Here is a 115,343-nt window from a genome sequence, read left to right on the forward strand (position 1 = left end):
TGCTTCGGAGCTGATGGAGACGGGACAATACCGGCCGCATCCGAGTACGGTGAAGTGACCGCTGGCGTATTCCGACTCGGCCGTCAGGTTACATTCCGGATTTGCTAGTGGATCGCGCTCGCGGTCGGTTTCAATCCACTCACCCAACGGCGTGGCACCGATTTGCTTCAGCCCCGACGGTTCAATCAAGGAGACCCAAGTTGGATGCGAAACTTCAGCAGCTACTGGATGAAGCGGAGATTCGCCGCGTTCATATCCGCTATTGCCGCGGCATCGATCGGATGGACTGGGACCTCGTGCGGTCGTGTTATCACCCGGATGCGATCGACAGGCACGGCGTGTACAACGGAGGTGTCGAAGGTTTTATCGACTGGGCAGCCGAGTTGTTGCCGAACTTCGAATCGACGCAGCACTTCACCGGCAACCAGTATGTCGAGGTCCACGGCGACGTGGCGTTTGCGGAACACTATGCGCAGGCAAGCCACCGCACGAAACCCGACGGCGACAAGCCTGCGATGGATTGGGTGGTGAACATTCGCTACGTGGACCGCATGGAGCGGCGAAACGGTGAATGGCGAATTGCCGATCGGGTGGTCGTGCTCGACTCCCAGCGATCGGACCCGGTTCCAGGAGATCTGGCACCGCTCGAAAATTCCAATGTTGGACGCCGTGACAAGGAAGACCCATCGTACAAATACCAGATCGTATGAGGGAAGCGGCCGGTGTCTGCGGCCGGCTCCAAAGGGCCAACCTGTGAGATCAGGCGCTCAAGGTTACTGCAGTTACCTAAACGTTAGAGGAAGCAATGGAAGGGAAATATCGTGTCGGTATCGTCGGCCTGAGCCCAGGACGCGGTTGGGCGGCGACAGCCCATATTCCGGCCTTGCGGGCCTTGTCCGACGTCTTTGAGCTCGCAGGCGTGGCGAATACGAGCCTCGCGAGTGCGCAGGCCGCAGCCGCCGCGTTCGGCATTCCGCGGGCATTCGAAAGTGCCGCTGCGCTGGCCGCATCGCCGGACATCGATATCGTCGTCGTCACCGTCAAGGTTCAGCACCACAAGGAAGTCGTCACGACAGCCCTGCAGGCGGGCAAGAGCGTATACAGCGAATGGCCGCTCGGCAATGGGTTCGAAGAAACCATCGCGCTTGCCGAACTCGCGCGCGAGAAAAAGGCTTTGGCCGTCGTCGGCGCACAGGCGATCGCCTCCCCCGAAGTGCAGTTCATGCGCAAGCTCGTCGCGGGCGGCAAGATCGGCGATGTCCTGTCTTCGACGTACGTCGGATCGGGTTTCAGCTGGGGCGACGACATCCTGCAGGGCGACGCATACGCCATGGACAACCGGAACGGCGCCACACTGCTTTCCGTGATCGGTGGGCACGCGATTTCGGCGATTGATGCCGTCCTCGGCGACATCGAACAGATCGGCGCGGTGCTCTCGCAACGCAGGCAAACCGCGCGCGTCATCGAGACGGGCGAAACCGTCGAGATGAAAACGCCCGACCACCTTATGGCGAACGCGGTTCTGCGCTCCGGAGCGCCGCTGTCGTTGCAAATCCGCGGTGGCGTGCCGCGCGGGACGAAGCTGCTGTGGGAGATCAACGGAAGCGAGGGCGATCTACGCGTCACCGCGAGGAATGAATATGTCCCGGCGGTCAACATCTCGCCCTTGCGCGTCGAGTTCGGACGCAAAGGCGAGAACGGCTACGAGGAACTCGACGTCCCGGATCCGTTCCCGATCGATGCCGACGATGCCGTTGCAGCGCGCAATGTCGCTGGCGTCTATCGGTTGATCGCCGATGATCTGCGCCATGGCACTCGCACGGCGCCCAGCTTCGATCATGCGCGCGCACTTCACAAAGTGCTCCATGCAATCGAGCAGTCGAGTGAAACGGGCAATCGGGTCAGGGTGAGCAAGTAGCAAGTGTGTGCGGCTCTCGTATGCGCCGCACACGCACATGAAGCGTGAAGACACGAGTGTGCAGTGCCTCATCCTGTCCATGTTCGGCCGAGGCCGCGAGCGGAACGCTGCAAGCAGGTTGCAGGTGATGGTCCTGACTGGCCTCGCGGCGGACGCGAACGTCCTTTTGGTGTGCGAGGCCGGTCAGTTGGTCGTAGTCACGCGATCAAGGCGAGCGTGTTAAGAAGAAGATGATGGCTAGCGCAGGAAAGTCGTTACGCTCGATGGTGGAACACTGGCTTGCTCCTACCTCGATGGACATCGTGCATGTGGTCGAATTCAAGAACCAGCGTGCAACGCGGCAATGCTATGTGTGCGTCGAAGCACGCAGGGCCGCCGGAACCGCGGCATTGTTCTTCTTTCGCCACAAGGACGGACTCTGGTGTATTTTTCCGCCGAGCCGGGAGCGTCCGACGATGCGCGTGGTGTGAGCGCACCGCCGCTCTCCGCACGCCGATCAGCAATGTCCCCACGACATCGTCGTTGTGCCAACGACCGGCCGGCGGCTAATCGATCACGGAGTCGCTCTGAGACATCTGAATCAGGTTCGATTCGATCTGGTGCATGACCTTCCAGAAGACACGCATGTCCTTCTGCGAGATTCCGTCGAGCGACTCCGAAATCATGTCAGTCAGATCAGGCAGCAATTCGTCGACGAGACGCTTGCCTTCTTCCTGTAGCATGACGAAATACTTTCGCCTGTCGTTTGGATCGCGGACTCTCTTCACCAGGCCGCGCTTCTCCAGATAGTCGAGGGCGGGGACCGCGGTCGTCGACGCGATGCCTACGCGCTTACTGAGTTCGAGTTGATTGACCTCGCCGCGTTCGGCGAGCACGCGAAGGTAGTACCAATACGCAATCGGAATAGTTTCCCTGTCGAGGATCTTCTGCCCCTGGGCATCGTAGAGTCGGTGTACCGTTCGCGCGATCCATGGAACGGTTCTGCCGCGATCATCAAAAACGTCTGATGCTCTCTTCGCTGTCGCCTCGACTAATTTGGGAGCGCTCGGGGCTGCCTTGGTTGCAGATGAATTGGATTTGGGCATTCACTCATTCCTCGCCATGGGATCGAGCCATCGGTCGGTGCTACCTGTTCAAAATGGATTCAACCAAAACGAAATGATACAGCAGGATTAACACCGCCTCTATGGACAGCGAGGCGAGAAACGGCGTCGGTTGCGGCAAGCGGTACACCTGCACGTCCTGAGCGTTCCGTGGAGGGCGGGACCGTCTCGGTTGACAGGACGGCCGCATCAAGCACATAGCAGCATCAAATGGCGAGGAATCCCCCGTCGACCGCCAGTTCGGCTCCCGTCACGAAGGACGCCTTGTCCGAAAGAAGCCAGACGGCGGCAGCAGCAATCTCCTCCGGGACGCCGATTCTTCCCAGTGGGTGACTGGCTCGAATCTTCTCGATCAAGTCGGCAAATTGCGGATCGGACACCAGTGCCTGAACCATTGGCGTGTCCACCGCACCTGGGAGGATGGCGTTGACTCGGATATGCTTGTCGCCATAGTCGACCGCTGCGCCTTTTGTCAGCCCCAGCACACCGCCCTTGGAGCCACAGTAGTCTGCCGCACTGCGCATCGCTACGCGGCCCAGCGTGGACGAAGTATTGACGATGGACCCGCCACTCGTTTGCAGCATGGCGCGTATCTCATGCTTCATGCAAAAGAACACACCGTCGTAATTGACTGACTGAATTCGGCGCCATTGCGCGGCGGTCAGTTCGTGCAGCGGGACGTTCGTCTGCGAAAGACCGGCATTGTTGAATGCGCCATCGAGCCGGCCACACTTGTTCAATGCCGCAGCCACGAGTGTTTCGACTTGTTCTTCATCGGCCACGTTCGTGGCCTGGAAGATTGCGTCACCGCCCGCCGGATCGCCGAGATCGTCTCCTCTCCCGCCGCAACATCAATATCGGCGACCACTACGCGCGCCCCCGCCATGGAACACGCGAGCGCCGCCGCCCGCCCAATACCCGAGCCACCGCCGGTGACGATGATGGTCTTGCCTTCAAGATCGCGATTCATTTCTTTGTCCGCCATAGATCAATGCTCGAACAGCGGCGAAGTATCGGCGTAGATGCGGCATTCATCGATCAACTTGTCCTGCAACTTCCAGATCGTCACGGCCGGAATCGTCAGCGTCGATCCATCCTTGCGTGTGTAAGTTACGGATATCTGGGAAACGATGACATCCTCGAACGCCCATACATTGACGAGGTCGTGTTTGATGCCAGCAAGCAGCCTCAGGAAATTCTGTGAGGTCGCTGCAGCGTTTACGCGACCGATGACAGGATCGCTATTCGCATGGACGAATGTGCAGTTCTCGGTCAGACAGTTCGCGAACCCCTGCTCGTCCATCGAATCGATCGTTTCATAAACTTTTGAAACAAACTCGTTTACTGCTGCGGGTGTCTGCATAAACAACATCGTGAGTCGTCTCCTTTTTGATGATTGGGTCCATCACAGTTGCCGATGTGAAGCATCCCCTGCGCGGAACGCACTGGGCGCGCCACACTTCTGGTGAAATCGCTTTGGTATGCCAAAAGCGGCAGCAGTCGCTTGAGCGCTCGCTTGACTCGTGTTAGCGACGCCGGCAATTTCGACGTCGTCAGACGAAGCGCGCAGCGCTGGTATGTGAGCCGCAATCGGCCAACTGCGTTACGCACTCAAACCGATGATGCCAACATTGAATCGTCCATCCATGGTCAGTCGCATCTGGCGTGACGCATCAGGCAGCACGTCAAATGTTCGCTTCGGCGAGCCGTACCGCCGAAGCGCTGCGCTTTATCACAGGCCGTACTCGTACGATGGGTCATCGCGATCGCGCCGCCCATAGTTCCAGTCGCCCAACGGCGCAGAGTCAGTGCTTACCGGGATCGTGCGCTCTGAATCGTACACAACGATGCGGTCAACAATTCTCCATTCGTCATCACGCTTTTCCAGGCGATCGACATATCGCACGTTCACAATCCAGTCCGCAGCGGGTTTGCCGTCTGCGGGTTTCGTGCGGTGAAACGCCTGCGCGTAATGCTCCGCGAAAGCGACATTGCCTTGCACCTTCACGTATTGGTTACCGGTGAAATGCATCGTGGTGTCGAAGAGAGGCAACACTTCCCCGGCCCATTTGATAAAACCTTCGACGCCACCTTCGTAAGCACCATGTCGATCAATGGCGTCCGGGTGATAGCACGAACGCACGAGATCAAAGTCCATTCGGTCGATGCCTCGACAATAGCGCATATGAACTTCACGAATCTCCGCCTTGTCTTGAAGTTCCTGACTCTTAAAATCCAATTTGTGTCTCCCAGTTCAAGTAAGAAACTGAGGCACATCGCCCCAACTCAACCTCGGCGATCGCCTCGACGCCCTGCCTCACTTTCCCTACACCGCTACCGCGGCTATCGCACCGCGAAAAAAGATCTACGACTATTAGATTTATGTCGCATGATGCATCATGGTATCATTAGAGTCAAGTGCTTGCCGGTAGCGCCTGATGGGTCCGCTTCAAGTAGATCTCAGCACGCCGGCGCCGCTAGGGAAAGTCCCCAACTGTCCTTGACGATATGAACTCGCCGGTGGGCGGGCACTACACCGGTGCGGGAATAACACTCGGGCTCGCGTTGACGTTCGGATATCTGGCGGCTATGTCAATCGCTGGAAACAGGCAGGCGGAGGTAGACAGCAATGCATATATCCCTACCGCCTCCACCTCTGAGTTGCGCATTGCCTGATAGCCAATTGCTTGCTGCGTGACTGAAGACGGCAGTGTCAACTGTATCGACGAAATGAGGTGACTGGCATGAAGCGACTTGTTTGCGTGATAGGCCTGCTTGCTGCTGCAGGCTTGACAACTCTGGTACTTGGATGGAGGGAGCCGGAACCGTCAGACGAGCCGTCCGGCAAGATTGCGTGTGCTTACTATGGCGAGACTTGCGTGTCTCCAGAGGCTATTTCCAAAGCCTACTTCCGCCTGTTTCCATGAGATCTTCGCTCAGTTCCGGTGCGCGCTTGTGGTCCGGATAACAGGCTCACTGTTTCGGCATCGTTTTGGTGTGCGCCAGCTGGCGAAACGGCGGTGTCGCCGCCCGCTCGGAGCGCGTTGACAGCCGAAATTTCCTTGGGCGTCATCGTAGTCCTCGACACGAACTGTCGAGCGCCCGATACGCACGTCTGTTGAGCGCGCGCAAAAGTTGGAGAGACTCCCAAGGAAGACCGCTTGTGCTTTCGGCAGCGGTATCGGTTTCGACTGGAGTACGCTGCCGGTTGTCCGGCTCCATGCGTATCCATGTTGTCGAAAACCTAAAAACCGCCCTAGTGTTTGACACAGTAAGACTAGAACTTATGCCGGATCCCGATACGAGCGACCGCCTGATGACGATTCGAAGAAGGCGGCAAATCAGCGATGTTCGCGACCGCCGCGTGCCCGGTCGAGTCGTTTCCGCTAACCGTCTGCCACTCGCCTGAAAGATAGACATCGGTGCGCTTGGACAGCGTGTGATTCACACCGGCGGAGAACTGATTGTATTTCGCGCCCCCAATGGTTTGAGTCACGGCATTCCCTTTCAGGAAGTTATAAGCCGCTCCAACCGACCAATCCGGGGCAATCAGGTACTGCAGGCTGACTTCCGCATCGTTGAAATCCGCACTGCTTCCACTAAGCGCGGCAATGTTCGAATAGCGAATGTTCGAATAGGTCGCGCCCATGACGACGCGTCCGAACTTATAGGAACCGCCGGCCGCTACTACCTGGTACGTTCTTGCCGATGCATAGCCGCTGTAGATCGGGCTCGCGGTCAGCCCGTTCGACGTCGCGGTATCGCTTGGGTTGCTCCCGAACAAAGACGCCGCCGGATTGTTGACGTGTGAATATGCCACGGACATGCCAAGCGGGCCCCTCACGAAATGGGCTCCGAAGGAGTATGCCTGGTTGGTTGCAAGCGAGCCTGGCACACCACCGAAGCTATAGAGACCTTCGAAACTCAACCCGCCGAAGTTGGGGCTCTGGTACTTGACTGAATTGTTCTGGCGACGCGTGAAATTGAAATTGTCGAGGTCGCCGGGATGTGCCGCGTGATCCGAGCCAAGATTTGAATCACCGAATTCGTATATTCCGACGTAGTCGACGATGGGATCATATTGCCGCCCGAGCGTCACGGTGCCATACCGGTCACTCGACAATCCTACAAAGGCCTGACGGCCAAATTCAGCGCCGCCTTGCGCGAGATTTCCGGTGTTGAGTTCAAAGCCGTTCTCAAGCGTAAAGATCGCCTTGAGGCCACCGCCGAGATCTTCGGAACCTTTGAGTCCCCAGCGGGATCCGTTCAGCCCGTTGTTGGCATCGAGTCGGAACAGTCTGCCGCCGCTTTTGCTGCCGGCAACAGGCGCATTACTGATTGCTTCGAAACCCTCGTCAATGATGCCGTATAAGGTAATGCTGCTTTGCGCGTACGCGGCAGGGACAGACACAACAAAAGCACATGTCACTATGACTTTTTTCATTAGCAAACTCGCAGGATGCCGGCGTCGCCCGCAGCGCGTGGAAAGCGCAAGCAGGTCCGACGACGCCGAAGCGGAAGAAAGAAGGCAAATCAAAGCCAATGGACGAAACGAACGCCGGCTCGATTTATTCCTCTGACTTTCAGAAAAGAGTTCGCGAGAGTTCTTGCAGCTCCGAATAACGTGGGCGACTGCGGTTGACCAAGCGTGAGCCGAGATCAGTTATCGGGAGGATATCGACGAGCGATCTGGCGTGTTTCACCGCGCATCACTTCGTCGCGCGTACGCGTGTTGCCCATCACGTTCACGCGGCGCACATACACCCGCCCGCTCGCGTCGATCTGCATCGTGAGGTCAAGCGTGTAATGCGTCTGGTCGATCTATGGCTGTGCGGTATCAGTGCGATTGCGTAGCCATATGCGCCCTCCTTGTGGAATGTCGCTTTGGCGGTGGCTTGCAGCTTTTCCGCGGAGAAGCGCTCAGTGTTGACGTTGCCGTCGCGCGCAATTGCGAAATTTGACCTTTCCCCGACGCCTCTTCCTGGCAGACAGCCGACGCAAATTGCATCAAGCAAATGACTTTGCGCCTTACATTTCTCAACGTGCTTCCTAGCGTTTCACTTACTCCAAACACACACATCCAGAAACCGTTGGCATGATCCGGCATATCGGCGAAGCAGACGTACTCAGTGCCAAAGTCAGCTCGCCACATCTCGCCCCATTTCTAAAGCAGTTGCCACATTTCGGTCATGTTCAAGGCCCATTCTCCCGGATGCCTTACGCGGTTGCGAGTCAACAGTTGTCTCCTGTAGCGCGTGCCGTGAAGCCACGAGTTCCTTATCTTCTGGCTGCACTGGACGCCGTTTCCCTCAATCAACGGCAAATAAACAACGAACATGACATCAAACAGTCGACGTGATTTCCTGAGAGCCGCTGCGCAAGCGGCCGGCGCGGCCACCGCACTGGGTGCAGTGCCTCTAGGTATCCGCAGTGCGCTGGCGATACCCGCGCACAATGCGACCGGCACTATCGAAGACGTACAGCACATCGTTGTCTTCATGCAGGAAAATCGTTCCTTCGATAACTACTTCGGATCCCTACGCGGCGTGCGCGGTTTCGGCGATACGCGCCCCATTCCGCTTACAACCGGTAAGTCCGTATTCTTCCAGCCCGCCAACAACGCCGACGGCTATGTCTTGCCTTTCCGCCCCGATCTTCCGAATCTCGGTCTGCAATTCGTGCAGGATCTGGATCACAGTTGGCCCGGCACTCATGCGGCATGGAACAACGGCCGCTATGACCAGTGGGTGCCGGTCAAAGGCACGACGACGATGTTCCATCTAACGCGCGAGGACATCCCGTTTCACTATCAGCTGGCCGACTCATTTACGATTTGCGATGCCTATCATTGCGCGGCCATGACGCCGACCGACCCGAACCGTTACTACATGTGGACCGGCTGGGTGGGCAACGACGGAACCGGAGGCGGCCCGGTGATCGATAACGCCGAAGCCGGTTATTCATGGAGCACATTCCCGGAAAAGCTGGAGGCCGCCGGCATATCGTGGAAGGTCTACCAGGACATGGGCTCCGGTTTGAATCCGTCGACCGGCTGGGGCGACGACCAAAATCCCTTCATCGGCAACTTCGGAGATACGTCGCTTCTGTTCTTCAAGCAGTATCAGAACGCGCAACCCGGCAGTCCGTTGTTCGAAAAGGCACGCACGGGCACACAGGTCGAGGTAAGCGGGACCTACTTCGACATACTCAGAAAGGACGTGCAAAACAATACGCTGCCTCAGGTTTCGTACATCGTGGCCCCGGAAGCGTTTTCGGAACATGGCAACTGGCCGCCGAACTACGGCGCATGGTATGTCGACCAGGTTCTTCAGGCACTCACGTCCAACCCGGAAGTATGGAGCAAGACGGTGCTGCTTCTGACCTACGACGAGAACGACGGCCTCTTCGATCATATGCCGCCGCCGTATGCATCATCCACACCCGAGACTGGCCTTTCCACAGTCTCCACGACGAACGAGTTTTTCGCGGGTTCGGGCAAAAATCAACCCGGTCCCTATGGACTTGGGCCGCGCGTACCGATGATCGCCATCTCGCCATGGTCGAAGGGTGGTTACGTGTGCTCCGAAGTCTTCGACCACACATCGATCATCCGGTTTATCCAGAAACGTTTCGGGCACGGCAACAGCCTGGAGGAGCCGAACATTACGGCATGGCGCCGCACGGTGTGCGGAGACCTGACATCGGTTTTCAATTTCAGGAATCCAAACGACAGCTTCCCGCAACTGCCGGTCACCACCTTTCCGGCGGACAAGAACCGTCACCCGGACGTCATACCAGTCGTGCCGAGCACCCAGTCACTGCCGCAACAGGAATTCGGTGTGCGGCCGGCACGCGCACTGCCGTACGAATTCTTCGTTCGCGGCGGCGTGAACGCACAAGGCAACGCGTTCCGTTTGCACATGACGAACACGGGGCACGCGGGTGTGAACTTCCTGGTCTATTCGGGCAATGCGACGGATCTGCCGCGCAGCTATACGGTTGAAGCAGGCAAGGATCTTTCGGACGATTTGATGCTCGCTCCGGGTGGGAGCTACGACTTTTCCTTGTTCGCACCCAACGGCTATCTGCGCCGCTTTGTAGGCAAGGCAGGCTCTACGCGCAATCAAGGAACAGCGGTTCAGATTGCCGATGGCTACGATGTCGCAAACGGCAATCTGCAACTGCGTCTGACGAACCCGGGTAAAGAGCGATCTGTTTTCAAGGTCGACAGCGCCTACAACTCGCCGATAAGCGGCGAGCGCAGCGTGCGCGGCGGTGATGTCAGCGTTCTGATGATTGATCTGCGAAATTCATTCGGGTGGTACGACCTGACAGTGACAGTCGACTCTGACAAAAACGCCCTGTGGCGCATTGCCGGTCACGTAGAGACCGGGCGCGACAGCGCATCAGATCCAGCGCTTGGAGGCTGAGGTTGAGTCGCTAACGCCAGCCGACCGGTCGTCAACTTCTTGAGGGTAGTTGACGATCGGGACTCCATCCAACGGGTCATGAGACCGCCACGGTCAGTAATGAATGGGCCGGTACGGCCGCTGGTTATTTCATCCTTCACCCCGCGGGCATAGGTCCCGTCGATCATGGAAAAACCATTTCTAGCCATGCAGATGTTCACCAGGGTAATCGGGTCGATATTCCGCTGCAGGCACCCTGCATGGGCACGCGCAAATTGTCGCCTGGCAGGCGACAGCGACGAGACAAGTCTCTCGCGCGGCTTATCGGGCAATCGCATTCTCCCGGCAATGTTCCTGCTCGCCACGCTCAGCGCGTGCGGAGACAACAGCAATGCGCCGGACGCCAGTTCCACATCAGCGTCGGCAACCGCGCCTCAGATTTCAGTTTCGGCACAACCGTCTGCCGCTACCCAGGATACGTCAACCGGCCTGCCCCCACCACCATGGACAGCCTCTGCGCCGCAGTCCTCTTCAGACGCGTTGCTGTCGCCCGTGATTCATACAGTGGACTAGCGGGAGGCAGCAGATTCCAGCAGCAGAACTGCTCGGCCGTGCGGACATTCCATGTATGCTCGGCCACAACCGGACGGTTGCAGCCCGCTCGCTGAGGCCGGGCCGTCCATTCAGGTGGCCCGTCGTGGCACCGCGAATCGTGAACGCCGATCGAAACGATGGAACAGGTCACCAGACGGTCATAGCGCCATACCACCGTCGATGGTAAGGCTCGAGCCAGTCATGTAGCCTGACTCCTTGCGGGCGAGGTAGGCAACCAGACCGGCGATCTCATCCGGATCGCCAGCGCGCCTAAGCGGAATGAGCGGCTTGATCGCGTCGATATGATCGGCCGTCATGTCCGTTACGGTTGGCCCGGGTTGAATGTTGTTGACTGTAATGCCCCGGCCAGCCAGGTCAATGGCGATACCTTTTACCATGACGGCAACTGCAGCCTTCGTCATTGAGTAAACGCTCGAACCCGGATGTCCGCTTCGCACCGCTGTGTTGCTGCCGATCGTAATGATCCGGCCACCTTCAGTGAGACGCGCAGCCGCGGCCTGAATGGCGAGAAAGACACCACGCACGTTGATGTCCAGCATGCGGTCAAGATTTTCCACGCTCACCGTCGCGACGTCACCAAGCATCAAGATGCCAGCGTTGACAACCGCAATATCCAGTTTTCCAAAATGATCCACGGTCTGCGCGACGGCTGCCTTGATAGCAGCCGGATCCGCGTTGTCAGCCTTGATTGCAAGGCCAGACCGCCCGGTGGCCTCGATTGCCCGAACCGTTTCGGCGGCTCGCTCCGGCGCCGAAACGTAGGTCACCGTTACGTCGGCGCCCTCTCTTGCCAGACGTCTCGCCGCGGCCGCGCCAATGCCTCGCGAGCCGCCAAAGACAATGGCAATCTTTCCTGTAAGTCCGCAATTCTCGTTCACCAGCATCTCCATTGTTGACAGATCAGTCCATAATTGGGCGCGCGTCGACCACGTCAGGCTTTCCTTGTCTAGCGCGGTCTAAAGCGGCTGATTGCAAATCTGGCCTGTGCGCGCAGACTCCTAACGTCCCCACCTGCACGGGCCCCGAGCTGAATGCCTTGCATCGTCATCTGCAAAAAGGCGGCTGCTTCGCGGGCGTCGATGGCGAGGTCGACTTCTCCGCATGCCTGTCCCTCACGGATGCGTTCGACCAGGCGCCTGAAAAGCCTTGGGCCCACTTTGCTTCGTAGCATCACAAGATCCGGATCCGCAGTACCGAATTCACTGACAGCGCCGACACCCATGCACCCGAGTGCACGGACGCTGTCATCTTCGGCTATGAGGCCGAGCAAAAGCGCCTCGATTCCACGTAACGGCGAGGCACTGCTATTCAGACGCTCCAGGTGGCTCGCATTGCTTTCCCGTTGATATCGCTCCAGCGCTTCAAGGTAGAGCTTCCGTTTGTCACCGAACGCGTTGTAGAGGCTTTGCCGCCCGATGTTCATGGCAGCGAGCAGGTCTTCGGTTGAAGTCGACGCGTAGCCTTTCGCCCAGAACACGCGTGTAGCGCGGTCCAGTGCCTCGTTTCGATCGAACTCTCTAGGTCTAGCCATGGCTTGAGGATATTCATTATGGACTGGTATGTCAATAACGTTCGATGCTACTGCCGTTGCAGACGTCAGAGATCGCATCCCAGACCTTATTCAGTGCATGGTCTTCGCCATGATGGGAGATTTGCTAGTGGTCTAATAGCGCCGCTGCCGTCGCATCATTGCGGTGACTGTCGCGCGATTGCGAAGACGTGGCCGCAAGATTCAAGCGGGCGCAAAAAGCGAACGCTGAGGTGACAAGCAAGAGAATATTGTCGCCTCGTCAGAGCAGTCGGTAACGTTGTTCTCTAGAATGAGGCATCCGTTCCGATGCTCCACTCAAATTCGAGGATTCCATTCATGAGATTTTCGACTGTATTACGCCGCGCCTGCTTTTCCTTTCTTGTTGTATTGCTCCCCTCTCTCGCTTCAGCACAAGACTATCCCACTCCGCGTGAAGGCGACTGGATCGCGCCAAGCTTCACATTCCATACTGGCGAAACCCTGAACAATGTTCGCCTTCACTATGTGACCGTCGGCGACCCCACGAAGCCGGCGATTCTCGTGCTTCACGGTACGAACCAAACCGGCGCGAGCATGTTGACACCGCACTTTGCCGGCAAGTTGTTCGGACCGGGGCAACCGCTCGATGCGACGAAGTATTTCATCATCCTGCCCGACGGACTCGGCATCGGTAAGTCCACCAAGCCCTCCGATGTTCTGCGCGCTAGCTTTCCGCAATACGACTATGACGATATGGTGTCCGCACAATATCGGATGGTGACCGAAGGACTCGGGATTCATCATCTTCGCCTTGCCCTCGGCTATTCCATGGGCGGCATGCAGGTCTGGCTTTGGGGCGAAAAATATCCGGACATGATGGATGCGCTCGTACCGATGGCGTCCCAGCCTACCGAAATGTCCGCGCGCAACTGGATGATGCGCCGCATGTTCGTCGAGTCGATCGAACAGGATCCGGCGTGGAACCATGGCAACTATACGACTGAGCCTCCATCGTTGCGCCTCGCCGGCGCGATGTTCGCAATCGCCACCAGCGGCGGCACGCTCGCATATCAGGCGCTGGCTCCGACACACGCGAAGGCCGACAAGATCGTCGACGATATGCTGGCGGCGCCGCAGAAGAGCGATGCCAACGATGTCCTCTATCAATGGGCGTCATCGGCCGACTATAACGCCGCGCCGGGACTGAGTCACATCCAGGCGCCTTTGCTGGCGATTAACTCCGCGGATGACGAACGCAACCCGCCCGAGACCGGCACGATGCAGATGTCGCTCAAACAATTGAAGAACGCCCGCTTGCTGCTGATTCCTGCCAGCGCCGAAACCCGCGGACACGCTACATTAGCCGACGCGACGTTCTACGCCCAGCAGCTTGGTGTTTTCATGAAGGAGACTGCCACGCACTGAGACGGCCGTGCATGCTCGCCCTGATTTGGCAGGTCATGGCGCCGACCATTCAGGGCTTTCTCGCTGACGCGAGCACACACGGCATCGGGACTTGTACCTCACCATTGTCCGTGTACGATGCCGCATCGTCGGACACAGCTTTCTGGATCGAAGCCAGCGCCTCCGGTGACTGCGCCTTCAAGATCGCCGCGATGCGCACACCTCCGCGCATCAGGACGTCGAAGGGCGTTTCGGGCGCGCGGATACGCAACGTTTGACTGACTTCCTCAATGCGAGGCTCAACGAAGCCCGCATCGAGCAGCGCACGCTCCGACTCGTGCGAGTCGCTGAAGCGGAAGAAGGGAGGCCCAGAGGGTAGCGGGACGTCTATGCGACCGTGCTTCTCAATGGCCTTGAGCACCATCCCGAATCCAACGGTCTGGTCCGGCGGCGCCCAAACGGTAAACGCGATTCTGCCGCCCGGTCGCAGCACCCGTAATGCTTCGGCAAGCACCGCGTCGGGGCGAGCGAAATGCAACATTCCGAAGCTGATACCGACCGCGTCAAAACTCACATCCGGAAAAGGCAGATCTTCGGCACTGCCGGGACGGAAAGCGAGGTCGGGAAAAATGCGTTGCGCTTGCTTGACCATCGCGTCCGCGAAATCGACGCCAACCACATCAGCGCCGCGACGTGCCGCCGCTGCCGCAAGATAGCCGGGACCTGACGCGACATCGAGAAACTGGACGCCGGCACGAACCTCTAGCGCATCCAGCAGCGCATCATTGGACTGCGTCGTCAGTTCGCCAAAATACGAGTGATATGCTAATGCGACCGTTTCCCAACCCTGATGCTCAAAGGCGCTGAATTCGTCTTGTTCCATGTCACCCCTCCATGAGCGTTTGCCCTGCCGCGACACCGACATGGGTTCGACGCGATCCGCGCCGACGCATGGTGTTCAGGTTAGTGGCATTCGGTCACCGTTCGAAACCAGAGATTGTTGCAGCTACGCCAGCTTCAGAATGAAGGGCGTTTCGCTGCGCTTGTCGGAATCAAACTGGGAGCGGTCGGTGAAATTAACGTGCTTCCCATACACGTGCAGTGATAGCGTGACATGATCGGACTCGTTGCACACGCTGTGGATCGTGCCGCTAGGCATCGCGAGCACGTCGCCGGGACGGAACACTCTTTCTCCGCTCTGGCGCAGCTCCGCGTAGCCTGGGCGCGTGCGGTCGTCCGTCCGTTCCCAGAACACGTTCTTTTCCGGGCCGTCCACGCCCCCGACAATCGCCCACGTGCCATGGTCATGCGGCGGTATTCCACGTCCGGGAAGCCAACTCACGGCGAACACCGCGAGCGTATGGTCTGGCTCCTCGTGGAGCACGTGCACACCAAAACCCTGTGCGCTGTCCGCCTGGTAGTGGCGTGGCTCGAGCCAGGAGCAGGAGAGCGCAAACCGTTGCACCAGCGGCCGCATCGTCGCGATGACCCAATGCTCATCGCGCCCTTCGCAAGCGGTGTGCCGCAGGTCAGTGATGAACCGGTTAAGAGAGTACGCGTCGTCTTTCATCATCTTTCCTTCACCTCGGTGGCTTCCGAGCCCCAGTCCCACCGAGCCGGCACTGAAGCTTTGCTAAACTATTTACAGACCTCGCCGGCCGCCGCCGCATCTGGACTCCGATAGCCGTTCACCCGGCTTTACAGGCATTTTCAACGGATCTGACAGCTTCAGTCTCTGCCCGGAACTCTCAAACGACAAGTGAATTCCGCTCGAGGAAACATCAGCGACACTTAACTTTCGTGCGCACCCTTGACCTGGACCTGCTTCGCACCTTCGTCGCGGTCGCCGACGGGGAAAGCTTTGCTCTTGCTGCCGAGCGAGTGCACCGCACGCAATCTGCCGTCACGCAACAGATGGCCCGCCTCGAACTGCAACTCGGCGTGGCACTGTTCCAGAAGGTCGGCCGCTCGAAGCGGCTGACCGAGCCCGGCGTGCGGCTCCTGGACTATGCGCGCCAACTGCTCGCATTGAACGACGAAGTGCTGGAAACGCTGGCGGCACCCGACCTGCGCGGGCCGCTGCGCATTGGAAGCCCTTATGACGCCGCAGAGTTCTTGCTGCCGCCCTTGCTCGCGCGCTTTTCGGCCCTCTATCCCCACGTGCAGATCGAGGTGCATCCTGCCCGCACCGCCCACCTGTTGCAAGCGCTCAAGCAAGGGCAAATCGAGATTAGCCTCGTTGCAATGCCGGAAGGAATGGTGGATCCCGCGCACCCAAGCGTACGCTTGCGAACCTCGCCAATGGTTTGGATGGCTGCCGCCGAATACGTGCACGATCCGTCGCAGCCTGTGCCCCTGGTCTTGCCCAACGAGCCGAGCCACTACCGCGCGACGGCGCTCGCCGCTCTAAATGCGCACCAAATCCCTTGGCACATTCGGCACGTATCCACTTCGCTTGCGTTCGGCGGCTTGCGGGCCGCGTTGCGCGCCGGTCTGGGGGTGACGGTAAGGCCCATCGAAATGCTTGCCTCCGAACTGCGGGTCCTGGACGAAGCCGAGGGGCTGCCACGCCTGCCCAGTCTATGTTTCGATCTCTATCTGCGTGACTGGAGAGTGAGCCCGCCCGCACAGCGGCTGTTCGAGGCTGTGGCCGGAGGCGGCGTCCTGCAATCAATCGGATCGCGATACAAGTGAAGACTTTTTTTGGGTGCGGCCAATCTCCAGACTACCGTCTTAACATAGTTCGACTTCGGCAAAGGCCACTGCCGAGGATAGGCGATCCGACGGTGGCCGACTTCTACGCCGACAAAGATCATTCCGGGCATGTGATTCGCGAGAGCGGTCATTGGTATGGTGTTTCCAGGGAGGGAGCGAGCAGAGCGCTCATGTGTGCGGGCGGGTCACCCGCTCATTGCTCGCGGGTCGGCGCGTTCGCGTCTAAGAGCGGTGCCATTGCCAGGCCAAATACTTGCTTCCTCGTTGCTCGGGCGAGCAAGCAGGCCCGTCCTGCCTACTGCAGGTGATTTTCAGAGACGTTTGTCGATGTAAAACCTGCAACGCGCGCATCAATTCCGGACAATTCCCTCGCAGGAGCTAGTCATGATTTCCTTCCTCCGTCCGGCGTCATGTCGTCTTCTGGGTATGTGTCTTCTGTTCCTGGCCGCCTGTGGTGGGAATGGCTCTGGGGATGGAGCCTCAGGCGCTGCAGGAAGCTCTGGTAGCTCGGGAGGGAGCGTGACTGCTGGCGCGTTGTCGCTCTCGGTAACCGGCCTCCCAACTGATACGGCCGCAAACGTGTCTGTGGCCGGCCCTGGCGGGTTCAGCCGGGTAGTGAGCCGATCCGACACGCTGGCAAACCTCGCGACCGGAACCTATACCGTCACGGCTGACCGTGTACTGAACGGCACCTCGTTGTACAGCCCGACCAACCTAAGTCAGTCTGTCACGGTGACTGCGGGCGCTTCGTCGGCAGTCACCGTTGCCTACGGGCCTGCTGAAACGTTTCGCCTCACAGTGACCGGGGTAGCGAGTGGACTTACCGCTCCGATTTACCTTACCGCGCCTGCCAATGACCCCCGTCTTTTTGTTGTCGAGCGAGCGGGGCGGATACGGATCGTCCGCGACGGGACGCTGCTCTCGGCGCCATATCTTGATATCTCGGCGCTGACTTCGACCGATGGCGAGCGTGGCTTGCTGTCGATGGCGTTCGACCCGGCATACGCGTCGAACGGACGGTTTTACGTCTATTACACCGCAGCAGATGGAGCGATCACAGTATCTCGATTCCAAGTCTCTTCCGCCAACCCTGACGTAGCCAATCCGAGCGGCACGGTGCTTCTGACAGTTCCGCACCCAGGTGCATCGAATCACAACGGCGGCCAGCTCGCCTTTGGGCCAGACGGGATGCTGTACCTGGCGCCCGGCGACGGTGGCGGCTCGAATGATCCCGCCGGCAATGCGCAGAACAAAGCATCTTTGCTCGGAAAGATGCTGAGGATTGACGTGAGGGGCAACGGCTACGCGATACCTTCTGACAACCCGCCCGCTACAGGCGCAGGCGACCGGCCGGAGATCTGGGCGGGCGGTCTGCGAAATCCGTGGCGATTCTCCTTCGATATGACGGGGCAGATCTACATCGCGGATGTCGGCGAGTCCGCGCGCGAGGAGGTCAACGTCGTCCCGGCGACAAGCGGCGGGCTGAATTATGGCTGGGACAGAATGGAAGGTACGTTGTGCGTCGGCGCGGCCACCTGCGATACCACGGCTCTGACGCCCCCGGTCTTCGAATACACCCACGCAAGCGGAGGCTGTGCGATCCTCGGAGGCTATGTCTATCGAGGCGCCGCCGTACCTGAGATCCAGGGCCGTTATTTCTACACCGATCTATGCACCGGCCGACTGCAGAGTTTCGTCTTTCGTGATGGTGTCGTGACGGAATCGGTTGATTGGTCATTGCCAATACCGGGGACTGTGTACTCTTTCGGCGCAGATGCCGCGCAGGAGATTTATGTGCTGACCGCAGGGGAAGTGTTGCGAATCCAGCGGGCGCAATAGCGATATCGCCCGTCGCCAATGTTCGTAACGTTGCTGCGTCGCGAAAGTAGGACCACGTGAGTGAGAATGAGCGCTGGCGTTAGTCCATTATCGGATATCCACGAACGGCCGGTAAACGGCGAACAGCAGGCGCCCGCGTTATCGCCGCGCAGGACTGTTTCTGGCCAACTGCTGTCCGGCGCGGTCGGCAGAACCCGGCCCGAAAGGGCCTCTCGGAATTCCCGGTAGCGGCCCCACTTTTGAGGCTATGTCGGACGATTCAAAGCCGTCTGGCCGATCAAGTCGCCGATTGGACGCGCCCTTATTTTCCTGGACCAAAGAGCGGCCGATAATTGGTCTCGGGTTTCATTCGACTGGTTGCTCCCTCGTCTTGCTGTCAGTATCGTCAATCGGAAGTTCCTTCCCGCAATTGCGTCGGAGCACTATGCTTTTCATCAAGTGAGGTGCGAGGCCAAGGCTCGCGAACGGCCACCAGATAGGTGTGCAAATCCCGATTGATCCCACGCGCCCGATGTCGTTCTTGTCGACTGTTCGGCGCGAGGCTTCTGGGTACGGCATCGCGTCGTCGCGCGTGCGCGCGATGGATAAACTCTTCAAGGAGGCAGCGTCATGGACGAGGTTGCGATTCAGGGATTTCGCGGAAGGCTGATCGGTCCGTCAGACCAGGACTACGACGAGGCGCGAGCACTGTACAACGGCATGATCGATAAGCGGCCCAAAGTGATCGCTCGCTGCACCGATGCCGCCGATGTCATAGCGGCGGTCAACTACGCGCGCGATAACAAGCTGCCTCTGGCAATCCGCGGAGGCGGACACAACGGCCCCGGTTTGGGCAGTTGCGACGATGGGCTGGTCATCGACCTGTCGCAGATGCGCAGCGTGCGCGTCGACCCAGCGAGCCGCACCGTGCGTGTCGATCCAGGCTGCACCGCAGCGGATCTCGATCACGCGACCCACGCCTTTGGCCTCGCCGTACCACTCGGCATCGTCGGCAGCACGGGCGTCGCAGGTCTGACCTTGGGCGGCGGAACCGGCTATCTCACGCGCGAGCACGGCCTCACGATCGACAATTTGCTCGAAGTGGATGTAGTGCTGGCCGACGGCTCTTTCGTCACCGCTAACAAGGACAAGCACGTTGACCTGTTCTGGGCGTTACGCGGTGGCGGCGGCAACTTCGGCGTGGTCACGAGCTTTCTATTTCAGGCCCACCAAGCCAAAATGGTGTTCGCCGGTCCGATCTTCTGGGACGCCAAGGACGCCAGGCAAGTTATGGCGATGTACCGCGACTTCATCCCAAACGCTCCCGAGGAGCTTGGCCTATTCGTCGGCCTCAAAACCGTGCCTCCAGTCGATCCCTTCCCTAAGGAGCACTGGAACAAACGCGCCTGCGCTCTGATCGGCGCTTTCAACGGACCGATCGCAGAGGGTCAGAAGCTCATGGCCTCGCTGCTCGAGAAACTGCCCACCCCGCTGTTCAACTGGATGGGCGAGATGCCGTGGACTGCCATCAACAGTCTGTTCGACCCGTTCTTCCCTAAAGGCTTGCAGTGGTACTGGAAGGGCGACTTTGTCAAGGCGCTGCCTGACGAGGCGATCGACGTGCACATCGCCAACGCGCTCAAGGCACCCACCCCCTTCTGCCTGATGCACCTTTACCCCATAGACGGCGCCGTTCGGCGCGTCGCCAAGGATGCGACGCCGTGGAGCGCGCGGGACGCGTCTTTTTCGATGGTAATTGCCGCGATCAGCCCCGATCCCAAGGACGCCGAGGCGCTTAAGGCCTGGGGCCGTGCCTACTGGGGGGCCATCCACCCGTTCAATCTGGAAGGCGCCTACGTCAACTTCCTGGACGCCGACGAGGCCGAGAACCGCGTCGAACTAAGCTACGGCGACAACTACAAGCGCCTTGCCTCGATCAAGGCGAAGTACGATCCCAACAACCTGTTCCGAGTCAATCAGAACATTAAGCCGAAGGCGTGAGTCTACGCGCGCGGCCTCGCCGCGTGGCGGTGTTCAGCGCGACGCTCGCTAGAATACTGACGAACGGGTACGTGAATCAGATCGGATCTAACTGAACTCCGCCTGGATCACGTTCCCCGCGCACGAGGTCACTGGGGACCCAGTGTGTGCAAGCTACGCGAAACGGTTAGCGAAAGTCCGCTTCAGAGCCGTTCTCTGCCTGACGCGCGTGCATAAAGTCGGCACCACGGGATTTCCTTTGTTCTCAGTCCCGATGCAACGACGCGTCGTTCATCGCTTCACATAAGTGCCGATTAGCGCCGCGTGCGCTATACGTACCCCTGCATGGCCTTTTCAAGCGCCGCCTTGGTGGGCACTTTCAAATCGGGCAGTACAGCGTCGAGCGCATACAGGTTGTGGAAATGCAGGTATGCCGCGCGGGAATCTCGCCGTTCTGTTGAAAGGCTTGCGATGTTAGCGTCGACGTCATGGTGCGCTCCTTGGCGTCAACCATGGATGGCTGTCCCGGCGGGACGATCAACAAAGGTCACCGGGAGCGCAGCCAGTGAAGGCAATACCCGCGCCCAAGCCGCTATTTCAAAGCGCTTCGTTAGGGGGCGTTGGGCACGTTGAAGTCTGTCATCGTCACGACCACTGCTGCGAGCTCCCGCATATCGCGTGAAGCCCCGCTGCAATGCGGGGCCTTTCATCTTGCGATGTGGCATCAATGTTTGTGCCGGTGCATCCAACCCATATGGTGCGAGTCAAGCCACTGAGTCATCCCCTCTGCGGGGTGATCGCGCCTGTAACGTTGTGCCACCATGAACGCGGCGACCAACAAGATCGCCAAGCCGACAACGAAGTAGATCATAGACTGGGTCATGGCAGTCTCCTAATTGGGTAGCGACCATGGTGATATTGTAGGTCAGCCGCCACCGAAGTGGCGTGCGATCCACGAGCACGGCTTCACCGTTCGCATCAAAACGCGAGTTGCGCGGACGCGGCGCGTTGGCGTCCAAAGCCGATCCGCTCCAGCCGTTCATCCCTCCCTGAAGCGGACGCTTGCTGTCAACGACTGCCGGCGGGCGCAGGCCGTTGGCCGTCCAACTGAGCGGGGTTTAGGCCGCCGCTCGGCGGCAGTGCCAAGACGCTGGTCACTTTAAAAAGGAGGACCGTGTCTCGGCTTCACTCGCCGTGAAGGCGACATGATCCTCTCGAATGTCACTTACTTTTCAGTCCGTCTCGCCAGGCGATCGCTTCGAGTTCGACCCGGACTGCGTCCTCGACGGCCACTACGGGGTGCGCGCGAAATTCAAATGCAGGGAATGTCGAGCAAACTTTGTGAACCGCTAACGGATCGTCGCAGTCAACCAACATGTGCCCACCCCACTCTCCCACACGCACCACGAAAAACTCGATCTTGAAGTTGTCGGGCGCCTTCCATTGACTAAACACATCAAGGATTCGCTTCTGGGCATTCTCGTACTCCACAGGCGAACCTTGTGTGCGTTCGAACCAGCTAATCATGTACTTCATTGCCATGCTCCTTTTAATCATTGATGTCGCCAGAACGCTTGCCGTTTGGACGGGCTAGCGAATCAGCAAACTACAATTGGAGCAGCGGCGACGAATGCCCATTGCGGTTGGCCCTTCTTATGCGCCGCTTCAAAGCGGCCAATGAGGGTCGTTTTACGTGTTCAAAATCGGACGCCAACGCACGACGATGACCAACGACGGCGGCCCCAAAACCGTGCTTCAAAGACGACGGCGTTGGTCCGGTCGCCATCAAATCAGATTAGCTCATTGCCGAAGGAATTCGATGGAAATGTAACTGCGAGCTGGTTCGCGGAGCATCAGACAACTGATGTTTGCTCGTGTCGGGAAAGCCATGACCTTGATGCATGGGTTGACACAAGCGTGCGCGGCGACCGCTGCCGCAAATCTGGGCGCACACATCCGCTTGGAACGGAGCGTGGCGAGACTTGACATACAAGCGGATGATTCACGCGCTGAATCGGAACGGATTCGATCTGACGGGATGAGTAAAGGCAGCGCACTTTTGTCCGAAGTTACTCGGACGGGCTCGCTCGGACATGAGTTTCGTAGATCGCAGTATATCGCCCCGAAACCGAAGGGACGTGCCTACCCGGTTGCTCACCCCACCAAAGAGGATGAATTGTCAGCAGGTAGAGCTCAGCTCTTTCTGGACGTTTTCGCGACAAATGGCGTGGGTATGTGCTGAACCTTCTCGCTCCCGCACTTCGGACAATTCGGATGAGCGGTTTCATGTTCAACGAGATGTTCGGCATGCTCGAACGTCTCACCGCACTTCTCGCAACGATACTGGTAAGTCGGCATGGCATTCCTCTAACGCGAATCCCGCACGTCGTGCTGTCCAGATACTGCCAGCGATGCACGGCAACATACTAGCCCATTCTAATGCAGAAAACGGCCGCATACGCGGCTCGCCAAGCGCTCATCGTACACTCCGCAGCCAACGCCAGCACCCCAGTTACGGCTAGGTGAGTACACGTCCCAGCCGACAGGCGTTGACGGCATGCCGCTCGTCGCGACGAGCCGCACCCGTCCCACAAGAGACCTTCGTTCAGCGGCGCTGATGCTACGTTAATTATCAGACCAGCCGTCGAACTGATGCCGTCGTTTGCGCCAACACCGCGGCGCGAAGCCAACCGATAGCATTGATACGGTGCGCTTCCTTGTGTCCCTAATCATTCAGGCCGACCTCAGCGGTTACGTGCCGATTGGCGCGATGGCCCCGCATGCGGCAGCATCCGTTGCAACACGTGGTCTCGCAGAACAAGGCGATGGAACAACGCTGCCGCCACGTGCAGACCAATCAGCGCGAACAGCACCCAGGCAAGGATGCCGTGCACATCCCCCATCTTGTGGCCGAAAGCCGAGCCCGGAGCGCTCAGTGCCGGATACGGCACGAGACCCAGCAACCGAACCGTCCAGCCGCGTGAGGACGCGTTGATCCACCCCAACAGCGGCACTAGCACCAGTGTTGCATAGAGCAGAAGATGCGTGACGCGCGAAGCGATGCTGAAAAACGGCGGCAGGTCGTCCGGCGTGGGTCGGTGCGTCAATCGCCAGATCACCCTTAGCAGGATGACGACGATGAGTGTCGAGCCGACACCGAGATGCCAAGCGATCAATCCGATGGGTTGCGTGTCCTTTTGGACGTCGGGCATCGTCCAGCCAATCATGAACTGCATCGCGATCAACAGGACGGTTAGCCAATGGAGCGCCCGCGCGACTGCGTCATATCCCGGACGCGTGCTTTCCTGGAGGTTTGCCACTCTCACTCCTTAGCTTCGACGGAACGTAATTGCACTTGTAAAACTTCACCTGAGGGCTCTTGATTCGATTGCACACAAATGCGCGTCGCCAAGGTTGAGCAATGCTATCGACTTCAGCTTAAGGAAACCTGATGCCCAACGCGGCGGTCCGTCTGACCAACTCTACGGTCGATCGTCGTGGAATGGCCACGCGGCCAGAAAGTGACCAATGATCGCAAGCCCGGCATCAAATTGGATGCCGTTGAAATTTCGTGGAAGCGCGAGTATTCTCAGCGACGGCGTTCTTGCTGCAAATCTCTCACGTCCTTCCGAACGCCTATCGCGGGAAATAGACATGCGCCTGATAAGTTGTCTGACTGTTGCACTGATTTCATGCCTGCCACTGCCCGTGGCTTTTTGCACAGTTCGACAGTGAAGAAACGGACGTGCGAAGTGATAGCGAGGTGAAGAATTGCTCGGCACGATGTCCGCCGAACAGCGGGTGGCGACGTTCCTGCTGAATCTGTCTGACCGCCTGAGAATGCGCGGATATTCGCCGGCCGAATTTCACCTGCGCATGACACGCGAGGAAATCGGCAGCTATCTAGGGATCAAGCTCGAAACAGTGAGCCGGATGCTCTCCAAATTTCAGCGCGACGGATTGCTCGATACACACGGCAAGGACATCCGGATTCTCGATCACGAGGGCCTTGTGCGGGTTTGAAGCCGGAATCGGCTCGCATTCCGGCTCGCGGCGGTCAACGCCACCATCGTGGAGCGGCGTCAGCCATCAAGACCGACCACGCTATCGGATGACGAGCACGGCCGCACCTGTCAGCCTGCCATCGCGCAGATCGCTCAGCGCCCGATTGGCCTCCGTCAGCGGATAACTCGTCGTTTCAATCGTGAGACGCGTCTCGGCTGCAATTCGCATGAAGGCGAGCCCATCATCGCGGGTCAGATTCGCGACCGACACCACGCGTCGCTCGCCCCACAGAAACGCGTAAGGGAACGACGGAATATCGCTCATGTGAATCCCGCCGCAGACCACCACACCACCCTTCGCAACCGCTTGCAATGCTTGCGGAACGAGCGCACCGATCGGTGCGAAAAGCAATGCCGCATCGAGTTCGTCGGGCGGCGCCTCGTCGCTGCTGCCCGCCCACGCCGCGCCGAGACGCAGCGCGAGTTGCTGGGCTGCGTGATCGCCGGAGCGCGTGAACGCATACACTGTGCGTTGCTGATGACGCGCAACCTGCGCGACGATATGCGCCGCGGCGCCGAAACCGTAGATGCCGATCCGCTGCGCGTTGCCCACCATGCTCAAGGTGCGATAGCCGATGAGACCGGCGCATAGCAGCGGCGCTGCCTCGAAGTCCGTGTACTGCTCCGGCAGATGAAAGCAGTAGCGGCTGTCGGCGACGGTGCGCTCAGCGTAACCGCCGTCGATCGTATAGCCCGTGAAGCCGGGTTCGTCGCACAGATTTTCCCGCGCCGACAGGCAGTAGCGGCAATGCCCGCAGGTGTGGCCGACCCACGGCACCCCCACCCGGTCGCCAACGGCGAACCCCGTCACGCCCGCGCCGAGCCTGGCTACCGTGCCGACGATTTCGTGGCCCGGAATGACGGGCCGTTTGGGATGCTCGAGTTCATGGTCCACCAGATGAAGATCAGTGCGACACACGCCGCACGCGTGAATATCGATCAGGATCTGGCCGGGACCGGCCGCGGGGTCGGGCACCTCCTGCTCTCGCAGCGATGCTGCGCTACCGTCGAACACCATTGCACGCATACCGTTCTCCTTGAAACTCCAAGCCGGTTCGCACCGGGAAGGACACGACCCCACTCGGCCGCCTCGCTCGGAATTCACTCGCAAAACCGGAAATAACCGTTGTGTAGGAGCATAGGTTTGCCGCCGATCTCGTTGAGCAAATGTCGCGCTGCGTGTTCGATAGGATGCCGGTTCGAGTTGAACGCGCCAATCAGATCATCTTCGCGCAGGGAAGCGGCACCGAAATGATCTTCGAGCGCTTCGGCGGTGATCGCGCACTGGATGCGAACAGCATTCACTTCGGCCGGGAACGCGACGACGAGGTCGCGCGCGCAATACTCAGGACACTCTTCGGGGAAATGGATCTTCATGACCATCACCTGATTCGCTGCGCAGGAAAGGAAGCTGTAACGGGGCGCGCCACCCTTCGAAGCGGTCGGCCTGCGCGACGCCCGCCTGTCACCAGCATAGGAGCTATGCGCGGCACGTCAAATTCGGGCCGTGCATCCAGGTTGACCGAGGTCAATGGCACAGGACTCGCCGCCCCTACTGGTGAGCGTTGCGCAACGGAACGGTTTTCGCGTAGCGCCGAGCACTCACCGGGAGGAGGTACTCGCATGGTTTCGCATTCGAATGCACAAGACGCGGACGAACCTCTTGCTGAAATCAACATCACGCCGCTGGTCGATGTGATTTGTACTGGTCGTGATTCTTCTGGTCATGGCGCCAATGCTGACCGGATCGCTGCGGATCAATCTTCCAAAGCCGCTCGCAACGGCGTGGGACGCCGCGTTACGAGTCAGGATTTCGCGCTGCCTCACGACCCCAACTCCGCCGGATGAGCGCACGCGAGATTAACGCGAGCTGCATACTGCTGATCCGGGCACGAAACACCGACCACGCCGGTAGTGAAACCGAACCACCACAGTAGCGACAGTCAATCACCGCACCAGCGCGTTTCTCGCAGCCAGCGCGCCCTACATCCCCCAACGCAACGACGGCGTATGGACCGGGCTGTCCCAGTGGCGGGCCATTTCGTCGTCCAGCACACATAACGTAATCGAGGCGCCCGCCATCTCGAGCGAAGTCGTCAGCGCACCCACCTGTGCCCGGCCGACCTTCAGGTCGCGTTGCTGAAGCCACGCGCGCGTCGAGTTGAAGAGCAGGTAAAGCTCGCCAAGCGGTGTTCCACCAAGGCCGTTGATGAGCACCAGCAATTCAGCCCCGGCTTGGGGCTTGAGGTCATCGACGATCGCTTTGAGCAGCTCTCCCGCAATCGCATCGGCGCCTGAGAACTTTGCGCGGCGCCGGCCCGGCTCACCGTGAATGCCCACACCCACTTCGATCTCATCATCGCCAATCTTGAACGTCAGCGTTCCCGCGGCCGGCACGGTGCAACTGCTGAACGCCACACCCATCGAAGCGGTGCGCTTGTTGATCCGGTCGCCGAACGCCTTGCACTGTTCAAGGTCGGCGCCGCTTTCGGCCATGCTGCCTACCAGCTTCTCAACGATCACCGCGCCAGCTACACCACGCCGCCCGGTGGTGTAGCTGGAGTTTTCCACTGCCACGTCATCATTGATCAGTACCATCGCGTTTGGGATCTCGGACATCTCCGACGCCATTTCGAAGTTCATCAAGTCACCCGAATAATTCTTCACGATGAATAGCACCCCCGCACCGGTATCGACAGCGTCGGCAGCGGCCATCATCTGATCCGGCGTAGGTGATGTGAAGACTTGACCGGGACAGGCTGCGTCGAGCATTCCATAACCCACAAATCCGGAATGCAACGGCTCATGCCCCGAACCGCCGCCCGATATCAATGCCACTTTGCCCGGTTTAAGCGTCTTACGGCGCACGTACACCGGTTCGTTGTTGAGCACGACCAGGTCGCTATGCGCGGATGCAAATCCCGCCAGACTTTCGGCGAGGAAATCGTCGACGTGGTTGATGAATTTTTTCATGGTCTGGCCTCCTTTCACACCTGGTTGCGCGCCAGATGCGCGCATACGGCGGTGATCATGATCTGACTGGAACGCGCACCGGGGTCGATATGGCCGCGCGAGCGTTCGCCCAGAAACGATGCCCGCCCTTTGGTCGCGAGCATATCGCGGGTGGCGAGCATGTTCTGCTCGGCCACCTGCGGCAATTCATCCAGCACTGTTTTTCGCGACGTAAGTGATTCGATGGTCGCAAGCTCCTTGAAGCGCGCGGCAACGGGAATCAGCACGTCCATCATCGTTTTGCTGCCTACGCCCGTCTTGCCCCGCTGTCCGACCGCTTCGACGCCCGCCGCAAACATGAGGGCGGTGCCCGCAACATCCAGCGGATTGTTCGCCGATGCTTTCGCCATCCCGTTCAGCAACGAAAAGAACAGCGGCCCGGATGATCCGCCGACCGTCGACAGCACCTTGTTCGCCGCGAGTTCCAACGCGGCCCTTAAGGTTTCCGCTTCGATGTCCGCACGCATTGCAAGCAAGGCCTCCATGCCGCGCAGCAGATTGAAGATGTGATCGCCATCGCCGATCTGCTGGTCGAGTACGGCTATTTCGTCCGTGTGTTCCTTGAGCGCTGCGTATGCGGCGTCGATACACTCCATGACCGTTTTGCCGTTCATGTCGGGATCCTCCTGCCGTCTGCACGGAAATATAAGAGGCTGCGAGCGGGCAGCGAAACGCCCACCGACTGCCCCGGGCTGAAATTGCGCTCGGCCATCGTGGTCGCCACAACCGCAGTTCCTGCGTGCTCCAGAATCAACAGATGACGCAGCGGTGAGTATTCGAGCACCTTCAGGTCGAGTGCGTCGCGTGCATGATGGGTGCCGGGTGAATCACGCGCGTCGCCCTCGTGCAGGACCACGTCTTCAGGACGAATCGCCACGGTCGCGGTGCCGGTCGGCACCGCTGCTGAATCGAACAGCGTTGGCGGCAACAGGTTGATCGGCGGCGAGCCGAGCCGCTGCGCCGCGCTCAATGAAACCGGATTACCGTAGACCTCGCGCGGTGTGCCGAGTTGCACCAGACGGCCGTGTTCAAGAATGCCGATGCGGTCGGCGAGTGTGGTGGCTTCCACCTGATCATGCGTGACATAGAGAATGGTCGCGCCAATCGTACGATGTAGCCGCTTCAGCTCGATACGTAATTCCTCACGCAGTTTTGCATCGAGCGATGACAGCGGTTCGTCCATCAGAAACACTTTCGGCTCGCGCACGAGCGCACGCCCGATCGCGACTCGCTGCATTTCGCCGCCGGACAAATGCGTTGCCATGTTGTCGAGCTTCGCTTCCATATGCAGCATCTGCGCGACCGCATGCACGCGCGCGCGGACCTGTTCCTCGCTGCTGCGACGACGTGGCGAGCGCAGCGGAAACGCAAGATTGCCGAACACAGTCAGATGCGGATACAACGAGTATTGCTGAAAGATAAACGCGACATCGCGATCGGAAGGATGGACGCCGGTGGCGACCGCGCCGTCGATCAGCACGTCGCCGGCATCGGGACGTTCCAGTCCCGCGACCAAACGCAGCGTAGTCGTTTTGCCCGCGCCGCTCGGTCCGAGCAACACGACGAATTCCCCGTCTTTAACCTCGATCGACAGGTCGTCCACCGCAACGATGTTGCCGAAGCGCTTCGATACATTGCGTAGCTGGACTTCAGCCATGAACGTCTCCGTTGACAGAAAGCGTGGAAGCAGCGCCCGGCAGCAGGCGTTCAGTAGCGGCGTCATAAAGCAGCGTGCGTTCTTTCCGAAACGATAGACCGACGATCGTGCCCGCGGCAACACCAGCGTCTTTGCTTGCCCGCACGCGCACGACGCCGAGCGCGGTTTCAACCGCCAACACCTGGTGCGAGCCGAGGTATTCGTCGGCGATCACCTGACCGCGCAGCGGACCGTGCTCGTCGATCATGACGTGCTCCGGTCTGATTCCCAGCAATACGTGCGCGGCAGCGGCATCGCAACGCGGTACGGAAACCGACGCGCCATGCAGACTCACCTGCTCCTGTCCCTCCGTAACCGGCTCGTCGACGGGCAAGAAATTCATGGGCGGACTGCCGATGAAGTTGCCGACGAACACTGTCGCGGGGAAGTGATAAATCTCATGGGGCGAGCCCGCCTGCAACACTTCACCTTGATTCATCACGACGATATCGTCCGCCATGGCCATCGCCTCACTCTGATCGTGTGTGACGTACACCGTGGTGGCGGCGAGCGCGTTGTGCAGTTTGCGCAATTCCAGACACATCAGTTCACGAAAATCCGCGTCGAGCGTGCCGAGCGGTTCGTCCATCAAAAATGCCTTCGGTTGCCGCACGATCGCGCGGCCGAGCGCCACGCGTTGCCGGTCGCCACCGGACAGGCCGCCAGTCTTACGATCGAGAATGTTCTCGATGCGCAGCATATGCGCCGCTGTATCGACCCGGGCAGCAATCTCGCTGCGCGACACGTGTTCGTTCCTCAGTGGAAAAGCAATGTTATTGCGCACCGTCATATGTGGATACAGCGCAAACATCTGGAACACGAAAGCAATATCGCGTTGCCGCGCGCGCAACGCAGTGACGTCCTCACCATCGATCAGGATCTGCCCGGAAGTCGGCAGTTCCAGCCCCGCAATCATCCGCAGCGTTGTGGTCTTGCCGCAGCCTGACGGTCCGAGCAGCACGACGAAGCGTCCCGCACCGATGGTCAGGCTGGTGTCACGCACCGCGACAAAATCGTCGAAGCGCTTGTGGAGATGAGCGAGAACGATCGTAGACATGATTCAGCCGGGAAAATGGCTGGTGACGACGAACGCGAGCGCGCCCACCAAAAGGACCGGAAACGACCAGGTGAAGAGCGCCAATGAAAACGGCTGCACAAGCATCGCTACACCTAAGCCGATCAGTACCGTCGATGCACCCTCGCTGTAGCTGCGACGAAACAGCCAGCGGTGCGGCGGAATGACATCGCGTTTCATTTGCGCACGGCTCCGAAGGTGATGCCCCGCAACAGATGCTTGCGCAGCAAGACGGTGAAAAAGAGAATCGGCAGCACGAATAATGTTGTTGCAGCTGCAACGGCCGGCCAGTCCTGACCGCCTTCTCCGATGATGAATGGAATGAATGGCGGCATGGTCTGCGCATCGCCGCTTGTCAGCAGCGAAGCAAATGCGTATTCGTTCCATGCAAAGATCAGGCAGAAGATCGCTGTAGCGGCAATGCCCGTCATCGCTTGCGGCAACACCACCTTCACGAAGGCCTGCAAACGCGTGTAGCCATCCACTAGCGCAGCCTCTTCATACTCGCGCGGGATCTCATCCATGAAACCTTTAAGCAGCCACACCGCAAGTGAGACATTCACCGCCGTGTACAGCACAATCATGCCGACATAGCTGTCGCTCAAACCCAGTGCGCGATACATCAGGTAGATCGGAATGGCGACGGCAATGGGCGGCATCATCCGTGTGGAGAGAATGAAGAACAGCAGATCGTCGGACAGCGGCACCTTGAAGCGCGAAAACGCGTATGCCGCCAGCGTGCCGAGAAATACCGCAAGAAACGTCGAGCCAAATCCAATGACAAGCGAATTCATGAAGCGCGGCAAAACCTTCGACGGTCCGGCGATCACCATGTTGCGCTTGCGCACCTCACGCTCATACCAGGTCCGCGCAGGCGGCAGGCTCGCAATGAACTCAGGTGTCTGCCGCGAGCGGATCGTGAGCAGGTTTACATAGCCTTCCATGGAAGGCTGGAACAGCACGACGGGCGGATACGCTATCGCATCTTCCTGCGTCTTGAAGCTCGTCAGGAAGATCCAGACCATCGGTAACGTAGCAATCAGCGCATACGTGATAACGACCGCAGCCGCGAAGCGCTTGGCGCGCGGAGATGACGCCACCACGGAATGTTGTGTCGTAGTCGGTCTCATCGCTGTTTGATCCGGTTAAGTGCCTTCACGTAAATGTTCGCCGCACCGAATACCGTCACGAAGAGAATGATTGCGAGCGCGGACGAATAACCTGTCTGCCACTTTTCGAACGCGGCACGCTTAAGCGTGATCGATACCGTTTCAGTAACCGAGCCCGGGCCGCCCGATGTCAGCAGGTTCACCATATCGAACATCTTGAAGTTTTCGATGCCGCGAAACAAAACCGCCAGCATCAGGAACGGCATGGTCATGGGCAACGTGATCGACCAGAACTGACGCCACGGCGTCGCGCGGTCCACTTCCGCTGCTTCGTAGATATAGTCGGGAATTGAACGCAGGCCCGCCAGGCAGATGAGCATGACGTACGGTGTCCACATCCACGTATCGACCATCACAATGGTCCACGGCGCGAGCGCTACGTCGCCGATCATCTGGAATGACCCCGGCGCGATGCCGGTGAAGAAGCTGACGATATCGTTGAAAAGCCCCGTCTGCGGTTGCAGCAGGAACGTCCAGAAGTTGCCCACTACCGCAGGCGATAGCATCATCGGCAGCAGGATTAGCGTAGTCCAGAAGCTATGTCCGCGGAACTGCCGGTTGATCAGCAATGCAAGACCGAATCCCAGCAGCACCTCCAACCCGACCGACCAGAACACGAAACGCGCGGTCACCTGCATCGCGTACCAGATATCTTCGTCGGTCAGGATGTCGACATAATTGTCGATACCGACGAAACGCGCCGGCACGCTCGGCATGTTCGACTTGAAGTTGGTGAACGACAGGCGAAGCGCCCAGATCAACGGAAAGATGTTGATCGCAAGAAGCAGCAGAATGGTCGGAAGAATGAAGAGCCATGCGATGGCCCGATCCGACAGTCCACTTAGCCGCTTCGCTATGCGCGTTGACGCTCCCGCTTCGAGACTCGTGGGAGAAAATGGCTTATCTGCCAACATGCCTGGCTCCTTTAAGCGGACCAGAGACAGGCCGTTCAGCCGTCGCCGGTCCAGTCCAGCTAAAACCTAATACTTCCCTTCTTGCTTAAAGACCTTGGTCCAGTCTTTCACCAGCAGATCCAACGCATCTTTGGCCGTGCCCTTATCGGCCACGACGTAATCGTGCACACGCTTCTGCATGTCGAGCAACAGTTCGGCATAAGCTGGCTCTGCCCAGAAGTCTTTGACGATTGCCATCGACTTCAGGAACGCGGGTGCGAACGGTGCGCTCTTCGGGAAGTCCGGTGCGTCCACCACTGATTTGGCCGCCGAATAGCCGCCCAGTTGCCACCATTTCTTCTGCACGTCAGGTTGCGCAAACCACTTGATATATTCGAGCGCGTCTTCTTTATGGTCCGAGTACGAGACGACCGAGATGCCCTGCCCGCCCAACTGAGTGTATTGCTTCAATTCACGCGGATTGACGAAGAAGCCGATCTTGTCGCCACCGACATTCGGGTCTTTATAAAGCCCTGGAAAGAACGCAAACCAGTTCATCTGCATCGCCACCTGACCCGACTTGAACGCGTCGAGCCCTTCCTGCATGTAGGCGTTGGTCATGCCTGGCGCCGTGCAGCACTTATAGAGTGCCTTGTAGTATTCGAGCCCCTGCACCGCGCCCGGCGAGTTCACGAAGCCATCGAGGTGATAGGGCTTCTTGGGATCCTGATACTCAAAGCCGAAGTTGTACAAGGCATTGGTCACGCCCATCGTGATTCCCTCGGATCCACGCTCCGTGAAGATATACACGCCATAGACTGTCTTTCCGTCAATCTTTCGACCCTGGAAGAATTCCGCAGTCTGCTTGAGTTCATCGAGCGTAGTAGGCGGCGCGAGCTCACGGTTGTATTTCTGCTTGAATTCCGCGCGCAGTTCTGGGCGCGCAAACCAGTCCTTGCGGTAAGTCCATCCGACCGCGTCAGCCATCGCAGGTAAGGCCCAATAGTTCGGCGTATTCTTTGGCCACTCCGAATATCCCACCACCGTTGCCGGCACGAAGTCGTTCATAGAGATCTTGTTCTTGGTGAAGAAGTCGTTGAGCTTCACGTAATGTCCATTGACCGCCGCGCCGCCGATCCACTGACTGTCGCCAATGATCAGATCACACAACTTACCGTGCGAATTGAGTTCATTGATGAATCGGTCGGCATAACTGGTCCACGGTACGAACTCGAACTTCATCTTGATGCCGGTCTTGGTCGTGAAATCCTTCGACAGTTCGACCAGTGCATTGGCGGGATCCCATGCCGCCCAGCAGAGTGTCAACTGCTTGTCCTGTGCCTGCGCGCCCGTTGCAGTGCCGAGCCCCAGCGATATGAGGGTTGCCGCCACTACCCTCGCTGACGTTAGACGTACCATGTCTCTTCTCCTTGTCTTTCTCGGGTCTCCAACCTGATGACATTCAGCGCCCATGCGCCGGGCACCGCATTTCGGCTCTGGCAGATCAGAAGTCGATCCGCGTGTCGCGAGCGTCAGGCATGCGCATTCTCACGAAGATAAATCCGGGTCTCCGGCGTGGGGATGGCAAGCGCCCCCCGGACGTCGTTAAGAAAATTAATCGCTGCGAGCCCAGCCCAATGGACAATGCCGCGCACGTCCTGATCGAGTATCACGTCGATCGCACGTTCCGACAGTTGGGTGCGGGTCTCCGCAGTGCATTCGTGGCCAATCAGGACGAGGTGAACCTTGTCGCCGGACTCCTGCAATGCCGCTGCAATGCCGGAGATGCCGCCGCCCGTCACATACACGCCGACCAGGTCCGCATGGCGCGCACTTAAGCCCTGTACGGCAAGGCCGGCGCCATCGTCGTCTTCGGCGAAGTCCGGTTCGGCGATCCAGCGCAGGTTGCGGAAGTCCTCCTCCAACACTTGCGAAAAGCCGGTGCGACGTTCCACCTGGTCATGCAGACGCGACGATCCCGATAGCACGGCAACAGTGCCAAGCTTCGCGCAAAGGAAGCGCCCCATCAGTAGTCCTGCCGTGCGTCCGGCAATCCTGTTGTCGACACCCACGTACGCGGCGCGCCGGCTTGCGGGTAAATCGGAGAACACTGTGACGACTGGCACGTGAGCGTCGCTCATCTCCTCGATGAAACGCTCAACCCACGGATAGTCGAGAGGTGCGAGAACCAGCGCGTCGTAGTCGATCACTTCAGCGGCGAATGCCGCGGTCTCGCGTTGGCTAGAAAAATCGCAGCGGTAAAACGAAGGCGTTATGCGATGCTCGCGAAAGAAGCTGGCCGACAGCGCAATATCGCGCTCGACGTGATCGAGAAAGCGGGAGTTCACTTGCGGCAGCACGAACGCGACTCGGAACGAGCTGACCTTTGCCGGCCGGCCGCGGCTCGCCCGCTCATCACGCAGATTCGCGAGTGCGAGATGCACGCGTTCGGCAGTTTCCGGACGCACAGCCTGATCGTCGCGCAGGACACGATCGACCGTGGCCACGCTGACGCCAGCCCGACGCGCAATCATCGTACGAGTAGCCGGCATGGGTCTCCTCCGGTGCCGAGCGAAGAATTGTTTTGTTTTACTGAAGGTAGTTTTTTCTAAGAAAAATGCAAGCTTTTTCTCCAAGGAAAAAGCGTCATTGCTTTGATGAACAGAGCGACCCTTAATAGGGCCCGCGAGCGCAAGGGACGGCGCAGCGGGCGCGGAATCGCGAATCGCACTGAGAGTTGACGGCGTGCGGCGGCGCCTAGCGCCCGAAGAGAGAATCCCGGCCAACTACCTACGGTCCGCGGTTTGTAGTTGATCTCCGCAGGCACCCACGACGCTTGAACGGTGGCGCGAACGAGGAATTTGAAGTCATCGTTTACCGCGTTGAACGCAGCGACTCCAAGGGAGATTGGGGGTGACGCCGGGCGGCGAGCGAGTTCTGAAGCAATGAAGTGCTCGCGTGTGCTTTGGGTCGCACAAATGGAAACGGCCATTTACCGACCCAAGTCTATTCACAATTCATTAGCCGAAGCGATCCGCCTCGGCCGTCCCACGCTCACGACACCGCCAAACACATACCTTTGCTGCGACACGGGACGGATTGTTACGGCTGTGCGCCGTTTCGGCTCGATAGATGAGCGACGGCTTTCCAGGCAGCACTGCGGGCGGCGACCAATGTCGAGGGGCATTCCGCGCGTGTGACATTGGCGGCCACACTGTCGCCGCGCAGCGGCCCGCCTCGATGCGGGGCCGCTACCCGTGCTTCGATCCGACAACGTCCAGCACCTCCGACGAAGACGCGGGTGTCGCGGTCAGTGCAGCCGCCGACGCTGCTTCAGCCGAAACCAACCCATTCAACCTTCGTTCGGATCATATGGCGACGCCCGGTTTTCAACCTTCCATTTCTTCTCAGCTTCCGTATCAGGCCGAGGTGGTCGAATGCCGTCGATCAACCACAATTCTCGCGGCGTTTCGCCGACATGCAACTCGTAGTGATAGCCTCGATCCTGGACGAATGGCGCAATCGCAGCGTTCGCCTTGCGCAGCCAGGACGCCGTCCACTCGACGTCCTTGGAAATGTGTCTGGCGAATTGGTCTAATCTGATTCTGACAAAGTCGCTTCGCGGCTCACCCCCCATGAAGAAGGTGTCTTTCGGCTGTTCATGAAACAGAACACCTACGTAGAAGCGAGGAATGATGTAAATGTCGGCGATTCGCTTGGCCATTTCCTGCTTGTCATCTGCCGTGTAGGCGCCGACCGGATGATAGATGTTCCACAAAGGCATTTTAGTCTCCATGCATCAATAGATGCCGCGTTTCTTAAGTCAGAACATCTAAGTCTCTTGCGAGAAATGATGAACTTGACATCAGTGAGGCGGCGGTATCGGTAGCCCAGGGACAGGCTACCGGTTAAAACCATTGCTCCTCGCAGCGCAGCGTTCTTAGGGACGGCGATCCCGCTCGGCACCGTGGCACGCTCTTACCCGGTTCTATTGGCGACCGGGAAGGCCGAGTATGCTGCGAGCCTCGTCAGGCGTTGCCACGTCTGCGCCGATACTTTTGACGATAGCGACCGCACGTTTAACCAGTGCCGCGTTGCCCGGTGCCAGTTCGCCTTTGGCAAGATAAAGATTGTCCTCGAGACCGACGCGGACATGGCCGCCAAGAATCACGCTTTGCGCCACGATCGGAAATTGGGCGCGCGAGATGCCGAACGCCGACCAATGCGCATTCTCGGGCAGATACCGCTTCATCTGAAGAAGGCTCTCGGTGTCAGCGGACGCTCCCCATGGAACACCAAGACACAACTGGAACAGCGGAGCCTGCAGAATCCCCTGCGTTTCGATCAGGTGGCGCGCGAGGCGCACGTGCCCGAGATCGAATACCTCGATTTCCGGCTTCACGCCTGCTTCCTCAATCAAGGTTGCCATTTTGACGAGATGGTCGGGGACGTTGACGAATGCGCGATTGCCGAAGTTCATGGTCGCTACGTCCAGAGTGCAGATTTCCGGACGCAACTCGAGCACATGTTGGACGCGGGCCTCGGGCGTCATCATCGTACTCAATTCACTTCCCCGGTTCGGGTCTTCGTCGCTCGGAACGAAACGTGCCCCTGGGCCCGTCGTCAGATTGATCAATATCGGGCATCCACTACCGCGGATACGGGAAACGACTTCTTTATAGAGCGACAGCTCAGTGCTTGGAACGCCAGTCCTGGGGTCACGAACATGGATGTGCGCGATGCTCGCACCGGCCTCACATGCAGCAATCGCCTCATTGGCGATTTGCTCGGGCGTCACGGGCACTGCAGGGCTCAGCCGCGGGGTATCGTCGCTTCCAGTTATCGCGCAACTGATAATCGTCTTGTTCATCATAGTGTTCGGTCAAAGGGAAAGAGGAACGAGGCGCCACAATCGGGCCCTTCGTCATGGGAGCAGCGTGAGGCTCCCCGTTCAAGCGGCCCGTGCAGGGCCGAACGGTGCCGCCCCGACGGGGGCAACCCTGATCAGCTTCTTGTTGACGAACTCGTCGAAGCCCAACTGAGACAGCTCCCGGCCAAAACCTGAACGCTTGACGCCACCGAATGGCAGTTCCGCCGCCGTGCCGAACGGCTGATTGACGAACACCATGCCGCTGTCGATCTGCGCGGCGACCCGCTCGCCGCGTTCGGTATCCGCGGTGAACACCGACGCGCCAAGACCGAATGGCGTGCCATTAGCGAGTGCGATCGCGGCAGCTTCGTCCTCGACGACGTGGAAAGCGGCGACCGGGCCGAACAGCTCTTCGGCAAATACCGGGTTTTTCGGCGCGATGTCGGTTAGAACAGTCGGTTGCAAGTAGAAACCCGGGCGCTCGACGCGCTTGCCGCCACATGCGATGCGCGCGCCGTGCAATGTCGCGCGATCGATCTGCGCAAGCAGCAGATTCAGCGCGCGCTCGGATGCTACCGGGGCGACGGCGGTCGCCGGATCGGCCGGATCACCGGTCTCGAGCGCTGCCATCCGCTTCGCGAAGCCTTCGAGGAATGCGTCGCCGCGTGCCTTGCCGACCACGATGATGCGCTTGGAGCTGACGCATAGTTGACCTGAATTGAACATGCGGCCCGCGACCGCGCTCTGGATCGCCCAGTCGAGCGGCGCATCCTCGAGTACGATAAACGGATCGCTGCCGCCCAGTTCGAGCACGACTTTCTTCAGATTGCGGCCCGCACGTTCGGCGACGGCGGCGCCGGCGCGCTCGCTGCCCGTCAGCGTCACACCCTGGACGCGCGGATCGTCGATGACGCGCCCGGCCTGCTCGATCGAGATGAACAGATTCGTATATACGCCTTCGGGCGCACCCGCTTCCTCGAACAGTCGCGCGAAGGCCAATGCCGATTGCGGCACGTTTTCGGCATGCTTGAGCAGCAGGACGTTACCCACCATCAGTTGGGGCCCGGCCACTCGCGCAATCTGGTAGTACGGTAAGTTCCACGGCTCGATGCCTAGCAGCACACCGACCGGCTCGACGTGCACGGCCGCGCCGGGCGCTTCTGCAAGCGGCCGGGGCTGCAGATAGGTTTGTGCGTGCTTCGCGTAGTAGTCGAGAATGCTGGCCGCCGATTCGACTTCCCTAAGCGCTTCACCGCTGCGTTTGCCCATTTCCAGCGTCAGATAGCCGGCGTATTCGACAGCCTTTTCCCGCAACAGCGCCGCGGCGCGCGACACAATGCGCGCCCGATCGCTGACCGGACGGCGGCGCCAATCGGTTTCAAAAGCGCGATGCGCGGCAGCGAGCTTCGCTTCGAGCAATTGGTCGGATATGTCGTCGTAGGTGGCGAGCAGTTCGCCGGTAGCAGGATTGACAGTCGTGTACGGCATGGAGTTCTCCGCGAAAAGGTTGGCATTGAGTCATCGCATTGACTAATGTTAACGCCGTTATCTCACCTTCCGACCAAATTTTTTGACCAGGAATAACCCTCATTGAACTTGATGTTAACGGTGTTACTATGGTCAGGTATTTTTTAAATTGAGGAAGCGAAATGGCAAAGGGATATTGGGTGGCAGCGTATCGGGCGGTCCATGACGCAAGCAAACTCGCTGCGTACGGCGTCCTCGCGACACAGGTGGTGAAAGCAGCCGGCGGGAAATTCCTGGTGCGAGGCGGCGAGGTCGTTGCGTTCCAGGCGGGTCTCAAGGAACGGACCGTCGTGGTCGAATTTCCGAGCTTCGAACAGGCTCTTGCCACGTTTCAGAGCGAGGCTTATCAGAAAGCGTTGGCCGTACTGGCGGACGGAGCGGAAAGGGACGCGCGCGTCGTCGCAGGCGTCGACGACTGAGAGGCTCGCTGGAGGCCAACGAGGCCGGGTGCACTGTATGACAGCGCGAGCGTTGTTCGCTCTGGGGCCGCCAGCATTCCATCACACGCCTGATGTCCAGGCTATCTGATGGTTGAAGTGCTTCGCGATGCACGGACGGGACCAACCTCAGGTCTTGACGGGCACACGCATATCGAATCGATCGTGCCATTCTGTTGTCGTTCGGTATGCTACCGATATCGCATCACAGACTGCATTACGACGTTCGAATAGTCGAACTCCGTCTCGGGTCTCGCCGTAGTCTGATTGTCTTTGCTGCGACAAAGAAACGAACCTCTCCAGTCCTTCCTTTTTCGGTCAGGGAAAACGCTGGTAACAGAACAACACTCTCATGTTATGCTTGTTAACATATAAATCGAAAAACACTTGAACCTGACGAAATGGAGCAAGAATGGACGAAGCAATTGTTCTGAAAGAACTCAAAGGTCATGTGACGGTTCTTACGATGAACCGTCGCCCACATAACCTGATGGGTCCGACGCTGTATCGCGCGCTACTCGAAGAATTCGACGAAGCGGTGAAACGCGGCTCGCGCGCGATCCTGCTGCGCAGCGGTCTGCGGCACTTCTCGGCCGGTGCCGAAGTCTCGCTTTTTCCGGATCGCATTGCCAGGCAGGGCAAGGCGCTGATGGATCCGCTCGAGGTGCTTCGCGGCTTCGAGACACTACCGATCCCGATCGTCGTCGCGGTGAACGGTACATGCCTTGGCGGTGGCTTTGAAGTGGCGCTCGCCTGCGACTTCAGCGTGGTCGCCGAATCGGCCAAGATCGGGTCAGTCGAGGTCGCGCTCGGCCTGCATCCGCTGCTCGGCGGCATCCAGCGTCAGGTGATGCGGGCCGGCCCAGCGCGTGCAAAAGAGCTCGCGATGCTCGGCCGCCGTTACGACGCGGCAACGCTCGAACGCTGGGGCCTGATCAATCTCGTCGTGCCCGACGACAAACTCGATGAAGTCGCGCTGTCGGTTGCTCAGGAACTGGCGGCCGGCCCGACCGTCGCGCATGCCGCGACCAAGCAGCTCGTACGGGTCGCGGTCAACGAGGGTGTCGCTGCCGCCGACGAAGCGATGTTCGAAGTGCAGAAGCCAATCTGGGCGTCGCAAGATCTCAAGCGTGGGCTTGAGGCCTTCGATACCGCCGGCCCCGGCACCGCCACTTTCGAAGGGAATTGACATGGCCGGACCACTCGAAGGAATCAAAGTCGTCGATTTTTCGCGGGTGCTGGCAGGTCCGCTGTGCGCCCGGACGCTGGCCGATCTCGGCGCCGACGTTATCAAGATCGAGCCGCCGCGGCCCGATGTGTCGCGTGCCGCATTCCCGAATCGCGACGGCATGTCGGGCTACTACGCGCAGCAAAATAGCGGCAAACGCAACGTCAGCATCGATCTGAACGCGCCGCACGCACGCGAGCTTGTGCTACGCCTGTGCGACGAGGCGGACATCATCGTAGAGAATTTTCGGGCCGGCACGCTCAAAGGGTTTGGACTCGACTACGAGACGCTCGCGAGGCGCAATCCAAAGCTGGTCTACGTCTCCATCACCGGATACGGCCAGCGCGGCCCCTGGGCCTCGCGCATGGCCTACGCGCCGACAGTGCAGGCTGAAACGGGATTCACGCACAACACATTACGCCATTTCGACAGCGCGGGTGACGGCCCCAGGTGGACCGATCCCCTGTCGCACGCGGACGTCTATGCTGGCCTGCAAGCGACGATCGCCGTGCTCGCAGCAATGCGCAAATGTGAAGTAACGGGGCGCGGCCAATACATCGACGTCGCGATGGCTGCCGTGATGCTGTCGATCAACGAACGCGCTCACCTCGATCTCGCGGGTGTCGATACCGGTGCAGAGCCAGGCATTCTCGGCGCCGCCGACGGCCCGCATTTCGTCGGCCCCGGCGGCGAAGAGTTCGTGGCAGCGCAAAGCATCATCGGCAGCAACACGTTTCCGAATTACTTGCGCGCCATGCGCCGTATGGACCTTGCGCAGGATCCACGCTTCAGGACCGCTGAGCGCCGCCTGCAGAACTACAAGGCACTGCACGCAGTGATCCAGACGTGGATGCTCTCGTTCCGCGATCTCAGGACGCTCGATGCGCAGCTCGACGAGGCCAAGATCGCGATAGGCCAGATCCGTACGCTGAAGGAATTGGCAGAGACCGATTGGGCGAAGCAGTGGGGTGCTGTGCACGAGGTCCCGGATCGCCGCGGCGGTTCGTATCTCATCCACGGCTATCCATGGCGCTTTTCCGATGACGAGCTTGGAATGCGCAGCGCACCGGCATTTCGCGGCGAACACAACGAGCAGGTGTTCCGCGGTGCGGGCTTGTCGGAGGGCGAGGTTCGCCGGGCGATTGATGCGGGCATTCTGGTCGGCGGCCCGCCACCGTCCGCGAAGGAGATCGACGCCGCTGTTGTTGCGGAAGCACGGGCCAACTAAATGCAACCTCGTGTCGCGGCGCGCTAACGGGCTGTAGCCCGTGCGCAAGCGCTGTCGCGACAGTTGCACGTGACAGGCGGCGTCTTGCACTGACACGCCACCGTCGCGAGCGGTCGATTGCGCTGGAGTAAAACATGATCGTTACGATAGATGAGACCCACGACGCCGCGGCGCTCAGTTGGGTTGAAAGCGCCAATACGCTGGAAACCGATTTCCCCTTGCAGAACCTTCCTCTAGGCGTATTTCGTACAGAGGCAAACCTTATGCCGCGAATCGGTGTGCGTATCGGCGATGCTGTTCTCGATGTGCATCGATTGCTCTTGGCGGACGCAATTGAGGTGCATTCGCCCGAAGACGACGCACTGCGGCAGAACACCTTGAATGCATGGATGGCGTTGGGACGGGCGTCTTCGTCGGCATTGCGGCGCAAACTGTTTGCGCTCCTGCATTCGTCCACGGAAGGGGCGGTTCGCGAGACCGTGTCGAATTGTCTGGTGCCCGCGAGCGCATGCACGATGATGTTGCCATCGCAGATTGGAGATTTCACCGACTTTTATACGTCGATTTATCACGCGAGACGGGCCGGCGAACTCGTGAGGCCGGACGCACCCGTCCATCCCAACTTCAGAAGCATGCCGATTGCCTATCACGGACGAGCGTCGTCGGTGACGGTCAGCGGTGAGCCATGCCGTCGGCCACTCGGACAAACCAGTGCGACGAGTGGATATCGGCCGACGACCAAGCTCGATTTCGAGCTCGAAGTCGGCTTTTACGTGGGCGAGAAGACGCATGCGATGAAGCGGTTGTCCGTCGACTCCGCTGAAGATCACCTGTTCGGTCTCTGCCTTGTCAACGACTGGTCCGCGCGGGACATCCAGCGCTGGGAAAGCGCACCGCTGGGTCCCTTTCTGGCGAAGAGCTTTATGACCAGTGCGTCGCCATGGGTGGTCACGGCAGAGGCGATTGCGCCATTCAGGGTTGCCGCGCCAATACGTGGCGACGACGCGCCGCCGCTTGCGGCACACCTTACGTCGGCTTCCCACACAGCCTCGGCAGCCATCGACATCTCCCTGCGCGCCACGCTGCAAAGCCGAAGCATGAGGCAGGCGGGCATAGCCGGCGTCGATATGGCGACCCCCAACTTCAAAGATCAGTACTGGTCCGTATCGCAGATGCTGACCCACCACGCCAGTAACGGGTGTCCGTTGCGCAGCGGTGATCTGATTTCGAGCGGCACCGTATCGGGACCCGAGCGCGCTGACAGCGGATGTTTGCTGGAGCGGACCCGCGACGGGCGGGAACCGATCACTCTGCCGACGGGCGAAGTGCGAACGTATCTCGAAGACGGGGACACCGTCTCTTTTTCCGGCCGATGCAGGCGGGCAGGTTTCAGGACGATCGGCTTCGGAGAGTGCGTCGCAGAAGTGACCGGCGACCTTTGATAACCGCAGTGCGCCTCGTATTACCGGTATCAACACAACACGTCGGAGGACCGAATGGAAGTGGTGAAGCAAGCCTGTGTAGACGGGTCATCATCAGATGACAACGCCCTCCTGCGGAAAGCCTACGCTTCGGCCCAATGGAGGATACTGCCGATATTGTTTGGCCTATGGATGCTGGCGTGGGTCGGTCGTTCGAACGTTGCTTTTGCGAAGTTGCAGATGGTCGTGGATCTGCGATTCAGCGAAACGGTATATGGATTAGGCGCCGGGCTTTTCTTCGTCGGCTATGTGCTGTTCGGCGTGCCTACGACCATGTTGCAAAAAAAGTTCGGTGCACGCGCCGTGCTTGCCGGTGTCGCCGGCGGCTGGGGCATGACGAGTGTTGCGATGACGTTCGTCAATAGCGCACCGACGTTCTACGCGTTGAGGTTCCTGCTCGGTGTATTCGAGGCCGGGTTCTACCCAGGTGTAGTGTTGTACTTCAATGCGTGGTTCCCGGGGACAAGGCGTACCCGCAATTTCAGTATTTTCCACTCCGGGTCGCTCTTCTCGACCGTCATGATTGGCTTGACGGGGGGATTCGTGCTCGAGCACTTAAACGGACTGGCCGGCTTCCAGGGCTGGCGATGGATGTTCTTCACTCAAGCTATCCCAACGATCGTGTTGGCGTGCGTCGCGTTCGCGATACTTCCGGACCTGCCTGGCGGCGCGACGTGGCTTTCGGCGCGACAGCGTGAGCTCATCGAGGACGATCTCAGGAAGAATGCCGAAACGATGGACGACATCGGCGTAGACGAGCGTCCCCTGTTACTCAACCCCGCTGTCTGGATCCTGAGCGCCGCTTATTTCTGCCTCCTTGCCGCCACGGCGGCACTATTTTTCTTCTCCCCGACGATACTGCGTGAGGCGGGATTCGGCGGGTACAATGAGATCGGCCGTGCCGTTGCCGGTGCCTGCATTCTGGGGGCATTGGGCAATGTGCTCATCTGCAGCATCGGGGGCGCCCCGCATCGCCGCCGGCTCTTCTGTGCGCTGGCGTCGGTCTTCACTGCGGTAAGCCTCTCGGCGCTCGTGTTTGTTTGGCACAGTAGTACCACCGCGACTTTCTTCCTGCTTGTTCTTGGCTTCGCGGGAACGGGGGCTGGTATAACGCTCTTCTGGCAGATGTCCGTCGGCCTGCTCAGCGGTAAGTCGCTGGTCGTTGGCGTGCCGTTAATCAGTTCCGTCGCCAATGTCGCTGGCTTCGTTACGCCCTTTGTGATCGGGTATGTTCGCGACGCAACGGGAACTTATGCGAGTGGATTCATCATGGTGGCCTGTGTCCAGGCACTTGGCGTCGTTGTTCTTCTGTTCGGCGTGCAGCGCATTGTCAGGAGGCGATCGCCGGTTGGCGATATATCGGTTAAAAGTGCAACGTGATTAGTCGATGCCGACGTGGGCGCGGCAGGCGCTCCCGGCAAGTACCCGCGTTTTGCACCGAAAAGCCGTTCTGGGCACTGCGCACCTCTGAGCGGCCAGGCATGCGATGTATTCCGACGCCCAGCCCCGCAACCGAGCCGCTAGAATGCCAGTAGCGACGCATGCTTGTTTAACGCGTGATCCGCGATATTGCGTGCCTCTCTGCGCAGAATTTATAATCATTTCCTTGTTTTGCTCCTCGAACGAAGGTCACGTGAGCCCCAAGTCATCTATCCCGAAGAATGCGGATTACCACCATGGCAATCTGCGCAACGCGCTCATCGAAGCGGGGCGCAGCGCGCTCATGGAGGTATCGGCACAAGACTTGAGCCTGCGTTACCTCGCGCGCATGGTGGGCGTATCAGAAGCCGCGCCCTCGCGACATTTTGCGGGTATCGACGAACTGCTGGCCACGATCGCGGCAAGCGGCTATCGTGACCTCGCTGCGCTGCGCGTTGCGATCCGTGATAGCGAGGATACGGCGCTTGCCAAAGCGTACCGGATGATGCGGGTGTATGTTGAGTTCGCGCAGCGCCACAATGGGCTGTTCGGTCTGATGATCGGGCCTCGCATCGTGGCGCATCAAGCGTATCCAGAACTCGCCGAAGAAAGTAACAGGTCGTTCGGGTTGTTTTCCGAGACGATCGAGGCGCTGGCTATCGAGAGTGGTTGGGCCCACTCCGATCTCAAACTCGTGACCCATACCGCGTGGAGTACGGAGCATGGTCTCGCCACACTGCTCCTGGCCAACCGCGCGCCGCGCGCGGACACGAAAGTGGCGATCCCCAAGTTGATCGACTTCGTCGTGATGACACTACTTGGCGCCATCACGGCGGGTCCGGATCATCTCCAGAGCGTGATTCAGCAATGCGCGCCCCTTCAGAAGCCAGCGGTTACACGCACAGCTCGAAAGCGCGCCAAAGCGTAGGCGTCGTCGCTGTCGAGAACGCGGCACCGGTGACGCGCTCTGGAATATCGTTTTGAACGTGTACGACGTCCTAATCAATGAGTGTTGAGTTCGAGACGATGTTGTGGGGCACGGGGTTGAGCCGACATTTGAATGGCCGAGCCCGATCCGACGTTGGATCAGCGGAATGCTCCGCCATTGATCGGTGCGCCTTAGGCAGACAATCGACCCGCGACGTTCTTTCGGTTTTCTCCGAAGCACACACCGCGAGCGCACCGCAGCTCATATCGGGACAACTTCCATGACCCGCACCGGCGATGTGGTTTCAATCACGCGCTCAAGTCCCAAACCTGAACCCTGGAGCAGTTGGTCGAATTCAGCTCCTGTACGCTCCCGCGCGGTACCGAACATGGCCATCATCTGCGTGTCGACCAGATAACCGCTCGGCCGTCCGATCGCCGGGTCGGGCTCAAGGATCTGCTCCACGATCAGTAAGCGCGCGCTTCGGTTCATTGCGGCACGGCAGTTGCGAAGAATTCGAATGCAATCTTCGTCGGACCAGTCGTGCAGAACGCGGATCAGAAGGTAGATGTCCGCGCCTTCAGGAACGAGATCAAAGAAGCTCCCGCCCTGGACATCGATTCTTCCGTTCAATCGCGCTTCCGGCGGTATTGCGGCTACGACGTCATCGCGGTCAAAAATTACTCCGCGCGGCGACGGGAACCGGGCGAGTACACGGCGCAGCGCCTCTCCGTTGCCACCACCAATGTCGACGATTAGGTTCGCCCCGGAAAAATCATAGCTAGCGGCAAGCGCCTGGTGCCGATGATCGGGGAAGTTCGCCATGAAGGCATCAAAACTCCGAGCCTCGTCGGCGTGTTCACGAAGGTACTGGAAGCGGCTCATGTTCCAGGCGGCTTCATGCGGAGTGTCGCCGGCGAGCGCAGCATCCAGAACACCCCAAGCCTTCCACGAGCCGGGCGCAGTCCAGAACCTTGCTCCGTAGTGAAGGCTGTTCGGTTCATCGGTCCTCAGGAGCGCGGAGAGTGGGACACGCGTCCGTCCGTGCTTATACGAAAGACGCCGAATGCGGCCAGCGCCCGTAGCACTCGAAGCAGTGGCGAAGCAAGCACTGCACAGGCTGTAGCCAACTCGCTGATATTGCGGCTTCCCGTTCTCGGAATCTTGTCCGCGAGACCAAGATCAGCCACCAGCCGGAGCATGCGCGAGACCTGAAATCCGCGAATGAGAAGATGGAGGGCTTCTCGATCATCCTCAGTTTCATGATCGGTCACGGCAAACCTCCGCAGTTGATTGCCTGCACTCAAAACCAGGGTTCCGGCCACCTCTGAGTCGCGTTGACCTGACCGGGACCTGCAGATGGCAATGCACGAATCACAAGCTACCGCAACCTATGCAGAGTCCCTGCGGCTCCTATCCGGCTGCCGGCAAACGCCAAGGCTGCGCGCTCAAGAAAATCGTCAGTGCAAGCGGCCGGCGCTGCTGGGACGCTTCCGCCGACGCCTATTGGTCGATCACGAAACGCCCGCGCACGGCTCTGCGGCGATGATCCGACTCGACCCCATCACGCGATCGTTCACACCTTAACCGTCTGAAACTACGTCTCGGACAGCGACAGCAACTAGCCGTCAGCCAATACGATCTCGAACGACAGCATCGCATGGCAGAAGCCTATGGACCTCGTCAAGCTCCTTGGCGTGATGCGCTCCCCATTCGATCAGAGAATCCAGGATGGGCCGCAGGCTTGCGCCAAGCGGGGTGAGCAGGTATTCGATCCCTTGACTATCCCCAGCGCTGGGCTGCCGGCTCACCACTCCGTGTTCCTCTAGCGCTCGCAGCTGCTCGATCAACACCTTCTGCGAGATGCCGGCAATGCGCTTCTCCAGCTCGCACGTGCGTTGCGGGCCATCCAGCAGCACATAGAGGATGACCGCCTTCCAGCGTCCTGAAAGGACGGCTAGCGCTCGCTCGCCCGGCAAGCCCGGTAGCTTGTTGATGATCTTCATTTGCTAACCACTGACCAAACGGTGTGTAGAGGGGGCGACTACCGAAAAGTAAGCTTTCGATCGTAACCAATCGAAGGAAGACATATGGCCAACCTGTTCGAATCTCAAGTCCTTGGCGGCATCGTTCCGCTGAAGAATCGCATTGTCCTGGCGCCCATGACTCGCACGCGGACGTCCGATCGCGATGTCCCCAATGAACTGATGGGTACCTATTATGGGCAGCGGGCCGGTGCCGGCCTGATCGTGACCGAGGCCACCGACGTTGCACCATCCAGCAAAGGCTACGCCTTGACGCCCGGCATCTACACAGAAGCCCAGCGGCAGGGCTGGCGTTGGGTGACCGATGAAGTTCACCGCCATGACGGCACGATATTTTTGCAGATATGGCATGTCGGCAGGATGGCGCATCCGTCGATCATGCCGAATGGCGAGCCCCCTTGGGGGGTAACCGGGGAACGGGCTGAGCATTCCGATGTGTTTGCCCACGATGCCGATGGCAAGTTGGGCTTCATTCGTGCAGGCACGCCAAGGCGCCTCAGCACCGATGAAGTGTCGGCTTTGGTCGGCACCTTTTCCCAGGCCTTCGCCAACGCCCGGCAGGCCGGTTTCGATGGTGTCGAAATCCACGGAGCCAACGGCTATCTGTTCGACCAGTTCATGAACTCGGTGCTCAACACCCGTGACGACCGCTACGGAGGCAGCAATGTCGAAGATCGCACGCGATTTCTGATGGAAGTCGTTGAAGCGGCGGTGCGTGAATTGGGTCCGGGGCGCGTTGGCGCTCGTTTGTCTCCGTTCGGCAAGTACAACTCCATGCCGGCAGACCCTCTTGCAGAGGAAACCCTGCTGTACGTGGCAGAGCAATTGGGTCGCCGCGGGGTCGCCTACATGCATCTGGTCTACCAGCTCATGCCTTCGGGAAACATGGAGAGCAGCGAGTTCAAGGAACGGCACATCGACCACGTTTTGCTCGCCAAGGTTCGCGCCGCTTTTCCGGGCGCGATTATCTGGTGCGGCGGCTTCACGAACCGCGAGAGCGCTCAGGCTGCGCTCGACACCGGGCTAGTGGACCTGATCGCCTTCGGCAGACCCTACATCGCAAACCCGGACCTGGCGGAGCGGCTCAAGCATGGCTGGCCGCTAGCCGAAGCCGACCCATCGACCTTCTATACCCGCCGCGGTGAAGTGGGCTACACGGACTTCCCCGCCTATTCGGTCGAGCGCGCGGAAAGTCGTTGAAGTGCGGGGTCCCAGCCTTGGCAGAGGAGCCCGGCGTGGGCTTCGATGCAGGAGTCGTGATCGCAACAAACGAATTCAATCGAGTCTCTGGGTTTGGAACAGCTTCGTAACCCACGCACATGAGAGAACAGAATGGCTACACCCGCAGCGTCAACTGAAATAGACGTATCAACAAAACTCCCAGTATTGGGATTACTTGCATTGGCCACAGCCTGCTTCATTGGAATGATGACCGAGGCAATGCCGGCCGGATTGTTGCCGCAGATTGGCGCGGATTTGAATGTTTCGGAAGCGCTGACTGGGCAGCTCGTCACTGCCTATGCGATTGGCTCGATAATCGCAGCTATCCCCTTGACGGCCATGACACGCGGATGGCGTAGAAGGTCAGTGCTGCTGCTGGCCATCGGTGGCTTCTTCGTGCTGAATACGGTGACGGCCCTGTCGACGAACTACGCGATTACACTCGCAGCACGGTTCTTCGCGGGAGTCTTCGCTGGCCTGCTTTGGGCTCTTGTTGCGGGTCACGCCAGTCGCATGGCCCCCGAACATCTGCGCGGCCGCGCCATCGCGATAGCGATGGTAGGCGCACCAATCGCACTGTCGCTTGGTATCCCGCTCAGCACCGTCCTCGGACAGGCTGTTGGCTGGCGCTCCGCCTTTGGCGTCATGAGCGCCTTGACAGTTCTGTTGCTGGCGTGGGTACGCTTTGGCGTACCCGACTTTCCGGGCCTCGCCGCAAGTCGCCACGTGTCCATCGGCAAAGTGTTTGGCATTCCGGGTGTGAAGCCTGTGCTGATCGTCACGCTCGCGTATGCGATGTCCCACAACGTCATCTATACCTACATCTCGCCGTTCCTCGCCTCGTCAGGCATGTCGGGCAGCGTGCAAACAGCATTGTTCGTCTTCGGCATGAGTGCTCTCGTCGGCATCTGGATTATCGGCGTCCTCGTTGACCAGTGGCTGCGAGAACTCGTCCTTGCTAGCGTCGCTATGTTCTGCCTCGCCTCCGCAGCAATGTTCATCTGGCAAGAGTCTCCTTTCGTAATCTATGCGAGCATCGCAGCGTGGGGGCTTAGCTTCGGCGGTGCCGGAACGCTGTATCAGAATGCATCCGCAAATGCTGCTGGCGAGGCGGCTGATGTCGCACAGTCGATATTCGTCACTTGCTGGAATATTGCGATTGCAGGCGGCGGCCTGGTCGGTGGCGCGATGCTTACGACGCTTGGCGCTCGTTACCTGCCTGGCGTGATTGCTCTTCTGCTCGTGCCGACATTCCTGGTGGTCTGGTTCGGTCGCCGCCACGCCTTCCCGGCAAAGTGACGAACCTGGAAACGCTATCTGGGGTGGCGCAGACGTTCGAACGTCTGCATGAAGGCATGGATCAACGTCCCAATGTGGCCGACTTCCGCCCTACGAGCGATCGGCCGTAGCCGACGCTTCCCGGACGCTCGACAACCGGTGGGCGTATTCTCTTTTCGGAGGTGCGATGGTCATTCGAGGCGCTGGCGCCTGACTTTCTTCTCTTTGTACAGTGGCCTTCTTCCGGTGACTGGACTAAGGCAAAATAAACGCGGAAGTCACGCGCGACCGGCGGTATCGCACCGCTCGAGTTGCGCCAATCGGACGCGTGGAGATGCGCTATGGAAAACCTCATGAGAAACTGCTCGGCGCTTGCCGCGTTGACGCTCCTGCTGACTGGATATGCCGCCGCCGGCGTGCCACAAAGCGCGCCACATCTGAGCCCAACGGAGTGCCGTGACCTGGCCGCGATTAGAAGCAACGCGCCTCGGACGAAGTCGCAACACCAAAGCGAGCTTTCGGCCCTGAGGAAAGCGGGCTACAACCCATCACCTTGGCACAACGACCCACACTACCCAGCGAATCTACACGCGGCGCAGCGCCAGGTCGACCATTGGTTCGAAACGGAATGCAAGCAGTCACATCCCAAGTGAGAGGCCCCTGGAGCCACTACGGACCTCCTCGGACTTAGCGCGCAGTGCAGCGCAGCGCTGATCCCTTGCAGCGTGGGCTGCAGGTTGTTTTGCGAGGAGAAAAGTTGAGCACGCTTGGTGAGGAACCGGAAGCGAATTCAAAGAGGCCCCTCGTTGGCGGGGCCTTGAGCTACGAAACACCGTGTTTCTGTTAGTACGTCACAGAAGCCCCACTGCCAGTAAAACTGTGCTGGGTAGGAGCGTCATTTGCATAGTCTGAAACGGCCTGGATGATGTTCACGATCTGTTGCGGCAACCTGCCGCCGCTGACGGCGGTCATTGCAGTACGATCCATCTCAACGGCTACGGGGAGGTCTTTGATTGCCAGCGTGTTCATTTCGATTCTCCAAGGGGAAATTAGTCAGTCAGGAATGTCAGAGCCTGTTTTGAGGGTGTCGCCACTCCTCGTGGAGGTTCAACGCAAAGTGCGTGCCAAACGGTGGCGTCGCGGTAAGCGATCACACAACTAGTTGAAAATATTGGATTTTTAATGGCGATCAGTGCAGATTGATAGAGAGACGTGCGCGCTGCGGCTGGTGGGTCGGATCCAACTCTCCGTCTGGTGCTGTGGGTTAGATCGCGACACATGCGGTCCGCCTACGTATCCCGTGTTTGTACGATGTCCTCGAGGCTTCGAATCCGATCGAAGCCTGACGACATTGAGTCTGTCGCGGACAGTCTCGCTTTCCTGCTGGACTGCTATGACCACCATAGTGCTGTGGCCTACGATGGCGAAACTGCGCCCAGACTCCTTCGTATCGGCGCTTTTGAAATCACTTTCCTTGACGAGAACCTGCCCGACATAAAAGGCAGTGCTGTCGCATGGTCGCTGAGGGAAACGCCGATTCGCTCCGCGGCTTTCCTCGTTTCAATGACGACAGACGCTTTGTCTATTTGCAGAAGCCGTTCTCCTGCGAGGCACTCATGCAGGTCATCGAAGACGCTCGCTGCAGCAGCGATGCGAATACTCGCCAAGCCGCCTAGACCAACTGTTGTCGACGGAAGCGCACACAACCCATAGCCGGAGGTTCAACGGCAAGCCTCTTGGGCCTGATTGAATTTCGCGCGTCTGTCGCATCGCACTCGCGCGATGCGCACTCGACGCCGATATCCCGCGATTTCACACGCGGCTCAGGCGAGCTCTTCCAGATCGCTGGCTGACTCTTCACCCACTGCGTGCACCGATCGCTCGATGACGTGCAGCTTCGGTGTACGGTCGATCACCAGTCCGAGCACGTCGGGACGGCTGTAGTGACCACGCGAGTCCATCATGCGTTTGCGCTTGTCGATCTGCCAGAAATCCAGATCCGCGATGATCTCTCCCTCTCCTTGACGCAGCGGCGCGCCACCCATGTACTCGCCGTCCGGCGAAACAATGGCGGTGAAACAGCCGCTGGAGATCGGGCCAATCTGGGTTGTATTGGTATCCCGCAGAATCTGCTGTTGCTGTTCGGGCGTCAGCCAGGCGGTCGCGTTGACCACAAAGGCACCCGCCTCCAGCGCATGCTGGCGGATGTTCACGGAGATTTGCTCCGAGAAAAGATCACCGGCGAACGAACCCGGATACATTGCCGAATGGATTTCCTCACCATCTGCCATCAGCGCGTAACGTGCGAGCGGGTTGTAGTGCTCCCAGCAGGCCAACTGGCCGACGCGGCCCACGGCGGTATCGATTGCTCGCAGGCCTGAGCCGTCGCCCATTCCCCAGACCATTCGCTCGTGATAAGTCGGCGACAGCTTGCGGCGCCGCTGCACGAGCGTGCCGTCGGCATCGAACAGCAGTTGCGTGTTGTAGATCGTGCCGCCATCGCGTTCATTGACGCCAATCGACACCACCATTCCGGCCTGGCGTGCGGCCTCGCCGATTGCGCGAGTCGCGTCCGAAGGGACAGTCACCGCCTGCTCGAGCAGCTTGTAATGCTCGGCACCCATTGCAAATGGCGATTCGATGAACGAGAAGTACGGATAATAGGGAACTACGGTCTCAGGGAACGTCGCGAACTGGACGCCCTGCTTGCCGAGCTCCAGAATTTTTCTGACGACTTTATCGACAGTGCCTTCCCGGCTATAGAGGACAGGCGCGATCTGAACGGCTGCGGCGCGGATGATTTTCGACATGATGGTGTTCCTTTCGCTGGCTGCGAGGCGGATGAGAGAAGTGCTTGTACCTTAACGTCGCAGGCCATTACGATGTATGTCGTTGTTGCCACCATTCATGACATCCGTCGCTCGCGCGCAGAAAGCTCGCAGCTCGGAATCATTAGTTGCTATTTGGGAATTCGACCCATACGGCGCTCATTCACAGCACGTTCATGTTGCGAACGGCAGGATCAGACATGCACCGGATTGGCTTCATAGTGCCGAGAAGATTTCAGATGATGAGCCTCGCGGCCCTTACGGTATTCGAGATCGCGAACATGCCGCCGAGAGGCCAGTGCTACGACGTCCATCTCCTGTCTGAACACGGTGGTCCTGTTGTATCTTCGGGTGGAATGACCCTGGAAACCGAGGCGTTTGGCGACCCGGCATTCGACACGGTCATCGTCGGCTCAATCACTGAAATGAAAATGCCCGCTTCCGATGCTCCCGTAGTTGCATTCGTGAAAGAGGCGGCCAAGGCATCCAGACGGATAGCCTCGATCTGCAGTGGCGCATTTGTCCTTGCCGAGGCGGGACTCCTGGATGGCAGACGCGCAACCATGCATTGGGCACACGCATCCGAATTCAGAGCGCGATTCCCGAAAGTCCGCACAGAAGAAGACCGGATATTTGTCAACGACGGTCCAGTCTGGACTTCGGCGGGAATGACGGCCGGCATCGACCTCGGCCTGGCGTTGCTCGATAACGACCTCGGCCCCGACGCCGCAAAAATGGTTGCCCGAATTCTCGTCATGAATCAGCGTCGGCTTGGTGGTCAGATGCAGCATTCCGCGTTACTGGACATGACGCCGAAATCCGATCGGATCGAATTGGTCCTCGCGCATATTCGCCGTAATCTGCGCAATCCGCTCACCATTGAGGAGCTCGCGGACGTCGCAAACCTCAGCCCTCGACAGTTCAGCCGCGCCTTCGTCGCCGAGACCGGTCAGTCGCCGGCCAAAGCTGTGGAACAGCTTCGCCTGGAAGCAGCCAGATTCATGATTGAGCACGGCCGCCACACAATTAACGTGGTGGCGCAGGAAACGGGTTTCTCGGATCGGGAACGTATGCGGCGTGCGTTCCTCCGAACGTTTGGTGTACCTGCCGATGTCCTGCGTAGGAGCGCCCGCGCGGCACCGGCCGCCGGCAACTGACGTCGCCTGGCGCAGCGACCCTGGCCCACGCGCACGGCTCACCCAAAGGCGGCCGGTGGCCGAGCGAAGCAGACGGTCGGATGTCAGCGTCGCAGCGATGGCGAACGGCGCAAACTCGCCGCCCGCTGCCCCATGCGTGAGGGGCCGTTTCCCGTGGCACGTAAAGCGGTGATCTGCGGCAGACGACCCGGAGCGCCCAGCCATCGCTACAAAAAGCAGACACGTGACGCACTTGATCAAATCGGAGTTGCTCCAATGCCGCTATCCATGTGCGCATTTCAAGTACCTGCAGCACGGATTTGCCCGCGCCGCCTGGTGGCGAGGACATCAACCGCGGAGCGCCACAGTAGCCACAACGAGAGCCGAGAAGATCAGCGCCGGGGCGAGATGCCGGAACGGCTCCCGATTTCTTAGCAACGTGAAGAGCGCGCCAATCATGATCGCACCGGCCAGCGTTAGGCCCAAAACTCTGGTTTGTTGTCCAAGAAGAAGTGCCGCACTGAGCAACTCGAGCGCGCCACAGAGCAACTGAAACCAGGCCGGGTAACCCCAGCGCGCGAAGTCGCGCTTCACCGCGCCGCGTCGTGCGAGATTGACGACCCCAGCAACGGCGAACAGAACCGCTACGATCGTCGCGAGAATCGATTCGAAAGATGCAGTGTTTAACGCCATGGTCATGCTCCGTTGCTTTGCTGAAAGTGCTTCTGTACGGAGAGGTCCGCAATCAGGCCGCGGCCGTGGGGTTCCCACGAAAGAACTCGCCGGGCATGCTGGCCGCTTACCGTCTGGTCGAGCGCCAGTGCGTCAGCAAATGGCCCAAGCGATTTGCGAGCATCGTCGAGCGGCCAAAATTCGACGCGGTCGGCGCCGACCGAGGCACGAATCGCTTCGCCCATTTCGGCAATGGCAACGGCGTCTTCCGCGACCACGTTGAAGATCTGTCCCGCGACTCGACCGTCCCCGCTTGCCGCCCGCTCCACCGCGCTCAGGTAGGCCGTGGCGAGATCATCGACGTGAACGGCAGGCCAGTGGTTGCGACCATCGCCGACGAACCTCACACTGCCTGTCTGACGGACCATGCCGGCAAGCATGCCGAAGATGCCGCCGCCATAGCCGTGCACCATGGCCGGCCTGAGGATCACTGCAGCAATCGAGCGGCGTGCCGCTAGCGCCAGCACCTGTTGCTCCACTGCGGGCCGCCATGCGATGAGTGGTGTCGGATTCAGCGCCGATGCTTCAGTCGCGGGCTCCCCCTCTGTATTGCCATAGACCCAGGTGCCCGACGTATAGACAAACGCCGCGCCCGGATGCAGATGCGAAAGCATCGCTACAGCCGCGGCCTCGTCAGCAGCAGCGGCGGAAGCATCGTTGGTCGACGCCATGTGCACCACGCCATCAGCGGCACCGGCAGTCGCAGCGAAAGACTGTGGCTCGCGCAAGTCGCCGCCATGCAGTTTCACGCCGAGACGTGTCAGCGCGCTGGCGGCCGCCGAACTGTCCTCGCGCACCAGCGCCGTCACCTGATGGCCGAGGCTGATTGCCCTGCGCGCGACCGCCTGCCCGATGAAGCCCGTACCACCTGTGATGAATAGTTCCATAGCGTTCTCCTCGATGATTGCCTGCGAAGTTGAAAAGCCATACAAACGAGACTAATCAGTCTCGTTTTGACGAATCTAAACGAGACTACCCAGTCTTGTCAACTACTCGGCGATCTGTTATTTATCTCGCATGGACACTTCTTCTCTCCCCGGCCTGAGCCCGCTGCAAAGCCGCAAGCGGTCTGCAATCCTCGACGGCGCGAAAACCGTTTTCTTACGCGAGGGTTTCGGTCTGGCAACGATGGACGATGTCGCCGCGGCCGCTGGCGTCGGCAAACAGACGGTCTACCGCCACTTCAAGTCGAAGGAGGCGCTCTTCGTTGGTCTGGTGAGCTCGATGTGCGCTCAGGTGGGTGGACTTCTTGCCAGCGCTCGGGACGAGCAATCCGATGGATCACCCGAAGTCGAGTTGCGCGAGTTGGGATGGGTGTTGGCACGAAGCCTAATTACGCCGGATAATCTGCGGCTTTACCGGGCCATCGTTGCTGAGGCCGAGCGTCTTCCGGCACTCGGCCAGGTGTTTTTCGAAAATGGTGCAAAGGTCGTGCGTGCCTTCGCCGCAAATATTCTGCGAGAGCGATTTGACGAATCGACTGCTGCAACGCGGGCAGCGACATTCGTTCAGTTGGTGCTTGGCGACGCGTATCTGGAACTGTCAATTGGCTACACGGTGCCCGATGTCGAAGCACGCTTTGCGCTGCAGATTGACGAGGCGGTAGCGGCTGCACTTCGCTAAGCACCGGCGCATAAGATGTCGAGCCGCTGCATGCGGAACGCAACAGCGTGCAGCGCGGGAAGCAAGACAGCTGGTGTCCGATTCCGAACCCAGTCGCGCACCGGTTTCCGTACGATCCGGGCGCGTTTCCAAAATTGTGAGTGTCGTTTTGTGGCCGGTCACTGCCTGCCGCCGATCGACGACACGCGACCCACTCCTGCCTGTCACACGCTCCGCTAGTCAAAGGCTGCTATCGGAGAAGGCCGGACATCGAAACCACATCGGACAACCTGTCGGAGCCTGCCCAAGGATGCCGACACGCTGACCATCGCCGTCCCTCGACTACGAAAACTATTAGAGCACCGACACCATACCGTCATTGTTGCTCCCTATATTCGTCAGTCGCCCGATCCTGACAATTACCGAACGACAGGTTACGGGCATGCAACAAGACATCCTTGAGCTTCCACGAGCGGGGTCTCGGCAGGCAGCCGTCTTAACGGGCGATATCGAGCATGGAGCGCGAACGATGCATGCGGTCGATCGTGACAAGCCATGCGGGTTCGCCGAGCGATCGGCTGCAGTGAACGCTATCGAAGGTTTCGACGATCAGCCAAACAAGAAGGAGCACCTGCACGTGAATTCCCGCCGCAAATTTCTCCAGAGTACCGCCACGGCCGGCCTGTCGGCTGCCGCGCTCAGCGTATTTCCACCCAGCATCCGTCGTGCGCTCGCGATTCCCGCGCATCATGAGAGCGGCACGATCAAGGACGTCAAGCACGTCGTGATCCTGATGATGGAAAACCGCGCGTTCGACCACTACTTCGGCACCTATAAGGGTGTGCGCGGCTACGGCGATCGCTTCACGATTCCGCTACCGAACGGCCGTAACGTGTGGCAGCAGATCGATGCCAACGGCAACGTGGACCTGCCATACCATCTGGATGAGACCAAGGGCAATGCGCAGCGCGTGACCGGCACGCCGCATAGCTGGGTCGATACGCAAAACGCATGGGATGGTGGCCGCATGGCTGCATGGCCGGTGTCCAAGCAGGACCAGACCATGGGCTACTTCGACACGGCTGAAATCCCGTTTCAGCGAGCGCTGGCCGAAGCGTTCACCATCTGTGACGACTACCACTGCGCGTTCCTTGGCGGCACGCACCCGAATCGCATCATCCATTCCACCGGCACGAATGGTCCTGCGTATGGCAAAACCTTCGTGAACAACTTCAGCCGCGACTTTGACGTCACCACATCGGCATCCGCCTACTTCGACTGGAAGACCACCGCCGAGCGCCTGGAAGAGGCCGGTGTGACCTGGAAGGTGTATCAGAACATCAAGAACACCTTCGGCTGCAACCCGCTGCTCGGCTTCAGGCAGTACCGCCGGGCCAACGAGGCGCTGCCGTCGGCGCGCCAGGTCAGCACGTCGCTGAGCCAGGCCGCCGAGCCGGTCTACAACCCGACCGATGCCGTGGCCCAGCCGCTGATCAAGGGCTACGCGAACACACTGCCGACCACGGACACCGACCCGAACACCAACGGCACCTTCGTCGAGGCTTTCGCCGATGATGTGAGAAACGGCCGTCTGCCGGAAGTCTCGTGGGTCGTTCCGACCGACGTCTACTCCGAGCACCCGGGGCCTTCGAGCCCGGTGCAGGGCGCGTGGTTCGTGCAGCAATTTCTCGATGCGTTGACCGCCGTGCCCGAGGTATGGAGCAAGACCGTCCTGCTCGTCAACTTTGACGAGAACGACGGCTTCTTCGACCACGTGCCCCCGGCCGCTGTCCCGTCGCCGAACGGTGACGGCACCTACGCCGGAAAGACCACGCTGGGCAGCGCCGACCTGGGCGTCGAATACTTCACACATCCGTACGTGACCCGCGCCGACACAGGCGCGACGCCTAACAGCCAGCCGAGCGGGCCGGACGGCAAGCCGTACGGCCCGGGTCCGCGCGTGCCGCTGTGGGTGATTTCGCCGTGGAGCCGCGGCGGCTGGGTCAATTCGCAGACGTTCGATCACACTTCGGTGCTGCGCTTCCTCGAAGCCCGCTTCGGCATCAAGGAAGGCAACATCTCGACGTACCGCCGGCTGATCAACGGCGACCTGACTTCGGCCTTCAACTTCGCGACGCCGAACAACGAGCCGCTGCCGACCATCGCGGGCGAGAAGAGCAAGGCCGACGCCGATGCGTTGCGCGCCACGCAGCAGGCGCTGGGCCAGATCGTGCCGGACGCCAGCCGGGGTATGCCGAAGCAGGCTAACGGCTTCCGCCCGTCGCGTGCGCTGCCGTACGAACTGCATGCCAGCGCTCATGTGGACGCGAGCACCGGTACCGTAAAACTGCTGTTCGCCAATACCGGTCGCCAAGGTGCTGTGTTCCACGTCTATGACAAGTTGCACCTGGACCGCCTGCCGAAGCGTTACGCAGTCGAGCCAAGCAAGACGCTGGACGACGTGTGGGCGCCGGGCTCCACGGACCTCGGCAAGTACGACCTGTGGGTACTCGGCCCGAATGGCTACCATCGCGAATTCAAGGGCGACCTCACCGCGCTGAAGGGGCACAGAACCGCCAATCTGGAAGTTCGTGTGGGTTACGGGTCCCTAACCGGCAACCTGCACCTGCAACTGCGCAACGAAGGTGCCGGTCTCGCACAGTTCACAGTGAAGTCCAACAAGGTCTACGGTGCGCTGCAGGCTTTCCCAGGTTTGCCGAGTCCGGTTTTTGGCCAAGGTCCTTTGGGCTTCGCTGGTTTCCCGGTGCCGGGCTTCGGCGCATGGCCGGAGCCTGCCCCGTTCTCCCGGAATGATCGCCTCGACCCAGGTCACACCTGGGCGGTAAGCACCAACGGCGCGTTCCCGGTCGCGCTCTTCTGGAACCTCGCCCAGACCGGCTTCTGGTATGACTTCGAGATCACCAGCAGCACAGACCGCAGCTTCTTGCGTCGCATCGCCGGGCGTATCGAAACCGGCCGTCACTCGGTGACCGACCCTGCGATGGGGATGATCGACAGCTTCTGATCGAAGACGAGAGGCACCGGGCATTAGCTCAGTGCCTCTCGTGCAATGAAGGTCTTCCAGTGCATCGGCTCACGGCTACCGCTCCTCGCCCGAACGGTTTGGATCAGGCGCTCCCGCACCTTCCATGGCGCTTGATCTCTGGGATACGGTGAATATCGGCTCGGCGATTCGAATTCTTTAATGCGCCACTAACCAGGTCCAATCCGTAAGTCTCACATTGATCGATACCCGGATCATCGAGCGTTTGGACCGCACGCACGATGGCTCAGGGACGAACTCCGTATCGCCAGCGGCGGCATGCGGTGCCACAGGGAGCCCCACACTGAACGCAAACGGCGGATGGTGCATCATGCCTGAAACTCGCAAGCTGGCGATCGGCGCGATGCGCCCCAATTGGGCCCTTCGACCGGGCGGGAATTCAACGGCCGCCTGCGAAGTACATCGGCCGTTTCGCCAACCACAACGGGCGCGCGGTTGGATGAGCTGATAGATTCGTAATCGCGATACCAGCCGCGTGCGCGCTGCACGCGGACTTGGGCAAGGCGGCGATGGCAATCGCTTTCGGCGAGGCTCGGACCATTAAGCAACCGTTCTGGGCGCTGCCGGCGCTCGCGATTGAGAAGCCTGCGTACGGGATATCATGGACTATTGCGTCACCGCGTTGCTATTTTCCGGAGTGGTGTTCACCCCGGGCCTGTATCTCTTCCAATCGCTTGCGGACGGAGGCGCAACACATGGATACTCACGAACTCGCCACCCGGCCGACACAGCCTGTCCGCCGCCCGGTGCTGGTCTGGGACGCGCCGGTGCGACTGTTTCACTGGCTGGTGGTCCTGCTGGTCACGGCGGCCTATGTCACCTTGAAACTAAACTGGATCGACTGGCACGTCCGGGTCGGCGAGACGCTGCTCGCGTTGGTTATTTCCCGGCTGCTGTGGGGCTGCTTTGGCAGTGAGACCGCGCGCTTTCGCAGTTTCGTGGCGTCGCCCGCAGCAGCACTTCGTCATTTGCACCACCTGTTTCGCCGCGATCCGGATGTGCAGGTGGGCCACAATGCGGCCGGCGGCTGGATGGTCCTGCTGCTGCTCGCGTTGCTGCTGGTTGAGACGCTGAGCGGGCTCTATGTCAACAACGACATCGCCGACGAAGGGCCGTTGAGCGAAGTCGTGCCCGCTTGGCTCGCCAACGCGATCTCGACGCTGCACGGGCTTGTTTGGGACGTGCTGCTCGCCGCGGTCGCACTGCACGTGCTCGTGATCGCTCTCTACGCGGTAGCGAAGGGACACAACCTGCTGCGCCCGATGCTAACGGGATACAAGCTGTTGCCCTCGTCTATCGATGCGCCGCGGCAGACGCCAGCGCTGCTGGCGCTGCTGCCGCTCGGCGTCGGCGCTGCCGTGGTGATGCTGCTCGCGGCTTATCTCTGAGCGATCTCAGGATGCCGCTTCAGTGGTCGCGTCAGTTGCTCTTCGGCGGCACCACCTGGCCGCGGATCTCGCCATTCGGATTGGTTTTGGTGTGAACGTTGATGTACATGTCACCCGCTTCGAACATCTTGGCATCGTCCGGGGATAGCGTGGCCTGGCCGCTGATCGGACTCGTCATCTCCATGTTGCCTTTCTGGGAGAGCCACACCTTCACGCCAGCGTTTTTGCCGGCCGGGGCGGGCCCGTGGAAATGTGCCATGGTGGCCTGACTCGACAATCCGCCGAAGCTGATGTTCCAGGTTACGACCCGCGTGCCTGAGTCGTACGTGAGGTTGGCGGTGCCGCTGCCCGGAGTCTGCACCGGCGGAACCTGTTGAGCGCCCGTCAACGGCACTTCAAACGAGACCGGCGCCGCTTGCGCCAAGGTCATCGTACCTGCCAAGGCCAGGCCACCCAACACCATGAAAGCGCACTGCGAGATGGATCGTGACATTTTGTTTTCTCCTTTAGGAACCAGCGAACGCGCGATGCTGCAGATAGTATAAATCGACCCGCTGCGGAGGTTGAACCACGTGCTACCGCAGCGGGCAGGTCATTCGTCCGACCGACGATCGACTACATCGGCGGAGCGACTCCATCCTTTTCGACCACCACGCGCTGCGCGACAAATGCACCCTGCGACGCGGCCGTCGCGACCACAAACACCTTCTTGCCCGCGGTCAGGTCGGTGCGTGCGGCCGGCGTGAAAGTCACGATGGGTACGTTAGGCGGTACGGTTACCTCATTGTTCCCGCCTTTGTACGACAGCTTCAGATTCCGGCCGCTGGTACCCTGAACCACCGTGTCGACGTTCGCATTCGTCATCGTGCTGTTCGGACCGAGGTCCCATGCGTAGTGACCTTCACCCGAGCCGCGCGCGGATTCGGGGAAGACGACCACTTCGGTGGCCGTCAACTTTCCGTCGGTGCCCGTTGTTGCGGCCGTGCCGACGAAGGAGCCCGGCTTGATGTCCGAAAGCTGCATGGCCTTGACCGCCGATACGGTAACGGTCGGTTTGAGCTCGATCGACACAGTGTCGCCGCTACGACGATGCACCTTCAGGACGTCGCCGTCGAGCGAGACAATATCGCCGCGGATACGCGACGGTTTGGCGGCGGGCGTCTGAGCGAGCACGACACTGGCAAAAGCCAGCGTGGCGAGGGTGACGCCAAGTTTCAAGCGGATAGACATGGATGCTCCATAAAGGACTGTTGAGTTTCGAGAGTGGACTAATGCACATCAGGAACCGCCGAACCAGTTATAGCCCTGGTTCTCCCAGTAACCACCGGGATATTCGTTCGTCACACTGATTGCGACGATATGCTTCGGATTCTTGTAGCCGAGCTTGGTCGGCATACGCAACTTCATCGGGAAGCCGTATTTCGGCGGCAGCACCTCGCCGTCGTATGTGAGTGTGAGCAGCGTCTGGGCATGCAACGCGGTTGGCATGTCGATGCTGGTCCAGTAGTTGTCCGCACAGTGCAGTGACACGTACTTCGCCGTGAGGTCCGCGCCCGAATGCTTCAGGAAACTCGAGAAGCGCACGCCGCCCCATCGGCCGATCGCACTCCATCCTTCAATGCAGATATGGCGCGTGATCTGGCTTTCCTGCGGCATTGCGCGGAGCTCGTCGAGCGCCCAGACGCGTTTGCCAGTCGCGAGGCCACCCACCTGTAGGCGGTAGGTCGCGGCGTCGACTTCGGGCACATCGTCGATATCGTAGAACGCGTTGAACGGAAACGGCCGTGTGATCATCGACTCCGGATAGGTCGGGGCCATCTCGTTCGGATTGAACAACAGGGCTTGCACCTCGTCGTTGAAGAACGACATTCTGCGCAGCATGGTGTTCACCGACTTGTCATTGGTCAGATCGCAGCCCGACAGCAAAGCTAAGCCGCCGAGCGTGATAACTCGCTTGCCAAGCAGCCGGCGGGCCGGATTTTTCAGCTCGTTGCGCGCATCCTTGATGATGGATTCAGCGTGAGACCGAAGAAACGTATCAGGCTCCACAGCCTTTTTTCGAAAGCTCATGGTCACCGTCCGCGAATCATCAGAAGCAGCGAGCGCGGCACCAGCGCGACCATGACGACATGCACGACGAAGAACGCAACCAGCACGCTCATTGCAACGAAATGCACGACGCGCGCATTGTCGTATCCGCCCATCAGCGTGCGCAGCAGGGGGAACTGCACCGACTTCCATATCGCCAGCCCCGACAGGATCACGAGCGCGATATCGACGATGACGACCAGATAGGCCAATTTCTGTACCGCGTTGTAGCGTGTGAGGTCCTCATGCGCGAGCGTGCCGCGCAGGGCGGCGACGAGATCGGTTGCAAGCGACTTGAAGCTGACCGGCAGCAGTTTCCGGCGCAGACGTCCCGAAGCGATATTCAGCCCGACGTAGATGAGGAAATTCGCGACCAGCATCCACATGATCGCAAAATGCCATTGCAAGGCCCCGCCGAGCCAGCCGCCCAATGTGATGGCGGAAGGAAACTGTAAAGCTGGAAAGATCGGCGAGGCGTCATAGATCTGCCAGCCGCTTGTCACCATCAATACGACAGCGAGCGCATTAATCCAGTGTGTGATGCGGACCCAGGCGGGTTGAATCGTTGTGTGAATCAAGGCGATCTCGTGATTGATGAGGTAGCTCACGGTCGGCACTGCTGGCCGGCCGCGACCAGGATGCGTCGCCATACGTAAACATGGCCAGCGCGCAACTATTCCATTGCGCGACAAATAATTTTTCTTACAAGCGACCGCATGGGCAGCGTTGTGGCCAGGAGCACCAATTGGTCCATGTTTCGAAGGCAAGTGACTCGCACCAGGCAAGAATCAGTCACGGCCCGCTGGAACGGCCTAAGACGCGACGAGTGCGATCGTCGGGAAAGGTCCGTTACCTGGGCGGAGCCGACGTTCGAACGACCCGGCGACGAGCCTGCGTGGACAGCCCGTCTACCTCTGGTCCGGCACGCAACACCAGGTCGTCAATCCGCTTGAGATGGTCGCCGAGTCCGGCATCAACGAATGGGCCGATACGAACAAAATGGTCGTCGTGTATCCCGACACGATTGCGTCGTCTGCGCCAGGGCCGACGAACCCGCATGCATGCTTTGACTGGTGGGGTTACTCCAATCAATACGGCCCGAACTTCGCGCTCAAGAAGGGCTTGCAGATGTCGGTGCTTTACGCCATGGTGCAACGCGTGACTGGCCGGCCGTAGGGCCGTCGTGGCACGGTTCCAATCGGTCGCAACGAGATTTGTGCGGCTGGACCGAACAACCGGAAACGGTCATTCCGTCCGGCCACTGTATCGTTGCGCCAGAGCCAGCCGATAGCACGGACCGCACACGCGAGCGGCGCCGTGCTTCGCAACTGCGCGACCCGCTTCGGACTCTTCTGGCAACCCTTCTTGCTGCTCCTTAACTCGCGCGCCTTGTCCTTTCGCCCAGGGAGCGGGCGGAGAAAGCCTTGCTTTTGGCGGCACCAGATCAGTGATCGGTGTCGCATTTGCGGATATTGCCGTTCCCCCTACAGGCCTCACACGCGCCGCCAGGACTGCTTCGAACTGTCCCGGAAGAACAATGAGCAGCCGTCGGTTTACGGCCCCGCCCGAGTGTGCAAGTATCGGTGCCGAGGCGTATACCACATCCCTTTGCGAGGTTCAGGATGGCTTGGAGACTCTGGAAGACCGGGAAGCGGCAAGATGGGACGCAAAGCTGGCCCAGCGATACGAATCAGTCGATAAAGCAGCTTCTGGACATGTACCTCGCCAGCGATGCAGCACCGTTTTCAGGGTGGGCTGCACCTGGAATCATATTCGCGCCAGATGTCGAACCGGTCCTGCGAAACGGAGTTCGTGGATATCAACTTGCCCTCTGGTTCTGGCTCTTTGCCGAGAAGCACGGCCCGATCGCGGCACGAATGGTACGCGAGTCCTTCTGCCTGTTCGCTGAGGAGGCGCAACCGTCGTCCGGTGACAGGATTGATGCGCTCCTCGACTTCGAAAGCCGCCTCGCGCATTCTATCGAGGGGATTTCCTCCGAGGCGCGCACGTTCCGGCTCGAGAGCCTGTCGGTAGAGCTACCGATGGAATTCTTTCTGGCCACCGGCTTCCTCCGACTTGCACCCGAATCCCCTTATGCCGGAGGGAATGAGAGCGCCAGTCTGCAAGGCAATGATTACAAGCTCGCTGACTGCTTTGGCCATGCAACCGAGGAGGCGCTGGCAGTATTCCGAGCGATGATAGACAAGGTCGACTTTGATGCGAAATCGCTATCGAACTGGAAATGGAGCGCCCATCCTGGCGCTGCCGAGCGACATCTGCAGCGACGCTACAGCAATCCCCTGTTTCCCCTGCACCGCCAGATGGTGACGGCTCATGAGGTCTATGAAGCACGTCTTGCCGACGCCCAGTCCCTTCACGAAATCAGCAACGAGCTTGGTGAGCTTAGCCTCTCGTTCTCGCAGACGACCGAACTACCGCTGAACTGGCAATCGTTCCTGGAAGGATATCGGGACTACGTCGACCGACTCGATGAACGCCGCCTCGCGGCGGGTGGGCAGAACGCGCCGCTCGGTGACGCAATTGAAAGACTGCGCGCTGACATCCTCACAACCTGGCGCACTTCCCTTCACAGGAACCGGCACAGCCTTGCCACACTGGACCAGGAAGAAGCGCAAAGGGCCGAGCGACGCGCGCTTCTGTACGGATGCGACTGGACCGCACAGATTCTAAGTAACGGCTCTCTGATACCGCCAGAAGAGGTCGTTCCTGCCCTTCTGAGTGAGTCCCCGTCTGAGCTGGAAAGGGTGGTGACCGCCCTTCAGGCCGAACCCCGACTGCATGAGACGCTTATGCAATGTCGCGCAACCGCGCATCGACTTGACAACGAATTCCGCTCGGGCGGCCGCAATATTCCTGACATTGGCGACAAGCTCCGTATCCTTGACGGTCCGCCCGGGCAGGTGCCGGCCTGACGTCGCCCGTTCGAAGTCAAGAGTCCGGCCGTCCAATGCCGGGGCTGGCAGCGTCCAGGGCAGATCTGTGTACCGCCTTCGGCGGCGAATCTGTCGATGAGGCGGTCCAGCACGGCAAATTCGGGGAGTCGGACCTACTTGGGCTTCTTCGAGATCGACATGGTCCGATCCGACTTCTGTCGGGAGCGAGATGACGGAGTTGCTAGCGATCCCAACAATCGGTATCGGGGCTGGTCCGGACTGTTCGGGGCAAGTGCTTGTGATGCACGACATGTTGGGCGTCTTCCCCGGCAAGACCGCTTATCCGACGAGAAGGCATTCCAATGCGGCCAGCTTCAATCCCGCGCCTAGGGCCGCTTGCCTGCGTTACGCAATTGATTTCGGTAGTCGCGGGTTTCGTTGCAATGAAGGTGAGCGTTCGTTGATCTGCGGACTGGCGTCTGTTTCGGCAATATCGCCGGCCGTGAACTGTTTGCGATAAGCGGCGGGCGTGAGTTCCTTCAACGCCTTGAACTGTCGGTTGAAGTTAGCGACGTTCGGAAATCCAGAGCGGGCTGCAACGACGGAAACCGGGATGGAAGTGTGCGCGAGCATCCGGCAGGCATGTCCAATCCTGACCCGCGCGATATATCGCCCAACGCTCTCTCCAATGTGCTGCTCGAAGTAGCGGGCCAGAGAACGCTCCGACACATTTGCAGCCTCGCAAAGTTCGGATAGACGCAGCGGTTCAGCGAAGCGTAAATCGATCATCGAGAGCACGCGATTTATACGTTCCGGTTCGTGGCCTGAAGGACCCTCCGTCCGGTCGCTAAACGCAGTAGGCGAAGCGAGCGGCTCACCAGGCGCTTCCGCTAGCGTGCACAAAACGTTTAGCGCTACGGCAAGGCGTTCTCGCGGGGCGCTGGACAGGAGCTCGTCGACCTGGGTGTGCATCGCGGCGCCGACCTCCGGACTGAACGCCAGCCCGCAGGCCGCCCGGCGTAACAGATTACGCAAAGGCGCATATTCCGGGCAGACATCCGCAAGCCGACGCGCCCAGTCGCCGCCGAACCAGATCACGATTGCAACCTGAGGAGATGCCGAGTCAATCGAGCGGTTCGACGCCCAGGTATGAGGAAGATTCGGCGGCACGAGAACCAGGTCCTCGTCTAGATAGTCTGCAATCGAATCTCCGATATAGCGCTTGCCGTGACTGTTCAGCGTCAGGGTCAGTTCGTATTCGGGATGATGGTGCCATTCAAACGGAATGCGCGGCAAACGCCGATGGTAAACCCTAACCGAGCAGTCGTCGCCAAATTCGACATGTTCGTATGCTGGTTTCATGGCAGAAAGCGCAAAGAAATTGTCTGGATGGTATCACTTTTGTGGGTGCGGTCAGCCTATGCTTCGGACATAGCAGAACCCACAAGGAGACGACCATGGCACTCATCATCGACGATCTGCCGGCAGCCATCCGGCAGGCCAAACAGGAGCTTCGCGCACGACTTCCGAACTATCGTGATGTTTTCGCCGAGGTGGATGAAACGATCCGCGCCGAAGCCAGCAGAATTGCCGCGCAACGCAGTCGCGGCGATAACGTGATCCCCGAAATCCAGTTCTCCGACATCGCGGAGCAGCGCGTGAGCGCAGAGCAGATCGACCTCGTCAAAACGCGTGGTGCGTGTGTGATCCGCAATGTGTTCGACCGCGCTCTGGTGGAAGGGTGGGACCGCGACATCGCGGACTACGTCGAACGCAACGATCTGGATACGCGTCTGCAGAACCGCGCCGAGGACAAATACTTTGGCCAGCTCGCGTCGAGCAAGCCACAGATTTACGGCGTGTACTGGTCAAAGCCGCAGGTCCTCGCGCGGCAGGCGCCGTCGCTGACGGCGGCCCGTGTGTTTCTGAACCAGTTGTGGCGCAATGAGAGTGAAGGCCGGGTCCATTTCGATCCAGAGCGGGTGCCGGTTTACGCGGACCGGATGCGTCGACGGCCGCCTGGTTCCGAGTCATTGGGCTTGTCCGCGCATTGCGACGGCGGCTCGGTCGAGCGGTGGATCGAAGGTAACTTCCGCAAGGTGTACCGGCATGTGTTCGATGGCAACTGGCGTCAATACGATCCGTTCGACGCCGCATTCCGGCCCGACGTCGAAGAGATCGCGTCGCCCGCAGTGTGTTCGATGTTCCGCACGTTTCAGGGATGGACTGCGTTGACGCCGCAAGGCCCCGGCGACGGCACCCTGCAGCTCGTGCCCATTGCGAATGCGATGGCTTACATTCTGCTGCGCGCCCTTCAGGACGATGTCGCCGACGATGACCTGTGCGGGGCGATGCCTGGTCGCGCGCTCTCCATCAAGCCGGAATTTCATGCGCCGTTGTTCGACGCGCTGTCATCGATTCCCCACATGCAGGCGGGCGACACTGTGTTCTGGCACAGCGACGTGATCCACGCAGTGGAAGACGCGCACCACGGTGCAGGCTACAGCAACGTGATGTATATCCCGTCGGCGCCCGCTTGTGCCAAAAACGATGAATACCTCAGGCGCCAATTGCCCAGCTTCCTTGAAGGCAAGAGTCCGCCCGACTTCCCTACTGACCACTTCGAAGTCGATTTTGTCGGACGGGCTACCGCCGAAGATCTGACGCCTCTCGGTAAAGCTCAACTCGGTTTCGATCTGTGAGCGCTACCCTGACGCACGCCATCGTGGCGTGCGCCTGCCTGGTGATTCATAAACAAAACTAACGGAGACAGCAATGAAAAGAACACTCATGTCGGGCGCGATTGTCGCAGCGGCGCTCGCCACGGGCGCACAGGTCGCCAGTGCTGCCGAGTCACTTTCCGTGTTGCATTGGTGGACCTCGGGTGGCGAATCGAAGGCGATCAGAGTGCTGAAGGACGACATGAATAAGCAGGGTTACGAGTGGAAAGACTTCGCCGTAGCCGGAGGCGCGGGTGCGGCTGCCATGACGGCGTTGAAGACACAGATCATGTCCGGCAACGCACCGTCGGCTGCGCAGATCAAGGGGCCGTTGATACAGGACTGGGCTGATCAAGGCGTGTTGGTCGATATAGACAAGTCCGCCACCGATTGGAAAGCCCAACTTCCAGCGCAGATCAACAAGACCATGATGTCAAAAGGCCACTATGTGGCCGCGCCATTCTCGGTGCACCGAATCAACTGGTTGTGGATCAACAAAGCCGACCTCGATAAAGTGGGCGGTAAGCCGCCGACGACATGGCCCGAGTTCTTCGCGCTAGCCGACAAGTTCCGGGCGGCGGGCATTACGCCAGTCGCGCGTGGTGGCCAGCCTTGGCAAGACATGACCATCTGGGAGACGGTTGTACTTTCTCAGGGTGCGGATTTTTATCGCAAGGCCTTGATTGATCTCGACCAGAAAGCACTGACTTCGCCGCAGATGTTGCAGGTGTTCCAGATTGTCCGAAAGATTCAGGGTTACTTCGACAAAGGCTCCACCGGTCGCGACTGGAATCTCGCGACTGCCATGGTCATCAACGGATCGGGTGGTATGCAGTTCATGGGGGACTGGGCGAAAGGCGAGTTCGCGAATGCGAACAAGAAGGCTGACGTTGACTATATCTGTGCGGCTGCGCCTGGTACTTCGAATGCCTTCACCTACACAGTAGACTCGTTCGTGTTTTTCCAGCAAAACGGCAAAAAAGAAGCGACGCCTGGTCAGCTTGCGCTTGCCAAAACGATCATGTCCGTCGATTTCCAGGAACAGTTCAGTCTCTACAAGGGTTCCATTCCTGTCCGGCAGGATGTTCCCATGGGCAAGTTCGACGCCTGCGCCAAGAAATCATTCGCAGATGAACAGTCCACAATCAAATCCAATACGTTTCTTCCGTCATTCGCTTTTGGTGATGTTCAGTCGTCGGCCACCCAGGGCGCGATTACCGATGTCGTGACGAACTTCATGAACTCGAATGATGACCCGCAAGAGGGGATGCGCAAGGTCGCCGCTGCAGCGAAGACCAAATAGGTACGAGTTCGCAACCGCCTGGCAAAAATCAGTCGGTTATGCAACGTCATTCGTGGGATATGAGGTCGCCTTTAGGAACGTCTCCTCCACGTCTGCAAGATGTGGATTTAGCCCGCCGTTAGCGCGGGCTTTCTTTTCGTTGGAGATTTCCTTCCAATGAAGCCCCTGCGGATCCGTCGGCCATGCGATTCGGCGCAACGGAATCCGACGACGCCCCATATCCACGGTCAGTAGGTCAGTCTGGTGGGAACTGCCGGAGGAAAAGCCAATGAATGCAATGACCCGTTGGACATTGAACTGGCCGCATGGTGAAGCAACGATCCAGGCGCTGGGCGGAATGCTTGGGCCCGTCCGCTTTGAACTGGGTGGAGGTCAAAGCATATCGCCGCTACATGTCGCACCGTGGGGCGACGATGCGCGGTGGCCTGGACTTATGCGAGCGTTGCGCGGAGAGTGGCCATGCCTTCCGTTTGGAACCGTCCATTGCCCTAGTGGCCTGTCGCAAGGTTTTGAGCCACTGAATTCCTCCGACGACTGGAATCACGGCTATGGATCCAACCATCTTTGGCAACTGGTGGAGCAGACTTCGGACATGCTCCGTCTTCGAATTGATTACCCGGAAAACGGCGAGATCGAGAGTCTCGAGCGTGTCATCAAAGCCAATCCCGATGCACCGATTCTGGATGTCTCGCTGACGGTCCGCGTTCGGCGGGAGGTCGTCTTGCCAGTGGCCCATCACCCGACGTTCGCTGTCCCGCTCGAGGGAGTTGAAATCCTCGGATGTCCTCATCAGGCAATTCATAGTTACCCGGCCCCTGTAGAGCCAGGGGTGTCAAAAGTTTTGCCGGACCGCACGGCCACATCGCTCAGTGCACTTCCAACCGGAACCGGATCTCTGGATGTGACTCTGCTGCCCCTCACGGTGGCAACTGAAGAAATCTTGCAGATTGCAGGTTGCCAGCCGCCCTTTGTTTTGAGGTACGCAGCCAGCGGCGCCGACGTTCTGCTTGACTGGAATGTCGAAGAGCTTCCAGATGCTTTGCTTTGGATTAGCAACGGCGGCCGGACAAACGCGCCGTGGTGCGGGAGGAACTTCGCACTTGGCGTCGAGCCGGCTAACAGTTTCTTTGATCTCGGACGCGTCGTGGTCCCGCCTGCCAGCCACCCACTCGCGGCCCGTTCTGGACTAAGGTTTCTTGTTGAAGAGCCGCGCACCATTCGCTATCGGCTTTCAGTACAGGCAATCTGAACGCGGGCAGTTGCGGATGCGGTATCAGAAGCTGTGCCGGACGCCTATCATGGCTGCAATGGTCGACACGCCGGGCGCAACAGGCTGGCCGTACACGACCGTCTGGTTCATCGTGCCATGGTTGCTGACGTATCCCACCTGTGCGTAAGTCACGGTGCTCTTTGACAGGCTATATTCGGCGCCCACCGCGAATTCATCCGAGTGATTGACCGACTTGTTACGGTCCTTCAGGTAGTAGAAGCCCGACGTCACCCTGAAGGCCGGGGTAAACCTGTAGCCAAGACCTGCAGAGACCATCTCATAGTTGACGAGAGCACTGTTCGCAGGGTTTTTGCCGATGCCGTATGAGGTCGATACGGAAAAATCGTTGAACGTATATTTCGCGCCCAGATAGTAAAAGCGATTATTGTCCAGTCCGGTCGGGATCGTTGTAGTCGAAGGGTTTGCATCGTGACCGTTGTAGTATGCAGCGGCCAGATTGAGGCCGTAGTTCGAGTACTTCAGAACGGCGGACTCGCGCGTTCCGCCTTGAAACTGGCCCGCGACGCCGCCCGGTGCATACTCCAGCGCGAGGGACGCGCCATAGAATTTCGGCGACTGGTAGACCAGCGCGTTGTCGTCCCATAGTGCGCCGATCGGGCCGTTGGTGCTGGTGCCCTGCCAGCCCGCGGCCTGGTTCATACCAAGCCACGCGGTCAGGATACTGCCGAAGTACTGCGCGCCCCGCACGTCGGTATCATACATCGCGTAGATCATCGGAGCGATTTGCCGGCCCGCATCGACGGTGCCGAACGGGCCCGATACGCCCACCGTCGTTTGCTGATTGAAGACCGCATTGGCGCCCGGCGCACCGGCCAATCCGAGCTTCCCAGTGCCGCTATTGAACGACCCCTGCAGCTTGAAGTTGAGTTTGTAGCCGCCTCCGATGTCTTCAGTGCCTTTAAGACCCCAGATGCTCGAATAGATACCCCCATCCTTGAATGCGTATACCCTCCCGGTATTCGGCGCTTTCGGTGAGAACGAAGCGGCCGATGTACTCTGATACAGCAATCCGGAATCAAGGGCACCATAAAGCGTCACCGACGATTGCGCGTGTGCTGCACCTCCCACGACAACCAACGCGGCTGCCGCGCTCCACTTCCTCTTCATCTCGTCTCCTCTATCTTGTATAGATTCCAGCCTCATAAGACCGGCTTGACCCTTAAAATTTATTTAGTGATGTTAATCATGTAAGTGACTCTACATCGCCAGTCTTCCGCGGCAGATTTATCGTAATGAGCTGATGAAGGGGCGCGGGCAACAAGGCCAACGCCTATCGCGACCTGGATGCGTCATACGCGCGGATGTCGTCCGCACTCCCCTTACCGTTCGAGCGTCCGTGACCGATCCGTGTCACTGCGGCCGCCGCGATAAACATCGGAATTGCAATGAGCAGAAAGTTCTGCTGGCGCGGCAGTTGTAGCGCCATCAGCGCACCGAACGCGATCGGCGCGAGAATTGCACCCAGCCTTCCCACCCCGGTGACCCATCCCACTCCCGAGGAACGGACTGCGGGCGGGTAAAACTGTCCGGCATACGCATAGGTCAGCATCTGGCCGCCATACGTCGAAGCACCGAGAAAGCCTGTCGTGACGTAAAGCCATATGACCGGAACGCCGCTGCCCGATATCAGTATTGCTACCGAAGCGAGCAGATAAAACGAGCACAGGACGATCTTGATCGGAAAGCGGTCAGCAAGCAGGCCGGCCGAAACGCCGCCGACGAGGGCACCGACATTTAACGCAAGCAGAAGATTCAACGCCGACGTGAGGCTGTAGCCGGCATTGGTCATGATCTTCGCGAGCCATGATGCCAGTCCGTAGATGACGAACACGCACATGAAGGAAGCGAGCCACAACATGATTGTGCTGGACAGACGGCCATCGTTGAACAGGAGGCCGATAGAGACATCATCGATCACGGACCCTGCACTGCTGCGAACCGGAACGACAAAGTCATCGTCGGGCTGCACTTCGAACCGGGAATTCAGGCCGCGCACGATAGAGCGCAATTCGGCGACCCGCTCGGTCCTGACCAGATACGCGATCGACTCAGGCAGTTGTCCAACCAAAAACGGAACGAAGAGAAGCGGCAGTGCAGCGACGAAAAACAGTGACCGCCATCCATGCACTTCGATCATCGTATTGCCAAGGACGGCAGCCAACATTCCACCAATCGCAAAGCCACTGAAGGCCACGGTCACCATCGTCGCGCGATGCTTTCGCGGAGCAAACTCCGTTACGTGAGCCACGACGCACGGCATGACACCACCAATTCCCATGCCGGCCACAAAGCGAACAATGCCGAACAGCACAGCATCGTGAACGAAGCCGGTGCAGGCCGTCACAATGCTGAAGAGAACCACGCAGACAGCCATCGTCTTCTTGCGTCCGACGCGGTCAGCAAGCATCCCTGCAGCAATTGCACCGATCATCAGGCCAGCGAAACCCGCACTCACCATCAAGCCTGCCTGCGCCGCAGCGACATGCAGGTCCTTCATGACTGACGGCAGAGCCGCGCCCACAATCGCCAGGTCATAGCCGTCGGCGACGATTATCAGAGTACAGATCAGTAGGATGGTGGCATGCAAGGTCCCGAACCGCGCATCATCAGCGATTACGTGCACGTTCAACTGTCTCATCGTTGTCTCCTGATTTTGTTTTATGCTGCAGCGCCATCTTCCCGGCACATGCGGGAAGCACTGCCGCTCCATAGACGTGCCCGTCCGGCCGCATGGCAGAGTCACCTCGCGACGGTGCAGCAACAACGCTTCCGTTTTAGTCCGCGGCGAAGAACTGATCCGGCAGCACTCTGATGGGCTGCGAGTGTGCTCCGTTGGCCGCCGACTCTCCATCGAAATACCGGTTGTCAACGCCGACACGCTGTCTGGAGATCTCCCTGGGCACACCGTACTTCGGGTCGATGTCATCGGTCGATGTGACCTGCGCGCCGCCCACACGGATCATCACGAGATTGCCCGCAGGATTGGCACTGAACTGGTAGAACGTCCCCTTGGGCAGCATGACACCCTCGAACGAGTGGGCAACGAGTGTGCTTCCGTCGCCGAACTGAAACGTCGCTTCGCCTTGCAATACGACGAAGCAATGATCCTCGACGTCGTGGCAGTGCATGCCGTTTTCGCCGCCGCTCGAATAAACCTTCACGTGCGCCCACAGATTTCCCGCGGTACCGAGTGAGCGCATCGTCGCGCCGCTCGCCAGCAACGGTTCGCCGCGCATCGAAAACCGCACGGCATCGGCCGTCGTTCGGGACGCACTTTCGGCCTGGCCCGCCGCGATCTTTGTATTCTGGTCGGTCGATGCCTGTCTGTTCGTCATGTCTCCCCCTCCTTTCCTGTCGAGATGGATACCCTTATGCAACGACGGGTGAATCCGGAAAGCCGTATAGCCGATGGGCGTTGTCCGCGAGAATTGCGTTGCGAACCGTCTCAACCGGTGCCCAGTCCGCAAGGAGATCGAGCAGATCGCCGTCGTTCGGCATCGCCCCCCAATACGCCGGATGCGGCCAGTCCGAACCCCACACGCACCGCTCCGGTGCCGCTTCGATCAAGGCCCGCGCAAAAGGCACGGTATCCGTGTAGTCAATCGCGTTTGAAACGCGGTATGCACCAGAGAGCTTGACCCATGCACCATCCGCCATCAGCTCGAGCATCAGTTGCATCCCTGCCGACTGAAGTCCGTCCGACACTGCGAAGTGCCCCATGTGGTCCATGACGTACGGCACTCGCAACTTAGAAATTCTTGGCGCGACAGGTTCGAGCCGGCTAGTGTCCGTCAGGAACTGCAGATGCCAGCCGAGCTCCGCGCATAGCGCTTCGTAGCGGTCCAGGTGATCGAGCCCGATGCCACCACCGGACAACGTATTGAGACGCAAGCCCACGACACCCGCCTCTTTCAACTGCAGCCACTCGCGTTCAGACAAATCGTGCGGGGCGACTGCGACACCGCGCAACCGCTCGGGATACCGGTCGAGCATGTCCATCAACAGCCGGTTGTCCGTGCCGTGCACGCTCACCTGCACGAGCACGGCGAAGGTCACACCCGTTGCATCGAGCATGCGAAAGTAGTCTTCTCCCGTTGCCGGCGGCGGCGTATAACTTCGGTGTTCAATCAGCGGGTACTCGGGCGGAGCACCGATCACATGTGCGTGAGTGTCGACCACGCCCCATGGCATCCGGAAGCGCGCCGGTGCGCGCGGGTTCCGGTCTGGTGCGGGACACACGGCAAACCTGTCAGGAACATTCGTGGTCATGGGTTCTTCCTTCAAAAAGGTCAATCGAGATCACCGGCTGCTCACTGGTCATACGGCGGATAGCCGTTGTTCCGCTGCTCGGCTTCGAGGCGGCGCAACATCGCCGGCCACTCGAGAATGCCGTAGGAGCGGATCTTGCCCGGCTGAAAGATGCTCGACGTCCGGTCGATCACTTCCGGCGACGGCATGTTGACGCTCGCACCCGCGGCCATGAGATCGACCTGGGCCCGGCAGGACATCTCGAGCTGGTAGAGCAGATTGAACGCTTCCGCAGCGCTGGGGCCGCAGGTGATGAGACCGTGATTACGCAGGATCAGCGCGTTGTGCTGTCCCAGGTTCTTGACCAGGCGCTCGCGCTCGCCCAGGTCGAGAACCGGGCCTTCATAGTCGTGATAGCCGATGTGTCCGTGAAACCGCATCGCATGCTGCGTAACCGGCAGCAGTCCGCACTCCATCGCCGAAACAGCCATCCCGGCGCGCGTGTGCGTGTGTATGACACAGTTCATTTCTGGACGCGCGGTATGGATCGCGCCGTGAATGACATAGCCAGCGGAATTCAGGCCGTACTGTGTATCAGGCTTCCAGATGACGTTGCCTTCCACATCGATTTTCATCAGGCTCGATGCGGTGATTTCCTTGTACGTCATCCCGTACAGGTTGATGAGAAGATGCTCCGTTCCCGGGATCCGCACGGTGATATGGTTATAGATGAGGTCGCTCATGCCGTAGATGTCGACAAGCCGGTAGCACGCTGCCAGATCGACTCGTGCCTGCCATTCTTCCGCGCTGACTTCCTCACGGATGCATTTGAAGTCTGTCGGGTATTTGCGCTTGCGCACGTCTTCGTCGCTGGTATAGCCGGCTCGTTCCCGAATTTCGTTGAAGTCGGTTGGGTCGCTCATGATGTCAGTCCTCTCAATGGAAGTTCCTGGCAAGTCCGGTAGTTGAAACTCGGCCAATCCCGGCTCGCCTCGTATTGCGACGCATGTCTATGAAGTCCCCGCTTCGGCTTCAGGAGCGATGCGTTCTGCCAGGGCCAGTTTGTGCTGCGCTATCTTGAGGACCGCCTCATCGACCAGCAGGCCATCCACGATGATTGCGCCGCGGCCTTCCCGCTGCGCGGTCTCATACGCCGCGATCGTGCGGCGAGCACTGGCAATTTCATCCCGGTCCGGGCTGAATACACTCTCGATTGGCTCGACCTGCCGCGGATGAATCGCCCATTTGCCTGTGAAGCCGAGTTGCTTGCCCGCCTGGGCAGCGCGCGACAGTCCTTCGGTATCCGCCACATCGGGGTGCACATGATCGATGGGCTGCACGCCAGCCGCGACCGCAGCGGTAACGATGCGCGAACGCACGGGCAATAACGCCTGCTCGTCGAACGCCATGCCGGTCTGGGCAATGAAGTCGCCTACGCCAAAAATCAACGCCTGGCAGCGTTGCGACGCGCGTGCAATCGACAGCGCGTTTTCCACGCCGCCAGCGCTCTCGATCAGCGCAAGCAACGTCAATCCATAGCGGCCATCGCGCAGTTCGATCTGCCGCAACAACTGGTCGTACACGTACAGATCCTCGGGACCCTGCACCTTCGGCACGACCACCGCATCGATCGGCAACCCTTCCAGTGCGAGCAGATCGTCGAGACACCACGGCGTCTCCAGACCGTTGATACGTACGCACAGTTCACGTCTGCTGGGCACGCTATCGGTCAGCGCCCGACGCAGCACCTGGCGCGCCTCGTGTTTGAACGTCGGCGCGACGGCGTCTTCAAGATCGATGACGAGCGAATCGCAGTCGATCGTCAGCGCCTTTTCCAGCAGCTTTTCGCTGCTCGCCGGCGTGACAAGCTGGCTACGGCGACAAAACCCTGTCATTGCACGCTCCTGCGAAATTGCCGGATCAGCGTCGACGCATCCGTTTCGTCTTCGAGAACCGCCACACGCTGCGCGATCCGAGCGGCGTGCGCCGCGCCAAACACCGGCACTGCGAGGTCATCGAACTTGCGTCTAAGCGATGCGCCGTCGCAGGGCCGCGACGGTTCGCCGAGCGGCTCATCGACACGGACCACGTGCCCGGCGAACGACAACACCGCGCCCACGACGGGCGACTGCCCGTCGATCACGACATGGATGGCCGAGCACAACGCTGCGACGTCCGCCGCATCAATGCGCTCGTAGCTCTGCCAGTTGCAGCTTCCGTCCAGCAGCGCCACCGCAACCTGAAAGTACACACTGAACTGCGCATCGACGATGTTGCGCGGATGTACCTTGTTTGGCGATGCCTCACCGACAATCTGCGCGGCTTTGGGCGACAGACGCACCTCGAGCCGCGTCCCCTCGCGTAAGGCAGCCTCGATACGCTTGCGCGCGCCGGTACCGAGCCGTTCATGTAGCTGCAACGCGGCTTCGATTGCACCGTGATTGAAGCGACAGGACGGAAAGGGCTTGATCGCCGTATCGCCCGACGGCCACCACTGACCGAGACGGTCCGTCAGCGCCGAAGGCGTCGCGTCGTTTGTATACCCTGCAAGTAGTCCGTATCGACCTTCTATCGGCGCAGCGGCACCGACCACGCCTGCCTGCGCAAATGCGAGCGCAAGTAACGCGTCGTGCGCGGCAAAGCCTGGATGCAGGCGCTTGTTCCACGAGCCATTCGCGAGATACTGCATGGAGCCCGCCGCTTTGCTCCCAGCGATACCAAACGCGCTGGCAAGCGTGCCAGAATCGACGCCACGCAATCGGCCCAGGGCCGCGACCGCGCCGAAGATCCCGGCGACCGCCGTAATGTGAAAGCCGCGATCGTAAGCGGTATCGCCCAATGCCGCGCCGACACGCGTCGCGACCTCGTAACCGACTGCCAGAGCAGCAAGCCATCGTTTCCCCGTGGCATGGATGCGCTCGGCCTCCGCCAGCGCGGCGGCGATCACTGGCGCACCGGGGTGCAGGCAGCCCCATACGTTGGTATCGTCAAAATCGAGCGTATGAGCGAACGCGCCGTTGAGCAAGGCAGCCTGCAGGTAGGAATATCCCTGCGTGTCACCGATCACGGTCGAGTCGTCGTTCGCGCCCTGCAACGCCGTGGCGCCCGCGCGGAATGCGGCGCTGCTCTCCGCATTGACGGCCGCGTACGCGGCATTGCCGATGAAATCAAGCAGACAATCCTTGAGGCGGTTGCATACGACCGATGGCACACTTTCCAATCCGGTCGTTGCGGCAAAGCGCGCCAACTCGAGTGTCGCGTCGTTCGCGGATGAATCAGACATGAGACTTCTCCTTCGTCGACGCGGCGCATTGCACGACGCCGGCCGACTCGAGCGTTTCGATCGTCGCGGCGTCGATGCCGAGTTCCGCCAGCACCCGCGCCGTATGCTCGCCGAGTGCGGGTGGGCCGAGCCTGTTGACCGATTCGAGCTCCGACGACTGTGGCGGGAAGTCGAACACCTTGACCTTGCCCACCGCGCTGTCCACTTCCTTGATCAGGTCCCGCGCCTTAATGGCCGGATGATCCAGCGCTTCGCCGAGATCGTTCATGGCGCCGGCCGGAATGCCAAAGGCGTGGAAGCGCTCCAGCCAGTACGCGCGCTCGTTAGTGCCGATCGCCTGGCAAATTCGCTCGTCGAGCGCGTTACGGTTGGCGAGGCGCAATGCGTTGGTAGCAAATCGCTCGTCGTCGACCATGTCCGGGCAATCGATCGCCTGACAGAACTTGCGCCACATCTCCACATGACCGCCGCCGGCAGCCACGATCACCATGCGCCCGTCTCCGCATGGATACGGGCCGTACGGCGCCATCGTGTGATGATGCAGACCGACGCGCTTCGGCAGCGTATTGCCGTACCAGACCATGTACGGGAAATAGCCAGTCCACGTGAGCACCGAGTCGAGAAGCGAAATCTGAATGTCCTGCCCTCGCCCCGTTCGCTCGCGGTGAAACAGCGCTTCGAGAATGGCGATCGTCGCGTACATCGAGCCGGCAATATCGCAGAGCGACACGGAAATTTTCGATGGCGCTTCGGGCGTGCCATTGGTCATGATGAGACCTGCCTCGCCCTGCACGATCAGATCGAGCGCAGCCCGGTCGCGATACGGTCCCTCCTGACCGAAGCCGGAGATGTGGCAATAGATGACATCCGGCTTGATCGACTTGACCTTTTCGTAGTTCAGACCCCATGCGTCAACCGTGCCTGGAACAAAGTTTTCGATGAGCACGTCTGCGCGCTCGATCAACTGGTGGAGAATGTCGCGCCCGCTTTCGCTCTTCAGGTCCAATGCCACACTCTCCTTGCCCGGGTTGACCCATGCATGCCCAGAACACATACCGTGGACAATGTCGTCCCAGTAACGAATGAGATCGCCCGTACCGGGACGTTCGATCTTGATAATGCGCGCGCCCATCTGACTGAGTAGACGCGTGGCAAAGGGTCCCGACACGCCCTGCGTCAGGTCCACGATGGTAATTCCCGACAATGCAGCGCTCACGATTGCTCTCCCATGTCGTGACCGGGCATCACGGTTTCGTCCTTGTGAGCCCATGCCGAACGCTTCTTAAGACGTACCGTACGCTCGCCTTCGGCGACAGTCTTGCCATCCTGGTTGGTTGCGCTGAAGCGATAGCGCAAAAGGCCGCTGTCGGGCCGGTCGTCGGTGAGGTTCAACACCTCGCTTCTCGCGTGGAGCGTATCGCCGGCAAAGACCGGATTAGGCAAGCGCAAGGCCGTCAGGCCGACATCCAGAAACGCGTTTTCGCTCATGTCCTGGCTTGTCAGGCCGATGACAAGACCAAGCGTGCACGGGCCGGCGACGATGCGCTCGGAGAACCGTCCATCCAGCGCCTGGCGGCTATAGACCAGATTGAAATGGGCTTCGGCCGTATTCATCGACAGATGGGTCAGCGCATAGTTGTCGTAGTTCGTGACCGTGCGCCCCCTGGTGTGCTCGTATGTTTCGCCGACGTTAAAGTCGTCGAAGTAGGTACCGTGACTCATGTTCACCTCTCTCCGAGTAGTCGTCGCGCAATGACTTCACGCTGGATTTCACTGGTGCCTTCGCCGATGGTGCAGAGACCAGAATCTCGCCAGTAACGATTCACGGGGCTCTCGACCGCGAAGCCCATCCCTCCGTGTATCTGCACGGCGTCGTGACACACCTTGTGGGCCATCTCCGATGCGAAGAGCTTGACCATGCCGGCCTCGAGATCGACGCGGCAACCCGCGTCCATCTTCCGTGCGACCATGTAGCCTAGCTGGCGAGCCGCCTCGATCTGCGTCGCCATGTCGGCCAGCTTGTGGCGTATCGCCTGGAACTGGCTGATGGACTGGCCGAACTGCACGCGGTTGCGGCTATGCTCGAGCGCTGCTTCATATGCCGCCCGAGCGAGGCCGATGCAGCGAAACGCAAACTGCAAGCGAGCGAGCTCGTAGATCGCCATCAACTGCTTGAATGCGATCCCTTCGATACCGCCCAGCAGGTTCTCCTCGGGAATCTCATGGTCATCGAAGAAGAGCGTGTAGCTGTGCATGCCGTGATAGCCGATCGTCTCGATCCGGCTACCGGTCAGCGTCGGCGGCACGAACTGCTCACCGCGGGTTTTCTCGACGAGCAGCAAACTAATGCCGCCGTGCTTGCCGGCGTCCCGCCCCGTGCGGCAAAAGAGCGAGATCAGGTCCGCGCGGTTGGCGTGCGTGCACCATTGCTTCGTGCCGCTGACCACGTAGCGTCCGTCGCGCAAGGTTGCGGTCGTCTTGATGTTCGCTGCATCCGAGCCGGCCTCCGGCTCTGTGCCCGAGTGCGCCGCCTGCAGTTCACCAGATGCGATTCCAGGCAGCCACTTTTTCTTTTGCTCGAGCGTGCCGAACCTTTCGAGCAGTACGCCAAGTCCCCAGTTGCGCGCCGGAAGCGCACCTGCACTGAACCAGGCCCGGCTAAGTTCCTCCGTAACGAGTGCCACGGCGCGCGCGCCCAACCCCAATCCACCATACTCGGGTGATGCGAGCACGCGGAAGAAACCCATCTCCTGCATCTTCGCCAGCAGGCTGTCCGGAATTTCCTCGTCAGCCAGGTGAAGCTTCTGCGCCACGGGTGCGATTTCAGCTTCGGCGAAGTCGCGTGTTGCCTGCTGCAGTTCGCGAAGCTCATCCGTAAATTCAGTAATGCTATCTATTTTCATCTCTGCTCTTCCCATTGAACCGTCCGACCTGACCGGTTAGCTAACCACCTGTTGCGGAATCGAACGCATCCGCGAGAGATTGCGCCGCCGAAATTCGATCACCGTCTCGCCGCGCTGATTGAGCGCCGTGGTATGCCATTCCACGACGCCCCAGCCGGGACGAGACTCGGTCGCACGGCGGCTCGTCGCTACCGACAGTGCGCAGATTGTGTCGCCCGGGTACACGGTCTGGTGGAAAACGACATCGTCCACACCGAGGAACGGGCCGCCCGCTTCCGACAGATCCTCTACGGACAGTCCAACTGTCGTCGCAAAAACAAACATCGGATGAAGGGGGATACCGTCATATCCGGCGGCCGCCGCATGCGGCGCGCTGAAGTAGATCGGGTTGTACTGCATCGTCATCGCGCTATACGTGGTGGCATCGGCGTCGCTGAACGTGCGGGACCAGTGGTGGCGAAACCGTCTGCCAGGTTCGAAGTCTTCATACATCAGGCCATGTGGAATGCGCTTCGTATTCATGCTTGCTTCTCTGGAGTAGTGGTACAAAGTTCGAGCAACTCGTCGATCCGGGGCATGTCGTCGAGATTCCGGACGGCCTCGATCACGCGTTGCGCACGTTCCGGCCGAGTGCGCGCGAAGCATTCGCTATGAACTTTTCTTCGACTGCCAAGCGCGAAAGCGGACGTTCAGGCGCGCCGAGGCTGTTTGCTTCGCGATGCTCGAGGACGCGGCCGTTCTTGAGAACGATGCGGATTTCACCGGGGAAATGTTTCGGGTAGTCGCTCTTCGGGTCGTCGACGCAATGCGTGCGGGCCGCAACTGCCAGTACGTGGGCGTCATCAAGTGGTTCATCGTAGTACGCAGCAAGATCGACGCGTCCCTTGACGAGCGCCAATGCCACGGTGTACGGCACGCTGAACAATGCCTCATAGACGGCGGCCGGGCGAATCTTGTGCTCCCTCGGCTCGGCGACCAGATGTTGGAGATCGCGGCTCAACAGGCAATCGATACGCTCGATGTCCGTGATCACCACGTCGTGGCGCACCGCCAGCGCCGCGTCGACGAACGCGTGGATGAAGTGGCAGCACGGATACGGCTTGAGCGCGATATCCGATGCATGCCAGCATTCGCCGAGCCGGTGAGCAGGCAGAGACTCATCTTCCGGAACGTGTCCAATGTGAGCGGCGTAGAAGCCATGCGGCCCTTCGAAGACCGTGTCCGGTCCGAGAAATCCGGCACGCCCGAGTGAGTCCGCGACTAGGCCGGCGTGCGCAGCCCAGCCTGGATGCAGCCGCTTGAGCCAACTCCGGCCGATCTCCAGAATGCCGCTGGCCTGACTTCCGGCCAGACCGAATGCCGAGACCAGTTCGCCAGGTTCGCTGCGCCTTAACCGCGCAGAGGCCGCGGCGGCGGCGAATACGCCGCATTGCGCTGTCGGATGCAGGCCGTGCGCATGAAACTCGCCCGGTGCCGCGCCGGCGAGACGGCAGCCGATCTCCAGCGCGATCAGGTATGCATCGAGTACGTCGGACCCGGATGCGTGCACCGCCTGTCCGGCCGCCAGCGCCGCTGCGAGCGCCGGTGCGCTTGCGTGATAGATCGCGCCGATGTGCGTGTCGTCGTAGTCGAGTCCGTGCGCGAGCGTACCGTTGACCAGCGCGGCGGAAGCCGCTGGCAATACCGCGCCCGAACCGATTGCGCGAGCATCGCCGCCGGATCCCAGTTCACGTGCAGCGGCAAGCACGGCGTTGCCGAATCCGAACGTAGACGACGCGAGCGCGACGCCTAGCGTGTCGAGGAAATGATCGCGCGCACTATCGCGAACCGTGTCGGGAACCAACGAAGTCTCGAATTGCAACGCGAAAGCCGCGAGCGCCTGCGACTGTGTGCGCCCCGCAACGGGCGGTGTGGAATGCATGATGTCTCGTCTCCTGAGCGTGCCCGATCGCAATCGGCGCGCTGTTTTGCTGCGGCGCGCGAATCGCGCTAACCGGTAATGGCATTCTAGGAATGGACGATTGACAGAAAAAGGCTTTTTATTCTATAAATTGATCGATGAATCCTATCAATATCGGACCGCGCGACATCGAGGCCATTCTCGCGGTGGCCAGGCATGGATCGTTTCGCGCCGCCGCCGCCGCACTGGGTATTGCACAGCCGTCGGTGTCGGCTCGCGTACGTCACGCAGAGGACGTGCTCGGCGTAAAGCTCTTCAATCGCACGACGCGCAGGGTCACGATCACGAGCCACGGCGAACGGTTCGTCGCTCGAGCGGAGCAGGCAATGGTCGAACTCCGCATGCTTGCGCAGGAGTTCAGGGACGAATCCCGTCTCAAGCGCGGGCGCGTTGTGCTAGGTGCGACGCCGACCATCGCCAGCGCGCTCCTCCCTTCCATCATTCAACAGTTCCGGGCACGCTGGCCGGGTATTGAAGTCGTGCTGCACGATGATCTACTCGGTCGTGCGCTGGATCGCGTACACATCGGGGAAATCGACTTCGCCGTGACGCCGTCTGCCGATGCGGATGACCGATTCGATTGCGAGCCGCTGAGTGATGAGGAGTTCGTGCTCGTTGCTCCGAAGGGCCACCCACTCGTGCAGACTGATACGGTCACGCTTGCTCAGACGTCGAAGTACCCCTTGCTCACGCTGCCGCGCGAAACCGCGACTCGCGAAATGCTTGCCAACGCCTACGCGGCGCAAGCATTGCCATTTCATCCTTCGTTCGAGACACACAACGCGATCTCGGTGCTGGCCCTCGTCAAGGCGGGATTCGGCGTGACGTTCATGCCTGTGGGCATGCTTTCCATGTTTGACATGACCGCGCTGGGCACCGCGCGCGTCGCGCCCGACGGCCTTTATCGGACGGTTTCAATCACGCGAGCCAAGGGACGTGCCATACAGCCGGCAGGCGAGGCGTTGATTGAGGCATTGCGGGAAGGATTTCAGAGCGAAAAGAAACGAAATCAGTAGGACATATGCAGGCGGTCTTGTCAGCACGGGTGCACGCCTGAAAAATTGCGATCGAAGTCGGGGTAAATGGCCGTTCACCGCAATCAACGGGCCTTGACAGGGTGACGGCGAAGCAGCCGGGTTGTGTGGAAACCCGATGGCACTACAATGCGACGCGTGACCCTGAATCTGCTTGGCAGGCCTCGCAAGGGGTTGGCGAGGCCTTGATGGCGCCTATCGTTTTCGGGTGAGGACGAGCGCGAGTGCCGGCGACTACCCCAGTTCGCGATGGGACGCCGTTTGTCTCCACCAGGCGTCAACCTTTAGATATCTTCCAGGTGAGTCACAAAAGGTCGAATATTTGCGTCATCGGGATTCACATACACAACATCGGTCGGCACACGACGCGGAGCATCTACTGTAAAAAAGACCGCCGGTGACTCTAGAATCTCACTGATTGCGTGCACGGTGTTCCGCTCAAAGGTGACCAATTGGCCGGCGGTAAGGACGCGGGGCGCCTCGTCCTCGATCACAAAAGTGACCTTGCCGGTCAGGAGGTACAGATGTTCTTCACACGTTTCGTGGTAGTGGCGAGGTATCGGATAGTAAACACGAAAGAGTCTTGAGCTTGCAGACGGTTCGTCGGTGAGGTAGGTGTCGACGATTGTGCTATCCGCATCGTCGGGGAATTTGCTGATAATTTTCTGAATATCAAAAAAATTAAACAATTTCTACTCCATACTATTTTCAATATGTCGAAAAATTAGATGGCCGCGCGTACGCACAGAATAACGTCAGACATCTAGTCCATGCTTTAGCGGCGTTGCGGCAATCTTTGATTGAACGCACAGCCGCGAGCGCCGACGAATCACCTTGTTCGAATCTTTCTCATCGGTGCCGTCCCACATCCATTCGGCAATTTCCCAGGTGCCCAGGCCGACGCGCGTTACCGGTTCGACAAACGTTCAATAGCGATTGTTTCAATAGTCATGCGATGTTCTCTGCTTGAAACGCTGCGTCAGTGCCAGATGCAGCCTGAAAGACGGAGCCGTGTCCGTCGGTCTGACATGCGCACCGATTATTTCAGTCACATCCAGCAATCGCAAGAAGGCACCTGACGGTTTCATACTTTCCTCACGGAAACTAATTGCTACGACGGCCTTCACGACGATAGCAACCTGCAAAAGAAATTCGATGATCTCGCACGCAACATCATCGAGCAGATCGCCGACAGATGCACGACCTCGCAATCGATGTACTCGGCACGCACGGCGCGATGCGTTTTTCGCGGTTACGCGACGAGGTGAGCGGCGTGAGCCAGAAAATACCGACAAAGACGTTGCAACAGCTCGAACGAACTGGCCTCGTACCGCGCTATGCGCACCCGGTAATTCCACCACGTGCGACTATCAGCTGACGGCCTTGGTGCGCGCCGCGTGGCCGGCGAGCGGTTAGTTGCTCCCATAGCCGATGAGGAGAAAAAGCGGTCGATCGACTCCATGTTCAACGCCGCTGACAGGACGAAGATGGTGCACCAACCTACGTGACGCCGCCAGCGCCTCGCGCTCAGGTGCTTTCCAGCGCCGGAAGCAGCGCTGGCGCGCTCGTGAGGAAGGCGCGCACGTGCATCGCAATCACCGCGTCGCTGGGCGTGGCGTTGTCGTTCGAATAAATACGGCGGCGAATCGCAAGGTGGGACACCGCGCCGTGCAGCAGCCAGCCCACCTCGGTCAGATGAGCCGGATCGGCCGGTACGCCGCGTCCCAATTCGTGCGCCGTCTCAGTGACAATGATCTCAAGCGCGTGCGTCACGACAGCATTCGTGTACGTCGGCGCCATTTGCAGATCTTCAAGCGAAGAGTAAAGGAACAGGCGAAGCCACTGCCGCGTCAGAAGGGTATCGTAGTAGTCGCGATAGAAAGTATTGAGCCTGCTTTCAATGGGCACACTGCGGTCTTTCAGTTGAACAAACCACATCGCCTTGAAGGTCCCCACAATTTCACGCTTGTAAACTTCGTCGATCAACGCGGCCTTGCTGGGGAACAGGCTATACAGCAAACGTTGCGACACGCCACAGGCCTCGGCAATCGCGCGAGTCTGCGCGTTCAGGCCGTGCTCGGCGAAATATTCGGCGGCCTTCTCCAACACGCGCGCCTGACGCTCGGCGCGTGGCAGACGCTGCGGTGCTTTCCTCATTGGCCGCTTGATCGGCGCGCGACCCGCTACGGTCTTGCTGCCCGGATCTGCAACATCGCTGGGTTTGGCCTTCATGATGCTCCTCGGTCCATCGCTTTCGAAAAATAAGTCTTCACATGACGACTTATGGTTTGGTAGAGTATATCGTCCGGGTACGGGGAACAGTCTCGCCACGCACCCGGGCGCAGCCATGCATTATCTCAGGCTACCGCGAGGCGAACCCCATCTTCGACTACCACCCGCTGCAAACGCCACAATCTGACGCGCTTGAGGGCATGTCGCACAACCCGAATTCCGTTCTCCGCCCATGTCTTTGTCAAGCCGCCAGCCAGTCATCATCGCGCTGATCGTCGCCAGCGCCTATTTCATGGAGAACCTGGATGCGACGGTGATCGCGACCGCACTGCCCCACATGGCCGCCACGTTTGGCGTCACGTCCGTGAGCCTGAGTATCGGCATGACTGCCTATCTGCTGGCGCTCGCGGTCTTCATTCCGATCAGTGGATGGGTGGCCGACCGATTTGGGCAACGTTCGGTGTTCGGTGGCGCGATCATCGTGTTCACCGGCGCCTCCATATTGTGCGGGATGAGTAGCGGCCTCGTCGAATTCACGATCTCGCGGATCCTGCAGGGAATCGGCGGCGCAATGATGGTGCCGGTAGGCCGCCTCGCCGTGCTGCGCAGCACCGAGAAACGTCACCTGATGCGCTCGATAGCCTATATCACGTGGCCCGGCCTCGCCGCACCGGTGTTGGGTCCAGCGTTGGGCGGGTTTATCTCGACCTATTTCAACTGGCGCTGGATCTTTCTGCTAAACGTGCCGATCGGGTTGGTGGGTCTGGCGCTAACCGCCCTATTCATTCCGAACTACCGCGAACCCACCCGCCGTCCGTTCGATGTGCCGGGGTTCGTGCTGAGCGGTATTGCGCTGACGTGCCTGATGTACGGCATGGTCCTGATCGGGCAACTGCATAGCGACTGGCGCATCACGGCCGGCGCGCTGATCTGCGGCTTGGTCGCTGCAGTCCTGGCCATACGGCATTTCGGCCGCGCCGAACACCCCCTGATCGATCTTTCGCCCTGGCGAATTCCGACGTTCCGCGTGACCCTTGACGGCGGTTCGTTATATGTCGTGTCGGTCAGCGTCTCACCCTTCCTGTTACCGCTGCTGTTCCAACTGGGCTTCGGCTTGAATGCATTCGCTGCGGGTTTGCTGGTGCTCGCGTACGCGGCTGGCAATCTGGGCATGAAGACTGTCACCACGCCGATCCTCAAACGCTTTGGCTTTCGGAAGGTAATGATCGTCAACGGGGTGCTTACCGCAGTGACAATCGCATTGTGCAGCCTGCTTTCGCCGGACACGCCGCGCGCGCTGATCATGCTGGTGTTGCTCGCGGGCGGCCTGTGCCGGTCGATGCAGTTCACAAGCATCAACACGCTCGCGTTTGCGGACGTTCCGCCGGCGCGAATGAGCTCAGCGAGCACATTCTTCAGTATGGTTCAGCAGATGACAATCGGTCTGGGCATCGCATTTGGTGCGATAGCGCTGCACGCTGCGGTCCTGGTTCATGGAAATCACGCCCAACTCTCACTAGCTGATTTCCGGGTCGCCTTCCTGCTAGTGGCTGTGCTGGTGCTGATCTCGGTCTTCTACTTTATCGGCATAGACCCGGATGCAGGCCGGGAGGTGAGTGGCCATACGCGGACCGCATTGCGATAGCACGGATAGCGCGCGGGCGTGGCAACCGGCGTCCGCCACATGCTGCCGATCGTCTGCCCGAGCGGTGGCAACCTATACTCGCCCCGGCGTCTCAATTCAGGCTGTGCGTTTGCGCCGTGTCGCCGGGAGCGTCCATTCGCCGCCCTCCTCAACGTGTTCCGTCAGCTTGTTGATGCAGTCAAAAAGCACTCGCTTTTCCTCTGCTGACAAAACGGACATGAGCTGTTCGTCGAAGATCTTGCCGATCCGGTCGCACTTGCGGACAATCGCCTTGCCTTTCCTGGTCAAGTTCAGGTTGATGACACGTGCATCCGTCGTGCCGGTAGAGCGCGTCAGCAAGCCGCGATTTGCTAGCGTAGTGACCAGCTTCGAAACCAGCGTCTTTTCTAGGTATGTCAGCTCAATCAGCGGGCCGAGGGAAATGCCCGGCTGCATATCGACGAAACGCAGCACGCGCAGGTCACGAAGGGTTACGTCACATTCGGCTTCGTAAAGGCCAGACGCCACGCCCTTGGCCAACTCGCTCAGTACATCGAGGCGGAAGTTCAAATGTTCCAGTCTTGGATACGGCGCCTTCGACATGCTGTCCTCCCATTCGGCTACTTTGATTCAGTTGCACACTGCAACTTTTAAATTTCACGAGTTTCGTGCACGAAACATACCACCGTGCGGAAACCCCCAAGGTGCGGACAAGCCGGGCGCTTGCCAAACGGCACGAGCGTAACGCAATGCGCACGAGTGGGGCAAGCACGCACGATGCCTGTGCGGCAAGTGGATGGACACAGATTAACCCCTCACCCCTTCGTCAATCGCCTTGAGCACCAAACCGAAAAATTCGTCGGCATGCGCCGGATTGAGCCAACGCACCACCACCGCCAGCTCGCGTTCGGGCTCGATCCAGGTGAACGAACCGCCCGCACCGATTGCGAAGTAGCTGGACGCCGGCACGCTCGGAAATACGCTGCGCTCATGGTTGAGCCAGACCAGGTAGCCATAGAACGGTGCGATCGCACACGGTGTCAACATGCGCTGCAGCCAATCGCTGGAGACTACCTGTTGGCCGTTGACGCTGCCCTGACCCAGCAACAGGTGAGCCACCTTGATCTGGTCCTGGGCGCTGATCGACAGGCCGCCACCCCAATGCGTGCCGCCCGGAACCGACTGCACGCGCTGCCCACCCACCTCCACCCAGGCATTGTCGTAACCGACCCATTGCCAGTTCTCGCTCGCTTCGAGTGGCCGCATAATCGCTTCTCGAAACACCTCCGGCACCGGGCGGCGGAACAGGTTCAGCAGCGCCAGCGAAAGCTGATTGATGCGCACGTCGTTATATTCCCAGTAGGTACCGGGAGCCCGTAACGACCGCCGCTCCCCTTTTTTCCCATCGGGCTCCTTGCCGAATTTGACGTATCGATAGTGGTCGGCCTCGTCGGGCAAGCCGAAACACACGCCTTGCCATTCGCTCGTCTGCTGCAGAAGATGCGCCCAGGTCACGCTCGCGTTGTGCTCGTCATCAAAGCCGATACCAGGCACGCGCACGTGCACCGGCTCGTCGACATCGGGCATCAGGCCTCGATCGTGCGCAACACCGGCCAGCAGCGCCAGATAAGTCTTGGCGATGCTAAAGGTCAGGTCGGCACGATCAGGTTCGCCCCACGAAGTTAGCGGGCGGCCGGCCCGAGTGATGACGCCGGACACCGGGCCACGTCCATGCACCGGTCCGAGCAGCCGGTTCCAGGGTGGCGGGTCGTCCGGATGTACGCCCCAAACGCCATCGACCTCGCGGTCCCAGGGCGTTTCATGATCGATCGCGAATTGCACAGCATGCTGGAGGTTGGCAGATTGCATGAGGGTCCTTTACCGGGCACCAAACAGCTTGACGAGATTCACCCAATAACTCGCACCGATCGCAAGTGCGGCATCGTTGAAATCGTAATGCGGATTATGGAGCGGTGCTGCCGGAGTCGCCTCGTCAACACCCATCCAGATATACGCGCCGGGCCTTGCGTGCAGCATGAACGCAAAATCTTCCGAGGCCATTGAAGGCACACAACCTCGCCGCACGCCGGAAGTGCCGACGGTCGCCTCAGCGGCTGCGGCCGCAAGGTCGGCTTGAACGGCACTGTTGACGGTGGCCGGATACGCGTAGCGATAGTCGAGCGTCGCGTTTGCGCCCAGTGCCCGCGCAATACCCGAGGAGATTTCGCCGATCGACGCGCGGATCCGTTCCTGCACAGCGCTTGAAAAACAGCGGACGGTGCCGCGAATGACTGCACGGTCAGGCAATACGTTCCACGCTTCGCCACCATGAATTTGCGTGACGCTAACGACGCCTGATTCCTTCGGGGAAATTCGTCGGCTTATGATCGTCTGCAATGCGGTGACAATCTGGCTGGCACACACCAGCACGTCGCTCCCCTCCTCCGGCATCGCTGCATGCGAACCCTTGCCGTCGACAACAATCTCGAACGTGTCGAACGATGCCATCATCGGACCGTCGTTGATCGCAAAATGTCCGCGCGGGATGCCCGGCCAGTTGTGCAAACCGAACACGGCATCGCACGCAAAGCGCTCGAAGAGTCCGTCTTCGACCATCATCCTGCCGCCGCCCGCCGGCCCTTCTTCTGCTGGCTGAAAAATCACATGCACCGTACCGCGCCAACTGGAGTCGCGGCTCAGCGAAACGGCGGCGCCGAGCAGCATTGCAGTATGGCCGTCATGGCCACACGCATGCATCTTGCCTTCATGTTGCGATCGATGCGCGAAGCTATTGGCTTCAGCGATCGGCAGCGCGTCCATGTCGGCGCGCAAGCCGATGGCAGGCCCCGCGCTTCGGGTCATGGTGCCCACCACACCGGTCCGGCCAATGCCGGCATGTACCTCGAAGCCATACTGTCGCAATACGCCAGCGACGAGGTCCGCGGTTGCAACCTCCTCGAACGCAGTTTCCGGACAGGAGTGCAGTGCGTGCCGCCACTTCATCATGAGGTCGATCAGGTCGCTATCCATCGGAATTTAATCCCTTTCAGTGGAAAATCAAGGAGACGAAAAAACAGAGAATCGACGAGGCGGTGCGGCATCCGCGCAGATTCACGTGGGCGAGATTATTGGCAGGCTGGACGTGGCCCATTGCATTACGAGCGCCTGGAAGCGCGGGCAAACCACGCGCGGCGCATCGGCCTGAGTGCGGCGATCGCGAGCACCGCGGTACAACTATCCAATGCGATTGCCGTGCCGAACACCGCGTCCCAACCGCCCGTATGCTCGTGGAGTAGCGCCGCCACCGGTCCGCCCAGGATCGAACCGATACCTTGCGCATAAGACAGGCACGCGTAGTTGACGATCGCATGCTTGCTGCCAAAGGTGTCCGTGAGCGTCGAAGGGAACAGCGAAAAAATCTCGCCCCAGCCGAGAAAAACGACGCCCGACAGCAGCACGAACAACAACGGGTCGTGCCGCGATGTGAGCCATAAGGCCATCGCTATCGCTTCCATCCCGAACGCGATCAGCATCGTATGCTCGCGCCCGATCAGGTCGGAGATCCATCCGAACATAGGCCGCGTCACGCCATTCGCCACGCGATCGATCGTCAACGCAAGCGGCAACGCGGCGAGGCCGAACACGGTGACTCCCGCCATGCCGAAATCTCGCGTGAAGACTGCCATTTGCGAAGTCACCATCAGGCCGGAGGTCGCCATCATCGACATCATCACAAACATCAGCCAGAACAGCGGCGTGCGCAGCATGTTGCTGGGCCGCGTGTCGGGTATGGCGGCCGCGGCTCTCTGCGGCCGCCAGTCCGCCATGTAGCCGGGAGGCGGCAGCCTCATGCCGAGCGCGGCAAGTATGCCGATCACGCCGAGGATCACGCCATAGACGACCAGCGTATGCTGATAGCCGTACTTGGCGATGCTATTGGTGATCGGAAATGTCGTGAGCATCGCGCCCATGCCGAAGCCCGCCATCACCACGCCTATCGCAAAACCGCGACGGTCTGGGAACCAGCGTGCCATCAGACCGATCGTGCCGACCACGACAATGCCAACACCGATTCCCCCGAGAACGCCATAGCAGAGGTAAATGGACAGCAGAGACTCCGCGCGGCTCGTCAGTACCCAGCTAAGCCCCGTAATCGCGCCACCCGCGGCCAGTAACCAGCGCGGCCCGAAGCGCTCGATCAAATAGCCCTCGAGCGGCGACAGAAAAGTCTGGCAGACAATGAGGATGGAAAAGGTGACCTGCAGACTCGGCAGCGACACGCCGAGCTGCGCTGTCAGCGGTCGCGTCAACAAAGTCCAGATGTATTGCGGATTGGACGCGACCATCGCGCATACGAGGCCGCACAATAATTGCCACCAGCGGCTGTGTAGTGAAAGGACAAGTGGGGCGCGGGTGCCGGCGCCGAAATTCTGGGTGCTCATGCTTCAACTCCGTACGAATAAGTGACACGAAATGACTCAGGCAGCGCGTTTTCCTGAAGATCCGACGCCACGCTGCTGGACAACGCGCTCAGTACATCGAAACGTAAGTTCAGATGACCCAGCCCTGGAAACGTCACCTATCAACAATCTGCCAGTGCGTTTACATCGCGTCGATATAGTTGCAATTTCCAATAATTGTCATTTACATGTGACTTTGATTTGCACGAAGTGTGCCACGTCCCGGCAAAACCCGTATTCATCGACAAATCAGGCGTTTTCCATACCGCGATGCAGACTCTGCCATGCGCAGAAACCATGCGCGATGCGCGCGAGAAAGGTGCACTGCGCGACGCAATATCACCGTTGCACCGGTTCCGGGCGCAGCATTGGCATTCGTCGCACCCGGACGGTTGCGACGATCTCAAGGAGCGATTTAGATGTGACGATGCAATCTGCCGAAACACCCGACTCAGTTTCGTCGCAGTGCGCAATATGTTGTCCTCGACGCTCGCCGATGATGGAGAACGCCGCCGGTTCGTGTGAGCTGCCTTTGTTGCGTCACCGGTCTGACAGCCGCGTAAGTTGCTGCGTCAGGCAGCACGCCACGCGCGTGAAATGACCCGTTTCGAAAGCATGCGGAGAGAGTCGTGCGACCTGGGATCAGGGCACGTTGGGCCGGATGATTGCCATGCCGGGGACGCCTTTGACGTCCCGCCCGACATGTTGCAGTCGCACGCGGGTCTGCTTCAGCGACTTCCGCAATGTTGCTCAACAGCACCGAGGTAGGGGCGTGCGGTGCCGATGAGGACTGCAAGATAAACACAAGGCACCGCCGCGGCAAGTCTGGTACGTTAGTCCTCGAGATGCCGGGTTATCGAGTCGGAAATAAACGCGGCATCGTCCAGATTGGCTGTCGGCAGCCCGGCACGATGGCCCCATATCGACGAAATGGGGAGGAGCCTCGCATTTCGCATTTGCGCGACCTCGAGACGGTTGTCTTCCACCTGAAAATACAGATCGGTTTCGCTAGGCATGATCAACGCCTTTGCCGTAATCGCCTTCAGCGCTGCGTGAAAATCACCGTTATATTTGGAATTGGCCGCGATGTTCGCATGCTGCCATGTCCATAGGTGAGCCAGCAGGTTGTTGCCATCTCGCTTCAGGAAATTCGCTTCCCAAGACATCACGAGATAGTCTTCGAGCGAGGAAAAGCCGGCCTGCCGCCACACCTCGTCACGATAAAACGTCTGCGACATCGCCATAGCGGCGTAGTTGCGGCCCATGGCCCGCAGACCGCGTTCGGGACGCTCAACGAACGTTCCGTTTTGAAAACCGGGATCCGTCGTCAGGGTCGCGCGCACGCCCTCGATGAATACCTGATTGTGCGGCGAGGTCTTTGCCGCGCCGCAGAGCACGACCAGCCGCCTGACCATGTCCGGATACATTGCTGCCCATTGATACGCCTGCAACCCGCCCATCGACCATCCGCACGCCAATTGCAATACGTCGATGCCGAGTTCTTGCGTCAGGAGTTGGTGTTGAATCGCGACGTTATCGGCAATCGTAAAATTCGGCCAACGGTTTCCGCTAAAGGGCTCGGTTGCATTGCTGGGCGAGGACGACAATCCATTGCCGAATAGATTCGGAATAACGACGAAGTACTTGTCGGTGTCTAGCGCCTTGCCCGGACCGACCATCCACTCGATGTCATAGTGATGCGCGGAAAATGACGTCATGTATAGAATGACATTCGATTTTTCTGCGTTCAGCTTTCCGTAGGTTTGGTAGGCGAGCTTGGCATCTCTGAACGTGATACCGGATTGCAACACCACGTTTCCGGCATTGAATACAAAATAGTCTTCCATGTGTAGCGATCTCGATTGGTGAAATGTGACGAGTGGGTAACTGAAAAAGTAGGATAGAAGGTGTCGGTGCGCAACTCAGCCGCACGCCGAGGCCGTCCATCCTGGCTCGAAAGGCTGCCCCTTGGCGCCAAGCCGCATTCCGACGGGAAGCTTGCTCCACGGCAGTTGCTCAAGCCGCATGGGCATTGAACCGGGCGCTGCGCAGACGATAATCTCGGCCGCGATCGGTGCGAAGTCGGCGCGGAAATGCACCGCGCTCTTGACGACCAGGATCGCCTGCGTGGCGGGCTCGATGCCGACGAGGCGAAACAGCGCCTGGTCGGCCATCTGCACCTTGAACGAGGCCACGACGATACGCACGCCGCCGCGCCTCAGGCAGGCGGCCGGCCCGACATCCAGGTGAAAGCCGGCATAGTATGGGCCGGTCGCGTCGATCTTGCCGTCCGAGATCGCTTCAATCAGGAACTCGTCTTCGTAAGGCGCATCGCCGGGGATGCCGGAATGACCACCCAGTGACAGCCGGATCGTCTCTCCGACACGCCGCTCGTGAATCGCTTCGGCGGCCGCCGGATCGACGATCAGGCCGATCGCGGCCTGCTGCGCGTCCTGGCGGATCAGAGACCGCAGCACCCCGGTGGTGTCCGAATTCGCGCCGGCACCCGGATTGTCCTGCGCGTCCGCCACGATGATCGGGCGCCTGCCGGCGCGGCTCTGTTCGATCGCGTAACGGACCGCATCGTCGGGTGAATACAGGGTACCGGCGAATTCGGCTTCAGCGTCGTTCGCCGCCCGCGTCAACTCGTCGACCGCCGCTTCGGCAACGGCGGGATCGTTCGCATAAGCCCAGATCACCGGCGAGCATTCCGGAAAATCGGCCGCCGGGAAACCCGTCGCGAACGACAGGTCGGCGCCATCCGCCGCTTCGATCTCCTCGAGCAACGCATAAAGACGCGCGGCCGGCTGCATGTCGGTGCACTGCCAGCAGATCGGCACGAGGAACGGTAGCCGGCGGAATGCGAGCGCGGCACGTGAACCGCTCGACCAGCGCTTCTCAAGGAGCACAAATGCGCGCTTGCCGGTGCACGCCATGTCGACGTGCGGATAGGTACGGTATGCGACCAGCGCGTCTGCCCTGTCGAACATCTGCGCGGTAACGTTGGCGTGCAGATCGAGACTGCCCACCACCGGCACAGCATCACCAACGAGCGCACGTATGCGCCGCAGCAGTTCGCCCTCGCCGTCGTCGAAATGAGTCGTGACCATCGCGCCATGCAGGTCCAGGTAGACCGCGTCGACCGGCAGCGCTGCCTCAATGCCGGCCAGGATCTCACCGGCGATATGTTCGTAGGCTGCCTCGGTGACGTGCGCTGACGGGCTGGCCGCGCACCACAGGGTCGGCAGCAGCGTATGGCCGGCACTTCGTGCTGCATCGACAAAACCGGCGGCGGGGATATTTCTGCCCGCAATCGCTTCGAATACCGCATCGCCGCTCACCAGTCCCGGCCAGCCACCGCCGCGCTCGAACGCGAGCAGGTCCGCTTGTGTCGGTGCGAAGGTATTCGTCTCGTGCTGGAAGCCACAGAAGACGATTCGCTTAGGTGTTTGCATTGCTGTCTCTTTGAAAATATCGACGGTATCGGGTCATCGCCATGACTGACCAGAACCTCAGGAAATCTTTGTGATCAAATGGCTCGCGTCAAGCGGCGCCGAACGCAAAGCCGCGCCCTGGCGCCGCCGCCAGCAAAGCCTGCGTATATTCGTGGCGCGGTGTGAGGAACACGTCCTGGATCGCCCCTTCCTCGACAATCTCGCCGCGCCGCATCACGATGACCCGATCGCAGATCTGACTGGCCACTCGCAGATCGTGTGTAATGAATAGAATGCCGATCCGCAGCCGCTGCTGAATGTCGTCCAGTAATTCGAGAATTTGCGCCTGGACCGAGACGTCGAGTGCGGACACCGCCTCGTCGGCAATCAACACTTGTGGCTCGCAGGCCAGCGCCCGCGCAATCGAGATACGTTGCCGCTGGCCGCCGGAGAATTCGCTTGGGTAGCGGTTCAGCGCATCGGGCCTGAGCCGTACCAGTGTCATCAATTCTTCGGCACGTTGCCACGCTTGAGCGTATGGCACGCCGAAATTCAACGGCCCTTCGACGATCGAGGCACCCACTGTCTGGCGCGGATCCAGCGACCGGTAGGGATCCTGGAACACGACCTGTACGCCGCGCCGGAACGGATATAGCGCGCGGCCGCGCGCCTTGGCCACCGATCGACCGTCGGCGAAGATATCGCCGGCGCTCGGCTCGATTAGCCGGGCAATGCAGCGCGCGACAGTCGATTTTCCCGAGCCGGATTCGCCCACAATTCCGACCGTTTCGCCCGGATGCACCGTCAGCGAGACATCACTGGCCGCCTGCACCTTGCGCTTGCGGCCCGGCCAGGAACCCGTCACATACGTCTTCCCGATCCCCCGCGCGTCGAGCAGCGGATAGGCTTTCTCCACCGGGGGGCGCGTGCGCGGCACCAGCGCGGGCACGGCTGCCAGCAACATGCGGGTGTAGGGCTCGCGCGGCTGCTGCAATACTTGCAACTTGGCGCCCTGCTCGACCATGTCGCCCAACCGCAATACGACGACACGATCGGCGATCTCGGCGACAACGCCGAAATCGTGCGTGATGAACAACACGGCGGTTCCGCTCTCAGTCTGCAATTCGCGAATCAGCTTGAGGATCTCGGCCTGGGTCGTGACGTCGAGCGCCGTGGTGGGCTCGTCGCAGATCAGCAGCGACGGCTTCAGGATCAGCGCCATGGCAATCACGATGCGCTGACGCTGTCCGCCCGACAACTGATGCGGATAAGACGCGTAGATACGCTCCGGTTCCGGCAGCCTGACGTGGGCGAAGATTTCCAGTATGCGCCGACGCCTCTCACCGACGCCGGCACGGCTATGCTGTGCCAGCATCTCGTCGACCTGCGCGCCGCACGTCATGATCGGATTGAGGGCCGTCATCGGCTCCTGGAAAACCATCGCCATTTTCTCGCCGCGCAATTGGCGGATGCGGTCCGGGCTTGCTGTCAGCACGTCCTCGCCGAGCAGTTCGATGCTGCCGTCCACCGCCTTGAGCGTCGCTGGCAGCAAGCCCATCACCGCCTGTGCGATCACCGATTTGCCCGAGCCCGACTCGCCCAGCAGGCAGACAATCTCCCCCTGCCGCACGTCGAGCGAGACATGCCGGATCGCATGGGGGCGGTCGGCACCGCCCGGCAGAGAAATGGTGAGGTTATTCACGGCGAGGACACTCGTGGCCGGCTCGGCGGCGGAGGGTGCTGCCGTTTTGGAGTCGAAATCGCGCATCGTGTCAGCTCCCCCGTTTGTTGAATTTCGGATCGAGCGTGTCACGCAATCCGTCGCCCAGAATGTTGACCGCCAGCACCGTCAGCGCCAGAAAAACACCTGGGAACAGCACGGTCTGAGGATATTGGTTGAACTGCATGCGCCCGTCGGCCATGACGTTGCCCCACGTCGGAATATCCGGCGGCAGGCCAACGCCGAGAAACGACAGGATCGCTTCCACGAGGATCGCCGACGCGCACACGTAGGTTCCCTGCACAATCAGCGGTGCGATGGCATTCGGCAGAATATGACGCCACAGAATCTTGAGGGTCGGCGTGGCCAACGAAATGGCGGCCTCGATGTAGGGCTCCTCGCGAATGGTGAGTACGATCGAGCGCACCAACCGCGCGACGCGTGGAATTTCGGGAATCGTGATCGCGACGATCACCGTGACCAGCGTCGGCCGCCAGAGCGCCATCAACGTAATCGCGAACAGGATGCTGGGAATCGCCATCAAGCTGTCCATGGCGCGCATGATCACATCGTCGAGGCGGCGAAAATATCCCGCCGCCACACCGACCACTGCACCGAAGGTGAGCGCCAGCAGTGCCACCGAGATACCGACCGACAGTGACACGCGCGCACCATATACCACCCGGCTCCAAGTGTCCCGGCCGAGACTGTCCGTGCCCATCACGAAGAAGTGCTGGAACGTCGCGCCTGACAGATCACTGAATTCGGCCCTCACGCCAGGCGCAAGGTTAGCGCTCGCGGGATCCATCGCGGTCGGATCGATCGTGCCAAGCCACGGTGCGGCGACAGCTACGAAGACCAGAAGCACCAGTGCGCCGCATCCCAGGCGCACCGACCAGTTCCGCAGCACGCGGCGCCACAACGGTGTGCGGGAGCGCATGGCCGGCGCCACCTCCAGGTTGGCAAGCATGGCGCCCGGCGCGGCAAGGGTCATCGGATCGTGATCGTCGCTCATGTCCAGTCGTCCTTTCACTCAATAGCGGATACGCGGGTCGAGCAGCAGATAGCTCATATCGACCAGCAGGTTGATAAGCACATAAACAAAGGAAAAGAACAGCGTGATGCCTTGTACCAGAGGGAAGTCGCGCGCCAGTACAGCATCGACCGTTAGTTGCCCGAGCCCGGGGATCGCGTAGACGGTTTCGGTGACCACCACTCCGCCGATCAGCAGGCCGATGCCGATGCCAATCACCGTAACGATCGGAACCGCGGCATTGGCTAGCGCATGGCGAATCAGCACGCGTGCTTCGGAGATACCCTTGGCGCGGGCGGTGCGAATGTAGTCTTCGGTCAGCGCCTCGGCTACCGCAGCGCGCGTGACGCGGGCAATGAGCGCAAGGTAGACAATGGACAGCGTAATGGCGGGCAGGATCAGGTGCGCGAGCCACGGACCAATACCCGCGCTCAGTGGTGCGTATCCCTGCACCGGCAACAGCTTCGCATGCAAGGCGACCGCCCATATGAGGATGTAGCCGACCACGAACGACGGCACCGAGAACCCCATCACGGAAACTCCCATCAGCATCCGGTCCAGCCAGCCTCCGTGCCGCGAGGCCGCGATCACGCCGAGCGGCACCGCGAGCAGGAGCGTCATCACCAGTGTCAGGGCGGACAACGACACGGTCGGTGCGATGCGTTGCGCAATCAATCGGGTTACCGGCTGTTTCATGTAGTACGAGTCGCCGAGGTTGCCCTGCAGCAATTGCCCAGTCCATTTAACGAACTGCACTGGCAGCGGCCGGTCGAGTCCGAGGCTCGCGTGGATCCGCGCGATGTCCGCGCTAGTGCCGTTGTCTCCGACGAGCGCCGCAGCCGGATCGCCCGGCGTCAGGCGCAGAATCATGAACACGATAAGGGCGACAATGACCAGCACTGGCGCCGTCGACAGTACGCGTCGGAAAAGAAAGAAAGCCATGTCGGTTACGCTCCAAGCCGGTTGACAGATGGACAGGTTTGCGTTGCCCTGCGAGACGGCGACCGGCCGGTGAACGGCCCAGCCGCCGACACCGGTTAGCTCTTGCGAATGTTCCAGAACACGTTGACCTGAGCCGGGACGACGCCGCTAACCACGCCCTTGCGGATCACCGAATAGAAATCGAAGTCGCCCAACGGCGCCAGGATCCCGCTCTGGTACGTTTCCAGTTGGATCGCCGCGGCGATCTTCTTGCGCTGCGCAGGATCGCTGGCGGCAAGGTAATCGCTCTTGAGCTGCTCGATCTTGTCGTCAGTGGCCCAGCCAAACCAGCCCTTCTCCCCATTGCCCGTCAGCGGCGTGAAGAACAAGGGATTCATCGTGTCGCCGGGCGCCCATCCGGTAATGAACAGGTTCCAGCCACCTTTCTCGGCCGGCGCCTTGCTGGTTCGGCGCGTCACAAGCGTCGACCAGTCCATTGCCTGAAGGTCGACATTGAACCCGGCCTGCTTCAACAGTTGCGCCATGACCGGCGGAAACTTGTTCAGTACTGCGTAGTCCGACGGATACATCAGCACGACCGGCTTGCCGTCGTAGCCTGCTTCCTTCAGCAGATTGCGGGCCGCCGCGAACTGAGGCTTGCCAGTGAAATAGGCCGTCTCGGTCGACGCCAACGGCGAATCGCACGGGTAAATCGAGGAACATGTCCGGTACAGATCCTTGTTCACCAGTTGCGCGCGCATCAACGCTTCCTGATTGATCGCCATGATTGCCGCCTGGGCAATCTTCGGGTTGTTGAACGGCGGCACGAGATGATTCAGGTGCAGGTCGAAGAGTCCGGCCGGCGTCGGCTTCAGCAATTCCAGCTTCGGATTGTTCTTGAACGCGGCGTACTGCTCGGCGGGCATCCATTCGATCATGTCCACTTCACCGTTCGCAATCGCATTGGCCTGCGTCTGTGCGTCCTTGAGCACGATCCATTCGACCCGGTCGACATAGACATGCTTGCCGCCTGCGGTCCCGGAAGCCGGCTCCGATCGCGGCACATAGTTTGGGTTCTTGATGTATACGATCTTCGCGCCCGGGCGATACTCGTCCTGTTTGAAGATGTAGGGGCCCGAACCGGTGTAATCAGAGATCTGCTGGTCCGCCGGCGTATCGGCGACCCGCTTCGGCATGATGAACGGGGCGCTGCCCGACGGCTTGCCTAGCGCGTCCAGGACCATCGGAAAGGGTTGCTTGAACGTCATGCGAAAGGACTTGGCGTCGACCGCATCGAACGACTGCAGGGCCGCAAACATTCTCTCACCGAACACGTCGCGCTTGCCCCAGCGCGTGATCGACGCGATAACGTCAGCTGAGGTGACCGGCTTGCCGTCGCTGAACGCGAGCCCCTTGCGCAGCGTGAACGTCCAGGTCTTGCTGTCCGGTGAGGTCGTATATGTGTCCACCATCTCCGGTTGTACTACACCCTTGGCATCCACCCCGAACAGGGTGTCGTAGATCATGTAGCCGTGATCGCGCGTGATGAATGCCGTGGTCCAGATCGGATCGAGGATCTTCAGATCGGCTTGCGGCACGATTCGTAACACCTTGGATGCATCCTGCGCACACACCATCGTCGCAGCGCTCGCGATCAGCGCTCCAGCCACGCATCGAGTAAACAATCGCTTCAACATGCTTCACTCCAATAGGAAGAAATGACACAAAATGAATTCGGGCCGCGCTTGCGCCGTATTGGCGGCCGCGTCCACTCGCCACTCTCTTCGACGTGTTCAGTAAGCTCGTCGATACAGTGGTAAGCCTTCGGACATCCAGGCTGAAGTTCAGATGCTCCAATCTCGGATATGCGCTTGCGACGGGCTGATCTGCGATTCCACTATGCCGATTAATTGCAACTTGCAACAATTGCAATTTACATGCGTATAGGCACGAAGCGTGCCATCATGCGTAAATCCAGTACGTGTGGGCGAGCGGACACTTACTCAATCGGCAAGAGCGCACCGCGATGCGCGGGACTTGTGCAAGTGCGCGCGAGGAAGGTGCATCAAGCAGTGCAAGTTCGGCATCGCACCGATTCCGGGCGCGATACGGCGCTCCTCGTCGGTACCGACTCTTTGCACGCTATTTGAGCTACGGTTCAAGCTGGTCTTTTTCCCAAACACTCGAAAGGAATACTTCGATGAACTATCCGAGCATCGCTGTCGGGGCATTGGGCGGCACGATATGCATGTCCGCCGACAACGCCGACGCTGGCGCGCTGCCACGTCTTTCGGCGCAACAATTGGTGGCTGCGGTCCCCGGTCTGGCTGACATCGCGCAGATTCACGCCGAGACGCTTTTGCAGTTACCCAGCCCTTCGCTGAACTTTGCGCATGTGCTGGACAGTCTAGTGTGGGCAGAGCGCATGGTGGCTGACGGCGCCGCCGGGATCGTCCTGACCCAAGGGACCGACACGCTCGAGGAAACCGCCTTCCTGCTCGATCTTCTATGGACGCATCCACAGCCACTGGTAGTCACAGGCGCGATGCGCACGCCGCTGGCTGCGGGCGCGGATGGGCCGGCCAACATTCTCGCCGCGGTGGCCTGCGCGGCGTGCAGCGCCAGCCGCGGGCGCGGTGTAGCCGTGGTCATGAACAACACGATCCATGAGGCGCGCTGGGTGCGCAAAGCGAACTCAATGTCCGTCGAAACCTTCGAGTCGCCGGTCGTGGGGTCGGCTGGCATGGTGCTCGAAGGTGTGCCCCAGTATTTCCGTCCACCGTCAAGGCGTTATTCCCAGCGCTTCTCAAAGCCCAACCTGTCGGTTCGAGTGGCACTCGTCGAGACATGTCTGGGCGAGACGGGTGAGATGCTCGATGCGGTCGCCCACGCGGGATATCACGGGATCGTCATCGCGGCCTACGGTGCAGGGCATGTTTCGGATGACGAAGCACAGCGCATCGAAGCGCTGGCGCCGCGGCTGCCGATCGTCATCGCCAGCCGCACGGGATCGGGATCGACGGCGGCGCGCACCTATGGATTTTCTGGTTCAGAAATCGACTTGGCCCGCCGTGGCGCTTTGTTTTCAGGGTGGCTCGGGCCGCGCAAGGCGCGTCTACTTCTCTGGCTGCTGGTCGCGACGGGCGCGCCGCTCAACGTATGCGCCGCTGCGTTCGAATTCTGGAAGCGCGTCGACGACGCCGACTAGACGCACGGCAAAATGTCCATTGCCAGCCGGCTCGACCGACGTGTTCCGGGTTGCGGTGCAAATCGCAGGTGAGCGGAAAACCACCGGCTTTTTCGCCATCTCAGCCCGCTCCCGGCCCCTTCCCGAGAAAGCCTTCGAGAAACTCGACGAACGCCGTCACCTTCGCCGTCAGATTGAGCCGCTCTGGATACACAGCGTAGATATCTGCTGGTGGCAACGACCAATCGGGCAGCAACTGCTTGAGACGGCCGGACTGCAGATAGGTGGTCGCATCCCACTCCGAACGCATCAGGATGCCCTGTCCGTCAAGCGCCCAAACGAGCGTTGCTTCGCCATCATTGCTGCTCAGCACACCGTGCACCTTGACCGTCTCGTGGCGCTTCCCCTTGCTGAAATGCCAGGTGCCGTAGGCCGTGTCGTTTTCCCTGAGTACGATGCATTGATGCCGCTGCAGATCGCGCGGCGTATCCGGTTCGCCTTTCGCGCGCACGTAGATAGGCGACGCACAGACCATCCGGCGGTTCGTCGCGACCTTGCGTGCGATCAACCTCGAATCAGGAATCTCGCCGAACCGCACGCCGACGTCAAACGCCGCTTCGGCGAGATTCAACGGGCGATCCGTCAACTCGAGTTGTACCTCGACGTCGGGATACTGGCGATGAAACGCTGCGATGGCCGGGGCGATGTGACGGCGGCCAAAGCCGAACGTCGCATTCACGCGCAGCAGCCCCTTTGGCGTCGCTCTGCTGCTCGAAATGGTCCGGTCGAGTTCCTGTAACGCAGACAGCAGCTTCGACCCCGTCGTCAGGTATTGCTCGCCCTCGTGCGTCATGCTGAGCCGCCGGGTAGTCCGGTTCAGTAGCCGCACACCGAGGCGCCGCTCCATCTGCGCAAGACGCGCGCTCACCGCGGGCGGCGTGACCCCAACGTCCCGCGCGAGCGCCGACAGGCTGCCATGTTTGACGAGTTTGACGAAAAACTCGAGGTCCGAAACCGCATCCATTGATAAATTTAATTTAAGAGTAGTTTAGATTCTACTGAATTCTATAACGGAATTGGCGAATTAGACTCCCGCTCATCGGTCGATCATGACCGCGCCCCACGCTTCAGATTCAACCGGCCAGAGGAGTCCATGCCGCACACCTTCTATCAAAAGCTCGTCGCGTCACATACGGTCGACCGCCTCGACGAACAGCATGTGCTGCTGTATGCGGACCTGCATATCATGAACGAGTACACGAGTCCGCAGGCGTTCGCCGGACTCGCTGAGAAAGACCTCCTCGTGCGCCGGCCACGGCAGCAGATGGGGATTGTCGACCACGTCATCCCGACGCGTGCGGTGCCGGTTGCCGCCCGCACGATCGACATCGTCGACGCATCAAAGCAAGCCGCGAATTTCACACGCAACTGCGTCACGCAAGGCATCCACCTGTTCGACGTGAACGATCCGGCGCAGGGGATCGAGCACGTCGTCGCACCGGAAATCGGACTGATCCGGCCTGGCATGGTCGTGCTGTGTGGCGATAGTCACACGACGACTTACGGCGCGCTCGGCGCACTCGGCTTCGGGATCGGCACCTCCGAAGTCGAACACGTTCTCGCGACGCAAACGCTCGTCTATCGCGTGGCGAACGACATGCGGATCACCGTCGACGGCGTACTGCCACCTGGCACCACGTCGAAGGACCTGGTACTGCACATCATTGCCCGTATCGGCGCACAAGGCGCCCGCGGCTTCGCGCTCGAATATGCGGGATCGACGATCGCTTCGCTTTCTGCCGAGGCGCGAATGACCCTGTGCAACATGACGGTCGAAGCCGGCGCGCGCGCTGCGTTGATTGCACCGGACGACACGACGATCGACTACGTGCGGGCCCGCGTGCGCGATCTGGATACGTCGACGCTCGAAAGCGCGACGGCCGCATGGCGCTCGCTGCGCTCGGACCCCGATGCTCTCTTCGATGTCGAACATCGTGTCGATGCATCGCAAATCGCGCCCTATGTTACGTGGGGCACGAGTCCAGACCAGGCGATTCCCGTCGACGGGCACATTCCCGAGGTCGACACGGCAACCGGCATCGACGCAGCAACCGCGCGCAAGGCACTCGACTACATCGCGCTGCCGTCCGGCGCAAGCATCGAGGGCACGCCAATCGATCGTGTGTTCATTGGCTCGTGCACGAACGCGCGCATTGAAGATCTGCGAGCGGCTGCGGCTATGGTGCGGGGACGCAAGGTCGCGGCATCGGTTCGCGCCATGGTCGTTCCTGGTTCCGGCATGGTCCGCGACCAGGCGGAGCGCGAAGGCGTTGCGCAGATCCTGATCGACGCGGGCTTCGAGTGGCGCCAGCCCGGCTGTTCGATGTGCCTCGCGATGAACGACGACGTCCTGGCGCCGGGCGAGCGCTGCGCTTCGACGACCAATCGCAACTTCGAAGGCCGCCAGGGCCGTGGTAGCAAGACACACCTGATGAGTCCCGCAATGGCCGCTGCCGCCGCGATCGCGGGTCATATCGTCGACATTCGCAAGGAGCTTGTACATGGCTGATCGCCGTCTCATTCAGGGCACCGCAGCACCGTTGCCGATCAACAATCTTGATACCGACCAGATCATGCCGAAGCAGTTTCTGTTCGGCATCGACAAGTCGGGGCTCGCGCGTGGACTGCTTTACGACCTGCGCTACGACGACCGCGGTCAGCAGCGCGAGACGTTCGTGCTGAATCGCCCGGAATATCGCGACGCACGTATTCTCATCGCCGGTTCGAATTTCGGCTGTGGCTCGAGCCGCGAACACGCCGTGTGGGGGCTGCAACAAGCCGGTATCGAAGCGGTCATCGCTCCGAGCTACGGCGAGATCTTCTACTTCAACGCCGGCAACAATCGCCTGCTGCTCGTGACGCTCGCGCCGGAAATAGTCGATGCACTCGTTGCCGAACTTGCTCATGCGGAGACTAAACAGTTGTCGATCGACGTCGAGAACGAAGTTGTCGTGACCGCTTCGGGCGAGCGCCACGCGTTCTCGATCCCGCCCAGGCAAAAACGCATGTTCCTGGACGGTCTCGACATGGTCCAGATGACACTGCGGCAGTCCGACCAGATCGATGCATTTGAAAAGCGGCATTGGGCAGCCAATCCGTGGGCACGCATCGATCTTCCCGCCCAGCAAGGCAGCATGTCGTAAATGGACGCACGCACGCTCTCCATGCGTGCGTGTCAGCATCGAGCCACGCAATTTTCAACCTGATAACGAGACCGGCGCGCGGACCGCGCCGGCGGGAGACGACCATGCCCCAGCCTTCCAGACGCGCCACCGTGCCGGACGCGCACGCGCTAGAAACGCGCACAGTCAAAAAGATTACATGGCGCATCGTGCCATTCATCATCGCGCTCTACTTCGTGAGCTTCCTGAACCGAGTCAACGTGGGCTTCGCCGGCCTGACGATGAATCACGACATCGGGCTCACGCCAGCGATGTTCGGCTTCGGTGCGGGAATCTTCTTCGTCGGCTACATCGTGTTCGGCATGCCGTCGAATCTCGCGCTGCAGCGCGTCGGCGCGCGGCGGTGGATCGCGTTGCTCATGGTCGTGTGGGGAGGCCTCTCCGCTGGGACCGCGAGCGTCAGCGGTCCATATAGCTTCTATGTGCTGCGCTTCTTGCTAGGGCTGGCGGAGGCTGGATTCTTCCCCGGCATCATCCTGTACCTGAGCTATTGGTTCCCGGCCCGGCACCGAGCGCTCGTGACGGCGATCTTCATGACCGCCGCGCCGTTATCGAACATGATCGGCTCGCCGATCTCCGGCGCCATCATGGGCATGGACGGCATCGCACAGATTCATGGCTGGCAATGGCTCTTCATTCTCGAAGCGGCGCCAACCATCGCGCTCGGCGTGATCGCGTTCTTCTTCCTGACCGACAAGCCTGAAGATGCTCGCTGGCTCGATACCGACGAGCGTGAGTGGCTCACGCTCGAGATGGACCGGGAGCGCGCCGCCAAGGCGACCGGTGCGGCATCCAGCGTATGGGCGGCCACGAAGGATCCGCGAGTGCTCGCCCTCGCCCTCGTTTATGCGGGCACGTCGACTGGCCTGTACGCGATTGGCATTTGGGCGCCAATGATCATTAGCCACTTCGGCTTCAGCTATTTCGAACTAGGCCTCGTCAACGCAATTCCCAATGTCGTCGCCGTCGTCGGCATGGTGCTCTGGGCAAAAAACTCCGACCGCACCGGCGAACGCAGATTGCACGTGTCGATCGCATGTCTGGCCGCAGGCGCAGGGATGCTGCTTGCCGGGTATGCACCCTCCGCACTGCTCCTGATCGTCGGACTGTCGGTCGCGAATTTTGGCATCAACGCTGCGAAGCCGCCGCTGTGGAGCATGCCCACGCAGTTCCTCTCCGGTTCGGCTGCAGCTGCGGGCATCGCATTGATCAATGCGATGGGCAGTCTGATAGGCGGCACGATCGGCCCGATGGTCATCGGCAAGCTACGCGAAATTAGCGGCGACTACTCGTTCGGACTCTACTTCGTTAGCGGCACGCTGATCGTTTCGGCGGTCATTTGCTGGATGTTCGGCCGTCGGCAAACTGAGTCGTCCGTTACACCCACAGTCTCCTGATTCTGTCGAGAGAAGCAGCTCCCGATTTTTCGCAAATAGGATCAGTGTGCAAATGCCATACAAAACCTGACCAGGGTGATAACGACGCAGACGCCGTTGCCTAACCGCTAACGCGTCGAACGCTCCTGACACGCGTGAACGTCATGGCCCTTGTGACAAATCATTGGATAGAAACGCTGCTACCCGGAAAGCACTCTCTGGCGTCGGTGGGAAGCCGTGTTTTTCGGCCGCCCACCGACGCCACGGCATTTATGCGCGGCGGTCGAAGCGACACTTCATACCGCATGTGCCCTGGCCAAAACGACGCCTGGATCGAACTGGCAAGACGCTGTATCCAGCGCAACCCGAGCCACACCATAAACCTTCTGATGTAACCGTTGGTACGGCGCCTCAATTCTGAAGGCAGTTTTCGCAACGGTTTCCGATCCTGAATGTCTTGCAGCGGCTTTCGCCGCCGAACGTTTGTGTTTCGCCCAGAGACGGTGCGTCACCAATTTTGCCGTGCCTGATGCACCTTCGTTGCGCGTATCTGCACACTTTCCGAACATGGCAGCGTGTTCACTTCCACGTGGAAATACTCGATTCGCTGTTGCATATGGTGTTTTCGCACCATGGCACGCTTCGTGCAAACCGAATCAATGTGGATATTTCAATTGTTGCTATTTGCATCTATATATCGCCGACAACCGGCGAAACCAACAACCGAGTGTCCCCAGGAACAGACGCTTCACAGGCATCAACCAACCGTGTACCGACGCTGCGCGTAGCGGGCACGCGAGCGAAGCGCGAAGTGATTCAAGTTCAGCACGAGGTCCGGCATGCCAGTACAACTAGCGTTGCGAAACATTCAAAAATCTTATTCCAGTGAGCAGGGCTCGGTCGTTGATCCAAAGATCGTGAACGCCGCGGTAAAACGCATGCTGGACGAAGGCGTGTATCCGAGGAATGTCGACATCACCCCGAAATCGCTGACGGTTGCGATGGATACGCAGATCGCGCTCGGCAACCTGAAGCAGCAGCCGAAATACAACACCTTCATCGCGCAGAACTTCATTCATCAGGCACTCGCTGCGAAATGAACCATTCTTCCCCCTCCCCCAGCATCCGCGAAATCCGTGACGCGATCCGCACGGGAACCCGCACCGTCGAGCAGACTGTGCAACAGGCGTTCAATGACGCGCAACGGCTGCAACCGGAGTTGCAAGCGTTCATCCATCTGCCGACGTCGCCGATCGTCAATCGTGCCGATCGCGACGCGCCGCTCGCGGGCGTCCCAGTCGGCATAAAGGACCTGATCGATACAGCCGATATGCCCACCGCGTATGGATCGCCGGCCTACGAAGGGCGCAGGCCCGACCAGGATGCATGGGTGGTCGCCCGTTTGCGCGAAGCCGGTGCCACGATACTCGGTAAAACGGTCACCACCGAGTTCGCCTGGCGTCAGCCCGGCGCAACGACCAACCCGTGGAATAGCGATCACACACCTGGCGGCTCGTCGAGCGGCTCCGCTGCCGCCGTTGCGGCAGGCATCGTGCCCCTCGCGCTCGGCACGCAGACGTTCGGCTCCGTCATCCGTCCCGCCGCGTATTGCGGCGTGGTCGGGGTAAAGCCGAGTTACGGCACGATTGCACGGACCGGCGTGTTGCCGTTGTCAGGGTCGCTCGATCACCTCGGCGTTTTCACCACCAATGTCGCTGACGCAGTTCATGCGCTAGCTATTCTGGCAGGCAGCGACGCGGACGATCCACACGCGTCGCATAACAGCCGCCAAGGGAAAGTCCCTGGCGATGCGGCAAAACGGCCGCCGCGCATCGGCGTGTTGCGCGAGCAGATCGGTGGACCGATCGACAAAGCGCAGCAGCATGTGCTGAATCAACTTGCCCTACGTTTGCGTGCCGATGGCGCGGAAATCGTCGCTGCCGACTTGCCTGCCGAACTGGCCGACGCTGCGCGGCATGCTTCGATCCTGCTCGCAGTTGAAGCCGCATTGACACACGGCGAACTGGTAGACCGTTCGCCGGCTCTTGTCAGCGCATCGATCACGGCTCTGGTCGAAGATGGCCGGGCTTTACCCGCGACCGAGTATGCGAAAGCCAAGGCATTGCAGACAAAGATGGCGCTTCGCTTCGACCGCTGGCTGACCGAAGCGGCGCGACTCGACGCGCTGCTGGTAGCGCCCGCGTCGGGCGAGGCGCCCCGTGGGCTCGACTATACGGGCGATGCGGCGTTCTGCACGCCCTGGACCTTCCTCGGCGTGCCGGCGGTGACGTTACCGGTTGGCTTCGGTCCGGACGGACTGCCGCTTGGCGTGCAACTGGTCGGCGCGGGTCAGCACGATGCCGCTTTGCTGTCGCTTGCCGAGTGGGTGGAAGGTAGAACTGGCTGGAACATCGCAGTTGCTTCTCGCTGAGGCCAGCTTCGTTGTGTGCAGCAAGTATGACGCGATCCAAACCCACGGCGGCTGAGCGGATAGCGATGATCGATTGATTTTTGAGGAAACATGAGAGCAGATTTTTTGAACCCCGTGCGCGGCATCCGCGGGATGGCGGTCACACCCCATGCGCTGGCGTCGCAAAGCGCGCTCGCGATCCTGCGCGACGGAGGCAATGCCGTCGAGGCAATGATTGCCGCCGCGGCGACCATCGCAGCGGTGTATCCGCATATGAACAGTATCGGCGGCGACGGCTTCTGGTTGATTTCGCGGCCGGGCGAAGAGCCCGTCGGCATCGAGGCATGTGGCGCGGCCGCATCGGCGGCGACGATCGATGCCTACCGCGCACGCGGCCTGCAATCCATACCGTTTCGCGGCCCGCTGGCGGCGAACACGGTGGCCGGAACAGTGTCGGGCTGGTCGCTGGCGCATCGCTGGTCCACTGACACACTCGGCGGCAAGCTGCCGGTCGCGCGCTTGCTGGAAGACGCAATCGCCTACGCAGGGGGTGGCATCCCGGTCACGCGCAGCCAGTCCGAATGCGTCGCGCTCAAGCGGCACGAACTCAAGTCAGTCGCGGGGTTCGCCGAGACGTTTCTGACGAGCGACAACCCGCTGGGCGTGCCGGCCATCGGCGAGCGCTTCGTGCAGCCGCGCCTCGCCGCGACGCTCGAGCGTCTCGCCCACGCGGGTCTCGACGATTTCTACCGGGGCGATCTCGCGCGCAGCATCGCGGCCGACCTGCGCGCCCTCGAAAGTCCTCTGTCGCTAGCGGATCTTGAACGGCATCGCGCAAGGCTGCGCACGCCACTGGCGCTCACGCATTCGCTCGGCACGATCTACAACATGCCGCCGCCCACACAGGGGCTTGTATCGTTGCAGATTCTCGGTGTGCTTGACCGTGTCTTGCGCGACGATATGGATCCGCTCGGGCCCGAGTACGTCCACGCGTGCGTGGAGGCAACCAAGCTCGCGTTCGCCATACGCGACAAGCACATCACCGACCCGGATTACATGGACATCGATCCACAGGCGCTGCTTGCGCCGAGTGTACTCGACGCGATGGCCGAGCGGATTTCGATGTCCACGGCAGCACCGTGGGGTCGCGGTCTCGGACCGGCCGACACAGTGTGGCTCGGCGTGATCGATGCCGATGGCGTGGCGGTCAGCTTCATCCAGAGCATCTATCACGAGTTCGGCAGCGGCCTCGTGCTCGCAGATTCGGGCATCAACTGGCAAAACCGCGGTTGCAGCTTCTCGCTCGATCCCTCTGCGCGCAACCCGCTTACGCCTAAGCGACGTCCATTTCACACGCTGAACCCGGCGCTCGCGCGCTTCGCCGATGGACGCACGATGGTGTACGGAAACATGGGCGGCGACGGCCAGCCGCAATCGCAAAGCGCCGTCTTTTCGCGGATCGCGCACTTCGGCTGGAATCCGCAAGCCGCTATCGACGCGCCTCGCTGGCTGCTGGGCCGGACCTGGGGGCAAACCAATGAATCGCTCAAGCTGGAGGCGCGGTTTCCGGTCGACACATTCAATGCGCTGCGTCGTCTCGGCCATGACGTCGAGCAGATGCGGCCGTACGACGAAGCAATGGGCCACGCGGGCGCGATTGTCCGGCACGGCAACGGATGTCTGGAAGCAGGCTTCGACCCGCGCAGCGACGGCGCCGCGGCTGGCTGGTAAGCGCGCCTGCTAGACAGCGGGCGGCCACGCCGCCCGCATCTTTTTGAACCGACGGCCCGCGAGCGTTTGCGCTGACGTCAAGGACGGCGCACGTCTGTCCATCTGTCGATACATCAATCCCAAACGGAGAAACACGTTGAACACCCCCACGCAAGCACTGAAAGGCGCCGCCCCGCCCGCCGCGCAAACAGCCTCGCATACTCGCTGGATCCAGCTCGGACTCGGCCTTGTTTGCATGATGACGATTTCGAGTCCGCAATATGTATGGACCCTGATGACGAAGCCGCTCATGGCCAAGCTCGGCATCGCACTGCCGGAACTGCAAGTGACATTCTCACTGCTGGTGCTGCTGCAGGCATTCTTTTCACCATTCCAAGGTGCGCTGATTGATCGTTTCGGGCCGCGCATGCTGATCTCGATCGGTACATTGCTGGCAGGCGTGAGCTGGGTGTTGGCTTCGTTTGCGCACAGTACATCGATGCTGTACCTCACGTATGGCTGCATTGGCGGTCTCGGAACCGGCATCGTCTATGTCGGCGTGGTGGGATTCGTGGTTCGCTGGTTCCCCGATCGACGCGGCTTCGCCGCCGGTGTCGCGGCCGCGGGCTACGGCATGGGCGCCATTGTCACCACCTTTCCGATCTCTGCATCGCTGGCAACGCACGGCGTCGAATCCACGCTTTGGCTATACGGCATCATCTTCGCGGCGGTCGGCCTCCTCGCCTCGCAGGGCCTGCGAGTACCGCCTGCGGCCGACAGTATCGGCTCGGCAGTATCCCAGTCAGGAGGCTCGACGCTCGACTACCGCCCATCCGAGATGCTTAAGACGCCGCTGTTCTGGCTGATGTTCGTGATGATGACGATGATGTCTACTTCGGGCCTCATGGTTACGTCGCAGATGGCAAGCTTCGCCGCCGACTTCGGCGTCAGCAAGGTGCTGGTCTTCGGGCTCGCCGCGTTGCCGCTGGCACTGACGATCGACCGCTTCACGAACGGTCTGACCCGTCCGCTGTTCGGTTGGATATCGGATCGCCTGGGACGGGAAAACACGATGTGTTTCGCGTTCGCGCTGGAAGGTGTGGCGATGGCGCTCTGGCTGCTGACGCGCGAAAACGCGGTCCTGTTCGTACTGCTGTCCGGCGTGGTGTTCTTCGGCTGGGGCGAAATTTTCTCGCTGTTCCCTTCGACCCTGACCGACACGTTTGGTACCCGTTATGCGACCACGAACTACGGCTGGCTTTACATCTCGTTCGGGATTGGCTCGATCTTCGGCGGCCCGCTGGCCGCGTTGCTGCATGAGCACACCGGCAGCTGGGTGCCAGTGTTCGGATGCGCGATCGTGCTCGATCTGAGTACTGCCGTCCTTGCAATGTTCGTGTTGAAGCCGGCTCGCGCGCGTTTTGTGCGAGTGCTTGGATAGCCTGTCTTTTCGCGCCTAATGGCGGCCCTGCGCAGCAGGGTCGGCACGCTCCGACCCTGCTGGCGGGGCAGTCTCGTCTCGAGCGCATGTCTGGCGATGCCATTGGTATAGATCGGCGGCATCATTATGTCTTCAGGCGACGAGTATAAAAACGAGCCACAACCACCAGTGCGTCAGCAACGTTTCATAGAGCGCATAGCAAACGTATTGAGACTGCTTTCAATCGACCTTCAGCGATAAGTCAAATGAGAAATCCGTATTTCCGTTTGACCGTCGACGGAACGTCCCCGTCCATCAACTCACTTTTGTGACATCGCTTGGTTTGACTTCAAGGCTCGCTGGCGCCCACTAAGCATCAAATAAGTCTTCACATGACGACTTATTTGATAGAGTATATCGTCCGTGGGCGCGAGCCGCTCACTCGCCCCAACGCGCTTATCGAGACGTCCTGATCTTCATGGCCGCGTCACGCTAGTTTTCCAGAATGGCCCGAGATCCTCTCGAGTTACAGGAGCAAGTCTGATCGCGGGCGGCGCCCCTTCTACAAAACAGCATGTCACAACACCTGAAAACAGTACGACCGCTCGTGATTGCATCGGTCATGGCGTCAATGGCTATGGTCGCTATCGAAGCGACCATTGTGTCTACAGCGATGCCGCAGATCGTGACTCAATTGGGCGGTCTGCATCTTTATAGCTGGGTCTTCTCCTCGTTTCTGCTCACGCAGACCGCAATGACCGTCGTATTCGGCAAGCTCGCTGACCTGTACGGTCGTAAGCCCACCATGCTCGTTGGCATCGCCATCTTTCTGGTGGGGTCAGTGCTCGCGGGCTTTGCCCGGTCCATGCCTGCAATGATCGCGTTTCGACTGATTCAAGGTGTTGGCGCTGGTGCGATCCAGCCTGTTGCGCTCACCATTGTGGGCGACCTCTATCCAGCACGCGAGCGGGGGAAAATCCAGGGTTATCTCGCCAGTGTCTGGGCCATCGCTGCGGTCATCGGGCCCATGGCGGGTGGCATGCTCATTCGCGACCTTTCATGGGCATGGATCTTCTGGATCAATATCCCAATTGGCCTCGCCTCCGCCGCCGGTTTCATCGTCTTTCTACACGAACAGGAGAGGCGCGAACGCCCCTCGATCGATATCCTCGGCGCAGCGCTTTTCGCTGCATGCATCGGCGCTCTCATGGTGGCGCTGACGAGCGCCGGGACATCCATCAGTACTCTAACCATCCTCGAGTTTGCTCTGTTCGTGATATTCGGCGCACTCTTCATTCTTCAGGAGCAACGGGCCGCCGACCCCATGATTTCGTTTTCCTTATGGGGCCATCGGCCAATCGCGGCATGTAATGCCGCCACTGTCCTTTCGGGAATGGCGCTAATGGGGCTGACCAGCTTCCTTCCCATGTATGTACAGGGCGTCTTGGGCAGATCCCCGGTGGTGGCAGGCCTCGCCTTGACAATGATAATGGTCGGTTGGCCAACGGGCGCTACCATTGCAGCACGTTCCTTCCATAGGATCGGACTGCGGCGCACCCTCATCGCCGGCAGCGTGTTCTTGCCGATTGGCGCCGTGGTCTTCGCAGCACTGACCCCAGAGAGCACACCGCTGTTTGCAGGAATCGGGTCGTTGATCATGGGCTTTGGGATGGGAATAGTTAGCGTGAGCTCACTTATTCTGATCCAGGAAATCGTCAGGCCTTCGGAACGCGGTAGCGCGACGGCATCCAACCTCTTCTCCCGCAACCTCGGCAGTACGCTTGGTGCAACCGTGTTTGGTGCGGTTCTGAACTATGGGCTGACTCATTCCACCGGCACCGCAGAGTTTACCTCCGATCAGTTGCGACAGCTTCTTGGCTCGGCACCGGGCGACGCTATCGTCAACGCTGCGGTGAGAGTTGCGCTCCACCAGTCCCTCCATCTCACGTTCTCGTCCGTCCTGGTGATATCGATCGGCGCGGTCGTCTCCTTGTTGCTTGTACCCACCATCAAGCTCGTGCAAAGGAGCGAACCTACAACCAATTGATACGCCGGCC

Annotated in this window: 104 protein-coding genes and 7 pseudogenes; 43 read left to right on the forward strand and 68 right to left on the reverse strand. The window is 60.0% G+C overall.

Going from position 1 to position 115,343, the window contains the following annotated elements; translation table 11 throughout:
* Window positions 1–189, reverse strand: a 189-nt coding sequence (locus P0D73_RS22365) for a hypothetical protein (RefSeq protein WP_408432917.1), incomplete at its 3' end; no start/stop codon positions are given.
* 11 nt (window positions 190–200) lie between these two features.
* On the opposite strand from P0D73_RS22365, the gene P0D73_RS22370 reads away from it, so the two are divergent.
* The 3 genes from P0D73_RS22370 (at window position 201) to P0D73_RS22380 (ending at window position 2,388) form a co-directional block, all read left to right on the forward strand.
* On the forward strand, window positions 201–710 hold the full coding sequence (locus P0D73_RS22370; RefSeq protein WP_132379622.1) for a nuclear transport factor 2 family protein: 510 nt from the start codon (window positions 201–203) through the stop codon (window positions 708–710).
* A 95-nt stretch (window positions 711–805) separates the two neighbouring features.
* Window positions 806–1,918, forward strand: coding sequence for a Gfo/Idh/MocA family protein (locus tag P0D73_RS22375; RefSeq protein ID WP_408319569.1), 1,113 nt, complete (start codon window positions 806–808; stop codon window positions 1,916–1,918).
* A 233-nt stretch (window positions 1,919–2,151) separates the two neighbouring features.
* Window positions 2,152–2,388, forward strand: coding sequence for a hypothetical protein (locus P0D73_RS22380; protein WP_408179516.1), 237 nt, complete (start codon window positions 2,152–2,154; stop codon window positions 2,386–2,388).
* A 75-nt stretch (window positions 2,389–2,463) separates the two neighbouring features.
* On the opposite strand, the gene P0D73_RS22385 is transcribed toward P0D73_RS22380, so the two are convergent.
* From P0D73_RS22385 to P0D73_RS22410, 6 genes and pseudogenes are all read right to left on the reverse strand, one after another.
* Window positions 2,464–3,003, reverse strand: a complete 540-nt coding sequence (locus tag P0D73_RS22385) for a MarR family winged helix-turn-helix transcriptional regulator (RefSeq protein WP_408319565.1) — start codon at window positions 3,001–3,003, stop codon at window positions 2,464–2,466.
* Window positions 3,004–3,227: 224 nt separating this feature from the next.
* Window positions 3,228–4,006, reverse strand: a pseudogene (locus tag P0D73_RS22390) (SDR family NAD(P)-dependent oxidoreductase).
* A 3-nt stretch (window positions 4,007–4,009) separates the two neighbouring features.
* Window positions 4,010–4,393: a nuclear transport factor 2 family protein gene (locus P0D73_RS22395; protein WP_408319563.1), complete on the reverse strand. Its 384-nt coding sequence runs from the start codon at window positions 4,391–4,393 to the stop codon at window positions 4,010–4,012.
* 360 nt (window positions 4,394–4,753) lie between these two features.
* Window positions 4,754–5,260, reverse strand: a complete 507-nt coding sequence (locus P0D73_RS22400; RefSeq protein WP_408179520.1) for a nuclear transport factor 2 family protein — start codon at window positions 5,258–5,260, stop codon at window positions 4,754–4,756.
* Between the two features lie 1,038 nt (window positions 5,261–6,298).
* Window positions 6,299–7,465, reverse strand: coding sequence for a porin (locus tag P0D73_RS22405; RefSeq protein WP_408179521.1), 1,167 nt, complete (start codon window positions 7,463–7,465; stop codon window positions 6,299–6,301).
* A gap of 242 nt (window positions 7,466–7,707) precedes the next feature.
* Window positions 7,708–7,943 (reverse strand): annotated as a pseudogene (locus P0D73_RS22410) (outer membrane protein assembly factor BamA); the annotation flags it as partial.
* A 414-nt stretch (window positions 7,944–8,357) separates the two neighbouring features.
* Between P0D73_RS22410 and P0D73_RS22415 the strand changes: the two are divergent.
* On the forward strand, window positions 8,358–10,451 hold the full coding sequence (locus P0D73_RS22415) for a phosphocholine-specific phospholipase C (RefSeq protein WP_408319561.1): 2,094 nt from the start codon (window positions 8,358–8,360) through the stop codon (window positions 10,449–10,451).
* Between the two features lie 731 nt (window positions 10,452–11,182).
* On the opposite strand, the gene P0D73_RS22420 is transcribed toward P0D73_RS22415, so the two are convergent.
* Together P0D73_RS22420 and P0D73_RS22425 are read right to left on the reverse strand one after the other, a co-directional pair.
* Window positions 11,183–11,935, reverse strand: coding sequence for an SDR family NAD(P)-dependent oxidoreductase (locus P0D73_RS22420; RefSeq protein WP_408319559.1), 753 nt, complete (start codon window positions 11,933–11,935; stop codon window positions 11,183–11,185).
* A 56-nt stretch (window positions 11,936–11,991) separates the two neighbouring features.
* Complete coding sequence (locus P0D73_RS22425) at window positions 11,992–12,576, reverse strand: TetR/AcrR family transcriptional regulator (RefSeq protein ID WP_408179524.1); 585 nt, start codon at window positions 12,574–12,576, stop codon at window positions 11,992–11,994.
* 336 nt (window positions 12,577–12,912) lie between these two features.
* Between P0D73_RS22425 and P0D73_RS22430 the strand changes: the two genes are divergently transcribed.
* Window positions 12,913–13,980: an alpha/beta fold hydrolase gene (locus P0D73_RS22430; RefSeq protein WP_408319557.1), complete on the forward strand. Its 1,068-nt coding sequence runs from the start codon at window positions 12,913–12,915 to the stop codon at window positions 13,978–13,980.
* A gap of 49 nt (window positions 13,981–14,029) precedes the next feature.
* On the opposite strand, the gene P0D73_RS22435 is transcribed toward P0D73_RS22430, so the two are convergent.
* Together P0D73_RS22435 and P0D73_RS22440 are read right to left on the reverse strand one after the other, a co-directional pair.
* Entirely contained in the window at window positions 14,030–14,842 is an 813-nt protein-coding gene (locus tag P0D73_RS22435; RefSeq protein WP_408319555.1) for a class I SAM-dependent methyltransferase, read from the reverse strand.
* A 123-nt stretch (window positions 14,843–14,965) separates the two neighbouring features.
* Window positions 14,966–15,532: a cysteine dioxygenase family protein gene (locus P0D73_RS22440; protein WP_408319553.1), complete on the reverse strand. Its 567-nt coding sequence runs from the start codon at window positions 15,530–15,532 to the stop codon at window positions 14,966–14,968.
* A 227-nt stretch (window positions 15,533–15,759) separates the two neighbouring features.
* Here P0D73_RS22440 and P0D73_RS22445 point away from each other — a divergent pair, with 227 nt between their 5' ends.
* The 3 genes from P0D73_RS22445 to P0D73_RS22455 all read left to right on the forward strand — a co-directional run bounded on the left by P0D73_RS22445 (window position 15,760) and on the right by P0D73_RS22455 (window position 20,493).
* Complete coding sequence (locus P0D73_RS22445; RefSeq protein ID WP_408319551.1) at window positions 15,760–16,653, forward strand: LysR substrate-binding domain-containing protein; 894 nt, start codon at window positions 15,760–15,762, stop codon at window positions 16,651–16,653.
* Window positions 16,654–17,289: 636 nt separating this feature from the next.
* Window positions 17,290–18,513, forward strand: coding sequence for a PQQ-dependent sugar dehydrogenase (locus P0D73_RS22450; RefSeq protein ID WP_408432919.1), 1,224 nt, complete (start codon window positions 17,290–17,292; stop codon window positions 18,511–18,513).
* 609 nt (window positions 18,514–19,122) lie between these two features.
* A complete protein-coding gene (locus P0D73_RS22455; RefSeq protein ID WP_408319547.1) occupies window positions 19,123–20,493 on the forward strand; it encodes an FAD-binding oxidoreductase in 1,371 nt (456 codons plus the stop codon).
* A gap of 270 nt (window positions 20,494–20,763) precedes the next feature.
* On the opposite strand, the pseudogene P0D73_RS22460 reads toward P0D73_RS22455, so the two are convergent.
* The 5 genes and pseudogenes from P0D73_RS22460 to P0D73_RS22480 form a co-directional block, all read right to left on the reverse strand.
* A pseudogene (locus P0D73_RS22460) lies at window positions 20,764–20,897 on the reverse strand (YbhB/YbcL family Raf kinase inhibitor-like protein); the annotation flags it as partial.
* Between the two features lie 299 nt (window positions 20,898–21,196).
* Entirely contained in the window at window positions 21,197–21,355 is a 159-nt protein-coding gene (locus P0D73_RS22465) for a hypothetical protein (protein ID WP_408432921.1), read from the reverse strand.
* Window positions 21,356–21,693: 338 nt separating this feature from the next.
* The gene (locus P0D73_RS22470; protein WP_341317919.1) at window positions 21,694–22,008 is read right to left on the reverse strand and encodes a DUF3303 domain-containing protein; all 315 of its coding nucleotides are present in this window, start codon (window positions 22,006–22,008) and stop codon (window positions 21,694–21,696) included.
* A gap of 657 nt (window positions 22,009–22,665) precedes the next feature.
* Entirely contained in the window at window positions 22,666–22,830 is a 165-nt protein-coding gene (locus tag P0D73_RS22475) for an FmdB family zinc ribbon protein (protein ID WP_132379650.1), read from the reverse strand.
* A 386-nt stretch (window positions 22,831–23,216) separates the two neighbouring features.
* Window positions 23,217–23,792, reverse strand: coding sequence for a cytochrome b (locus P0D73_RS22480; protein WP_408319545.1), 576 nt, complete (start codon window positions 23,790–23,792; stop codon window positions 23,217–23,219).
* A 451-nt stretch (window positions 23,793–24,243) separates the two neighbouring features.
* Here P0D73_RS22480 and P0D73_RS22485 point away from each other — a divergent pair.
* A pseudogene (locus tag P0D73_RS22485) lies at window positions 24,244–24,495 on the forward strand (helix-turn-helix domain-containing protein); the annotation flags it as partial.
* A gap of 81 nt (window positions 24,496–24,576) precedes the next feature.
* On the opposite strand, the gene P0D73_RS22490 reads toward P0D73_RS22485, so the two are convergent.
* Together P0D73_RS22490 and P0D73_RS22495 are read right to left on the reverse strand one after the other, a co-directional pair.
* Window positions 24,577–25,563 (reverse strand): zinc-dependent alcohol dehydrogenase family protein, encoded by a 987-nt coding sequence (locus P0D73_RS22490; protein WP_408319543.1) that lies wholly within the window; start codon window positions 25,561–25,563, stop codon window positions 24,577–24,579.
* Window positions 25,564–25,637: 74 nt separating this feature from the next.
* Entirely contained in the window at window positions 25,638–25,922 is a 285-nt protein-coding gene (locus P0D73_RS22495; RefSeq protein WP_408319541.1) for a DUF1488 family protein, read from the reverse strand.
* Window positions 25,923–26,159: 237 nt separating this feature from the next.
* Here P0D73_RS22495 and P0D73_RS22500 point away from each other — a divergent pair, with 237 nt between their 5' ends.
* Window positions 26,160–26,384: a hypothetical protein gene (locus tag P0D73_RS22500; protein WP_408319539.1), complete on the forward strand. Its 225-nt coding sequence runs from the start codon at window positions 26,160–26,162 to the stop codon at window positions 26,382–26,384.
* Window positions 26,385–26,519: 135 nt separating this feature from the next.
* Here P0D73_RS22500 and dhaK read toward each other — a convergent pair whose 3' ends face one another.
* From dhaK to P0D73_RS22560, 12 genes are all read right to left on the reverse strand, one after another.
* Window positions 26,520–27,509 carry a dihydroxyacetone kinase subunit DhaK gene (gene dhaK, locus P0D73_RS22505; protein WP_132379658.1) on the reverse strand — a complete coding sequence of 330 codons (990 nt, stop codon included), beginning with the start codon at window positions 27,507–27,509 and terminating at the stop codon, window positions 26,520–26,522.
* A gap of 14 nt (window positions 27,510–27,523) precedes the next feature.
* Window positions 27,524–28,162, reverse strand: coding sequence for a dihydroxyacetone kinase subunit DhaL (gene dhaL / locus P0D73_RS22510; RefSeq protein WP_408319537.1), 639 nt, complete (start codon window positions 28,160–28,162; stop codon window positions 27,524–27,526).
* The gene (locus tag P0D73_RS22515; RefSeq protein ID WP_132379662.1) at window positions 28,159–29,205 is read right to left on the reverse strand and encodes an ABC transporter ATP-binding protein; all 1,047 of its coding nucleotides are present in this window, start codon (window positions 29,203–29,205) and stop codon (window positions 28,159–28,161) included. The genes dhaL and P0D73_RS22515 overlap by 4 nt, the downstream gene beginning before the upstream one ends.
* The gene (locus P0D73_RS22520) at window positions 29,198–30,301 is read right to left on the reverse strand and encodes an ABC transporter ATP-binding protein (protein WP_408319535.1); all 1,104 of its coding nucleotides are present in this window, start codon (window positions 30,299–30,301) and stop codon (window positions 29,198–29,200) included. Before P0D73_RS22520 ends, P0D73_RS22515 begins: the two co-directional genes overlap by 8 nt.
* A 3-nt stretch (window positions 30,302–30,304) precedes the next feature.
* Entirely contained in the window at window positions 30,305–30,499 is a 195-nt protein-coding gene (locus tag P0D73_RS22525) for a hypothetical protein (RefSeq protein ID WP_408319533.1), read from the reverse strand.
* Window positions 30,496–31,449: a carbohydrate ABC transporter permease gene (locus P0D73_RS22530; protein WP_132379668.1), complete on the reverse strand. Its 954-nt coding sequence runs from the start codon at window positions 31,447–31,449 to the stop codon at window positions 30,496–30,498. Before P0D73_RS22530 ends, P0D73_RS22525 begins: the two co-directional genes overlap by 4 nt.
* Complete coding sequence (locus P0D73_RS22535; protein WP_132379670.1) at window positions 31,446–32,402, reverse strand: carbohydrate ABC transporter permease; 957 nt, start codon at window positions 32,400–32,402, stop codon at window positions 31,446–31,448. Before P0D73_RS22535 ends, P0D73_RS22530 begins: the two co-directional genes overlap by 4 nt.
* Before the next feature lie 66 nt (window positions 32,403–32,468).
* The gene (locus P0D73_RS22540) at window positions 32,469–33,800 is read right to left on the reverse strand and encodes an ABC transporter substrate-binding protein (protein ID WP_408432924.1); all 1,332 of its coding nucleotides are present in this window, start codon (window positions 33,798–33,800) and stop codon (window positions 32,469–32,471) included.
* A gap of 113 nt (window positions 33,801–33,913) precedes the next feature.
* On the reverse strand, window positions 33,914–34,933 hold the full coding sequence (locus tag P0D73_RS22545) for a LacI family DNA-binding transcriptional regulator (protein ID WP_310819387.1): 1,020 nt from the start codon (window positions 34,931–34,933) through the stop codon (window positions 33,914–33,916).
* A gap of 800 nt (window positions 34,934–35,733) precedes the next feature.
* The gene (locus tag P0D73_RS22550; protein WP_408179550.1) at window positions 35,734–36,165 is read right to left on the reverse strand and encodes a tautomerase family protein; all 432 of its coding nucleotides are present in this window, start codon (window positions 36,163–36,165) and stop codon (window positions 35,734–35,736) included.
* Window positions 36,166–36,369: 204 nt separating this feature from the next.
* On the reverse strand, window positions 36,370–37,254 hold the full coding sequence (locus P0D73_RS22555; RefSeq protein WP_408319530.1) for a beta-keto acid cleavage family enzyme: 885 nt from the start codon (window positions 37,252–37,254) through the stop codon (window positions 36,370–36,372).
* 78 nt (window positions 37,255–37,332) lie between these two features.
* Window positions 37,333–38,739, reverse strand: coding sequence for an NAD-dependent succinate-semialdehyde dehydrogenase (locus P0D73_RS22560; RefSeq protein ID WP_408319528.1), 1,407 nt, complete (start codon window positions 38,737–38,739; stop codon window positions 37,333–37,335).
* A gap of 161 nt (window positions 38,740–38,900) precedes the next feature.
* Here P0D73_RS22560 and P0D73_RS22565 point away from each other — a divergent pair, with 161 nt between their 5' ends.
* From P0D73_RS22565 to P0D73_RS22590, 6 genes are all read left to right on the forward strand, one after another.
* Window positions 38,901–39,197: a DUF1330 domain-containing protein gene (locus tag P0D73_RS22565; RefSeq protein ID WP_132379680.1), complete on the forward strand. Its 297-nt coding sequence runs from the start codon at window positions 38,901–38,903 to the stop codon at window positions 39,195–39,197.
* Window positions 39,198–39,627: 430 nt separating this feature from the next.
* Window positions 39,628–40,404 (forward strand): enoyl-CoA hydratase/isomerase family protein, encoded by a 777-nt coding sequence (locus P0D73_RS22570; protein WP_408319526.1) that lies wholly within the window; start codon window positions 39,628–39,630, stop codon window positions 40,402–40,404.
* A gap of 1 nt (window position 40,405) precedes the next feature.
* A complete protein-coding gene (locus P0D73_RS22575; RefSeq protein WP_408319524.1) occupies window positions 40,406–41,671 on the forward strand; it encodes a CaiB/BaiF CoA transferase family protein in 1,266 nt (421 codons plus the stop codon).
* A gap of 134 nt (window positions 41,672–41,805) precedes the next feature.
* Entirely contained in the window at window positions 41,806–43,113 is a 1,308-nt protein-coding gene (fahA, locus tag P0D73_RS22580; RefSeq protein WP_408319523.1) for a fumarylacetoacetase, read from the forward strand.
* Between the two features lie 54 nt (window positions 43,114–43,167).
* Entirely contained in the window at window positions 43,168–44,532 is a 1,365-nt protein-coding gene (locus P0D73_RS22585) for an MFS transporter (RefSeq protein ID WP_408432926.1), read from the forward strand.
* Window positions 44,533–44,677: 145 nt separating this feature from the next.
* Window positions 44,678–45,499: a TetR/AcrR family transcriptional regulator gene (locus P0D73_RS22590; RefSeq protein WP_408292419.1), complete on the forward strand. Its 822-nt coding sequence runs from the start codon at window positions 44,678–44,680 to the stop codon at window positions 45,497–45,499.
* A 261-nt stretch (window positions 45,500–45,760) separates the two neighbouring features.
* On the opposite strand, the gene P0D73_RS22595 is transcribed toward P0D73_RS22590, so the two are convergent.
* The 3 genes from P0D73_RS22595 to P0D73_RS22600 all read right to left on the reverse strand — a co-directional run bounded on the left by P0D73_RS22595 (window position 45,761) and on the right by P0D73_RS22600 (window position 47,505).
* A complete protein-coding gene (locus P0D73_RS22595) occupies window positions 45,761–46,618 on the reverse strand; it encodes a methyltransferase (RefSeq protein WP_408432946.1) in 858 nt (285 codons plus the stop codon).
* Entirely contained in the window at window positions 46,510–46,824 is a 315-nt protein-coding gene (locus tag P0D73_RS47000) for a methyltransferase family protein (protein ID WP_459252575.1), read from the reverse strand. The genes P0D73_RS22595 and P0D73_RS47000 overlap by 109 nt, the downstream gene beginning before the upstream one ends.
* Window positions 46,825–47,127: 303 nt before the next feature.
* Window positions 47,128–47,505, reverse strand: coding sequence for a winged helix-turn-helix transcriptional regulator (locus P0D73_RS22600; protein WP_132379694.1), 378 nt, complete (start codon window positions 47,503–47,505; stop codon window positions 47,128–47,130).
* Window positions 47,506–47,589: 84 nt separating this feature from the next.
* On the opposite strand from P0D73_RS22600, the gene P0D73_RS22605 reads away from it, so the two are divergent.
* The 3 genes from P0D73_RS22605 (at window position 47,590) to P0D73_RS22615 (ending at window position 50,696) form a co-directional block, all read left to right on the forward strand.
* Window positions 47,590–48,744 carry an alkene reductase gene (locus P0D73_RS22605; RefSeq protein ID WP_408317642.1) on the forward strand — a complete coding sequence of 385 codons (1,155 nt, stop codon included), beginning with the start codon at window positions 47,590–47,592 and terminating at the stop codon, window positions 48,742–48,744.
* A gap of 132 nt (window positions 48,745–48,876) precedes the next feature.
* Window positions 48,877–50,064, forward strand: a complete 1,188-nt coding sequence (locus P0D73_RS22610; RefSeq protein WP_408317644.1) for an MFS transporter — start codon at window positions 48,877–48,879, stop codon at window positions 50,062–50,064.
* A 320-nt stretch (window positions 50,065–50,384) separates the two neighbouring features.
* Window positions 50,385–50,696 (forward strand): DUF4148 domain-containing protein, encoded by a 312-nt coding sequence (locus P0D73_RS22615; protein ID WP_408317646.1) that lies wholly within the window; start codon window positions 50,385–50,387, stop codon window positions 50,694–50,696.
* A gap of 190 nt (window positions 50,697–50,886) precedes the next feature.
* On the opposite strand, the gene P0D73_RS22620 is transcribed toward P0D73_RS22615, so the two are convergent.
* Both P0D73_RS22620 and P0D73_RS22625 read right to left on the reverse strand, forming a co-directional pair.
* Window positions 50,887–51,072: a hypothetical protein gene (locus P0D73_RS22620; protein WP_132379702.1), complete on the reverse strand. Its 186-nt coding sequence runs from the start codon at window positions 51,070–51,072 to the stop codon at window positions 50,887–50,889.
* A 794-nt stretch (window positions 51,073–51,866) separates the two neighbouring features.
* The gene (locus tag P0D73_RS22625) at window positions 51,867–52,853 is read right to left on the reverse strand and encodes a nitrilase-related carbon-nitrogen hydrolase (protein ID WP_408317648.1); all 987 of its coding nucleotides are present in this window, start codon (window positions 52,851–52,853) and stop codon (window positions 51,867–51,869) included.
* Between the two features lie 218 nt (window positions 52,854–53,071).
* On the opposite strand from P0D73_RS22625, the gene P0D73_RS22630 reads away from it, so the two are divergent.
* Window positions 53,072–54,028: a GlxA family transcriptional regulator gene (locus tag P0D73_RS22630; RefSeq protein ID WP_132379706.1), complete on the forward strand. Its 957-nt coding sequence runs from the start codon at window positions 53,072–53,074 to the stop codon at window positions 54,026–54,028.
* Window positions 54,029–54,355: 327 nt separating this feature from the next.
* Here P0D73_RS22630 and P0D73_RS22635 read toward each other — a convergent pair whose 3' ends face one another.
* Window positions 54,356–54,700, reverse strand: a complete 345-nt coding sequence (locus P0D73_RS22635) for a DoxX family protein (RefSeq protein WP_408317651.1) — start codon at window positions 54,698–54,700, stop codon at window positions 54,356–54,358.
* 2 nt (window positions 54,701–54,702) lie between these two features.
* Window positions 54,703–55,626, reverse strand: a complete 924-nt coding sequence (locus P0D73_RS22640; RefSeq protein ID WP_408317653.1) for an NAD-dependent epimerase/dehydratase family protein — start codon at window positions 55,624–55,626, stop codon at window positions 54,703–54,705.
* 130 nt (window positions 55,627–55,756) lie between these two features.
* On the opposite strand from P0D73_RS22640, the gene P0D73_RS22645 reads away from it, so the two are divergent.
* From P0D73_RS22645 to P0D73_RS22660, 4 genes and pseudogenes are all read left to right on the forward strand, one after another.
* The gene (locus P0D73_RS22645; RefSeq protein ID WP_408317655.1) at window positions 55,757–56,362 is read left to right on the forward strand and encodes a TetR/AcrR family transcriptional regulator; all 606 of its coding nucleotides are present in this window, start codon (window positions 55,757–55,759) and stop codon (window positions 56,360–56,362) included.
* Between the two features lie 616 nt (window positions 56,363–56,978).
* Complete coding sequence (locus tag P0D73_RS22650) at window positions 56,979–59,366, forward strand: phosphocholine-specific phospholipase C (RefSeq protein ID WP_408432948.1); 2,388 nt, start codon at window positions 56,979–56,981, stop codon at window positions 59,364–59,366.
* Window positions 59,367–59,869: 503 nt separating this feature from the next.
* A pseudogene (locus P0D73_RS22655) lies at window positions 59,870–60,072 on the forward strand (TIGR00366 family protein); the annotation flags it as partial.
* 28 nt (window positions 60,073–60,100) lie between these two features.
* On the forward strand, window positions 60,101–60,793 hold the full coding sequence (locus P0D73_RS22660; RefSeq protein ID WP_408317657.1) for a cytochrome b/b6 domain-containing protein: 693 nt from the start codon (window positions 60,101–60,103) through the stop codon (window positions 60,791–60,793).
* 31 nt (window positions 60,794–60,824) lie between these two features.
* Here the strand turns inward: P0D73_RS22660 and P0D73_RS22665 are convergent, their stop codons facing one another.
* The 4 genes from P0D73_RS22665 to P0D73_RS22680 all read right to left on the reverse strand — a co-directional run bounded on the left by P0D73_RS22665 (window position 60,825) and on the right by P0D73_RS22680 (window position 63,459).
* Window positions 60,825–61,286 (reverse strand): CHRD domain-containing protein, encoded by a 462-nt coding sequence (locus tag P0D73_RS22665; RefSeq protein WP_408317659.1) that lies wholly within the window; start codon window positions 61,284–61,286, stop codon window positions 60,825–60,827.
* A 122-nt stretch (window positions 61,287–61,408) separates the two neighbouring features.
* The gene (locus tag P0D73_RS22670) at window positions 61,409–62,023 is read right to left on the reverse strand and encodes a hypothetical protein (RefSeq protein WP_408317661.1); all 615 of its coding nucleotides are present in this window, start codon (window positions 62,021–62,023) and stop codon (window positions 61,409–61,411) included.
* A 48-nt stretch (window positions 62,024–62,071) separates the two neighbouring features.
* Window positions 62,072–62,863 carry a molybdopterin-dependent oxidoreductase gene (locus P0D73_RS22675; RefSeq protein WP_408317663.1) on the reverse strand — a complete coding sequence of 264 codons (792 nt, stop codon included), beginning with the start codon at window positions 62,861–62,863 and terminating at the stop codon, window positions 62,072–62,074.
* Between the two features lie 2 nt (window positions 62,864–62,865).
* Window positions 62,866–63,459 carry a cytochrome b/b6 domain-containing protein gene (locus P0D73_RS22680; protein ID WP_408317777.1) on the reverse strand — a complete coding sequence of 198 codons (594 nt, stop codon included), beginning with the start codon at window positions 63,457–63,459 and terminating at the stop codon, window positions 62,866–62,868.
* A 376-nt stretch (window positions 63,460–63,835) separates the two neighbouring features.
* On the opposite strand from P0D73_RS22680, the gene P0D73_RS22685 reads away from it, so the two are divergent.
* The 3 genes and pseudogenes from P0D73_RS22685 to P0D73_RS22695 form a co-directional block, all read left to right on the forward strand.
* The gene (locus P0D73_RS22685) at window positions 63,836–64,057 is read left to right on the forward strand and encodes a hypothetical protein (protein WP_408317665.1); all 222 of its coding nucleotides are present in this window, start codon (window positions 63,836–63,838) and stop codon (window positions 64,055–64,057) included.
* A 446-nt stretch (window positions 64,058–64,503) separates the two neighbouring features.
* Complete coding sequence (locus P0D73_RS22690) at window positions 64,504–65,814, forward strand: tryptophan leader peptide (protein ID WP_408432928.1); 1,311 nt, start codon at window positions 64,504–64,506, stop codon at window positions 65,812–65,814.
* Between the two features lie 169 nt (window positions 65,815–65,983).
* A pseudogene (locus P0D73_RS22695) lies at window positions 65,984–66,148 on the forward strand (3-methyl-2-oxobutanoate hydroxymethyltransferase); the annotation flags it as partial.
* Between the two features lie 32 nt (window positions 66,149–66,180).
* On the opposite strand, the gene P0D73_RS22700 reads toward P0D73_RS22695, so the two are convergent.
* Window positions 66,181–67,137, reverse strand: a complete 957-nt coding sequence (locus P0D73_RS22700) for a helix-turn-helix domain-containing protein (protein WP_408317669.1) — start codon at window positions 67,135–67,137, stop codon at window positions 66,181–66,183.
* Window positions 67,138–67,232: 95 nt separating this feature from the next.
* Between P0D73_RS22700 and P0D73_RS22705 the strand changes: the two genes are divergently transcribed.
* From P0D73_RS22705 to P0D73_RS22715, 3 genes are all read left to right on the forward strand, one after another.
* Entirely contained in the window at window positions 67,233–68,477 is a 1,245-nt protein-coding gene (locus P0D73_RS22705) for a DUF1479 domain-containing protein (RefSeq protein WP_408317671.1), read from the forward strand.
* 73 nt (window positions 68,478–68,550) lie between these two features.
* Window positions 68,551–69,798, forward strand: a complete 1,248-nt coding sequence (locus P0D73_RS22710) for an ABC transporter substrate-binding protein (RefSeq protein ID WP_132379730.1) — start codon at window positions 68,551–68,553, stop codon at window positions 69,796–69,798.
* Between the two features lie 268 nt (window positions 69,799–70,066).
* Window positions 70,067–71,047: an aldose epimerase family protein gene (locus P0D73_RS22715; protein WP_408317673.1), complete on the forward strand. Its 981-nt coding sequence runs from the start codon at window positions 70,067–70,069 to the stop codon at window positions 71,045–71,047.
* 24 nt (window positions 71,048–71,071) lie between these two features.
* Here the strand turns inward: P0D73_RS22715 and P0D73_RS22720 are convergent, their stop codons facing one another.
* The 12 genes from P0D73_RS22720 to P0D73_RS22775 form a co-directional block, all read right to left on the reverse strand.
* Complete coding sequence (locus tag P0D73_RS22720; RefSeq protein ID WP_408317779.1) at window positions 71,072–72,196, reverse strand: porin; 1,125 nt, start codon at window positions 72,194–72,196, stop codon at window positions 71,072–71,074.
* Window positions 72,197–72,359: 163 nt separating this feature from the next.
* The gene (locus P0D73_RS22725) at window positions 72,360–73,727 is read right to left on the reverse strand and encodes an MFS transporter (protein WP_408317675.1); all 1,368 of its coding nucleotides are present in this window, start codon (window positions 73,725–73,727) and stop codon (window positions 72,360–72,362) included.
* A 136-nt stretch (window positions 73,728–73,863) separates the two neighbouring features.
* Window positions 73,864–74,424, reverse strand: coding sequence for a cupin domain-containing protein (locus P0D73_RS22730; RefSeq protein ID WP_408317677.1), 561 nt, complete (start codon window positions 74,422–74,424; stop codon window positions 73,864–73,866).
* 34 nt (window positions 74,425–74,458) lie between these two features.
* On the reverse strand, window positions 74,459–75,358 hold the full coding sequence (locus P0D73_RS22735) for an amidohydrolase family protein (protein ID WP_408317679.1): 900 nt from the start codon (window positions 75,356–75,358) through the stop codon (window positions 74,459–74,461).
* A gap of 41 nt (window positions 75,359–75,399) precedes the next feature.
* Entirely contained in the window at window positions 75,400–76,317 is a 918-nt protein-coding gene (locus P0D73_RS22740) for a class II aldolase/adducin family protein (RefSeq protein ID WP_408432930.1), read from the reverse strand.
* A 30-nt stretch (window positions 76,318–76,347) separates the two neighbouring features.
* Complete coding sequence (locus tag P0D73_RS22745) at window positions 76,348–77,232, reverse strand: HpcH/HpaI aldolase/citrate lyase family protein (protein ID WP_408317683.1); 885 nt, start codon at window positions 77,230–77,232, stop codon at window positions 76,348–76,350.
* Window positions 77,229–78,620, reverse strand: a complete 1,392-nt coding sequence (locus tag P0D73_RS22750) for an MmgE/PrpD family protein (RefSeq protein ID WP_408317685.1) — start codon at window positions 78,618–78,620, stop codon at window positions 77,229–77,231. The genes P0D73_RS22745 and P0D73_RS22750 overlap by 4 nt, the downstream gene beginning before the upstream one ends.
* On the reverse strand, window positions 78,613–79,836 hold the full coding sequence (locus tag P0D73_RS22755) for a CaiB/BaiF CoA transferase family protein (protein WP_408317687.1): 1,224 nt from the start codon (window positions 79,834–79,836) through the stop codon (window positions 78,613–78,615). Before P0D73_RS22755 ends, P0D73_RS22750 begins: the two co-directional genes overlap by 8 nt.
* Window positions 79,833–80,342 carry a MaoC family dehydratase gene (locus tag P0D73_RS22760; RefSeq protein ID WP_408317689.1) on the reverse strand — a complete coding sequence of 170 codons (510 nt, stop codon included), beginning with the start codon at window positions 80,340–80,342 and terminating at the stop codon, window positions 79,833–79,835. Before P0D73_RS22760 ends, P0D73_RS22755 begins: the two co-directional genes overlap by 4 nt.
* Window positions 80,343–80,344: 2 nt before the next feature.
* The gene (locus P0D73_RS22765; protein WP_408432932.1) at window positions 80,345–81,523 is read right to left on the reverse strand and encodes an acyl-CoA dehydrogenase family protein; all 1,179 of its coding nucleotides are present in this window, start codon (window positions 81,521–81,523) and stop codon (window positions 80,345–80,347) included.
* 36 nt (window positions 81,524–81,559) lie between these two features.
* A complete protein-coding gene (locus P0D73_RS22770) occupies window positions 81,560–82,045 on the reverse strand; it encodes a MaoC family dehydratase (protein ID WP_408317693.1) in 486 nt (161 codons plus the stop codon).
* A gap of 82 nt (window positions 82,046–82,127) precedes the next feature.
* Window positions 82,128–83,444: an MmgE/PrpD family protein gene (locus tag P0D73_RS22775; RefSeq protein WP_408317695.1), complete on the reverse strand. Its 1,317-nt coding sequence runs from the start codon at window positions 83,442–83,444 to the stop codon at window positions 82,128–82,130.
* 137 nt (window positions 83,445–83,581) lie between these two features.
* Between P0D73_RS22775 and P0D73_RS22780 the strand changes: the two are divergent.
* Window positions 83,582–83,770: pseudogene (locus P0D73_RS22780) on the forward strand (helix-turn-helix domain-containing protein); the annotation flags it as partial.
* 39 nt (window positions 83,771–83,809) lie between these two features.
* On the forward strand, window positions 83,810–84,499 hold the full coding sequence (locus P0D73_RS22785; RefSeq protein ID WP_408432950.1) for a LysR substrate-binding domain-containing protein: 690 nt from the start codon (window positions 83,810–83,812) through the stop codon (window positions 84,497–84,499).
* A 302-nt stretch (window positions 84,500–84,801) separates the two neighbouring features.
* On the opposite strand, the gene P0D73_RS22790 is transcribed toward P0D73_RS22785, so the two are convergent.
* Complete coding sequence (locus tag P0D73_RS22790) at window positions 84,802–85,206, reverse strand: cupin domain-containing protein (protein ID WP_408317699.1); 405 nt, start codon at window positions 85,204–85,206, stop codon at window positions 84,802–84,804.
* Window positions 85,207–85,458: 252 nt separating this feature from the next.
* Entirely contained in the window at window positions 85,459–85,728 is a 270-nt protein-coding gene (locus tag P0D73_RS22795; protein ID WP_408317785.1) for a hypothetical protein, read from the reverse strand.
* A gap of 26 nt (window positions 85,729–85,754) precedes the next feature.
* Here P0D73_RS22795 and P0D73_RS22800 point away from each other — a divergent pair, with 26 nt between their 5' ends.
* The gene (locus P0D73_RS22800) at window positions 85,755–85,895 is read left to right on the forward strand and encodes a winged helix-turn-helix transcriptional regulator (RefSeq protein ID WP_408317781.1); all 141 of its coding nucleotides are present in this window, start codon (window positions 85,755–85,757) and stop codon (window positions 85,893–85,895) included.
* Between the two features lie 149 nt (window positions 85,896–86,044).
* Here the strand turns inward: P0D73_RS22800 and P0D73_RS22805 are convergent, their stop codons facing one another.
* Window positions 86,045–86,848 (reverse strand): TetR/AcrR family transcriptional regulator, encoded by an 804-nt coding sequence (locus P0D73_RS22805; RefSeq protein WP_408317701.1) that lies wholly within the window; start codon window positions 86,846–86,848, stop codon window positions 86,045–86,047.
* A gap of 133 nt (window positions 86,849–86,981) precedes the next feature.
* Here P0D73_RS22805 and P0D73_RS22810 point away from each other — a divergent pair, with 133 nt between their 5' ends.
* The gene (locus P0D73_RS22810) at window positions 86,982–88,394 is read left to right on the forward strand and encodes an MFS transporter (RefSeq protein WP_408317703.1); all 1,413 of its coding nucleotides are present in this window, start codon (window positions 86,982–86,984) and stop codon (window positions 88,392–88,394) included.
* A 96-nt stretch (window positions 88,395–88,490) separates the two neighbouring features.
* On the opposite strand, the gene P0D73_RS22815 is transcribed toward P0D73_RS22810, so the two are convergent.
* The 10 genes from P0D73_RS22815 to P0D73_RS22860 all read right to left on the reverse strand — a co-directional run bounded on the left by P0D73_RS22815 (window position 88,491) and on the right by P0D73_RS22860 (window position 101,638).
* Window positions 88,491–88,976 (reverse strand): MarR family winged helix-turn-helix transcriptional regulator, encoded by a 486-nt coding sequence (locus P0D73_RS22815; RefSeq protein ID WP_408179722.1) that lies wholly within the window; start codon window positions 88,974–88,976, stop codon window positions 88,491–88,493.
* Between the two features lie 204 nt (window positions 88,977–89,180).
* The gene (locus tag P0D73_RS22820; protein ID WP_408317705.1) at window positions 89,181–90,242 is read right to left on the reverse strand and encodes a serine hydrolase domain-containing protein; all 1,062 of its coding nucleotides are present in this window, start codon (window positions 90,240–90,242) and stop codon (window positions 89,181–89,183) included.
* Between the two features lie 9 nt (window positions 90,243–90,251).
* On the reverse strand, window positions 90,252–91,403 hold the full coding sequence (locus P0D73_RS22825; RefSeq protein ID WP_408317707.1) for a M20 aminoacylase family protein: 1,152 nt from the start codon (window positions 91,401–91,403) through the stop codon (window positions 90,252–90,254).
* A 125-nt stretch (window positions 91,404–91,528) separates the two neighbouring features.
* Window positions 91,529–92,815 (reverse strand): oxalate/formate MFS antiporter, encoded by a 1,287-nt coding sequence (gene oxlT, locus P0D73_RS22830; RefSeq protein ID WP_408317709.1) that lies wholly within the window; start codon window positions 92,813–92,815, stop codon window positions 91,529–91,531.
* A gap of 851 nt (window positions 92,816–93,666) precedes the next feature.
* Window positions 93,667–94,680, reverse strand: coding sequence for an alpha/beta fold hydrolase (locus P0D73_RS22835; RefSeq protein ID WP_408317711.1), 1,014 nt, complete (start codon window positions 94,678–94,680; stop codon window positions 93,667–93,669).
* Window positions 94,681–94,755: 75 nt separating this feature from the next.
* Window positions 94,756–96,288, reverse strand: a complete 1,533-nt coding sequence (locus P0D73_RS22840) for a M81 family metallopeptidase (RefSeq protein ID WP_408317713.1) — start codon at window positions 96,286–96,288, stop codon at window positions 94,756–94,758.
* Window positions 96,289–96,376: 88 nt separating this feature from the next.
* Entirely contained in the window at window positions 96,377–98,035 is a 1,659-nt protein-coding gene (locus tag P0D73_RS22845; RefSeq protein ID WP_408317715.1) for a dipeptide ABC transporter ATP-binding protein, read from the reverse strand.
* A 4-nt stretch (window positions 98,036–98,039) separates the two neighbouring features.
* Window positions 98,040–98,957, reverse strand: coding sequence for an ABC transporter permease (locus P0D73_RS22850; RefSeq protein WP_408317783.1), 918 nt, complete (start codon window positions 98,955–98,957; stop codon window positions 98,040–98,042).
* Window positions 98,958–99,020: 63 nt separating this feature from the next.
* The gene (locus P0D73_RS22855) at window positions 99,021–99,962 is read right to left on the reverse strand and encodes an ABC transporter permease (RefSeq protein ID WP_408317717.1); all 942 of its coding nucleotides are present in this window, start codon (window positions 99,960–99,962) and stop codon (window positions 99,021–99,023) included.
* Between the two features lie 95 nt (window positions 99,963–100,057).
* Window positions 100,058–101,638, reverse strand: a complete 1,581-nt coding sequence (locus P0D73_RS22860; protein WP_408317719.1) for an ABC transporter substrate-binding protein — start codon at window positions 101,636–101,638, stop codon at window positions 100,058–100,060.
* A gap of 503 nt (window positions 101,639–102,141) precedes the next feature.
* On the opposite strand from P0D73_RS22860, the gene P0D73_RS22865 reads away from it, so the two are divergent.
* Window positions 102,142–103,149 carry an asparaginase gene (locus tag P0D73_RS22865; RefSeq protein WP_408317721.1) on the forward strand — a complete coding sequence of 336 codons (1,008 nt, stop codon included), beginning with the start codon at window positions 102,142–102,144 and terminating at the stop codon, window positions 103,147–103,149.
* 100 nt (window positions 103,150–103,249) lie between these two features.
* Here P0D73_RS22865 and P0D73_RS22870 read toward each other — a convergent pair whose 3' ends face one another.
* The gene (locus tag P0D73_RS22870) at window positions 103,250–104,152 is read right to left on the reverse strand and encodes a LysR family transcriptional regulator (RefSeq protein WP_408317723.1); all 903 of its coding nucleotides are present in this window, start codon (window positions 104,150–104,152) and stop codon (window positions 103,250–103,252) included.
* 129 nt (window positions 104,153–104,281) lie between these two features.
* On the opposite strand from P0D73_RS22870, the gene leuC reads away from it, so the two are divergent.
* From leuC to P0D73_RS22910, 8 genes are all read left to right on the forward strand, one after another.
* Window positions 104,282–105,697: a 3-isopropylmalate dehydratase large subunit gene (gene leuC, locus P0D73_RS22875; RefSeq protein WP_408317725.1), complete on the forward strand. Its 1,416-nt coding sequence runs from the start codon at window positions 104,282–104,284 to the stop codon at window positions 105,695–105,697.
* Complete coding sequence (leuD, locus tag P0D73_RS22880) at window positions 105,690–106,331, forward strand: 3-isopropylmalate dehydratase small subunit (RefSeq protein ID WP_408288376.1); 642 nt, start codon at window positions 105,690–105,692, stop codon at window positions 106,329–106,331. Before leuC ends, leuD begins: the two co-directional genes overlap by 8 nt.
* A gap of 104 nt (window positions 106,332–106,435) precedes the next feature.
* Entirely contained in the window at window positions 106,436–107,767 is a 1,332-nt protein-coding gene (locus P0D73_RS22885) for an MFS transporter (RefSeq protein WP_408317727.1), read from the forward strand.
* Between the two features lie 818 nt (window positions 107,768–108,585).
* The gene (locus tag P0D73_RS22890; protein WP_408317729.1) at window positions 108,586–108,846 is read left to right on the forward strand and encodes a hypothetical protein; all 261 of its coding nucleotides are present in this window, start codon (window positions 108,586–108,588) and stop codon (window positions 108,844–108,846) included.
* Window positions 108,843–110,177, forward strand: coding sequence for an amidase (locus tag P0D73_RS22895; RefSeq protein ID WP_408317731.1), 1,335 nt, complete (start codon window positions 108,843–108,845; stop codon window positions 110,175–110,177). The genes P0D73_RS22890 and P0D73_RS22895 overlap by 4 nt, the downstream gene beginning before the upstream one ends.
* Window positions 110,178–110,267: 90 nt before the next feature.
* Window positions 110,268–111,887, forward strand: coding sequence for a gamma-glutamyltransferase family protein (locus tag P0D73_RS22900; RefSeq protein WP_408317733.1), 1,620 nt, complete (start codon window positions 110,268–110,270; stop codon window positions 111,885–111,887).
* Between the two features lie 136 nt (window positions 111,888–112,023).
* Window positions 112,024–113,307: an oxalate/formate MFS antiporter gene (gene oxlT, locus P0D73_RS22905; protein WP_408317735.1), complete on the forward strand. Its 1,284-nt coding sequence runs from the start codon at window positions 112,024–112,026 to the stop codon at window positions 113,305–113,307.
* A gap of 553 nt (window positions 113,308–113,860) precedes the next feature.
* Window positions 113,861–115,333 (forward strand): MDR family MFS transporter, encoded by a 1,473-nt coding sequence (locus tag P0D73_RS22910; protein WP_408317737.1) that lies wholly within the window; start codon window positions 113,861–113,863, stop codon window positions 115,331–115,333.
* The last annotated feature ends 10 nt before the right edge of the window (window positions 115,334–115,343 follow it).

The sequence above is a fragment of the Paraburkholderia sp. RL18-101-BIB-B genome (assembly GCF_046026985.1).
Taxonomy (GTDB): Bacteria; Pseudomonadota; Gammaproteobacteria; order Burkholderiales; family Burkholderiaceae; genus Paraburkholderia.

Coding starts and splice junctions, on each gene's coding strand:
- P0D73_RS22375 (WP_408319569.1), top strand. CDS start 806: ATGGAAGGGAAATATCGTGTCGGTATCGTCGGCCTGAGCCCAGGACGC.
- P0D73_RS22380 (WP_408179516.1), top strand. CDS start 2,152: ATGGCTAGCGCAGGAAAGTCGTTACGCTCGATGGTGGAACACTGGCTT.
- P0D73_RS22385 (WP_408319565.1), bottom strand. CDS start 3,003: ATGCCCAAATCCAATTCATCTGCAACCAAGGCAGCCCCGAGCGCTCCC.
- P0D73_RS22395 (WP_408319563.1), bottom strand. CDS start 4,393: ATGTTGTTTATGCAGACACCCGCAGCAGTAAACGAGTTTGTTTCAAAA.
- P0D73_RS22405 (WP_408179521.1), bottom strand. CDS start 7,465: ATGAAAAAAGTCATAGTGACATGTGCTTTTGTTGTGTCTGTCCCTGCC.
- P0D73_RS22415 (WP_408319561.1), top strand. CDS start 8,358: ATGACATCAAACAGTCGACGTGATTTCCTGAGAGCCGCTGCGCAAGCG.
- P0D73_RS22420 (WP_408319559.1), bottom strand. CDS start 11,935: ATGGAGATGCTGGTGAACGAGAATTGCGGACTTACAGGAAAGATTGCC.
- P0D73_RS22425 (WP_408179524.1), bottom strand. CDS start 12,576: ATGGCTAGACCTAGAGAGTTCGATCGAAACGAGGCACTGGACCGCGCT.
- P0D73_RS22430 (WP_408319557.1), top strand. CDS start 12,913: ATGAGATTTTCGACTGTATTACGCCGCGCCTGCTTTTCCTTTCTTGTT.
- P0D73_RS22435 (WP_408319555.1), bottom strand. CDS start 14,842: ATGGAACAAGACGAATTCAGCGCCTTTGAGCATCAGGGTTGGGAAACG.
- P0D73_RS22440 (WP_408319553.1), bottom strand. CDS start 15,532: ATGATGAAAGACGACGCGTACTCTCTTAACCGGTTCATCACTGACCTG.
- P0D73_RS22455 (WP_408319547.1), top strand. CDS start 19,123: ATGGACGAGGTTGCGATTCAGGGATTTCGCGGAAGGCTGATCGGTCCG.
- P0D73_RS22465 (WP_408432921.1), bottom strand. CDS start 21,355: ATGACCCAGTCTATGATCTACTTCGTTGTCGGCTTGGCGATCTTGTTG.
- P0D73_RS22470 (WP_341317919.1), bottom strand. CDS start 22,008: ATGAAGTACATGATTAGCTGGTTCGAACGCACACAAGGTTCGCCTGTG.
- P0D73_RS22475 (WP_132379650.1), bottom strand. CDS start 22,830: ATGCCGACTTACCAGTATCGTTGCGAGAAGTGCGGTGAGACGTTCGAG.
- P0D73_RS22490 (WP_408319543.1), bottom strand. CDS start 25,563: ATGCGTGCAATGGTGTTCGACGGTAGCGCAGCATCGCTGCGAGAGCAG.
- P0D73_RS22500 (WP_408319539.1), top strand. CDS start 26,160: ATGGTTTCGCATTCGAATGCACAAGACGCGGACGAACCTCTTGCTGAA.
- dhaK (WP_132379658.1), bottom strand. CDS start 27,509: ATGAAAAAATTCATCAACCACGTCGACGATTTCCTCGCCGAAAGTCTG.
- dhaL (WP_408319537.1), bottom strand. CDS start 28,162: ATGAACGGCAAAACGGTCATGGAGTGTATCGACGCCGCATACGCAGCG.
- P0D73_RS22515 (WP_132379662.1), bottom strand. CDS start 29,205: ATGGCTGAAGTCCAGCTACGCAATGTATCGAAGCGCTTCGGCAACATC.
- P0D73_RS22520 (WP_408319535.1), bottom strand. CDS start 30,301: ATGTCTACGATCGTTCTCGCTCATCTCCACAAGCGCTTCGACGATTTT.
- P0D73_RS22525 (WP_408319533.1), bottom strand. CDS start 30,499: ATGAAACGCGATGTCATTCCGCCGCACCGCTGGCTGTTTCGTCGCAGC.
- P0D73_RS22530 (WP_132379668.1), bottom strand. CDS start 31,449: ATGAGACCGACTACGACACAACATTCCGTGGTGGCGTCATCTCCGCGC.
- P0D73_RS22535 (WP_132379670.1), bottom strand. CDS start 32,402: ATGTTGGCAGATAAGCCATTTTCTCCCACGAGTCTCGAAGCGGGAGCG.
- P0D73_RS22540 (WP_408432924.1), bottom strand. CDS start 33,800: ATGGTACGTCTAACGTCAGCGAGGGTAGTGGCGGCAACCCTCATATCG.
- P0D73_RS22545 (WP_310819387.1), bottom strand. CDS start 34,933: ATGCCGGCTACTCGTACGATGATTGCGCGTCGGGCTGGCGTCAGCGTG.
- P0D73_RS22550 (WP_408179550.1), bottom strand. CDS start 36,165: ATGCCTTTGTGGAACATCTATCATCCGGTCGGCGCCTACACGGCAGAT.
- P0D73_RS22555 (WP_408319530.1), bottom strand. CDS start 37,254: ATGATGAACAAGACGATTATCAGTTGCGCGATAACTGGAAGCGACGAT.
- P0D73_RS22560 (WP_408319528.1), bottom strand. CDS start 38,739: ATGCCGTACACGACTGTCAATCCTGCTACCGGCGAACTGCTCGCCACC.
- P0D73_RS22565 (WP_132379680.1), top strand. CDS start 38,901: ATGGCAAAGGGATATTGGGTGGCAGCGTATCGGGCGGTCCATGACGCA.
- P0D73_RS22570 (WP_408319526.1), top strand. CDS start 39,628: ATGGACGAAGCAATTGTTCTGAAAGAACTCAAAGGTCATGTGACGGTT.
- P0D73_RS22575 (WP_408319524.1), top strand. CDS start 40,406: ATGGCCGGACCACTCGAAGGAATCAAAGTCGTCGATTTTTCGCGGGTG.
- fahA (WP_408319523.1), top strand. CDS start 41,806: ATGATCGTTACGATAGATGAGACCCACGACGCCGCGGCGCTCAGTTGG.
- P0D73_RS22585 (WP_408432926.1), top strand. CDS start 43,168: ATGGAAGTGGTGAAGCAAGCCTGTGTAGACGGGTCATCATCAGATGAC.
- P0D73_RS22590 (WP_408292419.1), top strand. CDS start 44,678: ATGCCAGTAGCGACGCATGCTTGTTTAACGCGTGATCCGCGATATTGC.
- P0D73_RS22600 (WP_132379694.1), bottom strand. CDS start 47,505: ATGAAGATCATCAACAAGCTACCGGGCTTGCCGGGCGAGCGAGCGCTA.
- P0D73_RS22605 (WP_408317642.1), top strand. CDS start 47,590: ATGGCCAACCTGTTCGAATCTCAAGTCCTTGGCGGCATCGTTCCGCTG.
- P0D73_RS22610 (WP_408317644.1), top strand. CDS start 48,877: ATGGCTACACCCGCAGCGTCAACTGAAATAGACGTATCAACAAAACTC.
- P0D73_RS22615 (WP_408317646.1), top strand. CDS start 50,385: ATGGAAAACCTCATGAGAAACTGCTCGGCGCTTGCCGCGTTGACGCTC.
- P0D73_RS22620 (WP_132379702.1), bottom strand. CDS start 51,072: ATGAACACGCTGGCAATCAAAGACCTCCCCGTAGCCGTTGAGATGGAT.
- P0D73_RS22625 (WP_408317648.1), bottom strand. CDS start 52,853: ATGTCGAAAATCATCCGCGCCGCAGCCGTTCAGATCGCGCCTGTCCTC.
- P0D73_RS22630 (WP_132379706.1), top strand. CDS start 53,072: ATGCACCGGATTGGCTTCATAGTGCCGAGAAGATTTCAGATGATGAGC.
- P0D73_RS22635 (WP_408317651.1), bottom strand. CDS start 54,700: ATGGCGTTAAACACTGCATCTTTCGAATCGATTCTCGCGACGATCGTA.
- P0D73_RS22640 (WP_408317653.1), bottom strand. CDS start 55,626: ATGGAACTATTCATCACAGGTGGTACGGGCTTCATCGGGCAGGCGGTC.
- P0D73_RS22645 (WP_408317655.1), top strand. CDS start 55,757: ATGGACACTTCTTCTCTCCCCGGCCTGAGCCCGCTGCAAAGCCGCAAG.
- P0D73_RS22660 (WP_408317657.1), top strand. CDS start 60,101: ATGGATACTCACGAACTCGCCACCCGGCCGACACAGCCTGTCCGCCGC.
- P0D73_RS22665 (WP_408317659.1), bottom strand. CDS start 61,286: ATGTCACGATCCATCTCGCAGTGCGCTTTCATGGTGTTGGGTGGCCTG.
- P0D73_RS22670 (WP_408317661.1), bottom strand. CDS start 62,023: ATGTCTATCCGCTTGAAACTTGGCGTCACCCTCGCCACGCTGGCTTTT.
- P0D73_RS22675 (WP_408317663.1), bottom strand. CDS start 62,863: ATGAGCTTTCGAAAAAAGGCTGTGGAGCCTGATACGTTTCTTCGGTCT.
- P0D73_RS22685 (WP_408317665.1), top strand. CDS start 63,836: ATGGTCGCCGAGTCCGGCATCAACGAATGGGCCGATACGAACAAAATG.
- P0D73_RS22690 (WP_408432928.1), top strand. CDS start 64,504: ATGGCTTGGAGACTCTGGAAGACCGGGAAGCGGCAAGATGGGACGCAA.
- P0D73_RS22700 (WP_408317669.1), bottom strand. CDS start 67,137: ATGAAACCAGCATACGAACATGTCGAATTTGGCGACGACTGCTCGGTT.
- P0D73_RS22705 (WP_408317671.1), top strand. CDS start 67,233: ATGGCACTCATCATCGACGATCTGCCGGCAGCCATCCGGCAGGCCAAA.
- P0D73_RS22710 (WP_132379730.1), top strand. CDS start 68,551: ATGAAAAGAACACTCATGTCGGGCGCGATTGTCGCAGCGGCGCTCGCC.
- P0D73_RS22715 (WP_408317673.1), top strand. CDS start 70,067: ATGAATGCAATGACCCGTTGGACATTGAACTGGCCGCATGGTGAAGCA.
- P0D73_RS22720 (WP_408317779.1), bottom strand. CDS start 72,196: ATGAAGAGGAAGTGGAGCGCGGCAGCCGCGTTGGTTGTCGTGGGAGGT.
- P0D73_RS22725 (WP_408317675.1), bottom strand. CDS start 73,727: ATGAGACAGTTGAACGTGCACGTAATCGCTGATGATGCGCGGTTCGGG.
- P0D73_RS22730 (WP_408317677.1), bottom strand. CDS start 74,424: ATGACGAACAGACAGGCATCGACCGACCAGAATACAAAGATCGCGGCG.
- P0D73_RS22735 (WP_408317679.1), bottom strand. CDS start 75,358: ATGACCACGAATGTTCCTGACAGGTTTGCCGTGTGTCCCGCACCAGAC.
- P0D73_RS22745 (WP_408317683.1), bottom strand. CDS start 77,232: ATGACAGGGTTTTGTCGCCGTAGCCAGCTTGTCACGCCGGCGAGCAGC.
- P0D73_RS22750 (WP_408317685.1), bottom strand. CDS start 78,620: ATGTCTGATTCATCCGCGAACGACGCGACACTCGAGTTGGCGCGCTTT.
- P0D73_RS22760 (WP_408317689.1), bottom strand. CDS start 80,342: ATGAGTCACGGTACCTACTTCGACGACTTTAACGTCGGCGAAACATAC.
- P0D73_RS22765 (WP_408432932.1), bottom strand. CDS start 81,523: ATGAAAATAGATAGCATTACTGAATTTACGGATGAGCTTCGCGAACTG.
- P0D73_RS22770 (WP_408317693.1), bottom strand. CDS start 82,045: ATGAATACGAAGCGCATTCCACATGGCCTGATGTATGAAGACTTCGAA.
- P0D73_RS22775 (WP_408317695.1), bottom strand. CDS start 83,444: ATGCATTCCACACCGCCCGTTGCGGGGCGCACACAGTCGCAGGCGCTC.
- P0D73_RS22785 (WP_408432950.1), top strand. CDS start 83,810: ATGGTCGAACTCCGCATGCTTGCGCAGGAGTTCAGGGACGAATCCCGT.
- P0D73_RS22800 (WP_408317781.1), top strand. CDS start 85,755: ATGCGTTTTTCGCGGTTACGCGACGAGGTGAGCGGCGTGAGCCAGAAA.
- P0D73_RS22810 (WP_408317703.1), top strand. CDS start 86,982: ATGTCTTTGTCAAGCCGCCAGCCAGTCATCATCGCGCTGATCGTCGCC.
- P0D73_RS22815 (WP_408179722.1), bottom strand. CDS start 88,976: ATGTCGAAGGCGCCGTATCCAAGACTGGAACATTTGAACTTCCGCCTC.
- P0D73_RS22820 (WP_408317705.1), bottom strand. CDS start 90,242: ATGCAATCTGCCAACCTCCAGCATGCTGTGCAATTCGCGATCGATCAT.
- P0D73_RS22825 (WP_408317707.1), bottom strand. CDS start 91,403: ATGGATAGCGACCTGATCGACCTCATGATGAAGTGGCGGCACGCACTG.
- oxlT (WP_408317709.1), bottom strand. CDS start 92,815: ATGAGCACCCAGAATTTCGGCGCCGGCACCCGCGCCCCACTTGTCCTT.
- P0D73_RS22835 (WP_408317711.1), bottom strand. CDS start 94,680: ATGGAAGACTATTTTGTATTCAATGCCGGAAACGTGGTGTTGCAATCC.
- P0D73_RS22840 (WP_408317713.1), bottom strand. CDS start 96,288: ATGCAAACACCTAAGCGAATCGTCTTCTGTGGCTTCCAGCACGAGACG.
- P0D73_RS22845 (WP_408317715.1), bottom strand. CDS start 98,035: ATGCGCGATTTCGACTCCAAAACGGCAGCACCCTCCGCCGCCGAGCCG.
- P0D73_RS22850 (WP_408317783.1), bottom strand. CDS start 98,957: ATGCTTGCCAACCTGGAGGTGGCGCCGGCCATGCGCTCCCGCACACCG.
- P0D73_RS22855 (WP_408317717.1), bottom strand. CDS start 99,962: ATGGCTTTCTTTCTTTTCCGACGCGTACTGTCGACGGCGCCAGTGCTG.
- P0D73_RS22860 (WP_408317719.1), bottom strand. CDS start 101,638: ATGTTGAAGCGATTGTTTACTCGATGCGTGGCTGGAGCGCTGATCGCG.
- P0D73_RS22865 (WP_408317721.1), top strand. CDS start 102,142: ATGAACTATCCGAGCATCGCTGTCGGGGCATTGGGCGGCACGATATGC.
- P0D73_RS22870 (WP_408317723.1), bottom strand. CDS start 104,152: ATGGATGCGGTTTCGGACCTCGAGTTTTTCGTCAAACTCGTCAAACAT.
- leuC (WP_408317725.1), top strand. CDS start 104,282: ATGCCGCACACCTTCTATCAAAAGCTCGTCGCGTCACATACGGTCGAC.
- leuD (WP_408288376.1), top strand. CDS start 105,690: ATGGCTGATCGCCGTCTCATTCAGGGCACCGCAGCACCGTTGCCGATC.
- P0D73_RS22885 (WP_408317727.1), top strand. CDS start 106,436: ATGCCCCAGCCTTCCAGACGCGCCACCGTGCCGGACGCGCACGCGCTA.
- P0D73_RS22890 (WP_408317729.1), top strand. CDS start 108,586: ATGCCAGTACAACTAGCGTTGCGAAACATTCAAAAATCTTATTCCAGT.
- P0D73_RS22895 (WP_408317731.1), top strand. CDS start 108,843: ATGAACCATTCTTCCCCCTCCCCCAGCATCCGCGAAATCCGTGACGCG.
- P0D73_RS22900 (WP_408317733.1), top strand. CDS start 110,268: ATGAGAGCAGATTTTTTGAACCCCGTGCGCGGCATCCGCGGGATGGCG.
- P0D73_RS22910 (WP_408317737.1), top strand. CDS start 113,861: ATGTCACAACACCTGAAAACAGTACGACCGCTCGTGATTGCATCGGTC.